General features: G+C 64.9%; 72 protein-coding genes and 1 pseudogene (1 of these 73 cut by a window edge). 34 read left to right on the top strand and 39 right to left on the bottom strand.

Annotation, left to right across the window (positions count from 1 at the left end):
• Positions 1-91 precede the first annotated feature (91 nt).
• From ABIB73_RS32380 to ABIB73_RS32370, 3 genes are all read right to left on the bottom strand, one after another.
• The gene (locus ABIB73_RS32380) at positions 92-2,347 is read right to left on the bottom strand and encodes a CHASE3 domain-containing protein (RefSeq protein WP_354230788.1); all 2,256 of its coding nucleotides are present in this window, start codon (positions 2,345-2,347) and stop codon (positions 92-94) included.
• Positions 2,344-2,766 carry a response regulator gene (locus tag ABIB73_RS32375; protein WP_354230786.1) on the bottom strand — a complete coding sequence of 141 codons (423 nt, stop codon included), beginning with the start codon at positions 2,764-2,766 and terminating at the stop codon, positions 2,344-2,346. Before ABIB73_RS32375 ends, ABIB73_RS32380 begins: the two co-directional genes overlap by 4 nt.
• A 579-nt stretch (positions 2,767-3,345) precedes the next feature.
• On the bottom strand, positions 3,346-3,930 hold the full coding sequence (locus ABIB73_RS32370) for a BA14K family protein (protein ID WP_354230784.1): 585 nt from the start codon (positions 3,928-3,930) through the stop codon (positions 3,346-3,348).
• Positions 3,931-4,176: 246 nt separating this feature from the next.
• Here ABIB73_RS32370 and ABIB73_RS32365 point away from each other — a divergent pair, with 246 nt between their 5' ends.
• Positions 4,177-4,584: an NADH:ubiquinone oxidoreductase subunit NDUFA12 gene (locus tag ABIB73_RS32365; protein ID WP_354230782.1), complete on the top strand. Its 408-nt coding sequence runs from the start codon at positions 4,177-4,179 to the stop codon at positions 4,582-4,584.
• A gap of 504 nt (positions 4,585-5,088) precedes the next feature.
• Here the strand turns inward: ABIB73_RS32365 and ABIB73_RS32360 are convergent.
• Positions 5,089-5,775: a DJ-1/PfpI family protein gene (locus ABIB73_RS32360; protein WP_354230780.1), complete on the bottom strand. Its 687-nt coding sequence runs from the start codon at positions 5,773-5,775 to the stop codon at positions 5,089-5,091.
• A 91-nt stretch (positions 5,776-5,866) separates the two neighbouring features.
• On the opposite strand from ABIB73_RS32360, the gene ABIB73_RS32355 reads away from it, so the two are divergent.
• Both ABIB73_RS32355 and ABIB73_RS32350 read left to right on the top strand, forming a co-directional pair.
• Positions 5,867-6,805: a GlxA family transcriptional regulator gene (locus ABIB73_RS32355; protein ID WP_354230778.1), complete on the top strand. Its 939-nt coding sequence runs from the start codon at positions 5,867-5,869 to the stop codon at positions 6,803-6,805.
• A 148-nt stretch (positions 6,806-6,953) separates the two neighbouring features.
• On the top strand, positions 6,954-7,352 hold the full coding sequence (locus ABIB73_RS32350) for a hypothetical protein (protein WP_354230776.1): 399 nt from the start codon (positions 6,954-6,956) through the stop codon (positions 7,350-7,352).
• Positions 7,353-7,656: 304 nt separating this feature from the next.
• On the opposite strand, the gene ABIB73_RS32345 is transcribed toward ABIB73_RS32350, so the two are convergent.
• Together ABIB73_RS32345 and lipP1 are read right to left on the bottom strand one after the other, a co-directional pair.
• Positions 7,657-8,673 (bottom strand): Na+-dependent transporter, encoded by a 1,017-nt coding sequence (locus ABIB73_RS32345; protein ID WP_354230774.1) that lies wholly within the window; start codon positions 8,671-8,673, stop codon positions 7,657-7,659.
• Between the two features lie 16 nt (positions 8,674-8,689).
• Positions 8,690-9,637, bottom strand: a complete 948-nt coding sequence (gene lipP1, locus ABIB73_RS32340; protein WP_354230772.1) for a LipP1 family hormone-sensitive lipase — start codon at positions 9,635-9,637, stop codon at positions 8,690-8,692.
• A gap of 205 nt (positions 9,638-9,842) precedes the next feature.
• Here lipP1 and ABIB73_RS32335 point away from each other — a divergent pair, with 205 nt between their 5' ends.
• A complete protein-coding gene (locus ABIB73_RS32335) occupies positions 9,843-10,907 on the top strand; it encodes a DUF2155 domain-containing protein (RefSeq protein ID WP_354230770.1) in 1,065 nt (354 codons plus the stop codon).
• 9 nt (positions 10,908-10,916) lie between these two features.
• Here the strand turns inward: ABIB73_RS32335 and aat are convergent, their stop codons facing one another.
• The 10 genes from aat to ABIB73_RS32285 all read right to left on the bottom strand — a co-directional run bounded on the left by aat (position 10,917) and on the right by ABIB73_RS32285 (position 20,808).
• Positions 10,917-11,597, bottom strand: coding sequence for a leucyl/phenylalanyl-tRNA--protein transferase (gene aat, locus ABIB73_RS32330; protein ID WP_354230768.1), 681 nt, complete (start codon positions 11,595-11,597; stop codon positions 10,917-10,919).
• 59 nt (positions 11,598-11,656) lie between these two features.
• The gene (locus ABIB73_RS32325; protein WP_354230766.1) at positions 11,657-12,760 is read right to left on the bottom strand and encodes a sensor histidine kinase; all 1,104 of its coding nucleotides are present in this window, start codon (positions 12,758-12,760) and stop codon (positions 11,657-11,659) included.
• Positions 12,757-13,197 (bottom strand): response regulator, encoded by a 441-nt coding sequence (locus ABIB73_RS32320; RefSeq protein WP_354230764.1) that lies wholly within the window; start codon positions 13,195-13,197, stop codon positions 12,757-12,759. Before ABIB73_RS32320 ends, ABIB73_RS32325 begins: the two co-directional genes overlap by 4 nt.
• The gene (locus ABIB73_RS32315) at positions 13,194-14,711 is read right to left on the bottom strand and encodes a sensor histidine kinase (protein ID WP_354230762.1); all 1,518 of its coding nucleotides are present in this window, start codon (positions 14,709-14,711) and stop codon (positions 13,194-13,196) included. The genes ABIB73_RS32320 and ABIB73_RS32315 overlap by 4 nt, the downstream gene beginning before the upstream one ends.
• A 104-nt stretch (positions 14,712-14,815) precedes the next feature.
• Positions 14,816-16,174 carry an acetyl-CoA carboxylase biotin carboxylase subunit gene (gene accC, locus ABIB73_RS32310; protein WP_354230760.1) on the bottom strand — a complete coding sequence of 453 codons (1,359 nt, stop codon included), beginning with the start codon at positions 16,172-16,174 and terminating at the stop codon, positions 14,816-14,818.
• Between the two features lie 98 nt (positions 16,175-16,272).
• Complete coding sequence (accB, locus tag ABIB73_RS32305; protein ID WP_354230758.1) at positions 16,273-16,758, bottom strand: acetyl-CoA carboxylase biotin carboxyl carrier protein; 486 nt, start codon at positions 16,756-16,758, stop codon at positions 16,273-16,275.
• A 39-nt stretch (positions 16,759-16,797) separates the two neighbouring features.
• Positions 16,798-17,265 carry a type II 3-dehydroquinate dehydratase gene (gene aroQ / locus ABIB73_RS32300; protein ID WP_354230756.1) on the bottom strand — a complete coding sequence of 156 codons (468 nt, stop codon included), beginning with the start codon at positions 17,263-17,265 and terminating at the stop codon, positions 16,798-16,800.
• A gap of 257 nt (positions 17,266-17,522) precedes the next feature.
• Positions 17,523-18,314, bottom strand: a complete 792-nt coding sequence (locus ABIB73_RS32295) for a DUF1236 domain-containing protein (RefSeq protein WP_354230754.1) — start codon at positions 18,312-18,314, stop codon at positions 17,523-17,525.
• Positions 18,315-18,530: 216 nt separating this feature from the next.
• The gene (locus ABIB73_RS32290; RefSeq protein ID WP_354230752.1) at positions 18,531-19,298 is read right to left on the bottom strand and encodes a DsbA family protein; all 768 of its coding nucleotides are present in this window, start codon (positions 19,296-19,298) and stop codon (positions 18,531-18,533) included.
• A gap of 103 nt (positions 19,299-19,401) precedes the next feature.
• A complete protein-coding gene (locus ABIB73_RS32285; RefSeq protein WP_354230750.1) occupies positions 19,402-20,808 on the bottom strand; it encodes a M48 family metalloprotease in 1,407 nt (468 codons plus the stop codon).
• Between the two features lie 175 nt (positions 20,809-20,983).
• Between ABIB73_RS32285 and ABIB73_RS32280 the strand changes: the two genes are divergently transcribed.
• The 3 genes from ABIB73_RS32280 to ABIB73_RS32270 all read left to right on the top strand — a co-directional run bounded on the left by ABIB73_RS32280 (position 20,984) and on the right by ABIB73_RS32270 (position 24,231).
• The gene (locus tag ABIB73_RS32280; protein ID WP_354230748.1) at positions 20,984-22,171 is read left to right on the top strand and encodes a pyridoxal phosphate-dependent aminotransferase; all 1,188 of its coding nucleotides are present in this window, start codon (positions 20,984-20,986) and stop codon (positions 22,169-22,171) included.
• Positions 22,172-22,261: 90 nt separating this feature from the next.
• A complete protein-coding gene (locus ABIB73_RS32275; RefSeq protein WP_354230793.1) occupies positions 22,262-22,813 on the top strand; it encodes a biotin transporter BioY in 552 nt (183 codons plus the stop codon).
• 83 nt (positions 22,814-22,896) lie between these two features.
• Positions 22,897-24,231, top strand: a complete 1,335-nt coding sequence (locus ABIB73_RS32270; protein ID WP_354230746.1) for a dicarboxylate/amino acid:cation symporter — start codon at positions 22,897-22,899, stop codon at positions 24,229-24,231.
• Positions 24,232-24,264: 33 nt separating this feature from the next.
• Here ABIB73_RS32270 and ABIB73_RS32265 read toward each other — a convergent pair whose 3' ends face one another.
• Positions 24,265-25,143: an SDR family oxidoreductase gene (locus ABIB73_RS32265; RefSeq protein WP_354230744.1), complete on the bottom strand. Its 879-nt coding sequence runs from the start codon at positions 25,141-25,143 to the stop codon at positions 24,265-24,267.
• Positions 25,144-25,257: 114 nt separating this feature from the next.
• On the opposite strand from ABIB73_RS32265, the gene ABIB73_RS32260 reads away from it, so the two are divergent.
• Positions 25,258-26,091 (top strand): helix-turn-helix transcriptional regulator, encoded by an 834-nt coding sequence (locus tag ABIB73_RS32260; RefSeq protein ID WP_354230742.1) that lies wholly within the window; start codon positions 25,258-25,260, stop codon positions 26,089-26,091.
• A gap of 76 nt (positions 26,092-26,167) precedes the next feature.
• Entirely contained in the window at positions 26,168-28,237 is a 2,070-nt protein-coding gene (locus ABIB73_RS32255; protein WP_354230740.1) for a tetratricopeptide repeat protein, read from the top strand.
• Here ABIB73_RS32255 and ABIB73_RS32250 read toward each other — a convergent pair.
• The gene (locus ABIB73_RS32250; protein WP_354230738.1) at positions 28,234-29,466 is read right to left on the bottom strand and encodes an NAD(P)/FAD-dependent oxidoreductase; all 1,233 of its coding nucleotides are present in this window, start codon (positions 29,464-29,466) and stop codon (positions 28,234-28,236) included. The genes ABIB73_RS32255 and ABIB73_RS32250 overlap by 4 nt on opposite strands.
• Before the next feature lie 65 nt (positions 29,467-29,531).
• Positions 29,532-31,808: an Rne/Rng family ribonuclease gene (locus ABIB73_RS32245; RefSeq protein WP_354230736.1), complete on the bottom strand. Its 2,277-nt coding sequence runs from the start codon at positions 31,806-31,808 to the stop codon at positions 29,532-29,534.
• Here ABIB73_RS32245 and ABIB73_RS32240 point away from each other — a divergent pair.
• The 8 genes from ABIB73_RS32240 (at position 31,773) to ABIB73_RS32205 (ending at position 42,685) form a co-directional block, all read left to right on the top strand.
• Positions 31,773-32,693 (top strand): hypothetical protein, encoded by a 921-nt coding sequence (locus tag ABIB73_RS32240; protein ID WP_354230735.1) that lies wholly within the window; start codon positions 31,773-31,775, stop codon positions 32,691-32,693. The genes ABIB73_RS32245 and ABIB73_RS32240 overlap by 36 nt on opposite strands.
• Before the next feature lie 616 nt (positions 32,694-33,309).
• Positions 33,310-34,611 (top strand): N-acetylmuramoyl-L-alanine amidase, encoded by a 1,302-nt coding sequence (locus ABIB73_RS32235; protein WP_354230734.1) that lies wholly within the window; start codon positions 33,310-33,312, stop codon positions 34,609-34,611.
• A 220-nt stretch (positions 34,612-34,831) separates the two neighbouring features.
• Entirely contained in the window at positions 34,832-37,333 is a 2,502-nt protein-coding gene (locus ABIB73_RS32230; RefSeq protein ID WP_354230733.1) for a penicillin-binding protein 1A, read from the top strand.
• A gap of 109 nt (positions 37,334-37,442) precedes the next feature.
• A protein-coding gene (gene prfB / locus ABIB73_RS32225; RefSeq protein WP_354230732.1) for a peptide chain release factor 2 occupies positions 37,443-38,574 on the top strand; the annotation gives its coding sequence in 2 pieces (ribosomal slippage) (positions 37,443-37,511 and positions 37,513-38,574; 1,131 coding nt in all).
• Positions 38,575-38,576: 2 nt separating this feature from the next.
• The gene (locus ABIB73_RS32220; protein ID WP_354230731.1) at positions 38,577-39,458 is read left to right on the top strand and encodes an NAD(P)-dependent oxidoreductase; all 882 of its coding nucleotides are present in this window, start codon (positions 38,577-38,579) and stop codon (positions 39,456-39,458) included.
• Positions 39,459-39,469: 11 nt separating this feature from the next.
• Positions 39,470-40,345 carry a DMT family transporter gene (locus ABIB73_RS32215; protein WP_354230730.1) on the top strand — a complete coding sequence of 292 codons (876 nt, stop codon included), beginning with the start codon at positions 39,470-39,472 and terminating at the stop codon, positions 40,343-40,345.
• 83 nt (positions 40,346-40,428) lie between these two features.
• Positions 40,429-41,340, top strand: coding sequence for a DMT family transporter (locus ABIB73_RS32210; protein WP_354230728.1), 912 nt, complete (start codon positions 40,429-40,431; stop codon positions 41,338-41,340).
• A gap of 109 nt (positions 41,341-41,449) precedes the next feature.
• Positions 41,450-42,685: an ABC transporter substrate-binding protein gene (locus tag ABIB73_RS32205; RefSeq protein ID WP_354230726.1), complete on the top strand. Its 1,236-nt coding sequence runs from the start codon at positions 41,450-41,452 to the stop codon at positions 42,683-42,685.
• A gap of 1 nt (position 42,686) precedes the next feature.
• On the opposite strand, the gene ABIB73_RS32200 is transcribed toward ABIB73_RS32205, so the two are convergent.
• The 5 genes from ABIB73_RS32200 to ABIB73_RS32180 are packed head-to-tail and all read right to left on the bottom strand — an operon-like array spanning position 42,687 to position 48,175.
• Complete coding sequence (locus tag ABIB73_RS32200; protein ID WP_354230724.1) at positions 42,687-43,946, bottom strand: O-antigen ligase family protein; 1,260 nt, start codon at positions 43,944-43,946, stop codon at positions 42,687-42,689.
• A gap of 10 nt (positions 43,947-43,956) precedes the next feature.
• Entirely contained in the window at positions 43,957-45,336 is a 1,380-nt protein-coding gene (locus ABIB73_RS32195; protein ID WP_354230722.1) for a glycosyltransferase family 4 protein, read from the bottom strand.
• Positions 45,333-46,073, bottom strand: a complete 741-nt coding sequence (locus ABIB73_RS32190) for an ABC transporter ATP-binding protein (RefSeq protein WP_354230720.1) — start codon at positions 46,071-46,073, stop codon at positions 45,333-45,335. The genes ABIB73_RS32195 and ABIB73_RS32190 overlap by 4 nt, the downstream gene beginning before the upstream one ends.
• A 3-nt stretch (positions 46,074-46,076) precedes the next feature.
• Positions 46,077-48,002, bottom strand: a complete 1,926-nt coding sequence (locus ABIB73_RS32185; RefSeq protein WP_354230718.1) for a glycosyltransferase — start codon at positions 48,000-48,002, stop codon at positions 46,077-46,079.
• A gap of 8 nt (positions 48,003-48,010) precedes the next feature.
• On the bottom strand, positions 48,011-48,175 hold the full coding sequence (locus ABIB73_RS32180) for a hypothetical protein (RefSeq protein WP_354230717.1): 165 nt from the start codon (positions 48,173-48,175) through the stop codon (positions 48,011-48,013).
• A 124-nt stretch (positions 48,176-48,299) separates the two neighbouring features.
• Here ABIB73_RS32180 and ABIB73_RS32175 point away from each other — a divergent pair, with 124 nt between their 5' ends.
• Together ABIB73_RS32175 and ABIB73_RS32170 are read left to right on the top strand one after the other, a co-directional pair.
• Positions 48,300-49,190 carry a DUF6502 family protein gene (locus ABIB73_RS32175; protein ID WP_354230715.1) on the top strand — a complete coding sequence of 297 codons (891 nt, stop codon included), beginning with the start codon at positions 48,300-48,302 and terminating at the stop codon, positions 49,188-49,190.
• Positions 49,187-50,389, top strand: a complete 1,203-nt coding sequence (locus ABIB73_RS32170; protein WP_354230713.1) for a DUF5666 domain-containing protein — start codon at positions 49,187-49,189, stop codon at positions 50,387-50,389. The genes ABIB73_RS32175 and ABIB73_RS32170 overlap by 4 nt, the downstream gene beginning before the upstream one ends.
• 34 nt (positions 50,390-50,423) lie before the next feature.
• Here ABIB73_RS32170 and ABIB73_RS32165 read toward each other — a convergent pair whose 3' ends face one another.
• Together ABIB73_RS32165 and ABIB73_RS32160 are read right to left on the bottom strand one after the other, a co-directional pair.
• Positions 50,424-51,788: a M23 family metallopeptidase gene (locus ABIB73_RS32165; protein WP_354230712.1), complete on the bottom strand. Its 1,365-nt coding sequence runs from the start codon at positions 51,786-51,788 to the stop codon at positions 50,424-50,426.
• Between the two features lie 111 nt (positions 51,789-51,899).
• Positions 51,900-52,589 carry a peroxiredoxin gene (locus tag ABIB73_RS32160; RefSeq protein ID WP_354230710.1) on the bottom strand — a complete coding sequence of 230 codons (690 nt, stop codon included), beginning with the start codon at positions 52,587-52,589 and terminating at the stop codon, positions 51,900-51,902.
• 204 nt (positions 52,590-52,793) lie between these two features.
• Here ABIB73_RS32160 and ABIB73_RS32155 point away from each other — a divergent pair, with 204 nt between their 5' ends.
• Positions 52,794-56,597 carry a YhdP family protein gene (locus ABIB73_RS32155; protein ID WP_354230791.1) on the top strand — a complete coding sequence of 1,268 codons (3,804 nt, stop codon included), beginning with the start codon at positions 52,794-52,796 and terminating at the stop codon, positions 56,595-56,597.
• A gap of 168 nt (positions 56,598-56,765) precedes the next feature.
• Here the strand turns inward: ABIB73_RS32155 and ABIB73_RS32150 are convergent, their stop codons facing one another.
• The 4 genes from ABIB73_RS32150 to tyrS all read right to left on the bottom strand — a co-directional run bounded on the left by ABIB73_RS32150 (position 56,766) and on the right by tyrS (position 62,047).
• The gene (locus ABIB73_RS32150; protein WP_354230708.1) at positions 56,766-58,460 is read right to left on the bottom strand and encodes a methyl-accepting chemotaxis protein; all 1,695 of its coding nucleotides are present in this window, start codon (positions 58,458-58,460) and stop codon (positions 56,766-56,768) included.
• Between the two features lie 347 nt (positions 58,461-58,807).
• Positions 58,808-59,245, bottom strand: a complete 438-nt coding sequence (locus tag ABIB73_RS32145) for a DoxX family protein (RefSeq protein ID WP_354230706.1) — start codon at positions 59,243-59,245, stop codon at positions 58,808-58,810.
• A gap of 220 nt (positions 59,246-59,465) precedes the next feature.
• The gene (locus ABIB73_RS32140; RefSeq protein WP_354230704.1) at positions 59,466-60,737 is read right to left on the bottom strand and encodes an MFS transporter; all 1,272 of its coding nucleotides are present in this window, start codon (positions 60,735-60,737) and stop codon (positions 59,466-59,468) included.
• Between the two features lie 56 nt (positions 60,738-60,793).
• A complete protein-coding gene (tyrS, locus tag ABIB73_RS32135; protein WP_354230703.1) occupies positions 60,794-62,047 on the bottom strand; it encodes a tyrosine--tRNA ligase in 1,254 nt (417 codons plus the stop codon).
• 166 nt (positions 62,048-62,213) lie between these two features.
• On the opposite strand from tyrS, the gene ABIB73_RS32130 reads away from it, so the two are divergent.
• Together ABIB73_RS32130 and ABIB73_RS32125 are read left to right on the top strand one after the other, a co-directional pair.
• On the top strand, positions 62,214-63,317 hold the full coding sequence (locus ABIB73_RS32130) for an anhydro-N-acetylmuramic acid kinase (protein ID WP_354230701.1): 1,104 nt from the start codon (positions 62,214-62,216) through the stop codon (positions 63,315-63,317).
• Positions 63,318-63,414: 97 nt separating this feature from the next.
• Positions 63,415-64,091: pseudogene (locus ABIB73_RS32125) on the top strand (glutathione S-transferase family protein).
• A 40-nt stretch (positions 64,092-64,131) separates the two neighbouring features.
• Here the strand turns inward: ABIB73_RS32125 and ABIB73_RS32120 are convergent.
• On the bottom strand, positions 64,132-64,779 hold the full coding sequence (locus ABIB73_RS32120) for an alpha/beta hydrolase (protein WP_007591562.1): 648 nt from the start codon (positions 64,777-64,779) through the stop codon (positions 64,132-64,134).
• A gap of 350 nt (positions 64,780-65,129) precedes the next feature.
• On the opposite strand from ABIB73_RS32120, the gene ABIB73_RS32115 reads away from it, so the two are divergent.
• The 8 genes from ABIB73_RS32115 to ABIB73_RS32080 all read left to right on the top strand — a co-directional run bounded on the left by ABIB73_RS32115 (position 65,130) and on the right by ABIB73_RS32080 (position 72,764).
• On the top strand, positions 65,130-66,269 hold the full coding sequence (locus tag ABIB73_RS32115; RefSeq protein WP_354230699.1) for a cysteine desulfurase family protein: 1,140 nt from the start codon (positions 65,130-65,132) through the stop codon (positions 66,267-66,269).
• A 113-nt stretch (positions 66,270-66,382) separates the two neighbouring features.
• Positions 66,383-67,879 carry a Fe-S cluster assembly protein SufB gene (gene sufB / locus ABIB73_RS32110; RefSeq protein ID WP_354230697.1) on the top strand — a complete coding sequence of 499 codons (1,497 nt, stop codon included), beginning with the start codon at positions 66,383-66,385 and terminating at the stop codon, positions 67,877-67,879.
• A 63-nt stretch (positions 67,880-67,942) separates the two neighbouring features.
• Positions 67,943-68,695, top strand: coding sequence for a Fe-S cluster assembly ATPase SufC (sufC, locus tag ABIB73_RS32105; RefSeq protein ID WP_354230695.1), 753 nt, complete (start codon positions 67,943-67,945; stop codon positions 68,693-68,695).
• A gap of 11 nt (positions 68,696-68,706) precedes the next feature.
• Positions 68,707-70,029 (top strand): Fe-S cluster assembly protein SufD, encoded by a 1,323-nt coding sequence (gene sufD, locus ABIB73_RS32100; protein WP_354230694.1) that lies wholly within the window; start codon positions 68,707-68,709, stop codon positions 70,027-70,029.
• Positions 70,026-71,273 (top strand): cysteine desulfurase, encoded by a 1,248-nt coding sequence (locus ABIB73_RS32095; RefSeq protein WP_354230692.1) that lies wholly within the window; start codon positions 70,026-70,028, stop codon positions 71,271-71,273. Before sufD ends, ABIB73_RS32095 begins: the two co-directional genes overlap by 4 nt.
• On the top strand, positions 71,270-71,641 hold the full coding sequence (locus ABIB73_RS32090; protein WP_045000007.1) for an SUF system Fe-S cluster assembly protein: 372 nt from the start codon (positions 71,270-71,272) through the stop codon (positions 71,639-71,641). The genes ABIB73_RS32095 and ABIB73_RS32090 overlap by 4 nt, the downstream gene beginning before the upstream one ends.
• A 65-nt stretch (positions 71,642-71,706) precedes the next feature.
• Entirely contained in the window at positions 71,707-72,117 is a 411-nt protein-coding gene (locus ABIB73_RS32085; protein ID WP_354230690.1) for a HesB/IscA family protein, read from the top strand.
• A 191-nt stretch (positions 72,118-72,308) separates the two neighbouring features.
• A complete protein-coding gene (locus tag ABIB73_RS32080) occupies positions 72,309-72,764 on the top strand; it encodes a TfoX/Sxy family protein (protein WP_354230689.1) in 456 nt (151 codons plus the stop codon).
• A gap of 2 nt (positions 72,765-72,766) precedes the next feature.
• On the opposite strand, the gene fabA is transcribed toward ABIB73_RS32080, so the two are convergent.
• The 4 genes from fabA to ABIB73_RS32060 form a co-directional block, all read right to left on the bottom strand.
• The gene (gene fabA / locus ABIB73_RS32075) at positions 72,767-73,297 is read right to left on the bottom strand and encodes a bifunctional 3-hydroxydecanoyl-ACP dehydratase/trans-2-decenoyl-ACP isomerase (RefSeq protein WP_354230687.1); all 531 of its coding nucleotides are present in this window, start codon (positions 73,295-73,297) and stop codon (positions 72,767-72,769) included.
• A 261-nt stretch (positions 73,298-73,558) separates the two neighbouring features.
• The gene (locus ABIB73_RS32070) at positions 73,559-74,626 is read right to left on the bottom strand and encodes a GGDEF domain-containing protein (RefSeq protein ID WP_354230686.1); all 1,068 of its coding nucleotides are present in this window, start codon (positions 74,624-74,626) and stop codon (positions 73,559-73,561) included.
• Positions 74,627-74,776: 150 nt separating this feature from the next.
• Positions 74,777-76,285 (bottom strand): DEAD/DEAH box helicase, encoded by a 1,509-nt coding sequence (locus ABIB73_RS32065; RefSeq protein ID WP_354230684.1) that lies wholly within the window; start codon positions 76,283-76,285, stop codon positions 74,777-74,779.
• Between the two features lie 292 nt (positions 76,286-76,577).
• Positions 76,578-77,540 (bottom strand): helix-turn-helix transcriptional regulator, encoded by a 963-nt coding sequence (locus tag ABIB73_RS32060; protein ID WP_354230682.1) that lies wholly within the window; start codon positions 77,538-77,540, stop codon positions 76,578-76,580.
• 204 nt (positions 77,541-77,744) lie between these two features.
• On the opposite strand from ABIB73_RS32060, the gene ABIB73_RS32055 reads away from it, so the two are divergent.
• The 4 genes from ABIB73_RS32055 to ABIB73_RS32040 all read left to right on the top strand — a co-directional run bounded on the left by ABIB73_RS32055 (position 77,745) and on the right by ABIB73_RS32040 (position 82,054).
• A complete protein-coding gene (locus ABIB73_RS32055) occupies positions 77,745-79,268 on the top strand; it encodes a caspase family protein (protein WP_354230680.1) in 1,524 nt (507 codons plus the stop codon).
• A gap of 278 nt (positions 79,269-79,546) precedes the next feature.
• Positions 79,547-80,803, top strand: a complete 1,257-nt coding sequence (locus tag ABIB73_RS32050; protein ID WP_354230679.1) for an FAD-dependent oxidoreductase — start codon at positions 79,547-79,549, stop codon at positions 80,801-80,803.
• A gap of 181 nt (positions 80,804-80,984) precedes the next feature.
• Positions 80,985-81,755 carry an outer membrane protein gene (locus ABIB73_RS32045; protein ID WP_354230677.1) on the top strand — a complete coding sequence of 257 codons (771 nt, stop codon included), beginning with the start codon at positions 80,985-80,987 and terminating at the stop codon, positions 81,753-81,755.
• A 155-nt stretch (positions 81,756-81,910) separates the two neighbouring features.
• Positions 81,911-82,054 (top strand): hypothetical protein, encoded by a 144-nt coding sequence (locus tag ABIB73_RS32040; RefSeq protein ID WP_354230675.1) that lies wholly within the window; start codon positions 81,911-81,913, stop codon positions 82,052-82,054.
• A gap of 73 nt (positions 82,055-82,127) precedes the next feature.
• On the opposite strand, the gene ABIB73_RS32035 is transcribed toward ABIB73_RS32040, so the two are convergent.
• The 4 genes from ABIB73_RS32035 to parE all read right to left on the bottom strand — a co-directional run.
• Positions 82,128-82,898, bottom strand: a complete 771-nt coding sequence (locus ABIB73_RS32035) for an SDR family NAD(P)-dependent oxidoreductase (protein WP_354230673.1) — start codon at positions 82,896-82,898, stop codon at positions 82,128-82,130.
• 32 nt (positions 82,899-82,930) lie between these two features.
• Positions 82,931-83,116 carry a hypothetical protein gene (locus ABIB73_RS32030; protein WP_354230671.1) on the bottom strand — a complete coding sequence of 62 codons (186 nt, stop codon included), beginning with the start codon at positions 83,114-83,116 and terminating at the stop codon, positions 82,931-82,933.
• A 327-nt stretch (positions 83,117-83,443) separates the two neighbouring features.
• Positions 83,444-84,235, bottom strand: coding sequence for an outer membrane protein (locus tag ABIB73_RS32025; protein ID WP_354230669.1), 792 nt, complete (start codon positions 84,233-84,235; stop codon positions 83,444-83,446).
• A 413-nt stretch (positions 84,236-84,648) separates the two neighbouring features.
• Positions 84,649-85,267: the final stretch of a DNA topoisomerase IV subunit B gene (gene parE / locus ABIB73_RS32020; RefSeq protein ID WP_354230667.1), read on the bottom strand. Its footprint extends 1,427 nt past the window's final position; the window shows 619 of its 2,046 coding nt (coding positions 1,428-2,046); its start codon lies off the right edge, out of view; it ends in the stop codon at positions 84,649-84,651.

The following is an 85,267-nucleotide window of genomic DNA, read 5'->3' as shown; positions in this document are numbered from 1 at the left end:
GCAATGCGGTGCGACAAGACAGACAGCAGCTTTGAAGCGATGATCTATCTCGCCACCGCCGTCATCCATTCTAGATGAATCTCAACAGACCCTAGACCACCATCCCGCCGCCGTTCAGTGCCTTCCTGATCATCTCGGCGAGCTGGTTGCGGCGGTAAGGTTTTGTCAGCAGCATCACGCCGTCGTCGAGCTTGCCGTGGTGGACGATGGCGTTGTCGGTATAGCCGGAGGTGTAGAGCACCTTCACGCCGGGCCGACGCTTGGCAACCTCCTCAGCGAGTTCGCGTCCACTCATGCCGCCGGGGATGACGACGTCGGTGAAGAGAAGATCGAAGGCCTGACCGGCCTCGATCAATTGCAGCGCCGCCTTGCTGTCGGCGGCGGCCACCGTCTTGTAGCCGAGGGTCTGGAGCTGCGCGGTGACGAAGTTGCGCACCAGCGTGTCGTCCTCGACGACAAAGATGGTCTCGACGCCGCCTGCGGCTTGCGGCGCGACGGGAGCCGCCACCTCGGCCATGCCTTCGCCCGGCGGCAGATAGAGCTTGATCGTGGTGCCGTGGCCTTCCTCGCTGTAGATCTTGATGTGGCCGCCGGACTGCTTGACGAAGCCGTAGACCATGGAGAGCCCGAGGCCAGACCCCTTGCCGACCTCCTTGGTGGTGAAGAACGGCTCGAACGCCTTCTCCTGGATGTCGGGCGGCATGCCGGTGCCGGTGTCGCTGACGGCGAGCATCACGTAAGGGCCGGGACGGACGTCGACGTTGGCCTGCGCATAGGCTTCGTCGAGCACGACCCGGTGGGTCTCCAGCAGCAGCTTGCCGCCGTTCGGCATGGCGTCGCGGGCGTTGATCGCCATGTTGAGCACCGCGTTGGTCAGCCTGGACGGATCGATATGCGATGTCATCGGCCCCTGCTGGAGGACGGTCTCGATCTGGATCTGCTCGCCAAGAGTAGGGCGCAGCAGCTTTGCGATGTCTGATATCGCGGCGTTGATCTCGACGTTGCGCGGCTGCAAGGGCTGCCGGCGCGCGAAGGAGAGCAGATGCTGGATCAACTCGGCGCAGCGTTCGGCGGCATCGTCGATCAGGCGCGCCACGCGCTGGAGCTCGGGCTGCTGCTTCAGGTGTGAGACCAGCGTCTCGGTATTGCCGGAGATCACGGTCAGCATGTTGTTGAAGTCGTGCGCGACGCCGCCGGTCAACTTGCCGATCGCATCCAGTTTCTGCGACTGCTGCAATTGCCGCTCGGTGTCGCGCGACGTGGTGGCATCGTGATAGACCAGCACCGCGCCGGAGATCACGCCTTGCGCATCGAGCATCGGCCGGCCGCTGATCATGAGATGGCGCGCGGAATTGCCGCTGTGCGGGCGGACAATCATCTCCATCTCTTCGAATGCGTCGCCGCGCAGCACGCGCACCGACGGCAGCTCGTCGGGCTCGAGCGGCGTGACGCCGTCGCCGTGAAAGACGTCGGAGAGTGCGCGCAGATTGCGCAGGTTCATACCGGCCCGATGCAGCAGCATGCGCTCCGCGGCCGGATTGGACAACAGGACGTTGCCCTCGCTGTCGATCACCAGGACCGCCTCGGCCATGCTGCGGAACGTGCTCTGGAGCACATTGACCGACAGGCGCAGCTCGTCATGCGCGGTGACCAGATGCTCCGTGCGTTCGGCGACGGCCGCTTCGAGCACTTCCCTGGCGGCCTGTGTCTCGTGCAGCGAGCTCTTGAGCTGGACGGTGGTGCGCTGGCTCTCGCGCAGGAGCATAGCGACCAAAAGAAGGATCACCAGCGCGCCGACGACGTCGATGCCGAGCAGCACGATGCCGGTCCGGCGCGAATCTGCCTCGCGGGCGGCGAGCAATTTCTCTTCGCCGGCGGCCAGCTGGTCGAGATTGGCTACGATCACTTCCATGAGGCCGCGACCCTCGCCCTTGCCCTGAAGCGCGGAAACGCCGGCCTGGTCGTCCGCGGCGCGCAGCCGTATTACCTCGGCCGCGACCTCGACCCGCCGCGTGACCAGTGGCACGGTCGCCTTCACCAGTTCGTCTTGGTCGCGATTGTCCCGTACCGCGCGTTCGAGGTCGGTGAGGGTCGGCAAGATCCGGTCGCGGGTCGCCTGAAATTCGTCGGCGAAGCTGCCGGTCCGGTAGATCTCGAACCCGCGTGCGGCGCTTTCGGCCTGGCGAAGCAGAAGGCGCACATCCGAGATCTTCTTCAACACGTCGACGGCGTGGTTGACCCAGGCAGCATCTGACCGCGACTTGACGTCGAGTCCGATCGAGGCGGCGGTGATGATCAGGAGGATGGCAAGTCCAGCACCGAGAATGACGCGCTGCGTTGGGATCAAGGGACTTCTTTCTTGTCCTTCGGCCCTACGCTCTCGCCAGGACCGGCGAGGCATTCCCGGATCGCGGTCAATAGCGTCTCTGGCGTGAACGGCTTGCGAAGGCAGCGCGTCGCGCCGAGCTCCAGCGCCATGCGCAGAAAGTCAGGTGAAGGCGAGGCGGACGAGGCGAAGGCGTAGCCCGACATCGCGATCAGCGGAATCGCGGGCGCGCGCTCATGAAAGATGCGGATGGACTCGAAGCCGCGCATATGCGGCATGAAGATGTCGACCAGCATCACATCGAACGGCTGCGCTTCCAGCGCAGCGAGCCCCGTTTCGCCACCGTCGGCCATCGTGACATCGAAGCCCTGACGTTGGAGGAGGATCTCGATGGTCGCGCCGACCATCGGATCATCGTCTACCACGAGGATACGCGGCATGACATTTCCCAGTAGATCCAAGTCCCCATAGCCATCGGTGATATAGGCGAATCGTGCGCCGGGTCAATTTTGGATTGGGTCAGGTTAGATATGCACGGTGAAATGCATAGCTGAGGTGCGAGTTTCACGCACGCGTACGGTTCCGTAGCTGCTTTGGCGTTTCGCCGAGGTGATACGAGAGGTGAACTGCGTCGGATTTCAATGACAGGTTGAGGCAAATCCGCGCGACCAGAGAAAGCTGCTTTCCGAAGTCGAAGTGTCGCCAGGGAGGGACTGGCTGTGTCTTTGGGCCTTCGCTGAGCCAGTACGGCAAGAGGATGCATCGTTTGCAGGCGGGCTTGCCGGAGATTCCACTCACAGGTCGACGCGGTTTTTGCGCCGACGATGTGTGGAGGTTCTGCGATGACCAAACTCGCGATTCATGGGCTGCGTTCGTTGAAGGACGTGCAAGATCTGAGCGAGGATGGTCGCTTGACCTATCGGCTCGGCGATGGGCGCCGTTCGTGCGCGGTCTATGCGAACGCCTGGGCGGCGCCGATAGTCACCGGCGCCGCCCAGGGATCGCGATCTCAGACCGTCTTACGGGCAGGGATGCCGCATACCGTCATAGCCGAGATAGGTGCCTGACGCCGGGTCGTACGACCTGAAGCGTTGTGCGCAATAGCCGGTGGCGTCGCCGCCGCTGTCGGGGACCACTGCCACTGACGAGTCGTCATAGTAACTATCGTCGCCATAATAGCCGGGATCATCATAGTAGCCGCCGCCATAATAGGCGTACGAGCCCAGCGCGCCGACCGCCGCACCCGCTGCGACTCCCGGCCAGAAGCCACCGCCGCCATGACGATGCCAATCGCCGCCGCGCCAGTTGCCGCCGCCGCCATGCCAGTTGCCGCCGGCAGCAAAGTTACGGCCGCCCCCGCTGAAGGACGGCGAGGCGCCGCCGCCCGGACGCATTGCGGCGCCGGCCGCGAAATGGCCTCCGCCACCGCCCATCCGTGCACCGCCGCCGAAACCGCCGCCACCGATATGCGCACCGCCACCGCCGCCGAAGTGAGCCCCGCCGCCACCGCCGTGACCGCCATGCCCCTGTGCGAAGCTCGGGGTCGCCATCGGCAGAATCAGCGCCAACGCTGCGGCGGCGCTCAAAACTCTAAGACTGTTCATGGTCAAACTCCTTTTCCCGGAAGCAAACCCGTGGGACGAGCGGGGGTTCCTGGGATCACGCCGGTGTGCGCGTGATGGGCAGATTTCCATGCGGCCGTTGTACCCGGCATGAACGGATCGCGTCCGCATTGCGGCGGCGTCCGGGCCGGGTCACCACGTTTCGCGTGGGGCACGTGCACGGCGGCCGAACTGGACATTTGGCCGCCCGGGTGGCATCAGGACCCTACGAAGCAGGGCCCTTGCCGCATGAAACAGTTCTTCCTCAAAGTCTTCACCTGGTGGAATGGCCAGACCTTTGGCACGCAACTCTGGACCCGGCGGTTCGGAGAACTGGTCGGCGAGGACGAGCAGGGCAACCGCTACTACCGCACCCGTGGCGGCGCGATCGACCCTGCGCTCGGCTTCGAGCGGCGCTGGGTGATCTATAACGGCTATGCGGAAGCGAGCCGTATTCCGCCGTCCTGGCACGGCTGGATGCATCACACCGTCGACGTGCCGCCGACCGAGCTGAACTACCAGCCGCGCGAGTGGGAAAAGCCGCACCAGCCGAACCCGACTGGCACGCCCAACGCCTATCGGCCCTCCGGCTCGACGCTTGCCAGCGGCAAGCGGCCGAAGGCGACCGGCGATTACCAGCCCTGGACGCCCGGCTAGCTCGCTGACGCCGGATCTTCATCGTTCGATTGGATGCACGCGCATCCGCATCACGCCGGTGTGGACAACGGGAACAGCGGGGACGGTCCGCGCGTAGGCGTTGCGCCGACGCGAGCGATGCGGCTCAATGAACCCATCTTACGGAGATGGGAGACCATCGCGTTCGGTTCGGGCAACAGCTCGCGACTGTCCCGAAATGCAGCGGCCGCCGACCAGGACTCGATCGGGAGATAGGCCCCCGGTCTGGAAGTTCCGAAATCGCCCGATGAGAATGTGCGCCGCCGTAAGACAGGAAAGGCCGCTTGGGAAACCGAGCGGCCTTTTTCTGTCGTGGCGGATTGCATGACTTTCTCGTGTCCCGGACGCGACGCGGCATGAAACGACGCGCCGCTGAGCCGGGACCCATGCTTCAGTCCGTGCTGCTGGGCCGCGGCTCTGCAGCGCACCGCTGAAGAAGCGCTGCGCTGCGTCCGGGGCACGAGAGCGGCGATATGTTGCGCGAAGCTACATCACCCGCGTGGCGGCGCGTTTGACGGCATCGAGGCGGCGCGCCTGATTTTGCGCACCGCGCTCCCGGAGCATCGCCAGCACCTCGGCGGGCGCGGTGTCCGGCGAGCCGGCATTGAACGGCGGTGCCGGATTGTATTCGAGCTGGAGCTGGATCGCCTCCGCCGTGGTGCGGTCGAGCAGGATCGAGACCAACGTCAGCGCAAAATCGATCCCCGCGGTGACGCCGCCGCCGGTGACGCGGTTGCGGTCGATGCAGACGCGCGTCTTGGTCGGCGTCGCGCCGAACTGGGCGAGCATCTCCATCGCGCTCCAATGGGTCGCGGCGCGGTAGCCCTTCAACAGGCCGGCGGCGCCGAGCGCCAGCGATCCCGTGCAGACCGAGGTGACGTATCTGGCGCCCTCGGCCTGCCGGCGCAGGAAGTCCAGCACCTCCTCGTCATTGAGCAGGTCATTGGTGCCGCCGCCGCCGGGCACGCAGATCACGTCGAGTTGCGGACAATCGGCGAACGTCGTGGTCGGCGTCAGCGTCAGCACGGAATCGCTCGGCACCGGCTCGATGCGCTTCCAGATCAGATGCAGTTTGGCACCCGGCACGGACGAGAACACCTGCAAGGGACCTGTGAAGTCGAGCTGGGTGACGCGCGGAAACACCAAAAGGCCGATCTGAAGCGGTGTCGACATGAGAGCCTCCAACTATGAGCTTGACGCCGTCAAAATGGCATGATGCCCTTCTGTCCAAAATGGCGTATTTCCCTCACTTTCGGACATGACCATGATCGGCATCCTGATCTTCCCGGATTTCCAGTTGCTCGATGCGGCCGGTCCGATCTCGGTGTTCGAGATCGCGGCGCGCGCTTGCGGCAAGCCGCCCGCGATCCGGGTGCTGGCGGTGAATGCGGGACCCGTGCGCAGCTCGTCCGGCGTCGAGATGATGGCGCGCGATTTCAAGTCGTCGAATGCGATAACGACGCTGCTCGTGGCCGGCGGCGCGGGTGTGGCGGATGCTGCCCGTTGCGAGGTCACGCGCGCCTTCGTGCAGAGGCTGGCGCGGCGCGGTGTGCGGGTGGCGAGCGTCTGTTCGGGCGCCTATGTGTTGGCAGAAGCCGGCTTGCTCGATGGCCGCCGCGCCACCACGCATTGGGGCCGGACGCGCGATTTCGTGGCGCGCTATCCGAAGGTGAAGTTCGAGCCGGACCAGATTTTTACCCGCGATGGCAATGTGTGGACGTCGGCGGGCATTACGGCGGGAATCGACCTCGCGCTCGCGATGGTCACCGAGGACCATGGCGAGGAGATCGCGCAACAGACCGCGCGCCAGCTCGTGCTCTACCATCGCCGCAGCGGTGGCCAGTCGCAATTCTCCTCGCTGCTGGAATTGAAGACGCCGAACGGCCGCTTCGGCGCACTATTGTCCTGGGCGCGCGAAAATCTCGACGCGCCGTTGACGGTGGAGGACCTCGCCGATCGCGCCGGCATGAGCGCGCGGCATTTCGCCCGTGCCTTTGCCGCCGAAACCGGCACGACGCCTTCCAAAGCGATCGAGCGGCTGCGGATCGAGGTCGCCCGAGAGCGCGTGCAGTCCTCGCGCGAGGCGATCGAGCTCGTCGCAGAAGCGACCGGATTTCGCGACCCCGAGCGGATGCGCCGCGCCTTCATCCGCGCCTTCGGCCAGCCGCCGCAGGCGCTGCGCCGCGCGGCGCGGGCGGGGTAGGTGGTACTTAAAAAGTGAGGAGGTTGGCTAAAGTGGTTAAGGCTGACGTGCCCTTGGAGCCCGGCATTTCGCCGGGTACCGTCACTTGTGTATCTGGGGTATGAATGTGGCATTGGCAATGAGAGTAAGCGGCAATAGGCGATTTCATATGAATTGTCTTGGCAGGAACGTGGTCCGGGTCGAGCGCTGGACAGGATTCCTCTTTTCATGCGCCGCAGCTGCGGCCACGGTTTGGCTTGCACCTTGCGGCCCCGCAAGCGCTGATGGCAGCAGCCTGCCCGCTGATGTAGTCGAGTTTGTCGGCCGTCGCGCCAGTTGTATTGAATGGTCGCAAAAGGCAACCGATCCGAAGCAAGAAGCGCAGATCGACAAAATCACGGGCTCGTTGAAGTGTGCGGATATCAAGGGGGAGGAGCAGGCACTCCGAACCAGCTATGCGGATAGTCCGAGCGTCATAGCCGCCCTTAACGCAACCTGGACCAAGATCGTCAAGCGGATGCCCGTCAACTCCCCACCAGTGACTCTTCCATCAGGACTGAACCACTAGATTCTTCATCGCAACCCCGCGACCTGCCTGCGAGTCCTCTGTCCCTGATCTTCCGCTTCTGGCCCAGGCCGTGTGAAAAGTCGGTCACGGCGAGACTTCATAGAATGCGGTTCTGTCCCGCGTCGCTTATTGGCCTCTCGCGAGAACATTCCGTTCCTGGATGTGCCTCCGAGAAAATTTGATTCTAGCTCGAGATGACAGCAACGACTTTTCACACAGCCTGGGCCCTTAGCCGCCCCGCAAAGGCGAGCGGATCTTGTCGGCTCCCGAGCCCAGAACGGACGCGCATGTCTTGCGAGCAAAATCAGCCTGAAGAGGCGGTGCTGTCAGCTGGGACTGTGCTGGGCGCGCCGACCCGCGCCGTCAGCCGCCGCGCGATCGGCGTCAGCAGATACGGCGCAAGGTGGATCGGAAATTGCGTCATCGCGAAATAGAGCCAGGTGGTCGGCGGCAGCGCGCCGGCGGTCGCCGCCAGCATCAGTCCGAGATTGCGCTGTGACACCATCAGCCCGAGCGCCAGTGCGCGCTCATAGCCGATGCGGCGAAACAGCAGCGTCGTGACCGCGAGCAGCGTGAAATAGACAGCAAAGGCGAGCGCCGCGATGCCGATCGTGAAGGCGGGATCGGCGACGAAGTCATGCGCCACGTCGCCCATGATGGCGGATGCGAAGATCAAGAGGATGATGATGTTGAAGCCGTCGATCGGCCGCTTGTGGCGCAGGATTGCATCGGCGCCGAAGATCCAGCGGATCATGGTCGCGGCGAACAACGATATCGCGAGGATGCCCAGCAGTTTTGCGCCGAGCGCAAGCGGGGAGATGCTGAGCATGCCGCCGAGAAACAGGCTGGCGAACAGCGACGCGGTGAAAGGCACGACTGCGGTCGCGGTCACCAGCGTGACCAGCACGAGCGTGGCATCGAGCCCCATCAGCGCCGCGAGCGCGGGTGCGGCCATCATTGGCGAGGCCATGCCCTGGAGCATCATGGCGAGGAACAGGCCGGGCGCGCTTCTGTCGAGCCCGGTCGTGTGCGCAATCAGCCCGACGATCAGCGGGACGCCGATCGTGGTCCAGGCCGTCGCGGTTGCCACCAGCGCCGGCCGGCGCAGATGGCCGTAAAGCGCCGCCAGATCGACCCGCATGAAGGAGATGCAGAGCAGGCCGAGGATCGCCTCGGTGACATAGGGGCGCAGCAGCGCGCCGAGCGGCGGCACCGCAACGGCGATAAATACGATTGCGGCCACCGCGCGCGTGCCCTGGCCGCCGAGCCAGGTCAGGCAGCGCAGGGGAACGGCGAAGACAGTTTGAAGACCAGAAGGCATTTCGATGACGGCGTTGTCAGGCCAATCCCTTCAACCACGCGCCGATCTCGCTCACGGCGACATTGGCCTCTCGCAAGAGCTTGCCCATGGTGATGAAGCCGTGGAATTGGCCGGGGAAGTGCTTGTAGGTGACGGGCACGCCATCCTGCTTCAGGCGCGCCGCATACTCATCGCCTTCGTCGCGCAGCGGATCGGCGCCGGCGGTGAGCACATAAGCCGGCGGCAGGCCGACAAGGCTCGTCGCGCGCGCAGGCGAGGCGCGCCAGTCGTGGATGTCGAGGGTGCCGCCCAGATAGTGATCGCGAAACCAGCGGATCACCGAATGCGTCAGTAGCACGCTGGTCTCGGGCTCGCTGTGCGAACCGTGCGTCATGGCGAAATCGACGGCCGGGTAGATCAGCACCTGGCCCGCGATCCTGGGACCATTGCCGTCGCGGGCGGCGAGGGCTGTGACCGCGGTCAGATTGCCGCCTGCGCTGTCGCCGCCGATCGAGAGGCGCGCGGCGTCGATGCCGAGTTCGCGCGCATTTGCGGCAACCCACTTTGTCGCGGCGATCGCATCGTCGACGGCGGCGGGAAACTTGTGCTCGGGGGCGAGCCGATAATCGACGGAGATGACGATCAGCGCGCCGGCGTCGGCAAGCTGCCGGCAGACGACGTCGTGGCTATCGAGATCGCCGATCACCCAGCCGCCGCCGTGGAAGAACACCAGCGCGGGCGCCAGGCCGTTCGCAAGGCGCGGCTCCTTCGGCACGTAAATCCGCGCGGGAATCGCGCCGTGCGATGCCGGGATCGAGAGAGATGAGACGCGCGCAAGTTCCGGTGCTTCTGGATTGGTGGCAAAGCGCGCCTGCGAATAGTAGTCGCGCGCTTCCGGTGCGGTCAGGGTCTCGTAGGCCGGGCGGCCGGCCTCCTGGAACGCCTTGTAGACGGCGGCGGCATCGGGATCGAGCACGACGGGCATGGGACGGGACCCTTGAGGTTCTGGTTATCGTTGGACGTCATTTTCGGGGGCGATGCCCGCTTCGGCCCCGGGGAGAGGCCTCCGACTATCCCATCCGGGCGCCGGCCTGTCACGCCGGCGGCGGGCAGGGCAGGGATGCCGCCCTTTCCCCGCCGTATTCGCCGTGTTAACCGGAGGGCCTGCGAGCGGCGGTATCCCCTGTAGAATGTCCAACGAACCCGATTCGCTGTTGAAGCCGCGCGAGATTATGTTTCGAACCATTACCCTGACAGGTCTTGCGGCGCTTCTGGCCGCAACCGCGCTGACGGTTGCGTCGCCTGCGCAGGCGCAGATCGGCACGATTTTCTCTGATCCGCCGCCGCTGCGGCCGCCGGGCAGTATCCCCCGTGGCGGACAGCCGCAGCCAATGCCAACCCCCGACGACGACGAAGAGGTGCCGGAACTGCCGCCGCAGGGCCGCGTGCTGCCGTCGCGTCCGATGCCGCCGCCGGGCCGGCAAGGCAATATCATGCCGGGGCCGGTGGAGAGCCAGCCGCTGGCGCCGCCCCCGGGCACCACCGTCGCTCCGCAGAACCAGCCGCCGTCCGTGGCCGTTGCGCCGCCCAATCCGCAAGCCGCGCCGCAGCCGGGCGCAGTTCCGGGGGCACCTGGCCAGCGCCAGCCCCAGCAGAAGGGCGGGACGCAGCAGGGTGCCATTCCGCAGGCGCCTGCCAGCCTCCAGCCGGGCGACGAGGTCGTGACCGAGCCGCCGGCGCAGAAGATCGTGAACAAGAAGGCGACCTTCTCCGGCCTCGACAAGATCACCGGGCGCATCATCAATTTCGACGAGGAGATGGGCGAGACCGTCCAGTTCGGCGCGCTGCGCGTCAAGACCGATGCCTGCTACACGCGCCCCGCGACGGAAGCCACCAACACCGACGCCTTCGTCGAGGTCGACGAGATCACCTTGCAGGGCGAGGTGAAGCGGATCTTCTCGGGCTGGATGTACGCCGCGAGCCCCGGCCTGCACGGCGTCGAGCACCCGATCTACGACATCTGGCTCACCGACTGCAAAGAGCCACAGCAGACGATCGCGACCGCGGCACCAGATCCCGCGACCAAGCCGGCTGTGCCACCGCCACCTCCCGCGCAGAAGAAGGCTGCGCCCAAGCAGGCGGTGCAGCAGCGTCCGCCGCAGCCCTTGCCGCCACCGCAGCAGCCGCAACCGGCTCCGCCTCCGCCGCCGGAGCAGCGGCCGGGTCTGTTCGGTATCCCCGGGTTCGGTCGCTAAGATCTCTGATTATTGCCGTGAGGAGATGATCTCGAGCGCGCGCGCGCCCGGGACCGGCTGATCTGCGGACAGTCTCAGGAAATCGCCGGGCTCACCGGCGAGCGCCTTGTCGAGCAGGCCGGTGTAGCGCCGCCGCGAAATCTCGGCTGCGCCAAAGCTCTTCAGATGCTCGGTGACATATTGCGTGTCGAGCAGCTCGAAGCCGCCACGGATGAGCCGCGCGACCAGATGCACCAGCGCGACCTTGGATGCGTCGCGCGCGGTGTGGAACATGCTCTCGCCGAAGAACGCGCGCCCCAGGCTCACGCCGTAGAGGCCGCCGACGAGCTCGTCGCCCTGCCAGACTTCGACGCTGTGGCAATGGCCGAGCTCGTGCAGGCCGCCATAGAGGTCGCGGATGCGCTTGTTGATCCAGGTGTCCTCGCGTCCGGCCTGCGGCGCGGCGCAGCCGGCGATCGTCGCCTTGAACGCGGTGTTGACGGTGACACGAAACGAATCCGAACGCACGGTGCGCACAAGCCGCGAGGCGACGCGAAAGCCGTCGAGCGGGATCACGCCGCGCATTTCCGGCTCGACCCAGAACAGGGTCGGATCATCGGCGCTCTCGGCCATCGGAAAGATGCCGCAGGCATAGGCGCGCAGCAGCACGGCCGGCGTGATTTCAGACGAGGCGGAGTCGCGCGAAGTCATGGCAAGCGACAATAGCAGGATCGCGATGCGCGCGCGATGGGGGGACCGCGGCGCGAAGATCAACTCGCCGCGGCGGTGTTCGCCTTGCCGGGTGCAACGGGCACGCGGCGGAACCTCAGAATGATACGGGTTCCTGAATGCGCTGGATCACGCTCGACCGAGGCATCGAGCTTGGAGGCCATGGCCGCGACGATGCGCTGGCCCATGCCGGTTGAGCGCGGGTCGGCCTTGACGTTGTCGCCAACACCGTCGTCGGTGATCGACAGCAGGAGATCGTCGCTCTCCGAGGTCAGCTCGACATGAATGGGACCGGCGCCGTCAGGATAGGCGTATTTCACCGCATTCATCACCAGCTCGTTGACGATGATACCGACGGCGACCGCACGGTCCGGATCGATCTCGATCGGCTCGGCCTTCAGCGTCAGGCGCGACATCCGGTTACCTTCGGCCGAGCGGCGGAGGTCCTCGAGCAGCGAGTCCAGGTACTGGTTCAGCACCACGCTCTTCAGATCCTGCGAGGTGTAAAGGCGGCGGTGCACCTGCGCGACGGCGGCGACGCGGCCCATCGCATTGGTCAGCGCCGCCTTGACCTCTTCCTGCGCGGCGGAGCTTGCCTGCAAATGCAGCAGCGAGGCGATGATCTGAAGCGAGTTGCCGACGCGGTGATTGACCTCGCGCAGCAAGAGCTCGCGCTCGGCGGCGAGCGCCGCGTAGCGGTCGCGTGAAGCATGGATCTCAGCCTCGGCTTCATCTCGCGCCCGCTGCAACTCGGCCTGGCGCAGCGCGCCATCGGCTGCGACGTGCAGCAGCGGTATGAAATCGCCCTTGACGTCCTTGACCAGATAGTCGGCCGCGCCTGCCTTCAGCGCGGTGACGGCGATGCTGGAATCCTGCGATGCCGTGACGAAGACCACCGGCGGTGCGTCCGGGATCGCCATGATCTGTTCGAGCGTCTCGAGCCCGTCGAGACCGGGCATGTACTGGTCAAGCGCCACGACATCGATACAGCCGTCGGTCTCCGCGCGGCGGATGCGCTCGAGGCCTTCCTCGCCGCTCGCGGCGTGAATGACCTTGTAGCCGCGCCGCGTCAGGCCGCGGTCGACCAGGCGCGCCAGCGCGTCGTCGTCGTCGATATAAAGCAGTGTCGGCGTGCGCTGGGTCATTTGGCGGCGGCCGGGACCTGGATGACCGAGAAAAACAGGCCGAGTTGCCGGATGGCGTTGGCGAAATTCTCGTAGTTGACGGGTTTGGTGATGTAGACGTTGCAGCCGAGCTCGTAGCAGCGCTTGATCTCCTGGGAGTCGTCGGTGGTGGTCAGCACCACCACGGGCGAGGCCTTGAGATACTTGTTTTCCTTGATCTGCTTCAGGATATCGATCCCGCTCATATCAGGCAGGTTGAGGTCGAGCAGGATCAGGAGGGCGTTGCCCTTCTGTGCGAGTCCGGTGCCGTCAGCGCCGAACAGATGCTTCATGGCCTCGGTGCCGTTGGCGAACGACACGATCTCGTTGTTGACGCCGGAACGACGGATGTTGCGCTCGATCAACCGCGCGTGTCCCTCGTCGTCCTCGATCATGATGATGGTGACGGGCTGAGTCATCGTTCTTCGTTCCGGTTGCTGGCGTTCCATTTGATGGGCAACGTGATCGTGAAGGTGCTGCCCACGTTGAGCTCTGAGGATACCGACATTGTTCCGCCCAGTCTGCGCACGAGTGCGCGCACGTGGGCGAGACCGATGCCCTGACCGGGCTTGTCCTGGGTTCCCGCGCGGCGGAACAGGTCGAAAATGCGCTGATGATCCTTCGGATCGATGCCCCGTCCGTTGTCGGTCACCTCGAAAATAGCATAACCGAGCTTGGTCCGGCCGTGGATCGCGATCTCGCCGGGAACCCCGGCCTTGAGATATTTGATCGCGTTGTCGATGAGGTTGGAGAAGATCTGCTCCAGCGCAAGGCGGTCGCTGACGATATCGGGGAGCTTGCCGAGGACGATCTCGGCCTGAGCCTCGGCGGCCTGGTGTGCGACCGTTGCAACGATGGCTTCGATCAGCTCGCGCATGTCGATCCTGACCGGTTCGAACTCGCGCCGTCCCTCGCGAGTGAGGTCGAGGATGGCCGAGATCAGGCGATCCATCTTGGCGATCGACGATTTGATGAAGCCGAGCGCCTCGGAAAAATCCGCCGAGAGCTGTTTGTCGGGACCGTCGAGCACGACGTCGGCGCCCTCGATCGGAGGACCGTCGGCCGGGACGTGTGCGAGGCTGCCGATGCGGCGGAAGATGTCCCGGCCCAGCTCTTCGAGCTCGCTGGTGAAGCCCATGATGTTGACCAGCGGCGAACGCAGATCGTGGCTGACGATATAGGCGAAACGCTGAATCTCGTTGTTGGCTTCGCGCAGGTCCGCGGTGCGTTCGTCGACGATGGCTTCGAGGTTGACGTTGGCGTCGCGCAGGCGCGTCTCGGCGTCGTTGCGCGCGCGTGCCGAGCGGCGCACCAGCCAGATCGAGAGCAGCGCAAGCACCACGACGAGGCCGGAGCCGATGCCGGTGAGGGACGCCGCGAGCGTCTGGCTCTGGTCGGCATTGACCGAGCGGAGCCGGAACAGGCGCTCCTCTTCACGGATCATCACGCTCGCGACGCTGCTGATCGTGGTCGTGGTGCTGTCGGCGGCGGCCTCACGGGCCAGCGCAATGGCCTTGTCCGGTTGGCCCTGCTTGACGAAGTCGGTCTCGCGCGCGAACTGGCCGAGGCGGGTCTCGATCGCGGCGCTCAGCTTCTCGATGCTCTCGCGTTGCGCCGGATTGTCGCCGATCAGGTGCGCCAGCCTGTCGAGCGCGGGAACGATCGCTGCGACGGCTTTCTCGTGGTCGGCCAGGAACTCGGCCCCCTGCGTCAGGAGATAGCCGCGTGCGCCGCTCTCGGCGCGACGGACCTCGAGCAGCAGGGCATTGACCTGGTTCTCCACTTCGAGGGTGTGCAGCACCCATTTGCTGTCGTCGCGCGCCTTGTTGACGAGATAGACGGAGCCGGCGCTGATCACGGTCAGCACCAGAAGTCCTGCCGCGAACAGCAGGATCTGCCAAAATGCGCGCCACCGCTGGGCCCCAGCGGTCACGACGGTCTCGCCTGGTTACGTCTAGCGGAGTTCAAAACGGCCCCTTGGAACTGTCCCCAACCGTCCACAATGCGATTGGGGACAAAGGGTTCCATGGGATGAGGTTATTTCGCGGAGGGTTCCGTCTGGCCCGCCAAATACTGTTCCAGCCAGTGGATGTGATAGTCGCCGTCGATGATGGCGGGCTGACGCACCAGGTCGCGGAACAGCGGCAGCGTGGTCTCGATGCCATCCACCACCATCTCGTCGAGCGCCCGGCGCAGCCGCATCAGGCATTCGGCGCGCGTCTTGCCGTGGACGATCAGCTTGCCGACCAGCGAGTCGTAATAGGGCGGGATCGTGTAGCCCTGATAGACCGCGGAATCGATCCGGACGCCGAGCCCGCCGGGCGAGTGATATTGCGAGATGCGACCCGGTGAGGGACGGAAGGTCTGCGGGTTCTCGGCGTTGATCCGGCACTCGATCGCATGCCCGATGATCTGGACCTCGCTCTGCTTGGCCGGCAGTTCGCCGCCGGCCGCGATGCGGATCTGCTCCAGCACGAGATCGATGTCGGTGATGCTCTCGGTGACGGGATGCTCGACCTGGATGCGGGTGTTCATCTCGATGAAGTAGAACTCGCCGTCCTCGTAGAGGAACTCGATGGTGCCGACGCCGAGATATTTCATCTCGCGCATCGCTTTCGCACAGGTCTCGCCGATCTTGGTCCGCGCAGCTGCGGACAGCACCGGCGAGGGGCCTTCCTCCCAGACCTTCTGGTGGCGGCGCTGCAGCGAGCAGTCGCGCTCGCCGAGATGGATCGCGCCGCCGCGGCCGTCGCCGAGAATCTGGATCTCGATGTGGCGCGGCTTCTGGAGGTATTTCTCCAGGTAGACGGAGGCGTCGCCGAACGCGGATTTCGCTTCGTTGGCCGCCGTCGACAGCGCCACCTGGAGGTCGGCCTCGCTCTGCGCGACCTTCATGCCACGGCCGCCGCCGCCGGCTGCCGCCTTCACCAGCACGGGGAAGCCGATCTTCCTGGCGATCGCGATGGCGTCGTCGGCAGGACCGACCGCGCCATCGGAGCCGGGCACCACGGGGATGCCGAGCTTCCTGGCGGTCTTCTTGGCCTCGATCTTGTCTCCCATCAGGCGAATGTGCTCGGCTTTCGGGCCGATGAAATGCAGATTGTGCTCGGAGAGGATCTCGGCAAAGCGCGCGTTCTCCGACAGGAAGCCATAGCCGGGATGCACGGCGTCCGCGCCGGTGATCTCGCAGGCCGCGAGCAGCGCGGGCACGTTGAGATAGCTGTCCTTCGACGGCGGCGGCCCGATGCATACGCTCTCGTCCGACAGACGCACATGCATGGCGTCGGCGTCGGCGGTGGAGTGCACGGCGACGGTCGCGATCCCGAGCTCCTTGCAGGCCCGCAGGATGCGAAGGGCGATCTCGCCGCGATTGGCTATGAGGATCTTGTCGAACATGGTGCCTCAGCGGGCGAATAGGAAGTAGCGAATGGCGAGTGGCGAATAGCGAGCAGGGAACGGTGGCACCATTCGCTATTCGCTACTCGCCATTCGCGTTACTCAATAATAACCAGCGGCTCGCCGAACTCGACCGGCTGGCCGTCTTCGACCAGGATCTGCGTCACCGTGCCGGCGCGCGACGAGGGGATCTGGTTCATGGTCTTCATCGCTTCGATGATGAGCAGGGTCTGGCCGACCGAGATCTTGCTGCCGACCTCGATGAACGGCTTTGCGCCAGGCTCCGGCGCCCAATAGGCGGTGCCGACCATCGGCGAGGTCACCGCGCCCGGATGTTTCGACATGTCCGCAGCCGCGGGCGCGGCAGCCGTTGCGGCGACCGGCACGGGAGCCGCATGCGATACCGGAACAGGCATGGTCGCGGCAACGCTGATGTTGCGGGCGACGCGCAAGCGCAAGCCTGCACGCTCGATCTCGATCTCGGTGAGGCTGGTCTCATCGAGCAGCAGTGCGAGCTCGCGGATGAGCGCGGAATCGTCGCTGGAAAACTTTGCGGCTGCTTTGTCGTCTGGCTGGCGCGCCATGTTTCTTTGATCCGAAGGGTTCTGTGTGGGGAGGGGCCGTCAGGCTTTGGGCTTGAGACCGAGCTTGGTGGCAAGGCCCAGGATGGCGAGGTGGTAGCCCTCGATGCCGAAGCCGCAGAGCGAAGCGAAGGCCGCGCGCGCGGTGTAGGAGTGGTGACGGAAACTCTCGCGGGCATGGATGTTGGTCACGTGCACTTCGACCGTCGGAATCTGCACCGCGAGCAGCGCGTCGTGCAGGGCGATCGAGGTGTGCGAATAGCCGCCGGCGTTGATGATGATGCCCTGCATCTTGCGCGCATGCGCCTCGTGGATGAAGTCGATCAGCTCGCCTTCGCGGTTGGATTGGCGGCAGTCGGCCTTGAGGCCGAACTGCGCCGCGGTTTCGCGGCACAATGCCTCGACGTCGGCCAAGGTGGCGTGGCCGTACTTCTCGGGCTCGCGCGTCCCCAACATGTTGAGGTTCGGCCCGTTGAGAACGAGGATCGTGTCGGTTGCTGGTTCGGCCATTCCTGTCCCGGCAAGGTGTTTCGGCGTGGCGGGGGTTATAGGTAACAAAGTGACCTAGGGGAAGCCTTGAAGGGCCTCCCGGACGGCTTCAGGCACCTCATCCAGTGTGCAAAAACCTGTGCGGAAACTACGGAAATTGCTTGTTAACCAGTCCGAAGCATGGCTGCCGGACAGGACCCGCGGGGAGGCCGCCCAAATAGACCAAAAGCCCCTGCCGATCTCTCGGCAAGGGCTCGTCTGGGCGTCAGCGAAGCGGATTAGCCTTCGATGATGTACACGATCTCGCGCGTCTGGGGACGGACGATGATGTACTGGCCGTGCACGAAGATCACGTCATAGCCGCGCCATTCCGGGTAGATCTCGACAATCCGTGCCGGGAGCGGATGGAAACGGACGTTCGCCGGGACTGCCGTGCCAACTGAAATGTTGAAGTTGACGTTGGTCGTTTCCTCGATCTTCTCGGACTTGATCGCCGACGCGATTTGGGTCCGCTTCTCGGCAGGCGGTGCGGCGGTCGCCGAGGTGGCGGCGTTGCCGGTCGTGGTCTGGGACTTGCTGTCGGTCGTCGCACCGGCCGGACGGTTTTCGGCATTGTTGCTCTTGGCGGCGCCGGCCTTGTTGTCCTCGGCCTTCATGTCCTTGGTGTCGGATTTGGTCGTCGAGTCCGAGCTCATGCTCTTCGACTTGTCCTGCGCACCCTGGGCGTGCCCGCCCTTCGTTGCGCCGGCCTTCTCGTCGGCCGCGTTCTTGTTCATCGCGCCGGACTTTTCCATCCCGCCAGATTTCTCCATGGCGCCCGACGACTTTTCTTCGGCCGCCGCGCCGGGCTTCATGGCGCCGCCGGCCTGGCCCACGGTGCCCTTCTCGGGAGCCGCTTCCTTGCCCATTGCGCCGCCGCGTTCGGCCGCGCCGCCGGACGGCTGCGCGTGCTGCGTCGGCTGAGCGCCAGCGCCGCCGCTGTCGCGGTTCATGGTGCCCTGTGCGTTCGCCAGACCGGCGCCGGCGACGAGTGCGAGCGCGGCAACCGAGATCATAAAGCGGTTAGACATTGAATTTCTCCTCACGTGTTTCCTTTGCGTCATTGCCCGCGCCGACAACGAGAGGAGGTATCACTTGTTCCGGAACATCCGGGGTTCCGCGGCATTTGTTTATTGAACGCCAGATGAATGCGCGCGTCGGATTTGCGACACGATCGCGGCTTGCGACAAACGAAAAGGCCGGCTTTTCAGCCGGCCTCATCGCATGCGTAACGCAGTGGAGCGTGTTTAACAGGTCGCCTTGCCGCAGCGGGCGACGCCGATCTTCTCCTTGAGGCCGTCGAGGCCGACGGCGCCGACCACGATCTGCTTGCCGATCACGTAGCTCGGCGTGCCGTTCATGCCCATCGCTTCGGCGAGCTTGAAGTTCTCCTCGATGGTGGCGCGCACTTCGGGGCTGGCGATGTCCTTCTCGATCTTCGCGGTGTCGAGGCCGGCTTCCTTGGCCGCGGCAAGGGCGCGCGCCTTGTCGGCCGGGCCACGTCCGCCGAGCAGCTTCTGGTGGAAATCGAGATATTTCTTGCCGGTCGGATCCTGCATGCGCACGGCAACCGCGACCTGTGCGGCCTCGACCGAGCCCTGGCTCAGCACCGGAAACTCCTTCAGCACGACTTTGAGCTTGGGATCGGCCTTCATGAGGTCGAGCATGTCGCTCATCGCGCGTTTGCAGTAGCCGCAATTGTAATCGAAGAACTCGACGAAGGTGACGTCGCCATCCTTGTTGCCGAGCACGACCTGGCGCGGCGAGTTGAAGATCGCGTCGGAGTTCTGCGCGATGCTGGCTTCGTGCTTCTCGGTCTCGGCAGCGGCCTGGCGCTTGCTGAGCTCGGTCATGGCCTCCTCGAGCACCTCGGGATGGCTGACGAGGTAGCTCTTGATGATGGCTTCGATGTCGGTGCGCTGGGCATCGGAGAAGCTGTCGGCCGAAGCCGGTCCCGTTGCGCCGAAGATGGCAAGCGCAAACAGCGCGGGAGCAAGCAGGCGCAGCGAAGGCATTGGCAAATCCTCTTATCCAGAGCAGGTTTCGAAAAAACGTCCCGGCGGACTTAAGCCCAGTGTCGTGACGTCACGGTGGCAGATTTTGCGATCAGGCGTCGTTCTAGTTGCGCGGCGATTTCGACGCCACGATGTCGTCGGCCTTGACCCATCCGGGCGTGCCGACGGCAAAACGGGTTTTTGCGCGCGTGGCGAGCTCGCGGGCGGTCTTGTTGTCGCCGCGCAAGTAAGCGGCCTGGGCCGATGCGAGATCCGCCTCGGCATAGTCTCCCTTCCGGCCATAGGCCATGGCGAGCTGCATGTAGCCGAGCGGCGCTTCGGGTTCGCGCACCACCGCGGCACGGAGAATCCGGATGGCGTCGTCCGTGTAGGCCTTATTATCGGTTCCAACCAGAGCCTGCCCAAGTAACATCTCGATGAGGGGCGCGTTGTTCGATAGCGCGACAGCCTTGCGCAGGGGAGGGATGGCCTCGGCAGGCTTGCCGCTTTCCAGAAGGGCCTGGCCGCGCACCTCGTAGAAGTACGGGTTGTTCGGCTGGACCTGGATCAGCGCGTCGATCTGGGCGAGCGCGCTGCGCAGATCGCCGTGCAGATAGGTGCTGATGGCGCGGGCGTAGCGCGCCGGCATGCTGTCGTTGGTCTGGGGGTAGCGGCGGTACACCGTCTCCGGCCGCTCCATGAAGGCGGAGATCTTGGCGCGCACCATGTCGTGGCGGAGCTGGAGCGCCGGATCGTCCTTCTTGTCCCAATAGGGACTGGTGCTGGCGAACTCCTGGAGCGCTGCGACGCGCTCGGCTGGCATCGGATGCGACTGGAGATAGGGGTCGGCGCCGCGCGCGGCGAACAGGCTCTCGCTGGTGAAGCGCTTGAAGGTCTCGTACATGCCCTTCGGTGACTGCTGGGTCGCGGTCAGGAATTTCACGCCGGCCCGGTCGGCGTTCTCCTCCTGCTGGCGTTGATAGGACAACAGCGAGCGGCGGATCATCTCCTGCGGTCCCGCGATCGCGGCCGCGCCCGCATTGGCGAGCCCGTTGTTGCCGGCGCTGCTCGAGCCGCGGCTGGCGCCTGCGACCAGAGCGCCTGCGCCGAGCAGCATGGCGATGATCATCTGGGTCTGCGCATTGGCGAGCTGCTCGCGCAGCTTGGACAGATGGCCGCCGGCCAGATGCCCGGTCTCGTGCGCGAGCACGCCAATCAGCTGGTTGGGCGTCTCCGACTGGAGGATCGCGCCGTAATTGACGAAGATGCGGCGGCCATCGGCGACGAACGCATTGAACGAGGCTTCATTGATGATGACCATCTGGATGTTCTGCTTCTCCAGACCGGCCACGCGCAGAATCGGGCGCGTGTATTCGCGCAGCAACTGCTCGGTCTCGGTGTCGCGCAGGACCGGCGGTCCTCGGCCTTCCTGCGCCCGCGCCACTGAGAAAGGTGACAGGGCCATCGCCGCCGCTGTGATGAGGGCGGTCAGCGCCGAGGCCTTCTTGCGCAATGCGATCTGGAGCAACATCAAACGGTCTGGGTCAAACGGACTTGGAAGCAGTTTCGTGATTGGTTTTGGCGATTGGCGGCGGACCGGATACGCGATATGCCCTTATGAGCCGTATAATGCGGCCAGTCTGGGGCGCAAGCGCCCCGTTTTCCGGACCGGACGGACCGGTCCGCCAGCGAAATAGCAGAAATCGATGCACGATGCGACATTGAGGAACCGGGTGGGGCAGTGGCTCGAGCCGTCCCGCCGCAGCGATGTTCCCCCGTTCATGGTGATGGACGTGATGGCCGCGGCGGCCCGGATTGAGGCGGCCGGCGGCCATGTCATCCACATGGAGGTCGGCCAGCCCGCGGCTGGCGCGCCGAAGACCGCGATTGCGGCTGCTCACGTGGCGCTCGAGGCGGGGCGGATCGATTATACGTCCGCGCTCGGCATCCCCAGTCTGCGCGAGCGCATCGCGCGACACTATCGCGATGCCTATGGCTGCACCGTCAGTCCCGAGCGGATCGTGGTGACCACGGGCTCCTCCGGCGGCTTCATCTTGGCCTTCCTGTCGATGTTCGAGCCCGGCGACCGCGTCGCGGTGACGGTGCCGGGCTATCCGCCTTACCGCCACATCCTTACCGCGCTCGGCTGCGAGCCGGTGCTGATCGAGACCACGAACGAGACGCGCCAAGCGCTGACCGGTGAGGCCTTGCTCGCCGCCCATCGTAAGGCGCCGCTGAAGGGCGTGCTGGTCGGCAGCCCGGCCAATCCGACGGGGACGATGATGTCGAGGGAGGCTTTGGCGGGCCTGATCGCGGCGGCGGAAGACGCGGGGATCCGTTTCATCTCGGACGAGATTTATCACGGGCTCGACTACGCATTTCCGGCGGTGACAGCGGCGGCGCTGTCCGAGCACGCAGTCGTGATCAACTCGTTCTCGAAGTATTTTTGCATGACGGGCTGGCGCGTCGGCTGGATGGTGGTGCCCGACATCCTGGTTCGCCCGATCGAACGGCTCCAGCAGAACCTCTCGATCTCGGTGCCGTCGCTATCGCAGATCGCAGCCGAAGCCGCCTTCGACGGCGCGGCCGAGATGGAAGAGATCAAGCACGGCTATCAGGAAAACCGCCGTATTCTGATCGAGGGATTGCCCAAGGCCGGGCTGACCCGGTTCCTGCCTGCGGACGGCGCCTTCTACCTCTATGCCGACGTCTCGGATTTCACCTCCGACAGTTTCGACTTCGCCAAGCAGATGCTGGAACAGGCGCGCGTTGCGGCGACCCCGGGCCTCGATTTCGATCCTGTTCATGGCCGCTCGTTCATACGATTCTCCTATGCGCGGTCGGCTGCGGAGATGCGCGAGGCAGTTGACCGGATCGCTCACTGGCTTAAATAGCCGCGAGTTTTCGAACAGCCTTTGGAGTGCATCTTGTCTGACCGAACCGTCCAGTCCAACGTCGCGCCGCATTTTCCTCTCGCCGCATTGTTGTGGCCCGCCCGACCGGGCGAAACCGTCGGTGCACTGCGCGCATTCGTACTGGTTGCGCTCGGCACCGCGCTGATGACGCTGTCCGCCAAGGTCAGCCTGCCGCTGCCTTATGTGCCCATGACCTTGCAGTCGCTGGTCGTGCTGATGATCGGCGCGGCCTATGGCTGGCGCCTTGGCAGCGCAACCATGATCGCCTACCTCGCCGAGGGCGCGATGGGGTTGCCGGTGTTCGCCGGCCCGGTCGGCGGACTTGCGCCGCTGGTCGGCCCGACCGCCGGCTATCTGTTCGGCTTCGTTGCCGCAGCTTTCGTGACCGGCTGGCTGGCCGAGCGGGGCTGGGATCGCAGTGTGGTCCTGCTGTTCGCGGCGATGGCCGTCGGCCACGTCGTCATTTTCGCCGCCGGCTTCGGCTGGCTGGCCTTCGGCTTCGGCGTCGCCAAGGCCTGGCAGGTCGGCGTGCTGCCGTTCATCGCGGCATCGCTGGTCAAGAATGCGCTGGGTGCGACACTGATGCCGGCGGCGCGCCGGATCATCGATCGCCGCCGGTAAGCGCCTAAATCCAACCAGTTCCAATTGACAGGGCCGGCCAAGTTGATCTTGGCTGGCCCGGCTTTTCAGGGGGGAATGAACCAATGACAACGACAACGATGGCGGAGGCGCCGGTCGCACCGAGCGCCGCCAAGCCGTGGTACAAGATTCTCTATGTGCAGGTGCTGATTGCCATCGTACTCGGCGCCATCGTCGGCTGGCTGTGGCCGTCGGTTGCCACCAACGACTGGATCAAGGCGCTCGGCGACGGCTTCATCAAGCTGATCAAGATGGTGATCGCGCCGATCATCTTCTGCACCGTCGTGTCCGGCATCGCCCACATCCAGGACGCCAAGAAGGTCGGGCGCATCGGCGTCAAGGCGCTGGTCTATTTCGAGATCGTGTCCACCTTCGCGCTGATCATCGGCCTCATCGTCGGCAACGTCCTTAAGCCGGGTGCAGGTTTTGGCAGCGCCGCGGCCAATGCGCAGGCCGTCGCCGGCTTCGCCAAGCAGGCGGAAGCGCAAAAGTCCGTCGACTTCATCCTGCACATCATTCCCGACACCGTGGTCGGCGCCTTCGCGCAAGGCGAGATCCTCCAGGTGCTGCTGTTCTCGGTGCTGTTCGGCTTCGCCATCATGGGGCTCGGCGAGCGCGGCTATGTGATCCGCAACTTCATCGACGATGCCGCGCATGCGGTGTTCGGCGTCATCTCGATCGTGATGCGCGCGGCGCCGCTCGGCGCGTTCGGTGCGATGGCCTTCACCATCGGCAAGTTCGGCACCGGCGCGATCCTCAATTTGATCGGGCTGATCGCGACGTTCTATTTCACCGCGGCGCTGTTCGTCCTCGTGGTGCTCGGCATCATCGCGCGGATCGCCGGCTTCTCGATCTTCCGCTTCCTGACCTATATCAAGGACGAACTCCTGATCGTGCTCGGCACCTCGTCGTCGGAGAGCGCGCTGCCGTCCTTGATGGAGAAGCTGGAACGGCTCGGCTGCTCCAAATCGGTGGTCGGTCTCGTGGTGCCCACGGGCTATTCGTTCAATCTCGACGGCACCAACATCTACATGACGCTGGCGACCTTGTTCATCGCACAGGCGCTCGGCTACGATCTGACCTTCGCCCAGCAGCTCACGATCCTGGTCGTGGCGATGCTGACCTCGAAGGGCGCTTCCGGCATCACCGGTGCGGGCTTCATCACGCTGGCCGCAACGCTGGCCGTGGTCGATCCACGGCTCGTACCAGGCATGGCGATCGTGCTCGGTATTGACAAGTTCATGAGCGAATGCCGCGCGCTGACCAATCTCTGCGGCAACGGCGTGGCCTGCGTGATCGTCGCCTGGTGGGAAGGCGAGCTCGATCGCGACAAGCTGATGGCGCGGCTGAGCCAGCAGATCGATCCGACGGACATGGAAACTGCCGTCACGACGGACTGATCTGCGAGCTGCATCCGGCGGCGCGCTGCGCCGTCAGACCTTGAAGTAATAGGGCTGGTCGATATCCTCGATCAGCCCTTTCTCTTTGGGCTCCCAGCCGAGCAAAGCGCGCGTCTTCGCACTCGACGTCGGCACGTCGACGCCGGCGAATTGTGCGAACCAGCCGAAATGCTCAGCCGCTTCCTCCGGCGATTTCGAGACGACGGGTACGCCGAGCCTTCGGCCGATCACCTCCGCAATCATCTTGAATGGCACACCTTCCTCGGCGATCGCATGATAGTGCCGTGCTGTTGCGCCTTGCTCGAGCGCAAGCCGATAGACGCGCGCGGCATCGACGCGGTGCGCGGCCGGCCAGCGATTGCTGCCGTCGCCGACATAGGCCGACACGCCCTTCTGGCGTGCGAGGTTGATGAGGATCGGGACGAAGCCGTGATCGCCCTCGCCATGTGTGGATGGCGGCAGCCGCACCGCGGCGGCGCGGACGCCAGCCAATGACAGCGCCGTTGTTTCCGACACACGCGGAAAGCGTTGCGCGGACGCGTCATCTTCGGTCGCGAGCCGCCCGGGCGCCAGCAGCGCGACGCCGGAGGTGACGATCAGCGGACGGTCGGAGCCTTCCAGCGCGCCGCCGAGCGCGAGGATGGCGCGGCGGTCGAGCTCGCAATTGTCCAGGAATTTCGAGAAGTCGTGGTTGAAGCCGAGGTGCAGCACGCCGTCCGATGCGGCCGCGCCGCTGCGCAAGGAGGCATGATCCTCAAGCGATCCGCGATGGACCCCGGCCTCCATCGCAGCGAGCGCTGCGGCACCCGCGTCGGAGCGAGCGAGGCCGAGTACACTGTGGCCGGCTGCGATCAGGTCCCGAACGACGGCGGAGCCGACGAAGCCGGTGGCACCAGTGACGAAAACACGCATGAGCAATCTCCAAGGATAGGTCGAAGCATCGATCGAGGGTTGGTGGAGAGCACCATCTACGCTAGAATTATCCGGGTAAAGTAGTGAGATTATCGGGGTATAATAGCCAACAGGATGAGCGAGACCACCAGCGAGAACCTGCTTGGGACTTATCTGAAGGACCGCCGCATCCGGCTCGATGCGGCGGCGTTCGGCTTTGCCGGCAGCCGCAGGCGCACGCCAGGGCTCCGTCGCGAGGAGGTGGCGCAACGCGCCAATATCAGCCCGACCTGGTACACTTGGCTGGAGCAAGGCCGCGGCGGGGCGCCGTCGGCCGACGTGCTCGACCGCATCGCGCGGGCGCTGATGCTGACCGATGTCGAGCGCGAGCATCTGTTCTTGATCGGGCTCGGCCGTCCGCCAGCGGTCCGCTACCACGCGGGCGAAGGTGTTTCGCCGCGGCTTCAACGCGTGCTCGACGCGCTCGAGACCAGCCCGGCGATCATCAGGACGGCGATCTGGGACGTCGTCGCCTGGAACCGCGCGGCAACGATCGTGCTGACCGACTATGCAAAGCTCCCGCCGGAACGGCGCAACATCCTGCGCCTGATCTTCTGCGAGCCGCGCGTTCGCGCCGCGCAATATGATTGGGAGAGCGTGGCCCGCTTCGTGGTCGCGGCCTTCCGGGCGGATGCGGCGCGCGCTGGTGCGGTCTCGCATGTCGCCGAGTTCGTCGACGAGCTGTGCCGTCTCAGTCCCGAATTCTCGCGGTTGTGGCGCGACAACGACGTCCGCACCTATGGTGAGGGCGTCAAGCATCTGCGCCACCCCGTGCTTGGCCCGATCTCGTTCGAATATTCGGCTTTCGCCGTCGATGGCCGGCCCGATCTCGGCATGGTCGTCTACAATCCGGCGACGCCTGCGGATGCCGCGCGCATCAAGGCCGTATTGGCCGAGCACTCGGACTGACGGATTTCGCGGCCTCGCCCGTTTAACCCGCATCTCGGACGTCGAAGGGGCGGGCGGTATCGTGGGCAATGCAGCGGTGAATCCGATTGTGTTGGAGGCGGCGGAGCATTTTTCGGCCGGGCGGCCGGATCAGGCGGATGCGCTCTGCGCGGCGGTGCTGAAACTTGAGCCGGATCATGTGCCGGCGCTGCATCTGGCCGCCGTCGCCGCCTTCGTCACCGACCGCGCCGCCGACGGCGCCGCGCTGCTCAACCGCCTTTTCGACATCGATCCCGACCACGCGCCGGCGCTGGTCACGCTGGGCGACGCGCTTGCCGTGAAGGGTGAGCATGAGGGCGCGGTGGCCGCGTTTCGGCGCGCACTGCGCCGGCGGCCGGACGATGCAGGCTTGCACAACAAGCTCGGCGTGGCGCTGGGCGAACTGTCGCGCTTCGATGAGGCCGAGGCGGCCTATCGCCGCGCGATCGCGCTCGACGCACAGCTGACACGGGCCTGCTTCAACCTTGCCGTCGCGCTTGCGGAGCAGCGCCGGCTGGCCGAGGCGGAGGAGGCCTATCGCACTTTGATTGCGCGGGAGCCGGCCCATCACGGCGTCTGGCTCAATCTCGGCAACGTCCTTGTGGACCAGAACAGGCTCGCCGAGGCCGTGGCCGCCTACCGTCGCGCCCTCGACGCTGATCCGGCCAATCCGGGGCTGCTGTGCAATCTCGGTGCCGCGCTCTATCGCCAGGGACTGCTCGAAGACGCCATCGTCCAGTACCGCCGCGCCATCGCGCTCGTGCCCGACAATGTCGCGGCGCTGCGCCTGCTCGGCCTTGTCCTGCACGAGGCTCGCCACCTGCACGAGGCCGCCGCGATTTACCGGCAAACATTCGCGCTTGATCCGGCGGATCATATGATCGCCACCAATCTCGGGGCCTGCCTCTCCGATCTTGGCGCGTTCGACGACGCCATTGCGGCCTGTAAGCAGGCGCTGCTGCTCAAATCGGATCATGCGCCGGCCCATACCAATCTCGGCATTATCTTCGAGAAGCAGGAGCGCGTCGACGACGCGGTTGCGGCGCACCGCTGCGCTGTCGCGGCCGATCCCGCCTATGCCAAGGGCCACGCCAATCTCGCGGTCGCGCTACGCAATGCCGGAGAGATCGACGAGGCGCTCGCAGTCTCACGCTGTGCGGTCGCGCTTGATCCGGAGCAGCCGCTCGCGCAATACAATCACGCGCACTTCCTGCTGATGAACGGTGATTTTGCCAACGGGTTCGAAGCGTATCGGTGGCGCCGCAAATGCAAGACGCTGTCGGACGGCGATCCGATCCTCAGCGAGCCGGAATGGCAGGGCGAGCCGCTCGAAGGCCGCACGCTTCTGCTGTTCGCCGAATACGGCCTCGGCGATGCCCTGCATTTCGTGCGCTATCTGCCGATGGTGACGGCGAAAGGGGGCAAGATCATCTTGCAGGTGCAACCCGCGCTCGCCTCGCTGCTGATGCAGCTGCCCGGCGTCACCGTGATCCCGCGGGCGGAGCCGTTGCCGCCGTTCGACCTGCAACTGCCGTTGATGAGCCTGCCGCGCATATTTGGCACCACGCTCGATAATCTGCCCGCGGATGTGCCGTATCTGCATCCGGATCCCGAAAAACTCCTGCGCTGGCGTGCCGCGCTCGGTCGCGTGACGCGGCTGAAGGTCGGCGTGGTCTGGGCCGGTAATCCCAAGCACAAGGGCGACCGGCAGCGTTCGCTGTCGGCCGAGGCAGTGCTGCCGCGCCTCGTCATGCCGGGTGTGCAGCTCTACAGCCTGCAAAAGGAGCCGCGCCCCGAGGATGGTCCGGTGCTGGCTGCGCTTCACGACGACATCATCGATCTTGCGCCTGCGCTCGGCGATTTCGACGATACGGCGGCAGCGGTTGCAGCCCTCGATCTCGTCATCGCCGTCGACACGTCAGTCGCGCATCTCGCCGGCGCGCTCGGTCGTCCGGTGTGGATGCTCACGCCTTACGCGCTCGACTGGCGCTGGCTGCGCGATCGCGAGGACAGCCCCTGGTACCCGACCATGCGGCTGTTTCGCCAGCGCGGGCCGCGCGAATGGGACGATCCGTTGATGCGCCTGTCGGCCGCGCTCGCGATCCTTGTCGCGAAGGCCGAGGGCTAGAACCGCTCCGGCCGGTACGGCGTCGGGTCGATCGACGGCGTCTCGCCGCTCATCATCTCCGCGAGCAGACGTCCGGTCGCAGGGCCCAGCGTAAAGCCCTGGTGGCCGTGGCCGAAATTCATCCAGAGGCCGGGGTGGCGCGGGGCCGGGCCGAGTACCGGCACCATGTCGGGCGTGCAGGGGCGGGTGCCGAACCATGGCTCGGGCTCGGCGCGTTTGCCGAGGTCGATCAGTTCGCGCGCCGAGGCTTCGGCACTCGCGAGTTGCACCGGCGTCGCAAGCGCATCCGGTCCCGTCAGCTCCGCCCCGGTGGTGATGCGGATGCCTTTGGCCATCGGTCCCATGGCGTAGCCGCCGGCCTTGTCGACCAGCGGAAGGTCGAGCGAAGAACCTCCGCTGTAATGCATGTGGTAGCCGCGCTTGCGCACCAGCGGAATGCGATAGCCGAACTTGTGCAACAGATCCGGCGACCACGGCCCGAGCGTCACGACAGCCGCGGCAGCATCGATGCGTCCATTGTCGGTATCGACCGACCATCCTGTCGCGGCCTGCTGCAAGGTCTGGGCATCGCCGAGCACGATCGTGCCGCCGAGGCGCTCGAACAAATTGGCATAGGCTGTGACCAGGGCGCCGGGATCGGACACGGTCCAGGTGTCGAGCCAATGGATCGCACCGGGAAGGTCGTCGCGCAGGATCGGTTCGGCCTTGGTGAGCTCGCTGCCCGAGAGCGCGCGAAAATTCACGCCGAATTCGCGCCGGTCTTCCTCCGCCGTCTGGATCGCGAGGTCGAATGAAGCGGGGTCGCGATGCAGCACGCGATAGCCGGCGCGGCGGATCAGATTGTCGGCATGGGCTTCGCGGATCAGGACGTCGTGCTCGGGCGTCGCATAGGCGATCAGCCGCGCCCAGGCCTCGATCGCTTCGCGGTGCCGCTTCGGCGCCGAATGCCACCAGTAGCGGAGCAGGGGCTCGACATGGCGGTGCAGCGACGAGAAGCTGTAGCGCACGTCATTGGTGCGGCCGGTCGCAATCTTCAGGAGCGAGGCGAGGTCGCGCGGCATTGGATAGGGCCGCACGGCCTCCGCCTGGATCATTCCGGCATTGCCGTAGCTGGTCTCACGGCCGGGCTCCTTGCGGTCGACCAGCGTGACCGACCAGCCACGCTGCTGAAGGTGCAGCGCGGCGCCCACGCCCACCATGCCGCCGCCGAGAACGATTGCGCTTTGCATCGGATATGACCTCGCCAAATCAAAACCGCCCGGCTTGGCCGGGCGGTTTCATCTGGTTTTCCGTTTTACTCGCCGCCGCCGAACCGGCGTGACCACCAGCCGGCGCGACGCGGTGCCGTCGATGTTTCGGCCGCCGCTTCCGGTGCGGGTTCGGGCGCTGGTGGAGCAACCGGCTCCGGCGCTGATGCAACGGGTGCTGCGGGCTCGCTCTGGCTGCTGGACAGGAAGCTCACCTTTTCCCGGACCGTGGAGCGGCGTCGCCCGGCCTTGTCGTCGGCGGGTTCTTCCTCTGCAACAACGGACTGAGGCTGGGCCGGCGCTTCGGCTTGCAACTCGGCGCGTGGCTCAGGCTGAGCGACCTGCGGCTCGACAGTATCGATGTCTTCGGAATGCGCAATCGAGGGCGCAGCCTCGCCGCCGGACCCATCAAAGTCAGCAACTGCATCTGTCGCTTCCGGCGGCGCATTGGTAGTGAGCTCGTCGCCGATGGAGCCGGCGAGACCTTCCTCGCCACCACCGCGCCGACGGCGTCCACCACGGCGACCACGCCGGCGCCGACGATCGCTGGCGCCCTCCTGCTCGCCACGGGTCTGACCCGCCTGGTTCTCGCCTTCGTCGCCATCCTGCTCGGACTCGGAATCCTCTTCGGCTTCGCCGGCGACCGCAGCCGCCTCGGGAGGCGTGGGCGCGCTGTCCTCGCGAATTTCACCGTCGCGCTGGCCGCCACGGCCGCGGCGACGCCGGCGGCGCTTGCGGCGCTGGCCATCCTGCTCGGGTGCGGCATCGCCTGAGGCCTGCTCCTCGGCGAGACCCTCGGTCTCCTCGGTCTCGACCTCGGATTCCAGCTCCGGATCGAACTCCTCGTCGTCATAGGCTTCTTCGGCCACCGGCGGCGGGCTCGCAGCCGCCTGCGCCGCAAGCAGCGCCTTGGCGGCTTCGAGCGTATGCACCTGCTCGCCGCGGTCGATGAGGTAAGCCTGCGGTCCGCTGACGCTCGGGTCGGCGATGACCGCCAGGGTGACCTTGAAGCCGTTTTCGAGGTCGCGCAGATGACCGCGCTTGTGATTCAGCACGTAGAGCGCGACGTCGGTGCGGGTGCGGACCACGAGATTGTGGGTCGCGCCCTTCATCAGGATCTCTTCGAGGCCGCGCAGTAGCTGGAGCGCAACCGAGGACACCGAGCGCACGTGGCCGGTGCCGCCGCAATGCGGGCAGGGATCGGTCGAGCTCTCCAGCACGCTGGCCCGGATGCGCTGGCGCGACATCTCGAGCAGGCCGAAATGCGAGATGCGGCCGACCTGGATGCGCGCGCGATCCTGCCGCAGGCAGTCGGACAGCTTGCGTTCGACCGCGCGGTTGTTGCGCTTCTCGTCCATGTCGATGAAGTCGATGACGATCAGGCCGGCGAGGTCGCGCAGGCGGAGCTGGCGGGCGACCTCTTCGGCCGCTTCCAGATTGGTCTTGAGCGCGGTGTCCTCGATATGGTGCTCGCGCGTCGATCGGCCGGAGTTGACGTCGATCGAGACCAGCGCTTCGGTCTGGTTGATCACGATGTACCCGCCCGAGCGTAGTTGCACGGTCGGCGAGAACATCGCATCCAGCTGGCTTTCGACGCCCATCCGCGAGAACAGCGGCTGGCCGTCGCGATACTGCTTCACCGCGCTGACATTGGCGGGCATCAGCATCTTCATGAAGTCGCGCGCTTCGCGGTAGCCGGGGTCACCGGCGACCGAGATCTCGTCGATCTCCTTGTTGTAGAGATCGCGCAGCGAGCGCTTGATCAGCGAGCCTTCCTCGTAAACCAGCGTCGGGGCCTGCGACTTCAGCGTCAGGTCGCGCACCGTCTCCCACATCCGGATCAGGTATTCGAAGTCGCGCTTGATCTCGGGCTTGGTGCGGGCAGCGCCCGCGGTGCGCAGGATGATGCCCATGCCCTCGGGCACGTCGAGATCCTGCACGACCTCCTTGAGGCGAGAACGATCCTGGGCGCTGGTGATCTTGCGGCTGATGCCGCCGCCACGTGCGGTGTTCGGCATCAGGACGGCGTAGCGGCCGGCGAGCGAAAGATAGGTCGTCAGCGCCGCGCCCTTGTTGCCGCGCTCTTCCTTGACCACCTGCACCAGCATCACCTGGCGGCGCTTGATGACTTCCTGGATCTTGTACTGGCGGCGCGGACGGAAGGTGCGCTCCGGCACTTCCTCGAGTACGTCGTCGCCGCCGACGGATTCGACGACTTCCTCTTCGGTTTCCTCGCCGTCCTCGTCATCTTCTTCGTCGTCGTCCTCGGCTGTCGCTTCGGATTCGTGATGCGAAGCATCGGTGCTCTCGCCGGCTGCGTACACGGCATCGGCCGGTTCAGCGGCGGCGGTCACGGCTGCAGCGAGAGCCTCGGCGTGCGCTTCGGCAGCAACGGCCTCCTGCGGCTCGGCAGAGGTCTCGGCCGCGACCACGGGCTCGGCGCCGATTGCCGCGACAGGCGCGGGCGTCTCGTCGGCATGATCATGGTCGTGATGATCGTGCTCGCCGTCATGACCATGGTCGTCATGATCGTGATGGTGATCGTCATCATGGGCATGATGGTGATCGTCGTGATCATGTTCGCCATGATCGTGGTCGTGATGATCGTGGCCTTCGTGCTCGTCGTGATGCCCTGCATCGGCGTGCAGATGCTCGCCTTCATGCGAAGCGCCCGGCAGCGCCTCGCTCTCGACCGGCTGCGCCGTGGAATCGGTGCCCTCGACGATGTCGCTCCGGACCCGTTCGCCATGACCGCGGCGGCGGGCGTTGCGATGGCGCGAGCGACGGCGGCCGTGCGAGCGGTTCTCGCTCTCTTCTTCGGCTTCGCGATGGGCCTGTTCTTCGGCCTCGATCAGCGCCTGCCGGTCGGCGACCGGGATCTGGTAGTAGTCGGGATGGATTTCGCTGAAGGCGAGGAAGCCGTGGCGGTTGCCGCCATATTCGACGAAGGCGGCCTGGAGCGACGGTTCGACCCGGGTAACCTTGGCGAGGTAGATATTCCCGCGCAGTTGCTTGCGTTGCGCGGTCTCGAAATCAAACTCTTCGACGCGGTTGCCGCGGACCACGACGACCCGGGTCTCTTCCGGGTGGGTGGCATCGATCAACATCTTGTTGGGCATGTCTTAACTCTTGGCGGCGGCGGGCGCGATTCACCGTGGGCGCGATGTGCGCTGCCGGGTGACGCGACGGTCCACCTGATTCGGGGGTGAGGGGAAGGCCGAAACGCCGTCTCTCGCGCCTTGCCGAATCGGAAGCCGGAGGACCATTGCGGCGCGCGGGAGTTTCGCTCCGCAGCGTCGCGAATGGTCCTTCAGAATTCGTCGGCACAGTCTGGCGCATCAAGCGTCGGCCCGTATGAAACATCGGGCGGCGGAGCCGCCCCTTAATCAGTTGCTGCTGGCCAGGCATGGCGCGTGCGCGCTCGCCCTGGGATCAAAAACCGCTCCCTTGGGATTAAGGGATCGGGTAACGGGCCACGTCGCTGTCAAAACTGTCCCGGATACGCGAGTGGTAGCCGGGGACCGTCTGCCGCCGGGGCTTGCCCCGCTCCACCTCGCTGCCGCGCACCGCGCTGGTCTTAGAGGGGAACGGAAAAACGCTGGAATTCCCAAACCTTGGGAGTTCCGGCGCTGCACCGGGAGGCTGAATGCGACACAACCTGAAATTATTGGCCGTCAGCACGTCGTACATACGAGGAATGGGCCATCGGTGCAAGGGAGCGTCGCACGCCGGTCACAGTCAGCGAGTTTCGCGTCTCTGTCATTAAGGACTGATTAACCCTGTGGTTCTATTGCGTTAAAGAGGCTGCTCGGAGGCACGGAATCGGTGGCGAGCCGCACAAATCAACGGGTTTTGCTGGGATGTGCGCTGCTTTGCGCCGCAGCATTGCCATATGCCGATTCCTCGCGCCTGAGCGCTGCGGAAAGCCAGCCGCAACCCTCTGTTGCAGTAGCGAATTTTCCGATCGCCTCGGCAGCCCGGCTGGCCGGCGACGGCAAGCAGACCCGCTTCATTCTCGACCTCGACCAGACCATCAGCTTCCGCACCGCGACGCTTGCTGATCCCTACCGGGTGGTGGTCGACGTTCCCCAGGTCAATTTTCAACTGGCTCCGGACACCGGGGCCGGGCGGGGGCTGGTCAAGGCCTTTCGCTATGGGCTCGTGATGCCCGGCGGTTCCCGAATCGTGTTTGACCTGACGGGACCTGCCAAGATCGCCAATTCCTACGTGCTGGAGGCGGCCAACGGCCAGCCGGCCCGGCTCGTGCTCGAACTTGAGGAAGTCGATCGCGCTGCCTTCGTGCAATCGCCCGCCCCCGAAAACCGCCCCGAGCTGCGGCCGACGATCGCCGCCGCGACGCCGGCAACTGTTCCCGTTGTCGCGCCGGAGCCGGCGCAGCAGAAGCCAGGGGCGCCGGCTGACGGCCGTCCGGTCGTCGTGATCGATCCCGGCCATGGCGGCATCGACAACGGCACGCAGTCGAGCGGCGAAAGCGAAAAGAACCTGGTGCTGGCCTTTGGCCTGGCGCTGCGTGAGCGGCTGGAAAAGACCAGCAAATATCGCGTGGTGATGACGCGCGATGACGACACCTTCATTCCCCTCAATGACCGGACAAAAGTCGCCCGGACCCTCAAGGCCGCGCTGTTCGTCTCGATCCATGCCGATGCGCTGCCGCGCGCAGAAGGCGATGCGCAGGGCGCCACGATCTACACGCTGTCGGACAAGGCCTCCGACGCCGAGGCCGAGCGGCTGGCGGACGCGGAAAACCGCGCCGACGCGATCGCCGGCTTCAACCTCGCGGAGGAACCGACCGACGTCGCCGACATCCTGATTGATCTCACCCAACGTGAGACCCGCACCTTTTCAAACCGTTTTGCGCATCTGCTGATGGGCGAAATGAAGACGACGGTGCGGATGCACAAGCATCCCCTGAAGTCGGCCGGGTTCCGGGTTCTGAAAGCGCCGGACGTGCCGTCGGTGCTGGTCGAGATCGGATATGTCTCCAACAAGGGCGACCTCGAGCACCTCGTTTCCGAGGGCTGGCGGTCGCGGGCCGTGGGCTCGATGGCCCAGGCGATCGACGTGTTCCTGGCCAAACGGATGGCGACGGCCGGGTCGGGCAATTGAGAATGGAATGCAAGCCCCGCTGTTAAGCCCTAGTTTGGCCACAGCGCTCGCTTTATAAAAAACGACGCAGGGGGTTCCGGAATCGACGGGAATCCCGTTCGGCAAGCGTCTTTAGGTCCGGCATTGATGTGATTGCGTAGGCCGGTGAATTCGCGACGTGAGGATGGCGCCCGTTTTGGGCGCTTTGGGCTGATCCTGGGTTTGAACGGATAAACAGATAATGCGCTTGCTTGTGCGGTTCATGGGCTTCCTGTTCGCCGCGGGAACGGTGGTGTTCCTTGTCGGTGTCGGTGCCGTGGCGGGCCTGATCTGGCATTTCTCCAAGGACTTGCCCGATTACTCTCAGCTTCAGGATTACGAGCCGCCGGTGATGACCCGCGTGCACGCGACCGACGGTTCGCTGCTCGGTGAATACGCCAAGGAGCGGCGGCTGTATCTGCCGATCCAGGCGGTGCCGAAGCTCGTGATCAACGCGTTCCTCGCCGCTGAAGACAAGAATTTCTACGAGCATGGCGGCATCGACTACACCGGCATGGCGCGCGCCGGCCTGGTCTATATCCAGAATTACGGCTCCAACCGGCGTCCGCAGGGCGCCTCGACCATCACCCAGCAGGTCGCCAAGAACTTCCTGCTGACCAACGAGGTCTCCTTCGCCCGCAAGATCAAGGAAGCCTTGCTCGCGATGCGGATTGAGAAGACCTATTCGAAGGACAAGATCCTCGAGCTCTATCTCAACGAGATCTATCTGGGCCTCGGCGCCTACGGCATTGCGGCGGCCTCGCTGGTCTATTTCGACAAATCGGTGAACGAGCTTACCGTTGCGGAAGCGGCTTATCTCGCGGCGCTGCCGAAGATGCCGGCGACCCTGCATCCGGTGCGTAACCGCGACCGCGCGATCGAGCGCCGCAACTACGTGATCGACCGTCTCCAGGAGAACGGCTGGGTCAAACAGGCCGACGCTGACAAGGCGCGCAAGGAGCCGCTGGTCGTCACCAACCGTTCCAACGGCGCCCACACCTTCGCCGGCGAATATTTCGCCGAGGAGGTCCGCCGCGACATTTTCGAGCGCTATGGCGAGAAGAAGCTCTATGAGGGCGGCCTCTCTGTCCGCACCACGCTCGATCCGAAGATCCAGGTCATGGCGCGCAAGACCATGGTCACGGGCCTCGTGAACTATGACGAGCAGCAGGGCTATCGCGGCGCCATCAGCAAGCTCGATACATCGGGCGACTGGGGCGTGAAGCTCGCCGAGATCAAGTCGCTCTCGGATATCTCGCCGTGGCGCATGGCGGTGGTGCTGGAGACAAGTGACCAGTCGGCGCGCATCGGCTTCCAGCCGAGCCGCGAGCTCGGCGGCGCCGTCAGCAAGCAGCGCGAGACCGGCCTGATCACGCTCGATGGCGTCAAATGGGCGAAGGCGGCCCAGGGGCCTGCGAAGGGCAGGGCGGCGACGGCGGTGTCGCAGGTGCTCCAGCCCGGCGACGTGATCTATGCCGATCCGCTCTACAAGGACGGCCAGCCTGTCGAGGGCCAGTACCGGCTGCGCCAGATCCCCGAAGTGTCGGGCGCAATGGTGGTGATGGACCCCTGGACCGGCCGCGTGCTCGCCATGGTCGGCGGCTTCTCGTTCGACCAGAGCCAGTTCAACCGCGCCACCCAGGCCTACCGGCAGCCGGGTTCGTCGTTCAAGCCGATCGTCTATTCGGCCGCGCTCGACAACGGCTACACGCCCTCGACCGTCGTGCTCGACGCGCCGATCGAAATCGACCAGGGGCAGGGCGCAGGCGTCTGGCGGCCTGAAAACTTCTCGGTGAACAAATATCAGGGGCCCGTGACTCTGCGCAACGCGCTGCGGCAGTCGCTCAACACGGTGACCGTGCGCCTCGCGCAGGACATCGGCATGCCCTTGATTGGCGAATATGCGCGCCGCTTCGGCGTCTACGACGAGCTGCCGAACTATCTCTCCTACGCGCTCGGCGCCGGCGAAACCACGGCGATGCGCATGGTCACGGCCTATTCGATGCTCGCCAACGGCGGCCGCCGCGTGAAGCCGACCTTGATCGACCGGATCCAGGACCGCTACGGCCACACCATCTTCAAGCATGACCAGCGCGAATGCCGCGGCTGCGATGCGCCGGGTGGCTGGAAGAACCAGCCCGAGCCGCAGCTGATCGACCGCCGCGAGCAGGTGCTGGATTCCATGACCGCCTATCAGATCACCGAACTGTTGGAAGGCGTGGTCCAGGCCGGTACCGCGACCGTCGTGAGGGAAGTCGGCAAGCCGATCGCCGGCAAGACCGGTACCACCAACGAGGCCAAGGACGCCTGGTTCGTCGGCTTCTCGCCGGATGTCGCGGTCGCCATCTATATGGGCTACGACAAGCCGCGTCCGCTTGGCAAAGGCAACGCGGCGACCGGCGGCCATCTGGCAGCCCCCATCGCGCGCGATTTCCTCAAGCTTGCGCTCGCCGACAAGCCCGCTGTTCCCTTCAAGGTGCCGGCCGGCATCAAGCTGATCCGCGTCGTCGCCAAGACCGGCATGCGCGCAGGTCCCGGCGAGACAGGTGGAACCATCCTCGAAGCCTTCAAGCCGGGCACGGCGCCGCCGGACAATTACTCGGTCATCGGCGTTGCCGATGCCGACGGGCGCATCCCGGCGTCGCAGCAGCAGCAGCCGGATTCCGGCTTCTTCATGCGGCCGGGCACCGGCGGGCTGTACTAGCGGATAACGCCGCAGACAGACGAGGCGGGCGGTTGCGCTTTGCAGCCGCCGCCGCTACATCGGCGTTGCAATCAGACGCGGGAACAATTCCGCGAGAGCAGAGAACGACATGCGCGCCGAAATCGAACGGTTGGTAGAAGAGATCAAGCAGTCAGTCGGGCTGCTGAGGAGGCATCTTTGACGTCGAGAAATCGACGGCGCGCCTCGCTGAGCTGAACAAGCTCGCAGAAGATCCCAATCTCTGGAACGATCCCCAGAAAGCCCAGAAGCTGATGCAAGAGCGGACCTCGCTTGAGGATTCGCTGTCTGGCATCGGCAAGGTCGAGCAGCAGCTCGAAGACGATATCGGTATGATCGAGCTCGGCGAGGCCGAGGGCGATGCGGGTGTCGTCGCCGAAGCTGAAATTGCGTTGAAGAATCTCAAGAAGGAAGTCGCGCGGCGCGAGCTCGAGGCGCTGCTGTCGGGCGAAGCCGATCGTTTCGATTCCTATCTCGAAGTCCACGCCGGCGCCGGCGGTACCGAGAGCCAGGACTGGGCGCAGATGCTGCTCCGCATGTACTCGCGCTGGGCCGAAACCCACGGCTTCAAGGTCGAAGTGCTCGAAGAATCCGACGGTGAAGAGGCCGGCATCAAGTCGGCGACCATCCAGGTCTCCGGCCACAACGCCTATGGCTGGCTGAAGACGGAGGCCGGCGTGCACCGGCTGGTGCGGATCTCGCCATACGATTCCAATGCGCGCCGGCACACCTCGTTCTCGTCGGTCGCCGTGTTTCCCGTTATCGACGACAGCATCAAGATCGATATCAAGGAATCTGACGTCCGCGTCGACACCATGCGCTCGGGCGGCGCCGGCGGCCAGCACGTCAACAAGACCGAATCTGCGGTGCGGCTGACGCATATTCCGTCCGGTGTCGCGGTGGTCTGCCAGGCCGGCCGCTCCCAGCACAAGAACCGCGCGCAGGCGTGGGATATGTTGCGCGCGCGGCTTTACCAGATCGAGCTGAAGAAGCGCGAGGAGAGGGCCGCCGCCGACCAGGCCGCCAAGACCGACATCGGCTGGGGCCACCAGATCCGCTCCTACGTGCTCCAACCCTACCAGATGGTGAAGGACCTGCGCACGGGCGTGCAGACCTCGGACACTTCGGGCGTGCTCAACGGCGAGCTCGACGACTTCATGGCCGCGACGCTGGCGCAGCGCGCCTTCGGCACCGTGACCGGTGAGATCGAGGACGTGGATTAGCCATGACCCGCGTCGCCTTCATCGGGCTTGGACGGATGGGCCACGGCATGGCCGGCCGCTATCTCGATGCCGGCTTCACGGTGACGCTCTGGAATCGCAGCAAGGCCAAGGCGGAAGACCTGATCGCGCGCGGTGCACATTGGGCGACCTCGCCTGAGGATGCGGCCATCGATGCCGACGCGGTCGTGACCATGGTCGCCGATGACGAAGCTTCGCGGGCGGTCTGGCTCGGGCCCAAGGGCGCGGCCAAGACGGCGAAGGCCGGCACCATCGCGATCGAATGCTCCACCGTCTCCTATGACCACGCGCGCGAGATGGGCCGCGAGCTCAACGCGCGGGGGCTCATTTATATCGACTGCCCGGTCACTGGACTGCCGGATGCGGCAGCTAGCGGAAAGCTGACGCTGCTGGCCGGCGCCGATGCGGCCGATCTCGAGCGCGCGCGGCCGTTCCTCGAACCGATCGGCTCGACCATCCGCCATTTCGGCGCCGTCGGTTCCGGCACGGTCTACAAGCTTATCAACAATCTCATGGGCGCGATTCAGATCGCCGGCCTCGCCGAGGGGCTGGCGATCGCCGAGCAGGCCGGGCTCGACATGAACCTCGTGCTGGAATCGATCCAGGCCGGCGTGGCCGCAAGCCCCCAGGTGCAGCGTCACTCCAAGCGCATGGTTGCCCGCGACTTCAGCGGCGCGACGTTCACGGCGGCGCTCCGGCACAAGGACGCCGCCTATGCCGTCATACTTGCCGAGAGCCTGCTCGCGGACAAACCGCTGGTCGCACGCGCTGCGGTCGAGTCCTATGCACGGGCAACAGCCGCCATGCCTGACGACGACGAAGGCAAGATGATCGAGCTGGTGTCGCGGCCGAAGAAGCCGTCCTAGCCGGCATCGACATGGGGCAGCCTCGTTCAGAACGTGGTCTCGGCATTGCCCTCGTCATCGCCGCCGCGATTGCCTGGAGCACGGCGCCGTTCTTCACGCGGCTGCTGCCGTTCGATCCCTGGACCATCCTGTTCTGGCGCGGCCTGTTCGGCGGCAGCCTCATCACGGTGATTCTCGTCCTGATGCAGGGGCCCGCGGCTCTCCGGCAGCTGGTGGTGCCGGGACGCGGCGGCTTGCTCGTCGCCTCATTGTCCACGCTCGGCATGGTCTCCTTCATCCCCGCGCTTCAGATGACCAAGGTGATGAACGTGGCCGTGCTGATCGCCATGCAGCCCTTCGTCGCGGCGGCACTGGCGTGGCTGTGGCTTGGGGAGGCCGCGACATGGCGCACGCTGATCGCGAGTCTTGTCGCCTTCGCCGGTGTGGCGATCACAGTCGGTGGCGTCGAAGCCGGCGCCGATGTCGGCGGCGTTGCTCTGAGCTGCCTCATGGTGCTCGCCATCTCGGCCATGACGGTTGTCATTCGGCGCCACCGGCAGACGTCGATGGTCGCTGCGGCGGCGCTGTCGAATTTCCTGGGAAGTCTTGTCAGCCTCCCGTTCGCCCGCGACATCATGCATGTGGACGGAAGCCACCTCGCTATCCTCGCGATGTTCGGCTGCCTTCAGGTCGCGCTCGGCCTGACCTTCTACATGCTCGGCTCGCGCTTGCTGCCCTCAGGGCAGGCCTCCCTGATCGCGACGCTGGAAACGCCGCTGATGCCGTTCTGGATCTGGGTCGCCTTTCGGGAGATCCCGGCCGTTCATGCCCTCATCGGCGCTGCCCTGGTGATCGGGGCGGTGGTTGCCGATATCGCTGGGGACGCCCGGTCGCGCCCGCCGTCCTGATCAATGTCGTCTGGCCGGAAATCGGGTGGCAATGCCCGTTGTGCTGTTATAGGCGGCGGTCTCGGCCATTGATGTGAGACGCCATGTCCCCGAACGACAACCGGATCGATGCGCGAGACTGGTCGCTGCTCGCCGTGCTCTCGGTCCTCTGGGGTGGATCGTTCTTCTTCAACGGCGCGGCGCTGCGGGAATTGCCGCCGCTCACGCTCGTGTTCCTGCGCGTCGCGCTCGGCGCGGCCATTCTCCTGCCGCTGCTCCGGATTCAGGGCATCAGCTTTCCCAAGGGCGTGACGGGCTGGAAGCCGTTCGTCGCGATCGGGCTGCTCAACAACGTCATTCCATTCTCGCTGATCGTGATCGGCCAGACTTTCATTCCGAGCGGGCTGGCGTCGATTCTGAATGCCACCACGCCGCTGTTCACGGTGATGGTGATGGCGGCGGCCAGGGAAGAGGCGTTGCAGGTGCGGCGCGTGGCTGGCGTGGCGTTGGGGCTCGTTGGGGTGATCATCCTGAGGGGCTGGGGCGTTGAGTCGCGCACCGGGCAGGAGATCGGCATTCTGCTCTGCCTCGGCGGCGCGTTCAGCTACGGTCTTGCGGCGCTGGCGGCGCGGCGCCTGCTGAAGGATTCGCCGCCGCTTGGCACCGCCACGTTTCAACTGATGGCGTCCACGGTGATGATGGCGATCGTCGCCGGCGCGATGGAACAGCCGTGGCGTCTGCCGATGCCGGGTCTGACAACCTTGCTCGCGGTGCTAGGTCTCGCCGGCCTGTCGACCGCGCTCGCCTATATCGTCTTCTTCCAGATCCTGCGGCGTTCGGGCGCGACCAACGTCATGCTGGTGACGCTGCTCATTCCCGTGACTGCTATCCTCCTGGGGTGGTTGGTGCTGGGGGAGCCGATTTCCATGCGTGAGATCGGAGGCGCAATCGTCATTGGCAGCGCATTGCTCGTGATCGACGGGCGGGCTGCGAGGATGCTGCAGCGCGTCGGGTAAGTTCCAGACCTTGCGTTTCACGTTGCGGAAAATCCTGCCGCTTGCCAGCCGCGGGCCGCCTTGCGACACTCTCTCAAAATAAGAATGACAAAATATAGGGGAGAGAACGATGCCGGGTCGTCGCGAAAACCTTGCTGCCCTCGCCATGCTTGTTGCCGGAGTGCTCGCCACGACACCGGTCGCGGCGCAGAAGAAATACGATCCCGGCGCCAGCGACACCGACATCAAGATCGGCAATATCATGCCCTATAGCGGGCCCGCGTCGTCCTATGGCGTGATCGGAAAGACCGAGGCCGCGTTCTTCAGGATGATCAACGACCAGGGCGGGATCAACGGCCGCAAGATCAACTTCATCAGCTATGACGACGGCTACTCGCCGCCGAAGGCGATCGAGCAGGCGCGCAAGCTCGTCGAGAGCGATGAGGTTCTGCTGATCTTCCAGGCGCTCGGCACGCCCTCGAACTCCGCGATCATGAAATACATGAACGCCAAGAAGGTGCCGCAGCTCTTCGTCGCCTCCGGCGGCACCAAATTCGGCGATCCCAAGAATTTTCCGTGGACCATGGGCTTCCAGCCGAACTACCAGAGCGAGGGACGCATTTACGCGAAGTATATCCGGGACAACTTCCCGAACGGCAAGATCGCGGTGTTCTGGCAGAACGACGATGCTGGTAAGGATCAGTTCAAGGGTCTGAAGGACGGGCTTGGCGACAAGGCCAGCATGATCATCGCCGACAAATCCTACGAGGTCAGCGATCCCTCGATCGACTCGCAGATCGTCGCCCTGCACGATTCCGGCGCCGACATCTTCTTCTCATGGGCTGCGCCGAAAGGTTCCGCGCAGGCGATCCGGAAGGTCGGCGAGCTCGGCTGGAAGCCAAAGTTCTTCCTCGCGAACACTGCGACCTCGGTCGCCTCGGTGCTGAAGCCCGCCGGGCTCGACTATTCCAAGGACATCATCTCGACCATCTATCTGAAGGACCCGACCGATCCGACCTGGGACAAGGACCCGGCCGTGGTGAAATGGCGCGAGTTCATGGACAAATATTATCCCGACGGCGACAAGGCCAATTCCAACAACGTCTATGGCTATGTGCAGGCCGAGGCGATGGCGCAGGTCCTCAAGCAGTGCGGCGACACTCTCACCCGCGACAACGTAATGAAGCAGGCCGCGAACCTGAAGGATTTTCACACCGATCTGATGCTGCCCGGCATCATGGTCAACACCTCGCCGGACGATTATTTCCCGATCGAGCAGATGCAGCTGATGCGCTTCAACGGGCAGGCCTGGGAGCTGTTCGGCGACGTCATCACTGGCGAAGTCGGCCACGAGCGCAGCCAGTAAGTCAGGACTGGCTGCCGGCTTTCGCCTTCAACGCCATGCCGCCAGCCACGCCGACGCCGAGCACATAGATCCAGCCCTCGTGGAAATCGAACAGGTGCGAGTTCAGAAGCGAGCTCGCAATGTTCTGCACGACGACGACGAGCCCGATCCAGGCGGCAAGACCGTCGCCTGTAAACAGGCGAAGATGGGCGATCCACATGGCGTAGAGCAGCACGACGCCCAGCAGCCCCCATTGGACCGCTATGTTGAGGGTCTGGTTGTGCGGATTGCTGACGATCTCGGCGTCGAGGCCGCTCTCGCCCGTAGCGGCGCGTTCGAACTGCCGCTTGATCGAACCGGTGCCATGGCCGAGCAGGGGCGCCTCGGCAACGGCCGAGGCCGATTTGCGCCAATAGGTCAGACGCTGTGCGGTGGAGGCGCGGCTGATGTCCTCACGCCCGTGCCGGTACTCGACGGCGATATCGGTGATGCGCTGGCGCAGATAAGGCGACGTCGTCCAGGCCAGCGCGCTCGCGGCGACGGCGCCCGCGAGCAGGAGCAGCGTGGCGCGCCGACTTAGATGCTGCCAGGCGAACAGTGCCAGCAGCACCGCGATACAGAGCAACGCCGTGCGGGCGGAGGCGACGAACACCATGTTGGTGACGAACAGCAGGATGAGTGCCAGGCAGGTGGCTGTGCCGATCACGCTTCCGCCGCGCCAGAAGCTCAGCGCCGGCAGCGCGAGCGCGAAGGCGCACAGCGTGAACTCCTGGCTCTGGTCGATGTAGTTCTTGACGGGAACGCCGGCCGACGCGGTCGCGGTCAGTTTCCAGGCGGGATCGAGCAGCACGATCCAGGAGAAGACCGCAAGCAGCGCGCAGGAGACGAGAAAGGCGAGGCAGACCTGGAAGCCGCGCTCGGATCGCGAGAAATGATGGAGCAGCGGCGGAATCAGCACGAGCTTTGCGACGGGCTTGATCGCATGCAGCCGATCCGCCCACGCGGCGTCCGACCACAGCGTGCCGACGAGTGCGAGCAGCAGCAATGCGAAGGGCAGGGCAAGAGCGGGCCGCGCCAGGCTGTGCGCATAGTCGCGCCAGTCGATGGTCGGCGTCACCGCGATCAGCCAGAGCCCGACCAAGATCGAAGGCGCCGTAGTCGACCACGGCAGCGACGCTGCGATCATGGCGGCGAGCACATCGGCGGCCCGGATCAGTATGGCCGAGCTCTGCCAGGGCTGCGCATCGGCGGGACCAACCCACGCTGTGGGTTCGGCAGTCACGCGGATAGGCCTATTGCGCGGCGACAAGGCGTTCCGGGGGCACATATTGCCCGAGGAAATCGCGGGCCTGGGTCTGGTAGCCGAACCGCTCGGCAAGCTCATGCCGTCGGGCGCGGATCCTGCCGCGGCATTCCTCCTGCCGCGCCAGGACGCGGGTGACGGAGGCCACGATCGACTCGGTCGCAAACGGATCGAAATAGTCGGCGAGCTCGCCCGCGACCTCGCGGAACACCGCGATGTCCGAGCATAGCACCGGCGTGTTCGCGGCCAGCGCCTCGATGATCGGCACGCCAAAGCCTTCGGCGAAGCTGGGCATGATCAGGCCGTGCGCCTCCGCGATCAGCGCTGCCTTCTCGTGCTCGTCGACATAGCCCGCGAAGCGGACATTTTGCGGAAGATTGCGCATCCGGCTGATCTGGCCGGCATAGCCGATCACGACGAGATCGGCATGGGGGATGTTGCGGAAGGCACGAATGACAGTGGCGACGTTCTTGCGTGGCTCGTTCGATACGATGACGACGAAGCTCGGCCGCCCCGGACGCCCCGACGGGGCTGGGAGGTTCAGGACATCCGGGGCGTCGAACCGGGTGCGGGGATACACGACCCGCGCCGGTAGGTGTGCAAATTGCGGCAACAGTTCCCTGAACCGCATCATGCTATAGTTTGAAACGAAGGCGAGCTCGTCGGCCTGACGCAGGCTGGTGAGGAGCCGCGACAGGAACAGCCGCGTTGCGATGTCGCCGAGCTTGAGATCGGTGAGCGGCAACAGATCATGCACGACGCAGATCACCTTGGCGTTTGGCCTGCGCCTGATCGCCACCCGCGTCGGCGTGTCCACGACGATGACGTCGTAATCGCGTGCGTCGATCCGTGGCGGCGGCAGCAGGAAGAAGGCCGAGGAGTCCTGGTAGCTGTAGAAGCCGGGCTCGAGCTGAAAGTCGCGGAACAGTTCGAGGTGCCCCAGATCCGGCGGGATGTATTCGAGCGCCGCAGTCTTGTTCTCGATCAGCCGCGCGTGCAGCCCACGCAGGCCGATCGCGCGCAGGAAGCAGACGGCGTAGTCCAACGATATGGACGTGGTGGCCTTGTGACGGAACCAGTCGAACGTGCGCCGCACGCCGCTGCGCGTTACCGGCTCGCTCATGTTGATCTCGTCGAGGAACCGATAAAGAGCGAGCAGCTCGATGTTACGCGACTGCGCCGGAAAGAGCTTTGTGCGCCGCTCGCGTCGGCGCAGCTTGCGGTAACGCCGCGTGGTCTCGACCAGCAGCGTGAGTTCGTGGCCCTCGGCCGCGAGCGAGCGCATCAACTCGCGCGTGAAATGGAAGATGCCGCGCTTGTGGTTGGGTTCGCCGAGCGCTTCGGACACGACAAGGATGTTCTGCTTCATGCGCGTTTCTCGATCAGCTCGAAGGGAAGTGGGGACGGCGACTCGACGGTGACGGTCGAGCCAATACGGCCGTGATCGAGATTGATGATGCTGGTGCAGGTGCGGCGCAGCAGCGGCTGGTCGTGCGAGGCGATGATCACGATCGCAGCCTGCGAGACCAGGTTTTGCAGCCGCTTCTCGGCCTTCTCCGCAAAGTGCTCGTCGACCACGCTCAGCCATTCGTCGAGCAGGAGGATGTCGGCCGGAAAGGCGGTGGCGGTCGCGAACAGCACGCGCATCAGCATGCCCGAGGAGAACATCCGCAACGGCAGCCGCTGCATGCGCGCCTCGAGCTCGGTGAAAGCCCAGATCTCGTCGATCACGGCGCGCGTCGGCTTGCGCCCGCTGATTCGCAACAGAAGGGTGATGTTGTCCTCCGCGATGAAGTCGAGATTGACCCCGGCATTCAGGCCGAGCAACGGCACGATATTGCCCCTGATTCCGACTGAGCCGCTGCTCGGCGGATAGACGCCGGCGATCAGCCGCAGCAGCGTCGATTTGCCGGAGCCGTTGGGGCCGGCAAGCCCGATGCGCGCGCCCGCCGCGGCCTCTATCGTGACGTTGTCGACGGCGCGGATGATCCGCATCTCGCCCTGCTCGCGGATGAGGTGGCCGAGCAGCCGCCGCTTCAGCGAGAAGTCGTAGGCGCCGTAGAGGGGATAATCGAGGCAGACGTTGCGCAGGCTGATCGAGGCCATCGGTCAGATCCAGAACGCGGCTTTGCGCAGGTGGACCAGCGTCAGCACGCTCGCACAGATCAAGAGCGCCAGAGTCACCAGCACATAGACGATGCTGGTCGCATCGACGTGGCCGCCGGCGAGCGGCTCGCGCCACACCGCAAACAGATGCGTCAGCGGGTTGAGCCGCATCACGGTCGAGCGATGATTGATCATCTCGGCAGACCAGATCACGGGCGAGGCGAGAAAGGCGAGCATCAGCGTGGATTCGATGATTGGCTTGAGATCACGATAGCGCGTCGCCAACGCGCCGAGGACGAGGCTCAGGGCGAAGGTGCAAGTCACGAACAGCAGGAGGCCGGGCATGGCTGCGAGCGCGCCGGAGAGATCGTGCGGCGAGAGCAGCAGCCAGAGGATCAGCGGCACGCAGGCGTTATGCAGCGCGAACAGCCCCTGGCGGAAGGTGCATTGCAGGAGGAAGATGACCGGCGGCAGCGCGCGGTCGCGGATCAGGCTCGCCGAGTTCTGGAGTGCCGTGGTGGCGTCGAGCACGACGCTGTTGAGGAAGGTCCAGGCTGTCATCGACAGCGCCAGCATGGGCAGCCGCGCCATCATGTCGGCGTTCGACATCTGGCCGATCACCGAACCAAGCACCGCGACCACGATCGCCATCTGGAGCGACATCCAGAACGGGCCCAGCAGCGAGCGCACATAGCGGTGGCGCATGTCGGACCAGGCCAGGGCCGCGGCAATCCGCAAGCTGTCCAGCCAGCCAGTGGCCTGAGGCGTCTCACCGGCGGGCGCCACTTCATTGCAAGGCGCGGTGACGGCTGCGCGGTAGACGCTCTCCATGCCTTCCTTGAAGGTCGTGGCGGAATAGCGGGTCACAGCGCGTGTCCGGGCCGAAAGCCCCATGCGGCGGCGGCGCTCGGGATCGCCGAGCAGGGTGTCGATGGCCTCGCCGAGTTTCTCGGCGTCGCCCGGCGGCACGGTGATCGCCTCCATGCCGTGGCGGGCGACACGCGGCACCGCGGTATCGAGCGCCGTATTCACCACGGGGCGGCCGGCAGCCATGGCCTCGAGCTGAACCAGGCCAAAAGTTTCGGCATTGGTGACGGATGGCATCGCGAAGACGTCGGCGAGGCACATCAGCTTGATGCGCTCGCAGTCGTTGACGGAGCCAAGCAGGCGGACGCGCTCACTGAGGCCGAGATCGCGGATCAGTTGCTCGAGCCGGGGCCGCTCGGTCCCTTCGCCGATGATCCAGACCTCGAACTGGCGGTTGACCGCGGCGCGGATCAGCACGTCGAACCCCTTGTAGGGCACGAGCCGGCCGCAGGCCAGCACGAGCCGGCCGCGATCGTTGACGTGATGCGGCTCGATCTTCGGCCAGTCGTAGACCGTGGTGTCGATGCCGAACGGCACGACATGGCATTTGTCTTCGAATTCCCGCAGCAGCGGCGCCTCGTCGACCAGCACGCGGTCGGAGACGATGATCGCCTTGGCGCGGCGCAGTGTCCGCCGCATCAAGGGCTCGACGAACCAGCGCAGGCCGGCATGGCTGACGATGTCGGCGTGCCAGTGCACGACCAGCGGCCGCTTGCGGCCGAACCCGAACGCGAAAACGAGGTCGGCGAGCGGGAAGGGCGCGTGCAGCGCCAGCAGATCGTGCTCCGCGATCCTTCGCCAGAGCCGCCACGGATAGGTGGGGGCGGCCGGCAGCGACATCACATTGCCGAACGAGCGGACGCGCTCGACCTCGACGTCATCGATGATCTCGCGGCGCTCGCCCGACTGCGAGCAGACCAGCACGGCGGAGGCGAAGGTTTCCCGCAGGCTCGTGCAGATGTCGCGGATCACGGTGAGCGTGCCGCCGAACAGGTCGGGATAGTAGATCTTGAAGATGTGCAGCACCGACGGGCGGCGCGGAGATTCGCTGGCGTTGTTCATGATGGCGATCAGCCTGCGAGGAGTGCTGCGACGAACGGTGCGGCCAGCACCGAGATGAAGATCACGCCCCGCACCAGAGCCGGCAGCATCGGCTCGATCAGGCTGTGACGGCCGTGGTCGAGCATTGGAACAGCACGCGGTGCACTGGAAATGCGGGCCAAGCGGTCGGCCATGGTCAATGTCCCTTCAAGTCGCGCCCTCAGTGGCCTCTCGTATATGTGGGAAAATTTACCACGTCAATCGGCAAATGGAAAAAGTGGGATTGTGTCCCACGCCAGGCATCGCTACAATTCAGACATGAATGCCAAGCCCGGGTCCAAAGCGGCGGCGCCACAGCCGAACGCCGCCGCAAAGCTGCACGCGCCGCTGGCGCGGCTGCTGCGCCCGTTGGTGCGGCTGTCCATTCGCAGCGGCATGACGTTCCCGGCGCTGGCGCAATTGCTCCGCGAGCTCTTCGTCAACGTCGCCGAGCATGATTTCGCGCTCGAAGGAAAAGAGCAGACCGACAGCCGCGTCAGCCTGTTGACCGGGATTCACCGCAAGGAGGTGGCGCGGCTGCGCGGCGCCGGCGCGCCCGTGCACGAGACGCCGGCTGCGTTGTCGCTGACGAGCGCTGTGATCGCGCGCTGGCTGGCCGCGCCGGAATTCACCGATGCGAGGGGCGAGCCGCTGCCGCTGCCGCGCACCGCCGAAGGTGACGCGCCATCGTTCGAGCAACTGGTCGCCTCCGTCACCAAGGACGTGCGTCCGCGCGCTGTGCTCGACGAATGGGTCGACCGCAGGCTCGTCAACATCAACGAGGCTGACGAGATCGAGCTGGTCGAGGCGGCCTTCGTCCCGAGCGGCGCGGACGACAGCAAGTGGCATTATCTCGGCCGCAATCTGCACGACCATATTGCCGCCGCCGCCGAGAACGTGTCGGGGCCGGCGCCGCGCTTCCTCGAGCGCGCCGTTCACTACAACAACATCTCGCCGAAGCTCGCGAAGCGTCTCGAGGCGCGCTCGCGCGAGCTCGCGATGGACGCGCTGAAGACTGCCAACCGCGAGGCGAATCGCGCGCTCGCCAAGGACAAGGGCGGCGACGCCCGCTGGAATTTCGGCATCTACATCTACAGCGAGGATGCTGATAAGGAGGGCGACGGCAAGGAGACCGGAAAGGAAGGCGGCAAAGAGGGCAGTTCCTCATGAGCCGGCCGCCGCTCATCTCCCGACGTCTGCTGCTGACAGGGTTTTGGCTCGCCGGAACAGCGATTGCGCGAGCGCAGGTCAGGCGCGGCACCGACCAGGGTATCGGCGGCACCGGAATCACGCGCGGCGATGATCACGGCATCGGCGGCACCGGCATCGTCGGCGTGATCCAGCGTTTCGGCAGCATCTTCGTCAATGGCGAGCGCGTCACCTATGCGAACGACGTGCCGGTGCGAATCGACGGCGAGGCGGCCAGCCCCAAGGCGCTGCGCATCGGCCAGCTCGCGCGCGTGGTGGCGACGCGGCAGGCCGACGGCACGTTCGTCACCCGCAACATCGCGATTGCGAGCGAGGTCTCGGGCCCGATCGAATCGGTGAAGGGCAATGAGCTGACGGTTCTCGGCCAGAAGATCGTCGCGAGCGGCAAGGAGAGCAAGCTGCGTGCGGGCACGCAGGTGGCGGTCTACGGCTTGCGCCGCACCGACGGCGTGATCGTCGCAAGCCTCGTCGAACCGCGCCACGATGCAGCCGAACGCGTCACCGGTCTGGTCGAGCGCGGGCCGGACGGCCTGCGTATCGGCGGGCTGAAGGTGAACGGGGTCGATCCCTTGCTCGTCGGCCAGCGCGTCCAGATCGAGGGCAGCACGAGACAGGGCGCGATGCAGGCCGCACGCACGCGCATCGATGATTTTTCGGATCTCGTTGGCGCCAGCCGGCTCTCGATCGAGGCCTATGTGCAGCGTGCGGGTTCGAGCCTCCAACTCGGATCCGGGCTCATCGCCCATGACAGCTCGCGCTTTGGGCCGGCGGCGGGCGAAGCGCGCATGGTCGTCAACGGCGTGTTCGATCGCTCTCGCGGCCTTCAGATCGACTCCGCCCAGGCTGTCGGCCAATTCCCGGGATCGCCGACGCAGGCGCCGGGTGGCGCAAGCAATCCCAACCGGTCGTCCGGCGGCTCGATCCTGCATCCGAATCGCAGCAGCACCACTCCGAGCGGCAGCCAGCCCGGCCCGGCTGGCGGGCCTGCGCCGGGATCGAGCCCTGGTGCAAATCCCGGCTCCGCGCCGACAGGACCGAGCGGCCCATCGGGTCCCGGCGGTCTTGGCTCGCCCAGCGGCGGGCCCATGGGCCCCGGTGGTGGAATGGGTGGTGGTGGCTTCGGTGGTCCCGGCGGCGGGATGGGCGGCGGCCGGCGCTAGAAGCACGCCACGCCGAAAGCGCGCGACGCGGGATCTAGCCCGCGCTGAGACGCACGCCGGCGCGCAAGAACTTCTGCGGATCGACCGCTTCGCCGTCGATGCGGGTTTCGTAGTGCAGATGCGGGCCGGTCGAACGTCCGGTCGAGCCGACGAGCCCAACCACCTGACCGATCTTCACGATCTCGCCGACCTTGACGTTGATCTCGGAGAGATGGCCGTAGCGGGTCGCAAGTCCATTGCCATGATCGACCTCGATCATGCGGCCGTAACCGCCGGACCAGCCGGCCGAAACGACCTTGCCATTGGCGGTGACGCGCACGGGATCGCCGGTCGAGGCGCGGAAGTCGAGGCCGGTATGCATCGCGGGCCGGCCGAGGAACGGATCGCTGCGCACGCCGAAGCCGGAGGTGAACTCGACCTCGCCGATGACCGGCTTGCGATAGGGCACCAGCGCCAGCGTGCGGTTGAGCCGGTCCATGTCGGCGCGGGTGAGGTTGATGCGATAGAGCTGTTTCTCGAACGGCCCGGCGTTGGCATTGAGTTTGACGGGAACAAAAGGACCGCCCATGGAGGTTCGCGGCACAGCGGCCTCGAGATTGGCGATGTTCAGGCCGAGATCGCTGACGACGCCGCGCATCCGCCGCATCCGTGAATCCATGCCTTCCTCGACGGCGTTGAGCGTCGCGATCTGGCGGCGCTCGACCTGGTCAAGCGAGGTCGTGAGTCGGACCAGGACATTGTCGAAACCCTGGTTCTTGGCGAATTGGTTGACCGGCGGGGCCATGATGGTCGGAGCACGCGATTCGAGCCGCGCTTCGCGATCGGGCGGTGCCACGAAGATCACGGTATCGCTGATCGGGGACGGCTTTGGCGTACCCTGCGTCGTGGTCTGGGCCGTGTCACCGCGTTGCGGCGCCGAGCGAGGGATGGATCCCGTCACGTCGGGCATGGCGCCGAGCGCCGTGGCCCGGGACTCCAGCGCCGTCTGGCGCTTCATGATCTGGTCGAGCTTCTGGTCGAACTGCTCCTGGTCCAGCAATTGCCGGCTGGTGGTGCGGTCGACCTTGGCGCGCAGCTCCGCGATGCGGTCCTCATAGGCATATTGCATCTCGGCCTGCCGGGCGATCAGTCGGGTCAGGACGTCGTCGCGGAAGGCGAAGTAAGTGGCGGTCGCAGCCGACCACAGCCCGAGCAGCACGACTGTGCCGACCACGATCCAGAACACCACAGGTCCCAGGCGAACCTGCTTGCCGTGATGCACGATGGTGTAGGCGTCGTCCGTGGCGGGCAGGGGAATCGCGGCAGCCGCCGCAGCGGCAGGACGGCGATGGAAGGACCGTCCGTGGTCGTGGGAATGATGTTGGGCGTACTGCGAGTATTGGGCAGAACTTTTCGACATCGGCACTCCCGCGCCGGTCGGAACGGTTCCTTGCGGCCTAATTGCCGCAGCAATCTGGGCTGGTCATGGTTAATTTTCCGGAAACGGGAACGCGCGAATTTAACGGGCTGGTTAAAGACTTCTTGCCGCTGCTAGCACCTCGTCGGCGTGGCCGTCGACGCGGACATTGCGCCAGACCTTGGCCACCTTGCCATCGGCCCCGATCAGCACCGTAATGCGAAGAATCCCGAGGAATCTCTTGCCATACATGGATTTTTCGCCCCAGGCCCCATATGCCTCGAGCATCTCATGCTGCTCATCCGAGATCAGGGGGATGCCGAGACTATGCTTGTCTCGGAACTTCTCCTGGGCCTTTAACGGATCGGCGGAGACGCCGAGCAGCGCGGTGCCGGCCGCGGCGAACGCGTCCTTGAGCCGCGTGAAGTCGATCGCCTCGCGGGTGCAGCCGGGCGTGTCGGCGCGGGGATAGAAAAACAGGACGAGCTTCTGACCGGCGTGATCAGCCAGCGTCACCACGCTGCCGCCATCGCGGGGAAGGCGGAAGCCAGGAGCCTTGTGGCCCTCGGCCAGGGCAGGTGCGGAGGCGGCCGGCTTAGAGGTCTTTTCAGAAGATTTTAACCGTTTCGATGCGGCCTTATGCGATGCTGCTTTTACGTTTGTCTTGCTTGATTTGCCGGCCGATGCCCGCTGTGTTTTCGCCGGGCCTGTTTGAGTCGATGCCCGTGTATTCGGGGCCTTCTTTTTATCCGTCGGACTGCCGGAGGGCGTTTTGGACGATTTCTTTCGGGATTTCTTGGACATACGCCTTCCTTTCGTCGCTTTCGGCGGGTCAACCAAAGCGGTATTGCAGCTCTCGTCCGGCGTGCCGGATTCGTGCCCTCGGCTGGGCAAGTTTGACGACGCCGGAGTATGGTTACAAGGAATTCCACGCACCACCCCACTGCTCGTTGAACGCGCTCCCGGGGCGAAATGACGAACAGCAGGAATATTCGAGGTATGGCGGCAATGCCGGGGCGGGGAGCTTCGATCCCCGTCGACGGCTGCGGTCCCGGCGGCGCTCAATCCTACGATGGGCGCCTGTATCGAGAAGCAATGGCAAGGAATACGTCGCCCCAGGATCACAACCGCGATTTCGATCGGCGTGTCGGCGGGCAGGAGCCGCCGGAATGGGACGAGGCCGACTGGGATCCGGATCAGGAGGAGGAGGCGGGCCATCGCGCGCGCCGCCTGTTGTCGCGTTCCAGTTCGCGCTTCCGCGTCGGTGATAGCTTCTCGCGGTTTCGGCGGGCGCTGCCGAGCGGACGCTGGCTTCGCCGGCTCGCCGTCGTCCCGGGTGCATTGATCGTCATCTTCGTCGGCTGTTTTGGCGCACTGTGGTTGCGGCTCGGCGCGGGTCCCATCAATCTCGATATCGCGACGCCCTGGCTCGCCGCCGCCATCGAGGACAATATCGGCCACGGTAACACCGTCGAGGTCGGCGGCACCCAGATCGAGCGGGCCGGGCGGATCCGGATCGCCGTCCGCATCCGCGACATCATCGTCCGCGATCACGACCGTGCCATCGTCGCCAGCGCGCCGAAGGCGGAGGTGAGGCTGTCGGGGGCTGGACTCCTGATGGGGCACCTCCGCGCTGAAAGCCTCAACCTCGTCGATGCCGAGCTTGCGATCCGGATCGCGCCCGACGGCACCGTCACGGTGTCCGCCGGCGACACCTCGAAACCGCTCGCAACCGGCGTCGCGTCCAAGAAGGAAGCGGGCCTGCCGCCGACATTCCCGCGTAACGGGGTCCCGCCGCCGCCTTTCGGGACGGCGCCTGCAACCCCGGACGCATCTCAGAGCGCCTCTCAACCCACCGCGCAGAGCGGAATTCTTCAGGGCCTTGACTGGCTCGACAGCCTGAGCATGACCGGCCTCGACGGCCAGAACCTCAACGAGATCGGTCTCAAGAACGGCAATCTGATCGTCGACGATCAGCAGCGCGGCAGCAAATGGACGTTTGAGAACATCACGCTCAGCCTGCGCCGGCCGACCCATGGCGGCGTCGCGCTCAGCCTTGGCGAAGAGGGCGCGCGCCCGTGGTCGCTGCGCGCCACGATCGGGCCGAGCGAGAACGGCGTGCGCTCGGTCGACATCCGCGCCGACAAGCTCTCGACCTCCAACATCCTGCTGGCGCTGCGGGTGAAGGACCTGACCTATACCGCGGACCTGCCTCTGACTGGCGAGCTCAAGGGCGAGCTTGGCCGCGACGGCGTCCCGACGTTCTTCCGCGGCAAGGTCACGGTCGGTGCGGGCGACATCATCGACACCGACACGCCCGACTATCCGATGGCGATCGACTCGGCCGAGATCAACGTCGAATGGGACGCTGGGCGGCGGGTGCTGGTTGCGCCGTTCAAGATCCTCTCGGGCGCCAATCGCCTGACGCTGCTGGCCCATCTTGAGCCGCCGAACGGCACCAGCAACGATTGGCAGCTCGGCTTCAGCGGCGGATCGATCCTGCTCGGCGGCATCGACAACGAGCCGCCGCTCGTCTTCAATCGCATCGCGATCGGCTTCCGCTTCGACACCGACCACAAGCGCATGCTGCTGACCCAGGCCGATATCTCCAATGGCGAGATCGGCGTCGCCGGTACCGGCGCGATCGACTATTCCGGCGAGCCGCGCCTGACGCTCGGCTTTGCGGGAACGCCGATGTCGGCCTCTGCGCTGAAGCGGATGTGGCCGACGCTAATCGTGCCCGAGTTGCGCCAATGGGTGATCGAGCGGATCGAGCGCGGCACGCTGCAGCGTATCGAGATCGGCATCAACTCGCCGACGCGCAACCTTCCGCGCAAGGGGCCACCGATCCCCGACGACGGCCTGTCGGTCAACATCGTGGCCAGCGGCGTCGCGGTCCGTCCTGTCGATGGCATGCCGGTGGTGCATGATGCCGATCTCAAGGCGCACGTGACCGGACGCACGGCGACCGTGAATATCGGGCAGGGCATTGCCGATACGCCCGCGGGCCGCAAGGTCACAATTTCCGACTTCACCTTCGAGGTGCCGGACATGGCGCCGAAACCCTCGCCTTCACGGAGCAGATTCCGCGTCGACGGACCCGTGCCGGCGGCGGCCGAAATGCTCTCCAATGATCGCCTCAGCGATCTGTCGGCGACCTTCGTCGATCCCAACACCAGCAAGGGGACGTTCACGGCGAACATCCAGCTCGGCATGCCGGTCAAGGGTGAGCTGACCAAGGCCGACACCACCTACGCCGTCACCGCCGACCTCAACGGCTTTGCCGCCGACAAGCTGGTGATGAACCAGAAGCTGGAGGCCAACAATCTCAAGATCGTCGCCAACAACCAGGGCTATCAGGTCAAGGGCGACGTCAAGATCAACGGACAGGCGGCCTCGCTCGACTATCGCAAGCCGACCGAGGGCGATGCGGACGTCAAATTGCAGACGACGCTGGACGATGCCAGCCGTGCGCGCCTGGGCTTCGACCTGAGCCCGGCGGTCAGCGGGTCGGTGCCGATCAAGCTGTCAGGCAAGATTGCCGGCGGTCCTGAGCAGACCACCAAGCTCGGTATCGAGGCCGACCTGACGTCGGTCAAGCTCGACAACATCCTTCCCGGCTGGGTCAAGCTGCCGGGCAAAGCGAGCAAGGCGTCGTTCAAGGTGGTGCCGACGGCACAGTCAACGCGGCTCGAGGACATCGTCGTCGAGGGCGGGGGCACCTCGATCAAGGGCTCGCTCGAGGTGGACCCGAGCGGCGACCTCATGAATGCGAACTTCCCGATCTATTCGCCGTCCGATGGCGACAAGACGTCGTTGAAGGTGGAGCGCGGCCAGGACGGCGTGGTGAGGGGCACCATGCGCGGCGACGTGTTCGACGGCCGCGGCTTCCTGAAGTCGGCGATCTCGGGCAATGCCAAGGACGACGCCAAGAGCAAGCTGAAGAACGTCGATTTCGACATCGACGTGAAGCTCGGCGCGGTCGCCGGCTTCAATGGCGAGGCGATGCGCAGCGTCGATGCCAGGATGTCGAAGCGAAGCGGGGCCATCAAGGCCTTCACGCTCAGTGGCAAGATCGGCGGCAACACGCCGGTGCCGGTGGCGGCCGATCTACGCGGCGGGCGCGCGCAGGGCAGCCGCGAGGTGATCTATCTCCAGACCGACGACGCCGGCGCATTGCTGCGCTTCACCGACACCACCAACAAGGTCTTTGGCGGCCAGATCGTGGTGGCGATGGAGCCGCCGACGTCGGAGCCTACGACCAGGGAAGGCCTGATCAATGTGCGCGACTTCACGGTGAAGGGCATGGATCAACTCGATCGAGTCGCGGCGGGCGGTCCCAACGGCGCGCAGAGCGGCGTGGCCTTCTCGGCGCTGCGTGCCGAGTTCACCCGGCAGAACGGCGCACTCACGGTCCGCAACGGCGTCGTCAAGGGGCCGATGATCGGCGGCACCATCGAGGGCTCGATCGACTATCCCGGCAACCAGGTGTGCATGAGCGGGACCTTCGTGCCGATGTATGGCGTGAACAACATCTTTGGACAGATCCCGTTGTTCGGCATCTTCCTCGGCGGTGGCAACAATGAGGGGTTGATCGGCGTTACCTATGAGGTCGTCGGCACGCCGGCAGCGCCGGTGATGCGCGTCAACCCGATCTCGGCGATGGCGCCGGGCCTGTTCCGGAAGATCTTCGAGTTCAACACCGGCAAGCAGAACATGCCGATCGACGAGCTTCCGTCGGCGCAGTCGAGCGACAGCCCGACGGGATCAGCAAGGCCGCTATCGAGCGGTTGCAGCCTCGCGCGCCGTTAGCGCGAGCCCGTTCTCATTCCCTGGCCGGAACGCGATGGGATGAGACTTGATTGCTGTCGCGAAGAGGTGCGCTTCCTCTCCCACTTGCGCTTATAAGTATTCGCAGAAGGTCGTCATGCCGGGACAAGCCCGGCCATGACGCTGTGGAGGTTTTAGCACTACGCCGGCCTACGCCGCGCGAACGCCTGCCAGGAACGTGCCGACTTCGCCGGAGAGCTGCTCGGCCTGCTTGGAGAGGTTTGATGCGGCGGCAAGCACCATGCCGGCGGCGTTGCCGGTCTCGTTCGCCGCCGTGCTGACGCCGCCGATATTGGTGGTGACCTCCTTGGTCGCCTCCGCCGTCTGCGAAACGCTGCGGGCGATCTCGGCGGTGGCGGCACCTTGCTCCTCGATCGCCGCGCCGATCGAGGTCGCGATCCGGCTGACTTCCTCGATGGTGGCGGTGATGCCGCCGATTGCGTCGACGGCCTCTTTCGTGGCGCCCTGGATTTGCGCGATCTTGTCACCGATTTCGCGGGTGGCTTCCGCGGTCTGGCTGGCGAGCGACTTCACTTCGGAGGCGACGACGGCAAAGCCGCGGCCGGCTTCACCGGCGCGGGCGGCCTCGATGGTGGCGTTGAGCGCGAGCAAATTGGTCTGCGCGGCGATGCTTGAGATCAGCTCGGCGACATGCTCGATCTGCTGGGCGCCGTCGGACAGCGCGCGCACGATGGTGTCGGTGCGGCGGGCGCTGTCCACCGCGCGGCCGGTGACTTCGGCCGATTGCGCGACCTGGCGGCTGATTTCGGTGATGGAGGAGGAGAGCTCCTCGGCAGCGGCCGCGACGGTCTGAACGCGCTGGCTGGCTTCGGTGGCGGCGGAGCCGACCACGGCGGCGCGGCGGTTGGTGCCCTCCGCGGTCGACGACATCGACTTGGCCGTGGTCTCCAGCTCGCCGGAGCCCGAGGCCATCATGCCGACCAGCTGGCCGACGGAGGCATCGAAGCGATCGGCGAGCGAGATCAGGGCGTCGCGCTTGTCTTGTTCGTTTCGCGTCTTGGCGGCGATCTGCTCGGCCTCCAGCGCACGCGCCGTCAGCGCCGTCTTGCGCAGCACTTCGAGCGTCTCGGCCATGCGGCCGATCTCGTCGCCGCGGTCGGTTTCCGCGACCGGCTTGTCGAGGTTGCCGTCGGCAATCTCCTGCATGCGGGTCTTCTGGCGGTCGAGTGCGCTCAGCACGTCGCGGGCGATCAGCCAGGACAGCGTGGCCATCAGCAGCATCAGGCCGAGACCGACCGCGGCGAGCTCGAGCGTCAGCGCTCGGACGTCGGCGTCGATGTCGTCGACATAGAGGCCATAGCTGATCGTCGCGTTCCAGGGTGCGAACTTGCGCGCGAACACGGTCTTGCGGACGGGCTCGGTCTGGCCGGGGCGGGGATAGAGATAGGAGGCCACGCCACCCTGGGCGTTCTGACTGGCGGTGTTCATGATCGCGTCGGCAATCATGACGCCGTTGGAGTCGACGGCGCCGGTGATCTTGCCTTCAAGCTGCGGATTGGCACCGTTCACGAGCAGCGAGGTGTCGGGGTTGTAGACGACGGGATAACCTTGGCCGCCGTTGAAGCTCATGCGCCGGCCGCGCATGTGGAACTGGGCCTTGGCCTCGGCCTGCGTCAGCTTGCCGGCGGTGACGTCATCCTGGACCGACTGGGCGAGGCTGTAGAGCATATCGACCGCGGTCCGCATCTGCTGGACCCGGTCCTCCATCATACGGCTCTTGCTGAGGAAGGCCGATACCGCGATGATGGCCGTGACCGTGAGAGCCGCAAGGCAGACCATGCTGGCGAGCTTGGTGCGGATTCTCAGATGACTGAGCAGCTTCATCGCAGCCTCTACGAAATGGTTATTGTTGCTCCCATCGGTAGCATGAAGTTCTTACCAATCATGAACATAGGCATGCTGCGGCCTGCCGCGCGGGACGCCCGTCGCAGCCTCATGCGCAACCGTGCAGGATGCGCCCGCTTGCGCGGTTCCAGATGCCTTGGAAAATCGGTCTTGGACTTTGGTGGTCATCGAGCTTGGCCGGCGCGGCGATGAATCGATTCGTTCATCGCATCATCATGTCCGCGCTGCTCGTCGCGGCCCTCGTTCTGATCTGGAACGTGCTCGGGACGCGCTGAGATGGCACCGGCAATCCGCCGGCGCCATCGCTTTCGTGTCGATTGCGTGCGTCAGCGCCGCGCGTAGGCGCCGCCCGTAGCGTCGCTTTCCTTGCCGATCAGCGCATCGACGCTGACCGAGCCGCCACCCGCCGCCGAGATGTAGAGGCAGGCGAAGCAGAACAGGATCGCCGCGGTGCCGCCGTTGAGCAGCGGCAGGAGCACCGGCGTGCCGGTCTTCATCACGTGGCCCATGAAGTAGGCGAAGGCCATTTCACCCGACAGGATGAACGCCGTGAGGCGGGTGAAGAGGCCGAGCATCAGGGCCGCGCCGAGGATCAGCTCGATCGTGCCGGCCGCGTAGATCAACGGCGGGATGTCGGCGAAGTAGGGAAGCACCGGAAACTTGAACAGTTTTGCGACGCCATACTGGAACAGCAGGAGTCCGGTGATGAAGCGAAACAGGCTCAAGAGAACCGGTTGAAAGCGAGTGAGATAGGGAAAGTTCATTGGTTTGCGCCCTCCATCCAATATTGCGACTTGGATCGCATTCGGTTCCACCCCGCAAGCTGCGCCGGGTCGATTCGCGCTGACATTTTTGTCATGTCGGACAAAACACCGCAGGTCGGTGTTTCAGCCGCGCACGATCCACATTTTTTGCGCCTGTTTGCGTTGCGCGCCTCCGTAATTTCCCGGTGGCGCGAAGGCTCGCAGGTTACCTCTGAGACACCTACCGCCGCAAGGCGGGCACGATGAGGAACGGGATCATTCCGAGGATCACGCTCGCAAGTGCGAAGACGAGCAGCGCGTTGTAGCCGTGAGTGGCGTCGTGGATCAGGCCGCCGCTCCAGGACCCGAAGGCCGAGCCAAGCCCGCTGCCGATCGAGATCGTGCCATAGATGGTGCCGACCCGCTTGCCCCTGAATATCTTCATCGCCGTTGCCGTGATCAGCGGCCCGCGCGAGCCCATCATGCTGCCGAAGCAGACGACGAAGCCGGTGAGCAGCAGGATGTTCGCCGAGTACTGCAACAGCCACAGCAGGAAGATGCCGAGGATCGAGATCGCGTAGCTCAAGAGCACCGACGGCCGGCGGCCGATCAGCCCGTCGAGCGCCGAGACGCCGAGCATGCCGAACACCAGCACCACGCCGGAAAAACCCCAGGCAGTCGCGGCCTGGAGCGGCGGGAAGCCCGCATCGATCAGATAGGCCACGATCTGGGCTGCGATCGCATACATGCCGACGGCGGTGAAGAAGAAGGTCGAGAACAGCGCCCAGAAGGCGTGGTGGCGCATCGCGCTCAAAAGGGTCCAGCCGTCGTCGATGAAATCCGGATCGGTCTTCTTGACCACGTGCGGCGAGCCGGCCGCGAACAGCCGCCACGGCAGCAGCATGAGCGGCACCAGCAGACCCAATGCGGCGAAGCCGAACAGCTGATAGGTTGCGCGCCAGCCGAGATGATCGATCAGAAGCTGCGAGGCCGGCAGCAGCGCCAGCACGCCGCCGCCCATCGCCGAATACACCACGGCCATCGCGGTCGGCAGCCGCGGCCCGAACCAGCGGCCGAGCAGGATCGAGTTCGGCACGTTGCCGATGAAGGCGACGCCGATGCCGACGAACAAGCCGATCGAGAGCTGGAACTGCCAGAGCGACTGCGCGCGGCTCGCAATCAGGAAGGCGGAACCGAGCAGCAACAGGCCAAGCGCATAGACGATACGCGGTCCGGAATGATCGAACAGGCGCCCGACCAGTGGCGCGGTCAGCCCGCTGATGAGCCAGGTCAGCGAATAGATCGAGACGACCTGGGCGCGATCCCAGCCAAAATTTTCCGAGATCGGCTTCAGGAAGACAGTGAAGCTTTCGCTCAAGCCGCGGCCGAGCACCGCCAGTGTGAAGCACAGTGCGAGCACAACGAGCGCGGTGCGCACGGCGCTTTGCTGCGTAGCGGCGAGATGTTCCTTGGCCGCGTCCCTGGCCGTTTCTTTGGGCGTGTTCTGATCCATTGCCGGTCAGGGAGCGCGCTTCGGCGCGTGCTGACAAGCATCAAAAGCTCATACGCCTATGCAGGCTTGAGCAGCACGTGCTTCTTCTTGCCGAACGACAGCTTGATCACGCCTTCCGGCGTGAGGCTTGCCGGCGAGAGCGTCATCTTCTCGTCGGTGACGGATTCGTCGTTGACGCGCAGGCCGCCGCCCTTGATCTGGCGCCGTGCCTCTCCATTGGAGGCGACGAGGCCCGCCTTGACGAAGGCATTGAGCACGCCGAGGCCGGCATCCAGTTCGCCGCGCGGAATTTCCACCGTGGGCAGACTCTCGGCCAGTGCGCCCTCCTCGAAGGTGCGGCGCGCGGTCTCAGCCGCTTCGTTCGCCGCCTCGCGGCCGTGCAGCAGCGCAGTCGCCTCAGTGGCGAGCACCTTCTTGGCCTCGTTGATTTCCGAGCCCGCCAGCGCTTCGAGCTTCCTGATCTCGCTCATCGGCAGCGTCGTGAACAGCTTCAGGAATTTGCCGACGTCGGCATCCTCGGTGTTGCGCCAGTACTGCCAGAAGTCATACGGCGAGAACTGGTCGGCGTTGAGCCAGACCGCGCCTTGCGCGGTCTTGCCCATCTTGGCGCCCGACGCCGTCGTCAGCAGCGGCGTCGTCAGCGCGTACAGCTGATGCGTGCCCATGCGGCGGCCGAGATCGACGCCCATGATGATGTTGCCCCACTGATCCGAGCCGCCCATCTGCAAATGGCAGCCGGTGCGCCTGGCCAGCTCGACGAAATCGTAGGCCTGGCAGACCATGTAGTTGAACTCGATGAAGCTCATCTCCTGCTCGCGCTCGAGGCGCAGGCGCACGGAGTCCATGGTCAGCATGCGGTTGACCGAGAAATGCCGGCCGACGTCACGCAGCATCTCGATCCAGTTGAGCTTGGTCAGCCACTCGGCATTGTCGAGCATGACGGCGTCGCTCTTGCCGTCGCCATAGCGCAGCACTTTTGCGAACACGCCGCGGATCGAGGCCTTGTTGGCCTCGATCTCGGCGATGGTGCGGATCGCGCGCGTCTCGTCCTTGCCGGAGGGATCGCCGACCATGGTGGTGCCGCCGCCCATCAGCGTGATCGGCTTGTTGCCGGTCTCCTGAAACCAGTGCAGCAGCATCATGGTCAGATAGTTGCCGATGTGCAGCGAGGGGGCGGTGCAGTCGTAGCCGACATAGGCGATTGCCTCGCCCTTGGCGGCGAGCGCATCCAGCCCCTCGAAATCGGAGCACTGGTGGATGAATCCACGTTCCCTTAAGGTATTGAGGAAATCCGATTTAAATGCAGTCATCTGTCGGCGAGCCTGACAATTCTTGGTTTACTGTTTTGGGGGCAATTTAAGGGTCTTCCGTGGGAACTCGATTGCCGCCCGCCACTCGGCGCTGAGGCATTATAAGATGTGTCCCTCTGGCACAAGATCGGCATGCCAGAGAGGGGTCTATTGAGGACGCTGATCCATGATGTTGACGGCACTCGGTTTGATGAGCGGCACCTCGCTGGACGGGGTGGACGTTGCGCTGATCGAAACCGACGGAAAACAGGTCAAGGCGTTCGGACCGTCCGGCTACAGGCCCTACAGCCCGGCCGAGCGCAATATGCTGCGCCAGGCGCTGGGCGAGGCCGTGCACCTGCCGCAACGCAATGCCCGGCCGGGGATTCTGGCCGAGGCCGAACGCGCGGTGACGCTGGCCCATGCCGAGGCCGTGTCCGCCTTCATCGCCCAGAACCGGATGAAGCCGGAGGACATCGATATCGTCGGCTTCCACGGCCAGACCGTGCTGCACCGCCCGGAGCGGCGTCTGACGGTCCAGATCGGCGATGCATTGGCGCTCGCCAGGGCGATCCATATCCCCGTGATGCACGATTTCCGCGCCGCCGACGTCGAGGCCGGCGGGCAGGGTGCGCCACTCGTGCCGGTCTACCACAGGGCGCTGGCGCAATCGCTGGAGCGTGAAGGGCCGATCGTCGTGGTCAATATCGGCGGCGTCTCCAACATCACCTATATCGACGGCAACGACACGCTGATCGCCTGCGACACCGGGCCAGGCAACGCGCTGCTCGACGATTTCATGTACCGCACCATGAACCAGGCGTTCGACACCGAAGGCAAGTTCGCCGCGCTCGGCAGCGTCGATGAAGCCTGGATCGCGCGGGCGCTGGAGCTGCCGTTCTTCGCAGCTCCACCGCCGAAATCGCTCGACCGCAACGACTTTGCGGCACTCAGGCTCGGCGACGTGCCGCCGGCCGACGGCGCCGCGACGCTGACAGCCTTCACTGCGGCCGCGATCGCCCGCGTCATTCCTCTGCTGCCACGGCGGCCGCGAAACTGGATCGTCTGTGGCGGTGGCGCCCGCAACCTCACCATGCTGCGCATGTTGCGGGAGCAGGTGGGCTCGGCCACTGTCGAGGCCGCCGAGACGCTCGGCTGGGCCTCCGACGCCATCGAGGCGCAGGCCTTTGGCTTCCTCGCCGCGCGCGGCCTGAAGGGCCTGCCGTTGTCCTATCCGGCCACCACCGGCGTGCCGATGCCGATGACGGGCGGGGTGATCGCGCGGCCCTGAAGTCACAAGCGGTTGGTGCAGATGCATTGATCTTGACGGATGCATGCAGATGCATTTATCTTAGATGCAATTGCATCCAATCGTCGGGATCGGCGCCATGACCGCTTCGCTCAAGCTGATCAGCCACAAGCTTTGCCCTATGTGCAGCGTGCCGTGATCGCGCTCAACGAGAAGGGCGTACCGTTCGAGCGGATCGACATCGATCTCGCCAACAAGCCCGACTGGTTTTTAAAACTGTCGCCGCTCGGCAAGGTGCCGGTGCTGGTGGTGACGACGGACAAGGGCGAGGTCGCGCTGTTCGAGAGCAACGTCATCTGCGAATACATCGAAGAGACGCAAGCAGGCGGGAAGCTGCATCCGGCCGATGCACTCAAGCGCGCCGGGCACCGCGCCTGGATGGAGTTTGGCTCGGCGATCCTCGGCGATCTCTGGGGACTGGAGACCACGACGGATCCGGCGACGTTCGAAAGCAAGCGCCAGGCGCTCGCGACGAAATTTGCGCGGGTCGAGACTGCGCTGAGCGCAGGCCCGTTCTTCGCCGGCGAGCAGTTCGGCCTGGTCGACGCCGTGTTCGCACCCGTCTTTCGCTATTTCGACCTGTTCGACGATCTGGCCGAGCTCGGCATCTTCAAGGACGTGCCGAAGGTGCGGGCGTGGCGGGCCGAGCTTGCGCAGCGTCCGAGCGTGCGCAACGCGGTCGGCGCCGACTATCCGCAATTGCTGCGCGCCTTCCTCGTGCGCCACGACGCGCATCTGCTCAAGCTCTCCGCCTGAGCGCACGCGGGCGCAAAACAGCAGCAGTTTTCCGAATCGATCAGCGCACGTTGGCCAGACGCATGTCGAGATAGGCGGTGATGGTTTCCATCAGCGGCTCGAGCTTGGCGTCGAAGAAGTGATTCGCGCCGGGGATGACCTGCTGGTCGATCACGATGCCCTTCTGCGTCTTCAGCTTCTCGACCAGCGTGTTGACGTCCTTGGGCGGCACCACCGCATCCTTCTCGCCATGCACGATCAGACCCGAGGACGGGCAGGGCGCGAGGAACGAGAAGTCGTAGAGGTTCGCGGGCGGCGCGATCGAGATAAAGCCTTCGACCTCGGGGCGGCGCATCAGGAGCTGCATGCCGATCCAGGCGCCGAAGGAGAAGCCGGCAACCCAGCAGGCGCGCGCTTCGGGATTGATGGTCTGCGCCCAGTCGAGCGCGGCGGCTGCATCCGACAATTCGCCGGTGCCGTGATCGAACGAGCCCTGGCTGCGGCCGACGCCGCGGAAATTGAAACGCAGCACCGAGAAGCCGCGATGCGCGAACGCGTAGTAGCACTGGTAGATGATCTGATGATTCATCGTGCCGTGGAACTGCGGATGCGGATGCAGGACCATCGCGATCGGAGCGTTCTTCTGCTTGGCCGGATGGTAGCGGCCTTCGAGACGGCCAGCAGGGCCAGTGAAAATAACTTCAGGCATGGATGATCTCTTGATTGATCCCTGGAAGACGGTCCTCAACAACCAACCGACTGTGCGAACTTCATCGGCTGCTGTGCCGACCAGGCCGCAAATGGAAGGGTGGAGCGGCGCCCTCGGATGATGCGCGAGCGGCGCGCGGGTGAACTGACGCGCGCGTTCTAACATGAGGCGAGGGTCAAAAAGCAAGCATCTTGAACATCCGGCAATGAGCTCAAGATGTTAGCGTGTCACCGTCGCGTCATGGCCAAGCGTTGATTTGGAATCGTGGTTGCCAAGCGCCCGGCAGGGGCCCATGTCGGGCATCGAAGCGGTGGAGCAGGTCCCGCGACACAGGGTAATATATTACTTTCATGCTGAGCCGCGTCTATCTCGACTGGAATGCGACCACACCGCTGCGCGCTGAGGCCCGCGCGGCGATGCTGGCTGCGTATGAGCTGGTGGGCAATCCGTCCTCGGTCCATGCTGAGGGGCGTGAGGCGCGGCGCCTGGTCGAGGACGCCCGTGGAGTGCTGGCGGCTGCCGTGGGAGTGCTGCCGCGGAACATCATCTTCACCTCCGCCGGAACCGAGGCCAACGCACTGGCGCTGTCGCCAGGCCTCCGAGGGCCGTCTGGCAGACCGGTCGGGCGGCTCCTGGTCTCGGCGATCGAGCATGCCTCGGTGCTGGCCGGTGGCCGGTTCCCGGCGGCTGCGATCGACCAGATCCGGGTCACGCGCTCCGGTGTGGTCGATCTCGATCACCTCAGGGCGCTGCTCGGCGACGGGCCACCGGCGTTGGTCTCGATCATGGCGGCCAACAACGAGACGGGCGCGCTCCAGCCGGTCGCGGAGGCGGCCCGCATCGTGCGCGAGGCCGGCGGGCTCCTGCACGTCGACGCGATCCAGGCACTGGGCAAAATTGCGCTCAATATGAACGCGGTAGGCGCAGACCTTGCGACCCTTTCTGCGCACAAGATTGGCGGTCCCAAGGGTATCGGCGCGCTGGTCGTGGCAGAGGGGATTGCTGGACTGGAACCCGTGTTGAGAGGGGGCGGACAGGAGCTTAACCGTCGGGCGGGAACCGAGAACGTCGCGGGCATCGCCGGCTTCGGCGCGGCAGTGAAGGCCGCCCTTCAGGCTCTGCCGGAGGTTGCGGAACGGGTGATAACCCTGAGAGAGAATTTGGAAAATGGTCTCCGTGCGATAGCAGGGGCGACGGTATTCTCAAGCGACGTGAAGCGGTTGCCCAATACCGTTCTATTCACCGCGCCCGGGCTGAAGGCCGAAACCGCCGTGATCGGCTTCGACCTTGAAGGTATCGCCGTATCCTCGGGTTCGGCCTGTTCCTCCGGCAAGGTCCAGCCGTCTCATGTCCTCTCGGCCATGGGGTACGACCCCGCGATGGCTCAGGGAGCGGTGCGCCTCAGTCTGGGCTGGTCCACGCAGCCTGAGGACATCAACAGGGCGTTAGAGGCTTGGCGAAAGCTTGGTAATACCCTACTTAGAGGCTAAGCGACGAAACACGGCTTGAACGGTTCTAAGCCCGTGCTTTCCGCCAAGAAACATCGTAATACTCGTTCGAGTTTGATCCACCGCGGTCCTTGAAACCGCGAGCGGAGGATAGAATGCCAGCCGTCCAAGAGACGGTCGAGCGCGTCAAGCGCATCGACGTCGACCAGTATCGTTATGGGTTTGAGACCCTGATCGAGTCCGACAAGGCCCCCAAGGGACTGTCGGAAGAGACCGTCAAGTTCATCTCCGAGAAGAAGAACGAGCCCGCCTGGATGCTCCAGTGGCGGCTTGAAGCGTATCGGCGCTGGCTGACCATGACGGAGCCGACCTGGGCGCGCGTCGACTATCCCAAGATCGACTTCCAGGACCTCTATTATTACGCGGCGCCGAAGCCGAAGAAGACGATCACGTCGCTCGATGAGATCGATCCGGAGATCCTGAAGACGTACGAGAAGCTCGGCATTCCCTTGCGGGAAGTCGCGATGCTCGAAGGCGTCGAGCCCAAGCCCGGAGAGGAAGACCCGGCCCGGCGCAAGATCGCGGTCGATGCGGTCTTCGACTCGGTCTCGGTTGCGACCACGTTCAAGGAGGAGCTGAAGAAGGCCGGCGTGATCTTCATGCCGATCTCGGAGGCGATCCGCGAGCATCCCGAGCTGGTGCAGAAATATCTCGGCTCCGTGGTGCCGACCTCTGACAATTTCTACGCGACGCTGAACTCGGCGGTGTTCTCGGACGGCTCGTTCGTCTATGTGCCGCCGGGCGTGCGCTGCCCGATGGAGCTGTCGACCTATTTCCGCATCAACGAGCGCAACACCGGCCAGTTCGAGCGCACGCTGATCATCGCCGACAAGGGCTCTTACGTTTCGTACCTCGAAGGTTGCACCGCGCCGCAGCGTGACGAGAACCAGCTGCATGCCGCCGTGGTCGAGCTCGTCGCGCACGACGATGCCGAGATCAAATATTCGACGGTGCAGAACTGGTACCCCGGCAATTCGGAGGGCAAGGGCGGCATCTACAATTTCGTCACCAAGCGTGGCGACTGCCGCGGCAACCATTCCAAGATCTCCTGGACCCAGGTCGAGACCGGTTCGGCGATCACCTGGAAGTATCCGAGCTGCATCCTGCGTGGCGACAACTCCAGCGGTGAATTCTATTCGATCGCGATCTCGAACGGCTTCCAGCAGGTCGATTCGGGCACCAAGATGATCCACCTCGGCAAGAACACGTCGAGCCGGATCATCTCCAAGGGTATCGCCGCCGGCAAGTCGCAGAACACCTACCGTGGGCTCGTGACCGCGCATCGGAAAGCGACGGGCGCGCGCAACTTCACCGCCTGCGATTCCCTGTTGATCGGCGACAAATGCGGCGCGCACACCGTGCCGTACATCGAGGCCAAGAATTCGTCGGCGACGTTCGAGCACGAGGCGACGACCTCGAAGATCTCCGAGGACGTGCTGTTCTACTGCGTCCAGCGCGGGCTCTCTCAGGAAGAAGCGGTTGGCTTGGTCGTCAACGGCTTCGTCAAGGACGTGCTCCAGCAGCTCCCGATGGAGTTCGCGGTGGAAGCGCAGAAGCTGATCTCGATCTCGCTGGAAGGGTCGGTCGGTTAATTGCCGCCCCCTCGCGGTGCGCTTCGGCGCTCCATAGATCATTTGAATAGACTGGAAACTAAGATGGCTTTGCTTGAAGTGAAAGACCTGCAGGTTCGTGTCGAGGAGCGTGAGATCCTCCACGGGCTGACGCTGACCGTGAACGAAGGCCAGGTGCACGCGATCATGGGGCCGAACGGCTCCGGCAAATCGACGCTTTCCCACGTCATCGCCGGCAAACCCGGCTATGAGGTCACCGGTGGCCAGATCCTGTTCAAAGGTGAGGACCTCCTGGAGATGGCTCCAGAGGAGCGAGCTGCCAAGGGCGTGTTCCTGGCGTTCCAGTATCCGGTCGAGATTCCCGGCGTCACCACCATGAATTTCCTGCGCACCGCGCTGAACGCGCAGCGCAAGGCGCGCGGCGAGAGCGAGCTGATGGTGCCGGACTTTTTGAAGAAAGTCCGCGAGGTCTCGAAGTCGCTCAACATCCCGCAGGACATGCTCAAGCGCGGCGTCAATGTCGGCTTTTCCGGCGGCGAGAAGAAGCGCAACGAGGTGCTTCAGATGGCGCTGTTTGAGCCGAGCCTGTGCATTCTCGACGAGATGGATTCCGGCCTCGACATCGACGCGCTGCGGATTGCGGCCGACGGCGTCAACGCGCTGCGCTCGCCCAAGCGCGCGATGGTCGTCATCACCCACTATCAGCGGCTCCTCAACTACATCGTGCCCGACGTCGTGCACGTGATGTCGAAGGGCCGCGTCGTGAAGAGCGGCGGCAAGGAACTGGCGCTGGAGCTGGAAGCGTCCGGCTACGCCCAGTTCGAGGACGCCGCGTAAGGAATTTTGCGATGAACGTTGCTGTGGCAAAGACCGGAAAGGGCCGCGCGGTGAGCGATCTCTTCACCAGCGCCGAAGGCCGGCTGCCGGGTTCGCCCGCGGTGATCGCGGTGCGCCGCGAGGCCTTCGAGACCTATGAGCGGCTTGGCTTGCCGCATCGCCGGATCGAGGAATGGAAATACACTGACCTGCGCGCGCTGGTCGGCGAGGTGCTGCCGCTGGCAGCCAGCCCCGATGCGGCCGCTCTGAAGCGCGCAGCGGACGCTGTGAAGGCGCATGCGATCGAGGGCGCCCGCAAGCTGGTGCTGGTCGACGGCGTGTTCGCGGCCGATCTGTCCGACGAGAAGGCGCTTGCCTCGGAGGTCAGCGTCAAGACGCTGCGTGAGGTGCTGGAGACCAAGGCCAATCCTGCCGCAGCCGATCTCCTGCAGACCACGTCGAGCGACGCCGTGATCTCGCTCAATGCGGCGATGGCGACCGATGGCGTGGTGATCTCTGTCGCCGATGGCGCGCAGCCGTCCGCGCCCATCCAGCTCATCCATGTCGCGACCGCATCTTCAGCCTCGACGTTCACGCGCTCGCATCTGCGCATCGGCAAAGGCGTCCGGACGACGATCGTCGAAAGCTTCGTCGCGGCCGGAAAGACCAGCGCTTACCAGGTCAGCGACGCGGTGATCCTGTGGATCGGCGACGACGCCGACGTCGCGCATATCCGCCTGATGGACGATGCGCCTGACGCGGCGAACATCACCTCTCAGTTTGTCACCGTTGGCGCGAACACAAAACTCAACTTCTTCAACATGACCACCGGCGCCGCCGTCAGCCGCCTCCAGGGTTTTATCACGCTGGCGGGCGAGGGCAGCGAGCTCTCGATTAACGGCGTCAACTTGCTAAAGAAGACCGAGCATGGCGACACCACGCTGGTCGTCGACCATGCCGTGCCGAACTGCGTCAGCCGCGAGATCTTCCGCGCCGTGATCGACGATCGCGCCCATTCGGTATTCCAGGGCCGCATCATCGTTCGTCCCGACGCGCAGAAGACCGACGGCAAGATGATGACGCGGGCGCTGCTGCTCTCGGACGAGGCGGAGGCCGACAACAAGCCTGAGCTGGAAATCTTCGCCGACGACGTCTCATGCGGCCACGGCGCCACCGCTGGCGCGCTCGACGATAGCCTGCTGTTCTATCTGAAAGCGCGCGGCCTGCCGGAGAAGCAGGCGCAGGCGCTGCTGATCCAGGCCTTCGTGGGCGAGGCGATCGAGCAGATCGCCGATGATACCTTGCGCGAACACGCGATCGGCATTGCCGAGCGCTGGCTGGAGCGGCGGTCATGAGCACGCACCCGGCAGTCAAGAACGGCGCCTACGACGTCGCGCGCGTTCGCCAGGATTTTCCGGCGCTCGCCATGCAGGTCTACGGTAAGCCGCTGGTCTATCTCGACAACGCGGCCTCGGCGCAGAAACCGCAGTCCGTGCTCGACCGCATGACGCAGGCCTATACGTCCGAATACGCCAACGTGCATCGTGGCCTGCATTACCTCGCCAACGCCGCGACCGAAGCCTATGAGGGCGGCCGCACCAAGGTCGCGCAGTTCATCAACGCGCCCCGACCTGAGGAAGTGATCTTCACCCGCAACGCGACGGAGGCCATCAACCTGGTCGCCTCGTCCTGGGGGGAGCCGAATATCAAAGAGGGCGACGAGATCGTCATCTCGATCATGGAGCACCATTCCAACATCGTGCCCTGGCATTTCCTCAGGGAACGCCAGGGTGCCGTGATCAAATGGGCGCCGGTCGACGACGAGGGCAATTTCCTCATTGACGAGTTCGAGAAGCTGCTCTCGCCCAAGACCAAGCTGGTCGCGATCACGCAGATGTCGAACGCGCTCGGCACCATTGTGCCGGTCAAGGATGTCGTCAAGATCGCCCACGCGCGTGGCATTCCCGTGCTGGTCGACGGCAGCCAGGGCGCGGTGCATCTGCCCGTCGACGTCCAGGACCTCGGCTGCGACTTCTACGTCTTCACCGGCCACAAGGTCTACGGGCCGACCGGCATCGGTGTGCTCTGGGCCAAGTATGACCACCTCGTCGCGATGCGTCCCTATAACGGCGGCGGCGAGATGATCCGCGAGGTCTCCCGCGAGGTCGTCACCTATGGCGATCCTCCGCACAAGTTCGAGGCGGGCACGCCCGCAATCGTCGAGGCGGTCGGCCTCGGTGCCGCCATCGACTACGTCAATTCGATCGGCAAGGAGCGCATCGCCGCGCACGAGCACGATCTCCTGACCTACGCCCAGGACAAGTTGCGCGAGATCAATTCGCTGCGGCTGATCGGCACGGCGCGGGGCAAGGGCCCGGTGATCTCCTTCGAGCTCAAGGGCGCGCATGCCCACGACGTCGCCACCGTGATCGACCGCCAGGGGATCGCGGTTCGCGCCGGCACCCATTGCGTGATGCCGCTTTTAGAGCGGTTCAACGTCACTGCCACATGCCGGGCGTCGTTCGGCATGTATAATACGCGGGAAGAAGTCGATCATCTGGCACAGGCGCTTTTGAAGGCGCGGGATTTGTTCGCATGAGTGACACGGCCGAGATCAAAGCCAATCCGATGGAGACCCAGTCGGCGCTGCCGCCGGAGGAGACCGAGCGTCTCACCACCGAGATCATCGCGGGCCTCAAGACTGTATTCGACCCGGAAATCCCGGCCGACATCTACGAGCTTGGCCTGATCTACAAGGTCGAGATCAAGGATGACCGCTCCGTCGACGTGCAGATGACATTGACGACGCCGAACTGCCCAGCCGCCGGTGAGCTGCCGACCATGGTCGAGAACGCGGTCGCCAGCGTCCCCGGCGTCGGCGTGGTCGACGTCAAGGTGATCTGGGAGCCGGCTTGGACGCCCGAACGCATGAGCGACGAGGCCCGCCTCGTCCTCAACATGTGGTAACGCGTACGCTACTCGCTTTGCAGAACCGGCATTGAATTCGCTCCGCAACGGACCACATCACTGACATGACCCAGATATCGTCAGGCTCGACACCAGCATCCCCTCCCAAGCCGCGGCGCCCGCGCCCGCAGGTGATGCGGCTGACTGACGCCGCTGCCCAGCGCATCAGCGAGCTGACCCAGCGCGCCGATTCCGAGATCGTCGGCCTGCGCGTCGGGGTGAAGAACGGTGGCTGCGCCGGCCAGTCCTACACCGTCGAATATGCCCATGATGTCCGGCCGACCGACGAGGTCGTCGAGGACAAGGGCGTCAAGATCCTGGTCGATCCCAAGGCCGTGCTGTTCCTGCTCGGGACAGAGATGGACTATAAGGCCGACAAGATGCAGGCCCAGTTCGTCTTCAATAACCCCAATCAGGTCTCCGCCTGCGGCTGCGGCGAGTCGGTCGAGCTGCGCCCGGCGCAGGTCGACGGGTAGATTCACCCCACTGCTCTCGTGTCCCGGACGCGCTGCAGCGCGCTTGCGCTGCTGCGCTGAACCGGGACCCACGCTATAATCTCCAGCAAAAGACGACTGGGCCCCGGCTCAGCAGCGCCATAGCGTGTCGAAGACGCGCGTAAACGCGCTAATGGCACGCTGCGCTGCGTCCGGGGCACGAGGGTGGGGCCATGGACCGCGAATTCCTGATCGACCTTTTCGCCGATTTCGGCCCCGTCACTATCCGCAAGATGTTTTCAGGCTACGGTATCTCCGCCGACAGCATCAACTTCGCGCTCGCCCTGCGCGCCGGCCTGTTCTTCCGCGCCGATGAGCAAACGATTCCGAACTTCGAGGCCGAGGGCTCAAAGCCGTTCCAGTACCAGACCCGCGCCAAGACGGTGACGGTCAATTCCTACTGGCAATTGCCGGCGCGCCTGTTCGACGATTCCGAGGAGCTTGCGCAATGGGCGAGGGCGGCGCTCGCCGCCGCGCAGCGCGCCAAGGTGAAGAAGCGGCCCAAGGGGAAGAAAACAGCGAAGAAAGTAGAGAGCAAGCCGACGAAGACAGCCACCAGACCCGCGAAAGCGCCGAAGAAGACGGCGAGCAAAAAGGCCCCGGTTCGGAAACGCGCCAGGCGAGGTTAAGCTCAGTCCACGGCCTTTGTCAGGCCAACCCTCATATCCTTTGCGAGGTAGACGCAGGTGCCGTCGGCAAGCACGCGGCCGTCGGCAATTCCGAGCACCAGCCTGCCGCGCCTCACCTGGCGCATGGCGACCTCGTAGCGCACGCACCGCGTCTCCGGTGTGACGGATCCCGTGAACGCCACCTCGCCGACGCCGATGGCGCGGCCCTTGCCCGGTGAGCCCGACCATCCCAACCAATAGCCGATCATCTGCCACATGGCGTCCAGCCCTAGGGAGGCCGGCATCATGGCGTCACCGCGAAAGTGGCAATCGAAGAACCAGAGGCCCGGCGCGATATCCAGTTCGCCGACGATGTGGCCCTTGCCAAACTCGCCGCCGTCCAGGCTGATCTCTGAGATGCGGTCCATCATGAGCATGGGCGGTCCCGGCAATTGCGCGTTGCCCGGACCGAAATAGCCGCCCTCGCTCGATCTCAGCAGTTCGTCCCTGCTGTAGGACGGTTGCGGGGCATGAAAATCATGTGGGTTTGGCAAGACGACAGGACCTTTGCGTGCGCGTGGTCAGGTGCAGCAGGGGAGCGATGCAGCTTCAGATGTCGTTCGTTCCGGAAGAATGTCAAGGACAGGGCCAACTTCCAGGAACGGGATGTCGCAACCTAAGATGACACACCATCCTGAGGAGCGCGCTCTTGCGCGCGTCTTGAGGGATGGCCGCGGGTGAGAGCACGGCCTGCATGGTTCGAGACGCCGCTTTGCGGCTCCTCACCATGAGGTGATACACTTGTGCAGGCGACGTCACGCCACCCGGTTGTGCGTCTCGACCGCGTATTCCGGATCGACTTCGCAGATCACGCGGTTGCGGCCGTTGCGCTTGGCGGCGTAGAGGCAGGCGTCCGCGCGCTCGATCAGCGCGTCGGTGTCGTCGCCCTGCTTCAGCATGGAGACGCCGACGGAGATGGTGACGCGGCCGAGGATCTCGCCGGTGGATTTCTTCTTCAATTCCTTCGCCATCACGGCGCGGCGGATGTGATCGGCAACGGTGAGGGCCTGGCGCAGCGCCGTGTTGGGCAGCAGGACGGCGAACTCCTCGCCGCCATAGCGCGCGGTGATGTCCTGGCCCTTGATGGTCTGCTTCATGGCGAGGCCGACCAGGCGCAGCACCTGGTCGCCGGTGAGGTGGCCGTAGGAATCGTTGAACGACTTGAAATGGTCGATGTCGAACAGCAGGAGCGACAGCGGCTCGCCTGACGCAAGCGCGCTCTGTACGGCTGTGCCGATCATGCGGTCGAAATATTTGCGGTTGCCCAGCCCCGTCAGCGGATCGGTCAGGCTTTCGGCGCGGATCGCCTCCAGGCTCTGCTGGAGATTGCTGATCTCGTTCTTCGACAGTGTCAGCCGGTCTTCCAGCGTCTTGTTGGTCTCGCGCATCTCGCCGGTCGAGCGCAGCAGCGTCTCGACGATCGCCTTGATCTGCTCGCGACTCTTGGCCGACGACAGTTGTTCGGTCGCACCCGACAGGCTGGCGTCGTAGGAGCCGGTCATGCCGAGCGCGTCGACGAGGACCTTCATCACGTCGTCGATCTCGCCGATGACGCGCGCACCGACCTTGTCGATGCGGTCGGTTGTCTTGATGTGGGAAAGATAGGTGTCGTAGATCTGCTCGAGATCGGCTTCGGTCAGCTTGCCGTTGCGCGCCAGCGTCTCGTTGATGATCTTGTTGAGTGGTGCGTTGTAGCCGGTGGCGTAGACGTACCAGATCTCGTAATTGCGGGGAATTGCGGTTTGCTTGAGCGACCGAATCTGGCCGAGCGCCACCTCGGCGAACGCCATCGTGCGTTCGTGTTCGTCGAGCACCTTGACCACAGAACATACCCCACAACGGTCGGTGCGCCGCCGGCCGTAGCAATGCTTAAATTATGTTCGTAGGCTAACGGACGATCGTGAACGGCCGGTAAACGGCCGTTACTGGAGCGTCATCTGGAGACGTCAGACGCAATGCGTGGGCAGATCGCGTCAGGCGCCCGCGGGCGAGCGCACGGGCCGAAGCAGAAACGCCGGAAGGTGCGAGTGATCTCCGGGCTCGCTGTCGGCCTCGCGCTGGCGGCGCGGCTCCGGGCGGCCGATCGAGGGCACATGCGATGGATTAGCTTGCTGACGCGAGCCCTGGCGCGGCTCGGATGATTGCCTGGCCTCGCGCGGAGGCCTTGCCTCGCGTGCAGGCCGGGCTTCGGCAGCAGCGGGCCGCGCTTCGGCCGGAGGCCTCGCCTCGCCACGCGGTTCGCGGCTGCGCTCACGGTCGTGACCGCGCTGCGACTTGCTGCGTCCGCCGCGTGAGCGTTCACGGCCCCGCTGCTCGCGCGGGCGCTCGCTCTGCTCGCCTGCGTCCGCGTGCACCTCGAAGTCGCCTTCGGCGCGCGGAATGCTCTGGCCGATCAGCTTTTCGATCGCAACCATCGACTTCTGGTCGAGTGGTGTGACGAGCGAGATCGCCATGCCGGACCGGCCTGCGCGGCCGGTTCGGCCGACGCGATGGACGTAGTCGTCGGGATGGTGGGGGACGTCGAAATTGAAGACGTGGCTGACCTCAGGGATGTCGAGGCCGCGGGCGGCAACGTCGGAGGCGACCAGCAGCGGCAACTCGCCCTTGCGGAACTGTTCGAGCGCCGCCGTGCGGGCCGACTGGTCCATGTCGCCATGCAGGGCGCCGACGCTGAACCCGTGCTTCTGCAGCGATTTGTGAACGACGGCGACCTCGCGCTTGCGATTGCAGAAGATAATCGCGTTCTTGAGATCCTTGGCCTCGCGCAACAGGCGTCGCAGCAATTCGCGCTTTTCATGCGCCTCGCGCCCGGCCGGGACCTGACACTGCGTGACGGTGACGGCGGTGGTGGCGGGCTTGGAAACCTCGACCTTCTGCGGATTGTGCAGGAAGGTTTCAGTGATGCGCCGGATTTCCGGCGGCATGGTCGCGGTGAAGAATAGGGTCTGCCGAGTGAAGGGAACGAGCTTGCAGATGCGCTCGATGTCGGGAATGAAGCCCATGTCCAGCATGCGGTCGGCTTCGTCGATGACGAGCAGCTCGACGCCGGTGAGCAGGAGACCGCCGCGTTCGGTGTGGTCGAGCAGGCGGCCCGGAGTTGCAATCAAGACATCGACGCCGCGCGTCAGCTTGGCATCCTGGTCGCCGAACGAGACGCCGCCGATCAGGAGGGCGACGTTGAGCTTCTGGCCGGCGCCGTAGCGGTCGAAGTTCTCTTTGACCTGCGCCGCGAGCTCGCGGGTTGGCTCCAGGATCAGGGTGCGCGGCATGCGCGCCCGGGCGCGACCCTTTTCGAGGATGGTGAGCATCGGCAGCACGAAGGCCGCGGTCTTGCCGGTGCCGGTCTGGGCGATGCCGAGTACGTCCTTGCGTGCGAGGACGTGAGGGATCGCCTGTTCCTGAATGGGGGTGGGGGTGGTGTAACCGGTAGCCGCGACTGCGGCGAGAACTTTTTCGGATAGTCCGAGATTGGAAAAGGACATTGAGCCTCTGGTCGAAACCGCCGTTCGGAATCGAGGGTAATTAAGGCTGTCGCGTTCCACCCCGAAACGGCGCGCTTTCAAAGAAGCTGGGGGTGCTGACTCACGCGAACAAAGCGCCAAGCCCAGGAATCGCTCTTCGATACCGAGCCGCGTCGACCCGGAACATAGGCGGGAATCGGCCAAAGTCAATGGAGTAGCCGCGGGAAGGCCCTAAAAACCCTGAGGTTTTTGTCCAAATAGCGGGCGAGGCTCGGCTTTTCCGCCTGTGCGGCCGGCCGCGCGCGTAAAGCGGTCAACGTGCCTCAGAAGCCTGGGCCCGGAAATCGCCGGGTGCCATGCCATAGGCGGCGTTGAAGACCCGGTAATAGGTCGCCAGGCTTTCGAAGCCGCAGGCGGTCGCGATATCCGCGATCAGCCGGTCCGGCGCCTCGCGCATCAGGCGGCGGCTCTGCTTCAGCCGCTCTTCGGTCACGGTCTGCGAGAAGCTGCGGTCGGCTGCCTCGAACAGCATGTGCAGGTGTCGCACGGAGACGCCGAGCAGGTCGGCGACCTGCGCCGGCGCCAGATCCGGGTCTTTCAGGTGGCGCGCGATCAGGCGGCGCGCCAGCGACAGGCGGGCGGTCCGGAGCGCAGCCTGTCCGCGCCGGCTGCCCGGCCCGACGATGCCGCGCTCGATCAGCGCCAGATGCGCCAGCGCCTGCACCAGCGGAACGGCGTCGGATGAACCATCGTGCGCAGCGACTTCGTCGAGATCGGCGAAGCAGGCATCGAGCAGGGGCGCCAGGGTGGGATCATTGAAAACCTTGGGCGCAAGCTCGCGCATGCGCTTGTCCTGCGTCGCGAGGCCGGTCACGGGGATCTTCAGGATCCGCAGGTGAAATCCGGCAGCGCCCAGCGGCGCGGTGCGGTAGGGCAGGTCGGTATGGCTGGTGGCGAAGCTGCCATTGGCGATCGCGAAATCGCTGCCGCGCATGCCGCCGAACCAGCCGCCGCCGCCAAGCTGCTGGTAGACGCAGATGCTGTCACCTGGCGCGTAGCCGATGTCGGCCTGGCTCCGTTCGACCGTGTAGGCCGAGGCTCTCAGTTCGACGAGGCCGCCATTGCCGACCTGGCGCAGCGAGAATTCGCCGAAAAAGTCCGCGCGCCGTTCACGCTCGAGTTCCGCCGTGACCCCGAACAGTCCCTTGGCGCGCACCTCGCGCCAAAAGTCGAAACGGTCGTGCGGCTCGACCTCGTCGGTGCACCAGTGATACACGGCAGCCCCTCGTCCCGAACGGAATTACACCTAAGAACAAGCAGATTCCGCAGCGATCTGCCATAGTCCAGATGGTGGAACCGGCAGCCCAGGCCGGTTGAACCGCCGCTATGGCTGGACCGACTATCACAACAACGGCGCAAGGTTCCCCATGAGCACATCGAGGGAGGCGACGTGGAGCCGCTCTGCAACGGGAATGTTACGATGACGCGTCGGCTTTTCAGAATCCTGGCAGCGCTTGGTCTGGCGGCGAGCCTCAGCGGCTTCGCAAGTACCGCACATGCCGAAAAGCGCGTCGCGCTCGTCGTCGGCAACAACGACTATAAGAACGTTCCGAAGCTTCTGAAGGCCGTCAACGACGCCCGCACCATGGGCGATACCCTGAAGCAGCTCGGTTTCTCGGTGATGGTTGCCGAAAATCAGAATCGGCAGCAATTCTCCGAGACATTGCTCGCCTTCGATCGGGCGATCGAGCCCGGGGACACCGCGTTCTTCTTCTACGCCGGCCACGGCTTCGAGATCGCGGGCCAGAACTATCTGCTGCCGACCGACGTGCCGGCGGCAACCGAGGGCCAGGAAGAGCTGGTGCGCGACGCCGCCATCCTCGCCGACCGCATCGTCGAGCGTCTCCAGAACAAGAAGGCGCGCACCTCGATCCTGGTGTTCGACGCCTGCCGCAACAATCCGTTCGAGCGCAGCGGTACGCGCGCTGTCGCCGGCGGCGGCGGGCTCGCGCCGATGACACAGCTGCCCGAGGGCGTGTTCTCGGTATTCTCGGCAGGTCCGCGCCAGACCGCACTCGATCGTCTGTCCAATGACGACGCCAATCCCAATTCGGTGTTCACGCGCACCTTCGCCAGGGAACTGCTCCAGCCCGGCGAGAACCTGGTGCAGGTGGCGCAGCACACGCGGCGTCTGGTCAGCGAGATGGCCGACACCGTCAAGCACAAGCAGGTGCCGGTCTATTTCGACCAGATGGTCGACGACGTCTTCCTCAGCGGGATTGCGAAGGATGCGGCCGCCGCTGCTGCGCGACCGGCCGATCCGCCGCCGCAGAAGGTCGCGGCGCTGCCGCCGGTCTCGGTGCCGCGGGTGCCGAAGGAGGAGACCACCAACGCGCCGATCGCGAGCTTCTCGCGCCACAATGGCGGCTGGAGCGTGGTGTTCTCCTTCGCCGATCCGACGCTCGGAATTTCCTGGCGCATGGCCGGCAATGGCGATTTCCGCGAGACCGGATTCATCGATACGCTCGATCCGCGCACCCGCAAGCGGCTCCCGAACCCGTCGATCGAATTGCCGCCGGATGCGCAGGCCGGCACGATCGAGGTCCGCTACGTCGACCAATCCGGCGATATGCAGGGACCGTTCCCGATCAAGTTCGACCCTGAAGCGGCGCTGATCCGCGACCAGCGCAAGATCCTCGACATGACCGCGACGAGCTGGCTGTCGTTTCGCGAGTTCAACGGGCTGCTGGTCTATTACACGCACCTGGTCTCCTACCGCTGCGCCATCCGCGAGGTGCGCATCGGCATCGACACCGCCGTACCCCACCAGGTGCTGAAGATGCCGGCTTGCGATCTCAGGGACCCCTCCGCAATCTCCGCTGGCATGCTGCTCTACCAGAAGCTTCCGCCAGCAACACAGTTCATGTCGGTCGAATTGACCTATCGCGACGGCAGCCTTTCGGAGATCAAGAGTTTTCGGACCGCGAACCGCAGCAACAATTGAGCGTTGTGCCTGACTGATCAGGCGATGTTCGTGGTGTAGCCGCCTGCTCAGTCGTCATCGTCCGGCTTGACCGGACGATCCAGTATTCCAGAGACGTTCTTCTTGAGCCGAGAGGCCGCGGCGTACTGGATGCCCTGCTGGAGCCTGTCATCGGGCTCGCCGAAGGCGAGGCCGGTGGCGGGGCATGACAGCGAAGGTTGATTAAACAGAGTCTATCCAGGTCGAATCTTCGCGCTACAATCGATTGCACGGATCGATGCAGCAGTGAGAGCTGGGTCATGGATGCAAGCACATCGGATCAACCCGCATCGCGCACCCTAAAAGTCCGCTGCTGCATCGTCGGCGGCGGGCCGGCGGGCATGATGCTCGGCTATCTCCTGGGGCGCGCCGGCATTGACGTCGTGGTGCTGGAGAAGCATGCGGATTTCTTTCGCGACTTCCGCGGCGACACCGTGCATCCCTCGACACTTCAGGTGATGGACGAGCTCGGCCTGATCGACGACTTTCTGAAGCTGCCGCATCAACGCTTGCAGAAACTGGACGGCCTGTTCGGCGGAACGCCGGTGCGGATCGCCGATCTCAGCCGGCTTGACACCAAATACCCCTTCATCGCTTTCATGCCGCAGTGGGACTTTCTGAATTTCCTGCGCGAGGCCGGCCAGCGCTTCGCTTCGCTCAAGGTGCTGATGAGCACGGAGGCGGTCGACCTGATCCGCCGCGGCGAGACCATCGCCGGCGTGCGTACGAAGGCGCCGGACGGCGTCATCGACCTCGAGGCCGACCTCACCATCGCTTGCGACGGCCGGCATTCCATCGTGCGTGAGCGCGCGGGCCTTGAGGTCGGGGAGATCGGTGCACCGATGGACGTGCTGTGGTTCCGCACCGGCCGGACTCCCGACGAGACCGAGAATTTGTTCGCGCGTGTCGAGCCCGGCAAGATGATGGTCACCTTTGACCGCGGCGACTATTGGCAATGCGCCTATGTCATCGCCAAGGGGCAATATGACGCGGTGAGGGCGAGCGGATTGCAGGCGCTGCTCGACGACGTCGTGCGCATGGCACCGGTCCTCAAGCGCGGCATTGCAGACGTGAAGAGCTTCGACGACGTCAAGCTTCTCACCGTTGCGATCAACCGCCTGAAGCGCTGGACGCGGCCCGGCCTGCTCTGCATTGGCGACGCCGCGCACGCGATGTCGCCGGTCGGCGGCGTCGGTGTCAATCTCGCCGTGCAGGATGCGGTTGCGACCGCAAACCTGCTCGCGGAGAGACTGACGCGCGGCTGTCCATCCGAGAATGAACTCGACGCCGTGCGCCGCCGCCGCGAGTTCCCGGTGAAGATGACGCAGGCGATGCAGGTGGTCGTGCAGAACAACATCATCAGCGGCGCGCTGAAAGGCGGCGACCGGCCGCTGAAGGTACCGCTGATCGTACGCCTCATCTCCGCGCTGCCGTGGCTTCAGGGCATTCCGGCGCGCTTCGTCGCGCTCGGTGTGCGGCCTGAGCACGTGCATTCGAAAGCCGCCGCGTCATCGTAGCGCGCAAGATTTCGGTAGGGATAACGCCGCGTTAAAGCGCGCTCTGTGCGTTGCGCGCGTGCAACAGCGCAAACGGATTCGGGGACCGCCATGCGCCAATCCGGCGCCTTAACTTTCTTGATTCAAATTTGAGTAAGAACTGCGTGTGAGCGTGCGCTCGTCAAAGGACACAGGGTGTACCATGCGTAATAAATTGATTGCTGCCTTCGCCTGCACGACCGCTCTGGTTTCGACTGGTGCGGCTTCCGCCGCCGATCTCGGCGCGCGGCCCTACACGAAGGCGCCCGCTTACATCGAGCCGCTGTTCAACTGGACCGGCTTCTATGTCGGCGGCCATATCGGTGGCGCCTGGACCAACGAGCAGTTCATCAACAACGGAACCGGCGCGCCGTTCGGCGATCTCGCGCCGGGTGATGGTTTCCGTCAGCGCAAGTCGGGGATCATGGGCGGTGCCCAGATCGGCTACAACTGGCAGGCCAACAACTACGTGTTCGGCATGGAAGGCACGATCTCCGGCCTCGACAACAAGGGCTCGTTCACCAACACCGCGTTCGGTGCCGGCGACGACGTGTTCTCCTGGCGTGCCAACGTGCTTGCTACCGTCGTAGGCCGCGCCGGCTTCGCCGTGCAGAACAACCTGTTCTACATCAAGGGCGGCTATGCCGGCGTGAACAACCGTCTCTCGGTCACCGACACGGTCGGACCGGCGACGGGTTCGGGCGGTCAGACCCACTGGGCCAACGGCTGGACCGTCGGCGCCGGCTGGGAATACGGCATCACCCGCAACTGGATCGTCGGCCTCGAGTACAACTACGCGGCCTTTGGCAGCCAGACCTATCAGCTCGGCGGCACCGCGGGTAACTACACCTTCGACGCCAAGCCGCGCGACATCCAGTGGGCCGTCGTGCGCGCGAGCTACAAGTTCGACGCGCCGGTCATCGCGCGCTACTGAGCAATTCAACGAACGACCGATCAGCAAAAAAAGACGATCACTGCCAACAATTAAAAGCCCCGGCTTCGCCCGGGGCTTCTTTTTTGCGTTGACCTGAATGCAAGTCGCTGCCCGACGGCCGGCCGGGCAGGCGGATAAAGGGTGAGTACCTGCACATGGACCTCGGCAGCTCGAATACGACTGCCGCCTTCCCGTCAGGCGACTTCCTGACTTACCGCTTCCGGCACGAGTATGACACCGTCCGCGCCGGTCTGAACTACAAGTTCACGACCGGCGGGCCGGTTGTTGCCAAATACTGATCTCTCCCGAGAACAGCATGTGTCTTTAAGGTCTCGGGCGATGCCGGGGCCTTCTTGTTGAGGCAATCTGCGATCAGGCCATCACAGAGAATCCGCCGTCGACGGGGATCGCGATGCCCGTGACGAAGTCGGAGGCGGGCGAGGCGAGAAACACGGCGATGCCGGCGAAGTCGTTGATGTCGCCCCAGCGTCCCGCCGGCGTGCGCGCCAGCACCCGCTCGTGCAAGCCCGAAACCTGCTGCCGCGCGCCGCGGGTGAGGTCGGTGTCGATCCAGCCGGGCAGGATGGCGTTGACCTGGATGTTGTCCGGCGCCCAGGCGTTGGCGCAGGCGCGCGTGTACTGCACGATGCCGCCCTTGCTCGCCGCATAGGCCGGCGCGAAGCTCGCGCCGAAGATCGACATCATCGAGCCGATATTGATCACCTTGCCGTTGCCGGACGCCTTCAGCGCCGGATAGGCCGCCTTCGAGCACAGGAACGCGCTGGTGAGGTTGGTCGAGATGACCTTGTTCCACTCGTCGAGCTCGAGCTCGTGCGGCGGCTTGCGAATGCTCATGCCGGCGTTGTTGACGAGGATGTCGATGCGGCCGAGATCCCCGGAGACGCGGTCGACCATCGCGGCGACGGCCGCCTTGTCGGTCACGTCGGTGGTGACGGCGATTGCCTTCACGCCGCGCTGCTTGAGATCAGCTACGGCCGCAGCGGACTTGGTTTCGTTGCGTCCGACCACAGCGATGTCGGCGCCGGCGTCGGCAAGGCCGCGGGCCATGCCGAGCCCGATGCCACCATTGCCTCCTGTTACGACCGCGACCTTGCCGCGGAGATCAAACCGGCTGGATGTCATGCTTGCAGTACCTTTTCTTGCCTTGGTTTCTTCTATTGGTGGCTCTGCCAGATCAGCACCAGTCCGAAGCCGGCCATGGCGGCGCCATAGCCGGCCCATTGCAGCTGGTTGACCATGAAGCTCGATCGCGGCCAGGCGACGGTGCCCGTGCCTTGTCCGATCCAGAGCAGCCCGACGGCGAGGGCAAACAAGCCTGCGATCAGCAGAAATCTGCGCATGCATTCCTCCCCATTGGTCCGCTCCTGTCGCAGCTGGCGGCATGAACGATCGCCGCTTGTCGCGAGAACTTGGGGGCAGACTAGCCGTAGCTTCGGTTCGGATACAATGGCTGCGGATGCACGACCGCAGGGAGGACGCATGTCCGCGCGCGAGATCATCCTGTGCATTATGGCCGCGGCGCGACGATCTTTGACGCCGATTGGACGATGTCGACGTGCTGCTCGCCAACGCATTCGGAGTCTCGAAGGCGACGTCTGCTGCTGAGCGTCCAAAACGAAAAAGCCCCGGACGATGCCGGGGCTTTGACGTTTGGCCGTGAGACCAGATCAGTACTTGGCGACGACCGGGCCGGTCCAGTTGAAGCGGTAGACCAGCGAAGTCGAGATCGTCTGGTTCCAGCTGTTGGCGCGGATGCTGTTGACGCCGGTCGGCAGGTTGGTGAGGTCAGAGATCTCATCCTGAGTCTTGGCGTTGTAGAAGGCCGAGCGATATTCGGTCTTCATGAACCAGCCGGGCGAAGAGATGCCGAAGATGTTCAGGTTGTTCTCGACGCCGCCGCCGACGAACCAGCCGTTGCGGTTGTAGCTGCCGAGGTGGACACCAGCGGGAGCGCCAGCCAAGTTCAGGAAGTTCGTCTGGCCAAAGTGAGCTCCGGAGTAACCGCCGTTGACGTAGGAGAGAACGTTCGGAGCGACCAGATAGCCCAGGCGGATACCAGCGGCCCAAGAGTCTTCCAGCTTCTGGCTGCCGGTGAGGCCGCCCACAACGGTCGGATCCTGGAGGGTGGCGCGGATGCTGCCGAACTGACCGTCAGCGAACACGCCGGCGACCCAGGTGCCGCTGAACTGCCAGTCGTAGCCGAGACCGACGGTGCCGAACCAGCCCGAGCCACCCTGACGCTGGGTGATGGTCAGCGGAACCGCGCCGACGGTCGACTGGACGTTCTGGTCGGCGTTCGAGAGGCCACCGCCGCCGCCGCCGAAGATGTAGAAACCGGTCCAGTTGGCAACCGGCGCCGGCATCGGGGCCTTCACGTAGGGACGGGCCGCGAGGTCAGCCGCTGAGGCCGAACCGGTCATCGCCGCAACCGCGCTCAGAGCCAGCAAAATCTTCTTCATGATAAAATCCCCAAGTCTGCAGCAGGCGCGAGCGCACTGAAGTTCGTGTCATCTGATGCCCGAACTATAGACGGTTCTCGCCGAAATGCTGTTGCCGGGCAGGCACAGTCGCCGGAAAACGCGGGTCGGCGGGGATTTGGTGGGTGGTTGCCTGATTCAATAAAAGTAACATGAGTTCAATATCTTATGCGAATTGCGGGACTCGGGTTTCAGGTAGGATTTCGTTAGCAAATTCGCCCCTGTTCGAAACGGAGGCAATCCTGCCTCAGCCGTGGCGCCGGTGAGTCGTTGGCCGAGTCGCGACTTGTCCTGGAAGGGCGCTCTGCCTGCATCGTCGGGAAAGAGCAGGACCGCCACCACAAATGAAAAAGCCCCGGCCTTGAGCCGGGGCTTTTTTGCGGAAAACCGCGGCCTCAGACGTCGAGCAGGTCGTCATTGGCAAACTCGGCCTTGTCCGAGATGAAGGCAAAGCGCGCTTCCGCCTTGGTGCCCATGAGGCGCTCCACCGAATCCGCGGTGGTGTCGCGATCGTCGGCGAGCAGGACCACCTTCAGCATGGTCCGCTTGGCCGGGTCCATGGTGGTCTCCTTGAGCTGCGCCGGCATCATCTCGCCGAGGCCTTTGAAGCGGTTCACCTCGACCTTGGCGTTGGCGTTGAACTCGCTCTTGATCAGCGCCTCCTTGTGCGCGTCGTCGCGGGCATAGATCGACTTCGTGCCATGGGTCAGCTTGTAGAGCGGCGGCACCGCGAGGAAGAGGTGCCCTTCGTCGATCAGCCGCGGCATCTGCCGGTAGAAGAAGGTGATCAGCAGCGAAGCGATGTGCGCGCCGTCGACGTCTGCGTCGGTCATGATGATGATGCGCTGATAGCGCAGATCCTCTTCGCGATACTGCGCGAGCATGCCGCAGCCGATCGCCTGCACGAGGTCGGCGAGCTGCGTGTTCGCCGTCAGCTTGTCCTTGCCGGCGGAGGCGACGTTGAGGATCTTGCCGCGTAGCGGCAACACCGCTTGTGTCTTGCGGTCGCGCGCC

It is taken from the genome of Bradyrhizobium sp. F1.4.3 (assembly GCF_040548375.1).
In the GTDB taxonomy this organism is placed as follows: Bacteria; Pseudomonadota; Alphaproteobacteria; order Rhizobiales; family Xanthobacteraceae; genus Bradyrhizobium.
The sequence above is the reverse complement of the archived record's forward strand: the minus strand, read 5'-3'. Positions and strand labels throughout refer to the sequence as shown.

Bases quoted from the DNA above. Each gene is read 5' to 3' on its own strand.
- ABIB73_RS32210 (WP_354230728.1), top strand. From the start codon at position 40,429: ATGTCCCCGAACGACAACCGGATCGATGCGCGAGACTGGTCGCTGCTC.
- ABIB73_RS32250 (WP_354230738.1), bottom strand. From the start codon at position 29,466: ATGCAAAGCGCAATCGTTCTCGGCGGCGGCATGGTGGGCGTGGGCGCC.
- ABIB73_RS32115 (WP_354230699.1), top strand. From the start codon at position 65,130: ATGCTGAGCCGCGTCTATCTCGACTGGAATGCGACCACACCGCTGCGC.
- ABIB73_RS32350 (WP_354230776.1), top strand. From the start codon at position 6,954: ATGAATTGTCTTGGCAGGAACGTGGTCCGGGTCGAGCGCTGGACAGGA.
- ABIB73_RS32355 (WP_354230778.1), top strand. From the start codon at position 5,867: ATGATCGGCATCCTGATCTTCCCGGATTTCCAGTTGCTCGATGCGGCC.
- ABIB73_RS32050 (WP_354230679.1), top strand. From the start codon at position 79,547: ATGGATGCAAGCACATCGGATCAACCCGCATCGCGCACCCTAAAAGTC.
- aroQ (WP_354230756.1), bottom strand. From the start codon at position 17,265: ATGGCCGAACCAGCAACCGACACGATCCTCGTTCTCAACGGGCCGAAC.
- ABIB73_RS32295 (WP_354230754.1), bottom strand. From the start codon at position 18,314: ATGTCTAACCGCTTTATGATCTCGGTTGCCGCGCTCGCACTCGTCGCC.
- ABIB73_RS32065 (WP_354230684.1), bottom strand. From the start codon at position 76,285: ATGTCCTTTTCCAATCTCGGACTATCCGAAAAAGTTCTCGCCGCAGTC.
- ABIB73_RS32360 (WP_354230780.1), bottom strand. From the start codon at position 5,775: ATGTCGACACCGCTTCAGATCGGCCTTTTGGTGTTTCCGCGCGTCACC.
- ABIB73_RS32095 (WP_354230692.1), top strand. From the start codon at position 70,026: ATGAGCACGCACCCGGCAGTCAAGAACGGCGCCTACGACGTCGCGCGC.
- ABIB73_RS32120 (WP_007591562.1), bottom strand. From the start codon at position 64,779: ATGCCTGAAGTTATTTTCACTGGCCCTGCTGGCCGTCTCGAAGGCCGC.
- sufB (WP_354230697.1), top strand. From the start codon at position 66,383: ATGCCAGCCGTCCAAGAGACGGTCGAGCGCGTCAAGCGCATCGACGTC.
- ABIB73_RS32140 (WP_354230704.1), bottom strand. From the start codon at position 60,737: ATGGATCAGAACACGCCCAAAGAAACGGCCAGGGACGCGGCCAAGGAA.
- ABIB73_RS32150 (WP_354230708.1), bottom strand. From the start codon at position 58,460: ATGAAGCTGCTCAGTCATCTGAGAATCCGCACCAAGCTCGCCAGCATG.
- ABIB73_RS32365 (WP_354230782.1), top strand. From the start codon at position 4,177: ATGAAACAGTTCTTCCTCAAAGTCTTCACCTGGTGGAATGGCCAGACC.
- ABIB73_RS32270 (WP_354230746.1), top strand. From the start codon at position 22,897: ATGACAACGACAACGATGGCGGAGGCGCCGGTCGCACCGAGCGCCGCC.
- ABIB73_RS32370 (WP_354230784.1), bottom strand. From the start codon at position 3,930: ATGAACAGTCTTAGAGTTTTGAGCGCCGCCGCAGCGTTGGCGCTGATT.
- ABIB73_RS32230 (WP_354230733.1), top strand. From the start codon at position 34,832: ATGCGCTTGCTTGTGCGGTTCATGGGCTTCCTGTTCGCCGCGGGAACG.
- ABIB73_RS32285 (WP_354230750.1), bottom strand. From the start codon at position 20,808: ATGTTGCTCCAGATCGCATTGCGCAAGAAGGCCTCGGCGCTGACCGCC.
- ABIB73_RS32175 (WP_354230715.1), top strand. From the start codon at position 48,300: ATGAATGCCAAGCCCGGGTCCAAAGCGGCGGCGCCACAGCCGAACGCC.
- ABIB73_RS32320 (WP_354230764.1), bottom strand. From the start codon at position 13,197: ATGACTCAGCCCGTCACCATCATCATGATCGAGGACGACGAGGGACAC.
- tyrS (WP_354230703.1), bottom strand. From the start codon at position 62,047: ATGACTGCATTTAAATCGGATTTCCTCAATACCTTAAGGGAACGTGGA.
- ABIB73_RS32195 (WP_354230722.1), bottom strand. From the start codon at position 45,336: ATGAAGCAGAACATCCTTGTCGTGTCCGAAGCGCTCGGCGAACCCAAC.
- ABIB73_RS32030 (WP_354230671.1), bottom strand. From the start codon at position 83,116: ATGCGCAGATTTCTGCTGATCGCAGGCTTGTTTGCCCTCGCCGTCGGG.
- lipP1 (WP_354230772.1), bottom strand. From the start codon at position 9,637: ATGCCCGTCGTGCTCGATCCCGATGCCGCCGCCGTCTACAAGGCGTTC.
- ABIB73_RS32185 (WP_354230718.1), bottom strand. From the start codon at position 48,002: ATGAACAACGCCAGCGAATCTCCGCGCCGCCCGTCGGTGCTGCACATC.
- ABIB73_RS32260 (WP_354230742.1), top strand. From the start codon at position 25,258: ATGAGCGAGACCACCAGCGAGAACCTGCTTGGGACTTATCTGAAGGAC.
- accC (WP_354230760.1), bottom strand. From the start codon at position 16,174: ATGTTCGACAAGATCCTCATAGCCAATCGCGGCGAGATCGCCCTTCGC.
- sufD (WP_354230694.1), top strand. From the start codon at position 68,707: ATGAACGTTGCTGTGGCAAAGACCGGAAAGGGCCGCGCGGTGAGCGAT.
- ABIB73_RS32170 (WP_354230713.1), top strand. From the start codon at position 49,187: ATGAGCCGGCCGCCGCTCATCTCCCGACGTCTGCTGCTGACAGGGTTT.
- ABIB73_RS32085 (WP_354230690.1), top strand. From the start codon at position 71,707: ATGACCCAGATATCGTCAGGCTCGACACCAGCATCCCCTCCCAAGCCG.
- ABIB73_RS32345 (WP_354230774.1), bottom strand. From the start codon at position 8,673: ATGCCTTCTGGTCTTCAAACTGTCTTCGCCGTTCCCCTGCGCTGCCTG.
- ABIB73_RS32265 (WP_354230744.1), bottom strand. From the start codon at position 25,143: ATGCGTGTTTTCGTCACTGGTGCCACCGGCTTCGTCGGCTCCGCCGTC.
- ABIB73_RS32080 (WP_354230689.1), top strand. From the start codon at position 72,309: ATGGACCGCGAATTCCTGATCGACCTTTTCGCCGATTTCGGCCCCGTC.
- ABIB73_RS32160 (WP_354230710.1), bottom strand. From the start codon at position 52,589: ATGTCCAAGAAATCCCGAAAGAAATCGTCCAAAACGCCCTCCGGCAGT.
- ABIB73_RS32240 (WP_354230735.1), top strand. From the start codon at position 31,773: ATGCGAAGCATCGGTGCTCTCGCCGGCTGCGTACACGGCATCGGCCGG.
- ABIB73_RS32155 (WP_354230791.1), top strand. From the start codon at position 52,794: ATGCCGGGGCGGGGAGCTTCGATCCCCGTCGACGGCTGCGGTCCCGGC.
- ABIB73_RS32045 (WP_354230677.1), top strand. From the start codon at position 80,985: ATGCGTAATAAATTGATTGCTGCCTTCGCCTGCACGACCGCTCTGGTT.
- ABIB73_RS32325 (WP_354230766.1), bottom strand. From the start codon at position 12,760: ATGACCCAGCGCACGCCGACACTGCTTTATATCGACGACGACGACGCG.
- ABIB73_RS32290 (WP_354230752.1), bottom strand. From the start codon at position 19,298: ATGCCTTCGCTGCGCCTGCTTGCTCCCGCGCTGTTTGCGCTTGCCATC.
- ABIB73_RS32025 (WP_354230669.1), bottom strand. From the start codon at position 84,235: ATGAAGAAGATTTTGCTGGCTCTGAGCGCGGTTGCGGCGATGACCGGT.
- ABIB73_RS32190 (WP_354230720.1), bottom strand. From the start codon at position 46,073: ATGGCCTCGATCAGCCTGCGCAACGTCTGCCTCGATTATCCCCTCTAC.
- ABIB73_RS32180 (WP_354230717.1), bottom strand. From the start codon at position 48,175: ATGGCCGACCGCTTGGCCCGCATTTCCAGTGCACCGCGTGCTGTTCCA.
- ABIB73_RS32205 (WP_354230726.1), top strand. From the start codon at position 41,450: ATGCCGGGTCGTCGCGAAAACCTTGCTGCCCTCGCCATGCTTGTTGCC.
- aat (WP_354230768.1), bottom strand. From the start codon at position 11,597: ATGACTTCGCGCGACTCCGCCTCGTCTGAAATCACGCCGGCCGTGCTG.
- ABIB73_RS32130 (WP_354230701.1), top strand. From the start codon at position 62,214: ATGATGTTGACGGCACTCGGTTTGATGAGCGGCACCTCGCTGGACGGG.
- ABIB73_RS32055 (WP_354230680.1), top strand. From the start codon at position 77,745: ATGACGCGTCGGCTTTTCAGAATCCTGGCAGCGCTTGGTCTGGCGGCG.
- ABIB73_RS32090 (WP_045000007.1), top strand. From the start codon at position 71,270: ATGAGTGACACGGCCGAGATCAAAGCCAATCCGATGGAGACCCAGTCG.
- ABIB73_RS32280 (WP_354230748.1), top strand. From the start codon at position 20,984: ATGCACGATGCGACATTGAGGAACCGGGTGGGGCAGTGGCTCGAGCCG.
- ABIB73_RS32335 (WP_354230770.1), top strand. From the start codon at position 9,843: ATGTCCAACGAACCCGATTCGCTGTTGAAGCCGCGCGAGATTATGTTT.
- ABIB73_RS32145 (WP_354230706.1), bottom strand. From the start codon at position 59,245: ATGAACTTTCCCTATCTCACTCGCTTTCAACCGGTTCTCTTGAGCCTG.
- ABIB73_RS32375 (WP_354230786.1), bottom strand. From the start codon at position 2,766: ATGCCGCGTATCCTCGTGGTAGACGATGATCCGATGGTCGGCGCGACC.
- ABIB73_RS32215 (WP_354230730.1), top strand. From the start codon at position 39,470: ATGGGGCAGCCTCGTTCAGAACGTGGTCTCGGCATTGCCCTCGTCATC.
- ABIB73_RS32220 (WP_354230731.1), top strand. From the start codon at position 38,577: ATGACCCGCGTCGCCTTCATCGGGCTTGGACGGATGGGCCACGGCATG.
- ABIB73_RS32035 (WP_354230673.1), bottom strand. From the start codon at position 82,898: ATGACATCCAGCCGGTTTGATCTCCGCGGCAAGGTCGCGGTCGTAACA.
- accB (WP_354230758.1), bottom strand. From the start codon at position 16,758: ATGGCGCGCCAGCCAGACGACAAAGCAGCCGCAAAGTTTTCCAGCGAC.
- ABIB73_RS32165 (WP_354230712.1), bottom strand. From the start codon at position 51,788: ATGTCGAAAAGTTCTGCCCAATACTCGCAGTACGCCCAACATCATTCC.
- sufC (WP_354230695.1), top strand. From the start codon at position 67,943: ATGGCTTTGCTTGAAGTGAAAGACCTGCAGGTTCGTGTCGAGGAGCGT.
- ABIB73_RS32040 (WP_354230675.1), top strand. From the start codon at position 81,911: ATGGACCTCGGCAGCTCGAATACGACTGCCGCCTTCCCGTCAGGCGAC.